Source organism: Streptomyces sp. NPDC026659 (assembly GCF_040638245.1).
Classification (GTDB): domain Bacteria; phylum Actinomycetota; class Actinomycetes; order Streptomycetales; family Streptomycetaceae; genus Streptomyces.
Genome location: NZ_JBEZXY010000007.1, coordinates 169,834 through 283,521 on the forward strand (window position 1 = coordinate 169,834; position 113,688 = coordinate 283,521).

Annotated in this window: 101 protein-coding genes and 1 pseudogene (2 of these 102 cut by a window edge); 63 read left to right on the forward strand and 39 right to left on the reverse strand. The window is 71.2% G+C overall.

Annotation, left to right across the window (positions count from 1 at the left end):
* Both AB0E91_RS19195 and AB0E91_RS19200 read right to left on the reverse strand, forming a co-directional pair.
* Window positions 1–633 carry the 5' portion of a c-type cytochrome gene (locus tag AB0E91_RS19195; protein WP_361782863.1) on the reverse strand. Its footprint begins 180 nt before the window's first position, so only the first 633 of its 813 coding nucleotides appear in the window; it begins with the start codon at window positions 631–633; the stop codon falls past the left edge of the window.
* 62 nt (window positions 634–695) lie between these two features.
* Window positions 696–1,316 carry a heme-copper oxidase subunit III gene (locus AB0E91_RS19200; protein WP_161179955.1) on the reverse strand — a complete coding sequence of 207 codons (621 nt, stop codon included), beginning with the start codon at window positions 1,314–1,316 and terminating at the stop codon, window positions 696–698.
* A gap of 145 nt (window positions 1,317–1,461) precedes the next feature.
* Here AB0E91_RS19200 and AB0E91_RS19205 point away from each other — a divergent pair, with 145 nt between their 5' ends.
* On the forward strand, window positions 1,462–1,863 hold the full coding sequence (locus AB0E91_RS19205) for a hypothetical protein (RefSeq protein WP_361782867.1): 402 nt from the start codon (window positions 1,462–1,464) through the stop codon (window positions 1,861–1,863).
* Between the two features lie 76 nt (window positions 1,864–1,939).
* On the opposite strand, the gene AB0E91_RS19210 is transcribed toward AB0E91_RS19205, so the two are convergent.
* From AB0E91_RS19210 to coxB, 4 genes are all read right to left on the reverse strand, one after another.
* Window positions 1,940–3,205 carry an Ig-like domain-containing protein gene (locus tag AB0E91_RS19210; RefSeq protein ID WP_361782870.1) on the reverse strand — a complete coding sequence of 422 codons (1,266 nt, stop codon included), beginning with the start codon at window positions 3,203–3,205 and terminating at the stop codon, window positions 1,940–1,942.
* A gap of 145 nt (window positions 3,206–3,350) precedes the next feature.
* Window positions 3,351–3,749, reverse strand: a complete 399-nt coding sequence (locus tag AB0E91_RS19215) for a cytochrome c oxidase subunit 4 (RefSeq protein WP_161179958.1) — start codon at window positions 3,747–3,749, stop codon at window positions 3,351–3,353.
* A complete protein-coding gene (gene ctaD / locus AB0E91_RS19220; protein WP_361782873.1) occupies window positions 3,746–5,476 on the reverse strand; it encodes a cytochrome c oxidase subunit I in 1,731 nt (576 codons plus the stop codon). Before ctaD ends, AB0E91_RS19215 begins: the two co-directional genes overlap by 4 nt.
* Window positions 5,473–6,393 carry a cytochrome c oxidase subunit II gene (gene coxB / locus AB0E91_RS19225; protein WP_202486445.1) on the reverse strand — a complete coding sequence of 307 codons (921 nt, stop codon included), beginning with the start codon at window positions 6,391–6,393 and terminating at the stop codon, window positions 5,473–5,475. The genes ctaD and coxB overlap by 4 nt, the downstream gene beginning before the upstream one ends.
* Before the next feature lie 413 nt (window positions 6,394–6,806).
* On the opposite strand from coxB, the gene AB0E91_RS19230 reads away from it, so the two are divergent.
* Window positions 6,807–8,183 (forward strand): aminotransferase class V-fold PLP-dependent enzyme, encoded by a 1,377-nt coding sequence (locus tag AB0E91_RS19230; protein ID WP_361782876.1) that lies wholly within the window; start codon window positions 6,807–6,809, stop codon window positions 8,181–8,183.
* Window positions 8,184–8,252: 69 nt separating this feature from the next.
* Here AB0E91_RS19230 and AB0E91_RS19235 read toward each other — a convergent pair whose 3' ends face one another.
* Window positions 8,253–9,227 carry a carbohydrate kinase family protein gene (locus AB0E91_RS19235; protein WP_361782879.1) on the reverse strand — a complete coding sequence of 325 codons (975 nt, stop codon included), beginning with the start codon at window positions 9,225–9,227 and terminating at the stop codon, window positions 8,253–8,255.
* A 130-nt stretch (window positions 9,228–9,357) separates the two neighbouring features.
* Between AB0E91_RS19235 and AB0E91_RS19240 the strand changes: the two genes are divergently transcribed.
* Both AB0E91_RS19240 and AB0E91_RS19245 read left to right on the forward strand, forming a co-directional pair.
* Window positions 9,358–9,567, forward strand: coding sequence for a hypothetical protein (locus AB0E91_RS19240; protein ID WP_361782881.1), 210 nt, complete (start codon window positions 9,358–9,360; stop codon window positions 9,565–9,567).
* Between the two features lie 93 nt (window positions 9,568–9,660).
* Entirely contained in the window at window positions 9,661–11,931 is a 2,271-nt protein-coding gene (locus AB0E91_RS19245) for a hypothetical protein (protein ID WP_361782884.1), read from the forward strand.
* A 133-nt stretch (window positions 11,932–12,064) separates the two neighbouring features.
* Here AB0E91_RS19245 and erpA read toward each other — a convergent pair whose 3' ends face one another.
* Window positions 12,065–12,421, reverse strand: coding sequence for an iron-sulfur cluster insertion protein ErpA (gene erpA, locus AB0E91_RS19250; RefSeq protein WP_161180710.1), 357 nt, complete (start codon window positions 12,419–12,421; stop codon window positions 12,065–12,067).
* A gap of 313 nt (window positions 12,422–12,734) precedes the next feature.
* On the opposite strand from erpA, the gene nadA reads away from it, so the two are divergent.
* Entirely contained in the window at window positions 12,735–13,919 is a 1,185-nt protein-coding gene (gene nadA / locus AB0E91_RS19255; RefSeq protein ID WP_361782888.1) for a quinolinate synthase NadA, read from the forward strand.
* Window positions 13,920–13,988: 69 nt separating this feature from the next.
* Here the strand turns inward: nadA and AB0E91_RS19260 are convergent, their stop codons facing one another.
* From AB0E91_RS19260 to AB0E91_RS19275, 4 genes are all read right to left on the reverse strand, one after another.
* The gene (locus AB0E91_RS19260) at window positions 13,989–14,351 is read right to left on the reverse strand and encodes a hypothetical protein (RefSeq protein WP_361782891.1); all 363 of its coding nucleotides are present in this window, start codon (window positions 14,349–14,351) and stop codon (window positions 13,989–13,991) included.
* Between the two features lie 127 nt (window positions 14,352–14,478).
* Window positions 14,479–17,595 (reverse strand): efflux RND transporter permease subunit, encoded by a 3,117-nt coding sequence (locus AB0E91_RS19265; RefSeq protein ID WP_361782894.1) that lies wholly within the window; start codon window positions 17,593–17,595, stop codon window positions 14,479–14,481.
* Window positions 17,596–17,773: 178 nt separating this feature from the next.
* Window positions 17,774–18,451 (reverse strand): response regulator transcription factor, encoded by a 678-nt coding sequence (locus AB0E91_RS19270; protein ID WP_361782897.1) that lies wholly within the window; start codon window positions 18,449–18,451, stop codon window positions 17,774–17,776.
* Entirely contained in the window at window positions 18,448–19,668 is a 1,221-nt protein-coding gene (locus AB0E91_RS19275) for a histidine kinase (protein ID WP_361782900.1), read from the reverse strand. Before AB0E91_RS19275 ends, AB0E91_RS19270 begins: the two co-directional genes overlap by 4 nt.
* 274 nt (window positions 19,669–19,942) lie before the next feature.
* Here AB0E91_RS19275 and AB0E91_RS19280 point away from each other — a divergent pair, with 274 nt between their 5' ends.
* A complete protein-coding gene (locus AB0E91_RS19280) occupies window positions 19,943–21,361 on the forward strand; it encodes a hypothetical protein (RefSeq protein ID WP_361782903.1) in 1,419 nt (472 codons plus the stop codon).
* 22 nt (window positions 21,362–21,383) lie between these two features.
* On the opposite strand, the gene AB0E91_RS19285 is transcribed toward AB0E91_RS19280, so the two are convergent.
* The 3 genes from AB0E91_RS19285 to AB0E91_RS19295 form a co-directional block, all read right to left on the reverse strand.
* Window positions 21,384–21,662 carry a hypothetical protein gene (locus AB0E91_RS19285; protein ID WP_161180703.1) on the reverse strand — a complete coding sequence of 93 codons (279 nt, stop codon included), beginning with the start codon at window positions 21,660–21,662 and terminating at the stop codon, window positions 21,384–21,386.
* 32 nt (window positions 21,663–21,694) lie between these two features.
* A complete protein-coding gene (locus AB0E91_RS19290) occupies window positions 21,695–22,456 on the reverse strand; it encodes a PspA/IM30 family protein (protein WP_237525521.1) in 762 nt (253 codons plus the stop codon).
* Between the two features lie 61 nt (window positions 22,457–22,517).
* Window positions 22,518–23,021, reverse strand: coding sequence for a transposase (locus AB0E91_RS19295; RefSeq protein ID WP_361782907.1), 504 nt, complete (start codon window positions 23,019–23,021; stop codon window positions 22,518–22,520).
* A 35-nt stretch (window positions 23,022–23,056) separates the two neighbouring features.
* On the opposite strand from AB0E91_RS19295, the gene AB0E91_RS19300 reads away from it, so the two are divergent.
* From AB0E91_RS19300 to AB0E91_RS19315, 4 genes are all read left to right on the forward strand, one after another.
* Complete coding sequence (locus AB0E91_RS19300; RefSeq protein WP_361782910.1) at window positions 23,057–24,265, forward strand: RNA-guided endonuclease TnpB family protein; 1,209 nt, start codon at window positions 23,057–23,059, stop codon at window positions 24,263–24,265.
* Window positions 24,266–24,376: 111 nt separating this feature from the next.
* A complete protein-coding gene (locus AB0E91_RS19305) occupies window positions 24,377–24,973 on the forward strand; it encodes a DUF3043 domain-containing protein (RefSeq protein ID WP_361782913.1) in 597 nt (198 codons plus the stop codon).
* A gap of 83 nt (window positions 24,974–25,056) precedes the next feature.
* Window positions 25,057–25,833 carry a methyltransferase domain-containing protein gene (locus AB0E91_RS19310; RefSeq protein ID WP_361782916.1) on the forward strand — a complete coding sequence of 259 codons (777 nt, stop codon included), beginning with the start codon at window positions 25,057–25,059 and terminating at the stop codon, window positions 25,831–25,833.
* An 86-nt stretch (window positions 25,834–25,919) separates the two neighbouring features.
* A complete protein-coding gene (locus tag AB0E91_RS19315; RefSeq protein ID WP_361782919.1) occupies window positions 25,920–26,987 on the forward strand; it encodes a trypsin-like peptidase domain-containing protein in 1,068 nt (355 codons plus the stop codon).
* A 95-nt stretch (window positions 26,988–27,082) separates the two neighbouring features.
* Here the strand turns inward: AB0E91_RS19315 and AB0E91_RS19320 are convergent, their stop codons facing one another.
* From AB0E91_RS19320 to AB0E91_RS19330, 3 genes are all read right to left on the reverse strand, one after another.
* Window positions 27,083–27,988 (reverse strand): DJ-1/PfpI family protein, encoded by a 906-nt coding sequence (locus AB0E91_RS19320; RefSeq protein WP_361782922.1) that lies wholly within the window; start codon window positions 27,986–27,988, stop codon window positions 27,083–27,085.
* Window positions 27,985–28,524, reverse strand: coding sequence for an isochorismatase family protein (locus tag AB0E91_RS19325; protein ID WP_361782925.1), 540 nt, complete (start codon window positions 28,522–28,524; stop codon window positions 27,985–27,987). Before AB0E91_RS19325 ends, AB0E91_RS19320 begins: the two co-directional genes overlap by 4 nt.
* A gap of 126 nt (window positions 28,525–28,650) precedes the next feature.
* Window positions 28,651–28,866 (reverse strand): hypothetical protein, encoded by a 216-nt coding sequence (locus tag AB0E91_RS19330; protein ID WP_161180578.1) that lies wholly within the window; start codon window positions 28,864–28,866, stop codon window positions 28,651–28,653.
* A 190-nt stretch (window positions 28,867–29,056) separates the two neighbouring features.
* Between AB0E91_RS19330 and AB0E91_RS19335 the strand changes: the two genes are divergently transcribed.
* A complete protein-coding gene (locus tag AB0E91_RS19335) occupies window positions 29,057–30,256 on the forward strand; it encodes a bifunctional adenosylcobinamide kinase/adenosylcobinamide-phosphate guanylyltransferase (RefSeq protein ID WP_361782929.1) in 1,200 nt (399 codons plus the stop codon).
* 20 nt (window positions 30,257–30,276) lie between these two features.
* On the opposite strand, the gene AB0E91_RS19340 is transcribed toward AB0E91_RS19335, so the two are convergent.
* Window positions 30,277–31,257: a class I SAM-dependent methyltransferase gene (locus AB0E91_RS19340; protein ID WP_361782932.1), complete on the reverse strand. Its 981-nt coding sequence runs from the start codon at window positions 31,255–31,257 to the stop codon at window positions 30,277–30,279.
* A 133-nt stretch (window positions 31,258–31,390) separates the two neighbouring features.
* Here AB0E91_RS19340 and cobT point away from each other — a divergent pair, with 133 nt between their 5' ends.
* The 3 genes from cobT (at window position 31,391) to AB0E91_RS19355 (ending at window position 35,126) form a co-directional block, all read left to right on the forward strand.
* On the forward strand, window positions 31,391–32,503 hold the full coding sequence (gene cobT, locus AB0E91_RS19345) for a nicotinate-nucleotide--dimethylbenzimidazole phosphoribosyltransferase (RefSeq protein WP_361782935.1): 1,113 nt from the start codon (window positions 31,391–31,393) through the stop codon (window positions 32,501–32,503).
* A 75-nt stretch (window positions 32,504–32,578) separates the two neighbouring features.
* Entirely contained in the window at window positions 32,579–34,357 is a 1,779-nt protein-coding gene (locus AB0E91_RS19350; RefSeq protein WP_361782938.1) for a phosphatidylglycerol lysyltransferase domain-containing protein, read from the forward strand.
* A gap of 10 nt (window positions 34,358–34,367) precedes the next feature.
* Entirely contained in the window at window positions 34,368–35,126 is a 759-nt protein-coding gene (locus AB0E91_RS19355) for a hypothetical protein (protein ID WP_361782941.1), read from the forward strand.
* On the opposite strand, the gene AB0E91_RS19360 is transcribed toward AB0E91_RS19355, so the two are convergent.
* Window positions 35,024–35,788 carry a hypothetical protein gene (locus AB0E91_RS19360; protein ID WP_361782944.1) on the reverse strand — a complete coding sequence of 255 codons (765 nt, stop codon included), beginning with the start codon at window positions 35,786–35,788 and terminating at the stop codon, window positions 35,024–35,026. The two genes, AB0E91_RS19355 and AB0E91_RS19360, sit on opposite strands and share 103 nt — an antisense overlap.
* Window positions 35,789–35,877: 89 nt before the next feature.
* On the opposite strand from AB0E91_RS19360, the gene AB0E91_RS19365 reads away from it, so the two are divergent.
* The 7 genes from AB0E91_RS19365 to AB0E91_RS19395 all read left to right on the forward strand — a co-directional run bounded on the left by AB0E91_RS19365 (window position 35,878) and on the right by AB0E91_RS19395 (window position 46,617).
* Window positions 35,878–36,696, forward strand: coding sequence for an adenosylcobinamide-GDP ribazoletransferase (locus tag AB0E91_RS19365; protein ID WP_361782947.1), 819 nt, complete (start codon window positions 35,878–35,880; stop codon window positions 36,694–36,696).
* Between the two features lie 277 nt (window positions 36,697–36,973).
* Window positions 36,974–38,488, forward strand: a complete 1,515-nt coding sequence (locus AB0E91_RS19370) for a leucyl aminopeptidase (protein WP_361782950.1) — start codon at window positions 36,974–36,976, stop codon at window positions 38,486–38,488.
* Between the two features lie 352 nt (window positions 38,489–38,840).
* The gene (gene lpdA, locus AB0E91_RS19375) at window positions 38,841–40,229 is read left to right on the forward strand and encodes a dihydrolipoyl dehydrogenase (RefSeq protein WP_361782953.1); all 1,389 of its coding nucleotides are present in this window, start codon (window positions 38,841–38,843) and stop codon (window positions 40,227–40,229) included.
* 62 nt (window positions 40,230–40,291) lie between these two features.
* Window positions 40,292–42,109, forward strand: a complete 1,818-nt coding sequence (gene sucB / locus AB0E91_RS19380) for a 2-oxoglutarate dehydrogenase, E2 component, dihydrolipoamide succinyltransferase (RefSeq protein ID WP_361782956.1) — start codon at window positions 40,292–40,294, stop codon at window positions 42,107–42,109.
* A 291-nt stretch (window positions 42,110–42,400) separates the two neighbouring features.
* Window positions 42,401–43,024: a GntR family transcriptional regulator gene (locus AB0E91_RS19385; protein ID WP_361782959.1), complete on the forward strand. Its 624-nt coding sequence runs from the start codon at window positions 42,401–42,403 to the stop codon at window positions 43,022–43,024.
* A gap of 241 nt (window positions 43,025–43,265) precedes the next feature.
* On the forward strand, window positions 43,266–45,968 hold the full coding sequence (gene aceE / locus AB0E91_RS19390; RefSeq protein ID WP_361782962.1) for a pyruvate dehydrogenase (acetyl-transferring), homodimeric type: 2,703 nt from the start codon (window positions 43,266–43,268) through the stop codon (window positions 45,966–45,968).
* 130 nt (window positions 45,969–46,098) lie between these two features.
* Complete coding sequence (locus AB0E91_RS19395; protein WP_161181752.1) at window positions 46,099–46,617, forward strand: DUF4240 domain-containing protein; 519 nt, start codon at window positions 46,099–46,101, stop codon at window positions 46,615–46,617.
* A 30-nt stretch (window positions 46,618–46,647) separates the two neighbouring features.
* Here the strand turns inward: AB0E91_RS19395 and AB0E91_RS19400 are convergent, their stop codons facing one another.
* Window positions 46,648–47,454 (reverse strand): peptidoglycan recognition protein, encoded by an 807-nt coding sequence (locus AB0E91_RS19400; RefSeq protein ID WP_361782965.1) that lies wholly within the window; start codon window positions 47,452–47,454, stop codon window positions 46,648–46,650.
* A 192-nt stretch (window positions 47,455–47,646) separates the two neighbouring features.
* Between AB0E91_RS19400 and AB0E91_RS19405 the strand changes: the two genes are divergently transcribed.
* Window positions 47,647–48,840: a MarP family serine protease gene (locus tag AB0E91_RS19405; RefSeq protein WP_361782968.1), complete on the forward strand. Its 1,194-nt coding sequence runs from the start codon at window positions 47,647–47,649 to the stop codon at window positions 48,838–48,840.
* Between the two features lie 15 nt (window positions 48,841–48,855).
* On the opposite strand, the gene AB0E91_RS19410 is transcribed toward AB0E91_RS19405, so the two are convergent.
* Window positions 48,856–49,344 (reverse strand): GNAT family N-acetyltransferase, encoded by a 489-nt coding sequence (locus AB0E91_RS19410; RefSeq protein WP_361782971.1) that lies wholly within the window; start codon window positions 49,342–49,344, stop codon window positions 48,856–48,858.
* An 82-nt stretch (window positions 49,345–49,426) separates the two neighbouring features.
* On the opposite strand from AB0E91_RS19410, the gene AB0E91_RS19415 reads away from it, so the two are divergent.
* Window positions 49,427–50,323 carry a TIGR01777 family oxidoreductase gene (locus AB0E91_RS19415; RefSeq protein ID WP_361782974.1) on the forward strand — a complete coding sequence of 299 codons (897 nt, stop codon included), beginning with the start codon at window positions 49,427–49,429 and terminating at the stop codon, window positions 50,321–50,323.
* Window positions 50,324–50,472: 149 nt separating this feature from the next.
* Window positions 50,473–51,849 carry an NAD(P)/FAD-dependent oxidoreductase gene (locus AB0E91_RS19420; RefSeq protein ID WP_361782977.1) on the forward strand — a complete coding sequence of 459 codons (1,377 nt, stop codon included), beginning with the start codon at window positions 50,473–50,475 and terminating at the stop codon, window positions 51,847–51,849.
* Window positions 51,850–51,882: 33 nt separating this feature from the next.
* On the opposite strand, the gene AB0E91_RS19425 is transcribed toward AB0E91_RS19420, so the two are convergent.
* Window positions 51,883–53,349 (reverse strand): regulator, encoded by a 1,467-nt coding sequence (locus tag AB0E91_RS19425; protein WP_361782980.1) that lies wholly within the window; start codon window positions 53,347–53,349, stop codon window positions 51,883–51,885.
* Window positions 53,350–53,613: 264 nt separating this feature from the next.
* Between AB0E91_RS19425 and lipB the strand changes: the two genes are divergently transcribed.
* The 4 genes from lipB (at window position 53,614) to AB0E91_RS19445 (ending at window position 56,766) form a co-directional block, all read left to right on the forward strand.
* Window positions 53,614–54,414, forward strand: a complete 801-nt coding sequence (lipB, locus tag AB0E91_RS19430) for a lipoyl(octanoyl) transferase LipB (protein WP_361782983.1) — start codon at window positions 53,614–53,616, stop codon at window positions 54,412–54,414.
* Window positions 54,415–54,565: 151 nt separating this feature from the next.
* On the forward strand, window positions 54,566–55,531 hold the full coding sequence (gene lipA, locus AB0E91_RS19435) for a lipoyl synthase (protein WP_361782986.1): 966 nt from the start codon (window positions 54,566–54,568) through the stop codon (window positions 55,529–55,531).
* A 258-nt stretch (window positions 55,532–55,789) separates the two neighbouring features.
* Window positions 55,790–55,987, forward strand: a complete 198-nt coding sequence (locus tag AB0E91_RS19440) for a hypothetical protein (protein WP_361782989.1) — start codon at window positions 55,790–55,792, stop codon at window positions 55,985–55,987.
* Between the two features lie 74 nt (window positions 55,988–56,061).
* Entirely contained in the window at window positions 56,062–56,766 is a 705-nt protein-coding gene (locus tag AB0E91_RS19445; protein ID WP_361782992.1) for a DUF4191 domain-containing protein, read from the forward strand.
* A 123-nt stretch (window positions 56,767–56,889) separates the two neighbouring features.
* Here the strand turns inward: AB0E91_RS19445 and AB0E91_RS19450 are convergent, their stop codons facing one another.
* The gene (locus AB0E91_RS19450) at window positions 56,890–57,357 is read right to left on the reverse strand and encodes an RDD family protein (protein ID WP_361782995.1); all 468 of its coding nucleotides are present in this window, start codon (window positions 57,355–57,357) and stop codon (window positions 56,890–56,892) included.
* Window positions 57,358–57,567: 210 nt separating this feature from the next.
* Here AB0E91_RS19450 and glnA point away from each other — a divergent pair, with 210 nt between their 5' ends.
* A complete protein-coding gene (glnA, locus tag AB0E91_RS19455) occupies window positions 57,568–58,977 on the forward strand; it encodes a type I glutamate--ammonia ligase (protein ID WP_361782998.1) in 1,410 nt (469 codons plus the stop codon).
* 302 nt (window positions 58,978–59,279) lie between these two features.
* Here the strand turns inward: glnA and AB0E91_RS19460 are convergent, their stop codons facing one another.
* The gene (locus AB0E91_RS19460) at window positions 59,280–60,194 is read right to left on the reverse strand and encodes an EamA family transporter (protein ID WP_361783001.1); all 915 of its coding nucleotides are present in this window, start codon (window positions 60,192–60,194) and stop codon (window positions 59,280–59,282) included.
* A gap of 101 nt (window positions 60,195–60,295) precedes the next feature.
* Between AB0E91_RS19460 and AB0E91_RS19465 the strand changes: the two genes are divergently transcribed.
* The 9 genes from AB0E91_RS19465 (at window position 60,296) to AB0E91_RS19505 (ending at window position 68,542) form a co-directional block, all read left to right on the forward strand.
* A complete protein-coding gene (locus AB0E91_RS19465) occupies window positions 60,296–61,183 on the forward strand; it encodes a LysR family transcriptional regulator (RefSeq protein ID WP_361783004.1) in 888 nt (295 codons plus the stop codon).
* Window positions 61,184–61,541: 358 nt separating this feature from the next.
* Complete coding sequence (locus AB0E91_RS19470; protein WP_361783007.1) at window positions 61,542–63,056, forward strand: PqqD family protein; 1,515 nt, start codon at window positions 61,542–61,544, stop codon at window positions 63,054–63,056.
* 116 nt (window positions 63,057–63,172) lie between these two features.
* Window positions 63,173–64,345 (forward strand): ATP-grasp domain-containing protein, encoded by a 1,173-nt coding sequence (locus AB0E91_RS19475; RefSeq protein WP_361783010.1) that lies wholly within the window; start codon window positions 63,173–63,175, stop codon window positions 64,343–64,345.
* Between the two features lie 5 nt (window positions 64,346–64,350).
* Window positions 64,351–65,085 (forward strand): hypothetical protein, encoded by a 735-nt coding sequence (locus AB0E91_RS19480; RefSeq protein WP_361783013.1) that lies wholly within the window; start codon window positions 64,351–64,353, stop codon window positions 65,083–65,085.
* 11 nt (window positions 65,086–65,096) lie between these two features.
* A complete protein-coding gene (locus tag AB0E91_RS19485; protein WP_361783016.1) occupies window positions 65,097–65,906 on the forward strand; it encodes a hypothetical protein in 810 nt (269 codons plus the stop codon).
* Window positions 65,903–66,436 (forward strand): YbaK/EbsC family protein, encoded by a 534-nt coding sequence (locus tag AB0E91_RS19490; protein WP_361783019.1) that lies wholly within the window; start codon window positions 65,903–65,905, stop codon window positions 66,434–66,436. Before AB0E91_RS19485 ends, AB0E91_RS19490 begins: the two co-directional genes overlap by 4 nt.
* A gap of 169 nt (window positions 66,437–66,605) precedes the next feature.
* Window positions 66,606–67,480, forward strand: a protein-coding gene (locus tag AB0E91_RS19495; RefSeq protein ID WP_361783022.1) for an IS5 family transposase whose coding sequence is annotated in 2 segments (ribosomal slippage) — window positions 66,606–66,999 and window positions 66,999–67,480 — 876 coding nt in all. Because the reading frame shifts where the segments join, the coding sequence is not laid out codon by codon here.
* Between the two features lie 48 nt (window positions 67,481–67,528).
* Window positions 67,529–67,708 carry a hypothetical protein gene (locus tag AB0E91_RS19500; RefSeq protein WP_361783025.1) on the forward strand — a complete coding sequence of 60 codons (180 nt, stop codon included), beginning with the start codon at window positions 67,529–67,531 and terminating at the stop codon, window positions 67,706–67,708.
* A gap of 15 nt (window positions 67,709–67,723) precedes the next feature.
* Window positions 67,724–68,542: a class I SAM-dependent methyltransferase gene (locus AB0E91_RS19505; RefSeq protein ID WP_361783028.1), complete on the forward strand. Its 819-nt coding sequence runs from the start codon at window positions 67,724–67,726 to the stop codon at window positions 68,540–68,542.
* An 83-nt stretch (window positions 68,543–68,625) separates the two neighbouring features.
* Here the strand turns inward: AB0E91_RS19505 and AB0E91_RS19510 are convergent, their stop codons facing one another.
* Entirely contained in the window at window positions 68,626–69,219 is a 594-nt protein-coding gene (locus AB0E91_RS19510) for a hypothetical protein (protein WP_361783031.1), read from the reverse strand.
* 230 nt (window positions 69,220–69,449) lie between these two features.
* On the opposite strand from AB0E91_RS19510, the gene AB0E91_RS19515 reads away from it, so the two are divergent.
* The 3 genes from AB0E91_RS19515 (at window position 69,450) to AB0E91_RS19525 (ending at window position 72,582) form a co-directional block, all read left to right on the forward strand.
* Entirely contained in the window at window positions 69,450–70,955 is a 1,506-nt protein-coding gene (locus AB0E91_RS19515) for a hypothetical protein (RefSeq protein ID WP_361783034.1), read from the forward strand.
* A 96-nt stretch (window positions 70,956–71,051) separates the two neighbouring features.
* The gene (gene htpX, locus AB0E91_RS19520; protein WP_361783037.1) at window positions 71,052–71,972 is read left to right on the forward strand and encodes a zinc metalloprotease HtpX; all 921 of its coding nucleotides are present in this window, start codon (window positions 71,052–71,054) and stop codon (window positions 71,970–71,972) included.
* 13 nt (window positions 71,973–71,985) lie between these two features.
* Window positions 71,986–72,582: a hypothetical protein gene (locus tag AB0E91_RS19525; RefSeq protein WP_361783040.1), complete on the forward strand. Its 597-nt coding sequence runs from the start codon at window positions 71,986–71,988 to the stop codon at window positions 72,580–72,582.
* A gap of 72 nt (window positions 72,583–72,654) precedes the next feature.
* Here AB0E91_RS19525 and AB0E91_RS19530 read toward each other — a convergent pair whose 3' ends face one another.
* A complete protein-coding gene (locus tag AB0E91_RS19530) occupies window positions 72,655–73,536 on the reverse strand; it encodes an alpha/beta hydrolase (RefSeq protein ID WP_361783043.1) in 882 nt (293 codons plus the stop codon).
* An 84-nt stretch (window positions 73,537–73,620) separates the two neighbouring features.
* Here AB0E91_RS19530 and AB0E91_RS19535 point away from each other — a divergent pair.
* The 3 genes and pseudogenes from AB0E91_RS19535 to AB0E91_RS19545 all read left to right on the forward strand — a co-directional run.
* Window positions 73,621–73,962: pseudogene (locus AB0E91_RS19535) on the forward strand (alpha/beta fold hydrolase); the annotation flags it as partial.
* Between the two features lie 65 nt (window positions 73,963–74,027).
* Window positions 74,028–75,257, forward strand: a complete 1,230-nt coding sequence (locus AB0E91_RS19540) for an aminoglycoside phosphotransferase family protein (protein WP_361783046.1) — start codon at window positions 74,028–74,030, stop codon at window positions 75,255–75,257.
* A 35-nt stretch (window positions 75,258–75,292) separates the two neighbouring features.
* On the forward strand, window positions 75,293–75,892 hold the full coding sequence (locus AB0E91_RS19545; RefSeq protein ID WP_361783049.1) for an SMI1/KNR4 family protein: 600 nt from the start codon (window positions 75,293–75,295) through the stop codon (window positions 75,890–75,892).
* A gap of 49 nt (window positions 75,893–75,941) precedes the next feature.
* On the opposite strand, the gene AB0E91_RS19550 is transcribed toward AB0E91_RS19545, so the two are convergent.
* Window positions 75,942–76,256 carry a hypothetical protein gene (locus AB0E91_RS19550; protein ID WP_361783052.1) on the reverse strand — a complete coding sequence of 105 codons (315 nt, stop codon included), beginning with the start codon at window positions 76,254–76,256 and terminating at the stop codon, window positions 75,942–75,944.
* A 235-nt stretch (window positions 76,257–76,491) separates the two neighbouring features.
* On the opposite strand from AB0E91_RS19550, the gene AB0E91_RS19555 reads away from it, so the two are divergent.
* From AB0E91_RS19555 to AB0E91_RS19580, 6 genes are all read left to right on the forward strand, one after another.
* A complete protein-coding gene (locus AB0E91_RS19555; protein WP_361783055.1) occupies window positions 76,492–76,860 on the forward strand; it encodes an ArsC/Spx/MgsR family protein in 369 nt (122 codons plus the stop codon).
* Between the two features lie 130 nt (window positions 76,861–76,990).
* Entirely contained in the window at window positions 76,991–77,713 is a 723-nt protein-coding gene (locus AB0E91_RS19560) for a hypothetical protein (protein ID WP_361783058.1), read from the forward strand.
* Between the two features lie 247 nt (window positions 77,714–77,960).
* The gene (gene glnII, locus AB0E91_RS19565; protein ID WP_361783061.1) at window positions 77,961–78,992 is read left to right on the forward strand and encodes a glutamine synthetase; all 1,032 of its coding nucleotides are present in this window, start codon (window positions 77,961–77,963) and stop codon (window positions 78,990–78,992) included.
* Between the two features lie 272 nt (window positions 78,993–79,264).
* A complete protein-coding gene (locus AB0E91_RS19570; protein ID WP_272919052.1) occupies window positions 79,265–79,387 on the forward strand; it encodes a hypothetical protein in 123 nt (40 codons plus the stop codon).
* A gap of 121 nt (window positions 79,388–79,508) precedes the next feature.
* On the forward strand, window positions 79,509–80,195 hold the full coding sequence (locus tag AB0E91_RS19575; protein ID WP_361783064.1) for a winged helix-turn-helix domain-containing protein: 687 nt from the start codon (window positions 79,509–79,511) through the stop codon (window positions 80,193–80,195).
* Window positions 80,196–80,385: 190 nt separating this feature from the next.
* A complete protein-coding gene (locus tag AB0E91_RS19580) occupies window positions 80,386–81,957 on the forward strand; it encodes a DUF1996 domain-containing protein (protein WP_361783067.1) in 1,572 nt (523 codons plus the stop codon).
* A gap of 110 nt (window positions 81,958–82,067) precedes the next feature.
* On the opposite strand, the gene AB0E91_RS19585 is transcribed toward AB0E91_RS19580, so the two are convergent.
* Entirely contained in the window at window positions 82,068–82,472 is a 405-nt protein-coding gene (locus AB0E91_RS19585) for a hypothetical protein (RefSeq protein WP_361783070.1), read from the reverse strand.
* Window positions 82,473–82,612: 140 nt separating this feature from the next.
* Between AB0E91_RS19585 and AB0E91_RS19590 the strand changes: the two genes are divergently transcribed.
* The 5 genes from AB0E91_RS19590 (at window position 82,613) to AB0E91_RS19610 (ending at window position 87,893) form a co-directional block, all read left to right on the forward strand.
* Window positions 82,613–83,131: a tetratricopeptide repeat protein gene (locus AB0E91_RS19590; protein ID WP_361783073.1), complete on the forward strand. Its 519-nt coding sequence runs from the start codon at window positions 82,613–82,615 to the stop codon at window positions 83,129–83,131.
* 30 nt (window positions 83,132–83,161) lie between these two features.
* Window positions 83,162–85,081, forward strand: a complete 1,920-nt coding sequence (locus AB0E91_RS19595) for a hypothetical protein (protein ID WP_361783076.1) — start codon at window positions 83,162–83,164, stop codon at window positions 85,079–85,081.
* Window positions 85,082–85,166: 85 nt separating this feature from the next.
* Complete coding sequence (locus tag AB0E91_RS19600; protein ID WP_361783079.1) at window positions 85,167–86,072, forward strand: metal-dependent hydrolase; 906 nt, start codon at window positions 85,167–85,169, stop codon at window positions 86,070–86,072.
* Window positions 86,069–87,127, forward strand: coding sequence for a PDR/VanB family oxidoreductase (locus AB0E91_RS19605; RefSeq protein WP_361783082.1), 1,059 nt, complete (start codon window positions 86,069–86,071; stop codon window positions 87,125–87,127). Before AB0E91_RS19600 ends, AB0E91_RS19605 begins: the two co-directional genes overlap by 4 nt.
* 67 nt (window positions 87,128–87,194) lie before the next feature.
* Entirely contained in the window at window positions 87,195–87,893 is a 699-nt protein-coding gene (locus AB0E91_RS19610; protein WP_361783085.1) for a TetR/AcrR family transcriptional regulator, read from the forward strand.
* Window positions 87,894–87,905: 12 nt separating this feature from the next.
* Here AB0E91_RS19610 and pulA read toward each other — a convergent pair whose 3' ends face one another.
* The 6 genes from pulA to AB0E91_RS19640 all read right to left on the reverse strand — a co-directional run bounded on the left by pulA (window position 87,906) and on the right by AB0E91_RS19640 (window position 100,135).
* Entirely contained in the window at window positions 87,906–93,302 is a 5,397-nt protein-coding gene (gene pulA / locus AB0E91_RS19615; protein ID WP_361783088.1) for a pullulanase-type alpha-1,6-glucosidase, read from the reverse strand.
* A gap of 218 nt (window positions 93,303–93,520) precedes the next feature.
* Window positions 93,521–94,852, reverse strand: coding sequence for an alpha-amylase family protein (locus tag AB0E91_RS19620; protein ID WP_361783554.1), 1,332 nt, complete (start codon window positions 94,850–94,852; stop codon window positions 93,521–93,523).
* Window positions 94,853–95,056: 204 nt separating this feature from the next.
* A complete protein-coding gene (locus AB0E91_RS19625) occupies window positions 95,057–96,766 on the reverse strand; it encodes a glycoside hydrolase family 13 protein (protein WP_361783090.1) in 1,710 nt (569 codons plus the stop codon).
* A 49-nt stretch (window positions 96,767–96,815) separates the two neighbouring features.
* Window positions 96,816–97,724: an ABC transporter permease subunit gene (locus AB0E91_RS19630; RefSeq protein ID WP_361783093.1), complete on the reverse strand. Its 909-nt coding sequence runs from the start codon at window positions 97,722–97,724 to the stop codon at window positions 96,816–96,818.
* Window positions 97,725–97,743: 19 nt separating this feature from the next.
* Window positions 97,744–98,748 carry a sugar ABC transporter permease gene (locus tag AB0E91_RS19635; RefSeq protein WP_361783096.1) on the reverse strand — a complete coding sequence of 335 codons (1,005 nt, stop codon included), beginning with the start codon at window positions 98,746–98,748 and terminating at the stop codon, window positions 97,744–97,746.
* 115 nt (window positions 98,749–98,863) lie between these two features.
* The gene (locus AB0E91_RS19640) at window positions 98,864–100,135 is read right to left on the reverse strand and encodes an extracellular solute-binding protein (protein ID WP_361783099.1); all 1,272 of its coding nucleotides are present in this window, start codon (window positions 100,133–100,135) and stop codon (window positions 98,864–98,866) included.
* A 456-nt stretch (window positions 100,136–100,591) separates the two neighbouring features.
* On the opposite strand from AB0E91_RS19640, the gene AB0E91_RS19645 reads away from it, so the two are divergent.
* Entirely contained in the window at window positions 100,592–101,635 is a 1,044-nt protein-coding gene (locus AB0E91_RS19645; protein WP_361783102.1) for a LacI family DNA-binding transcriptional regulator, read from the forward strand.
* Between the two features lie 89 nt (window positions 101,636–101,724).
* A complete protein-coding gene (locus AB0E91_RS19650; RefSeq protein WP_361783105.1) occupies window positions 101,725–102,645 on the forward strand; it encodes a phosphatase PAP2 family protein in 921 nt (306 codons plus the stop codon).
* 1 nt (window position 102,646) lies between these two features.
* Here AB0E91_RS19650 and AB0E91_RS19655 read toward each other — a convergent pair whose 3' ends face one another.
* Entirely contained in the window at window positions 102,647–105,646 is a 3,000-nt protein-coding gene (locus tag AB0E91_RS19655; protein WP_361783107.1) for a bifunctional [glutamine synthetase] adenylyltransferase/[glutamine synthetase]-adenylyl-L-tyrosine phosphorylase, read from the reverse strand.
* Window positions 105,647–105,983: 337 nt separating this feature from the next.
* On the opposite strand from AB0E91_RS19655, the gene AB0E91_RS19660 reads away from it, so the two are divergent.
* From AB0E91_RS19660 to AB0E91_RS19680, 5 genes are all read left to right on the forward strand, one after another.
* Window positions 105,984–106,490, forward strand: coding sequence for a pyridoxamine 5'-phosphate oxidase family protein (locus tag AB0E91_RS19660; protein ID WP_361783110.1), 507 nt, complete (start codon window positions 105,984–105,986; stop codon window positions 106,488–106,490).
* Window positions 106,487–106,897 (forward strand): VOC family protein, encoded by a 411-nt coding sequence (locus tag AB0E91_RS19665; protein WP_361783113.1) that lies wholly within the window; start codon window positions 106,487–106,489, stop codon window positions 106,895–106,897. The genes AB0E91_RS19660 and AB0E91_RS19665 overlap by 4 nt, the downstream gene beginning before the upstream one ends.
* 601 nt (window positions 106,898–107,498) lie before the next feature.
* Window positions 107,499–108,758, forward strand: coding sequence for a nucleotide sugar dehydrogenase (locus tag AB0E91_RS19670; protein ID WP_361783116.1), 1,260 nt, complete (start codon window positions 107,499–107,501; stop codon window positions 108,756–108,758).
* A 26-nt stretch (window positions 108,759–108,784) separates the two neighbouring features.
* On the forward strand, window positions 108,785–108,943 hold the full coding sequence (locus AB0E91_RS19675) for a hypothetical protein (protein ID WP_361783119.1): 159 nt from the start codon (window positions 108,785–108,787) through the stop codon (window positions 108,941–108,943).
* On the forward strand, window positions 108,933–110,207 hold the full coding sequence (locus tag AB0E91_RS19680) for a glycosyltransferase family 2 protein (protein WP_361783122.1): 1,275 nt from the start codon (window positions 108,933–108,935) through the stop codon (window positions 110,205–110,207). Before AB0E91_RS19675 ends, AB0E91_RS19680 begins: the two co-directional genes overlap by 11 nt.
* A 38-nt stretch (window positions 110,208–110,245) precedes the next feature.
* On the opposite strand, the gene AB0E91_RS19685 is transcribed toward AB0E91_RS19680, so the two are convergent.
* The 3 genes from AB0E91_RS19685 to AB0E91_RS19695 are packed head-to-tail and all read right to left on the reverse strand — an operon-like array spanning window position 110,246 to window position 112,350.
* The gene (locus AB0E91_RS19685; RefSeq protein WP_361783125.1) at window positions 110,246–110,683 is read right to left on the reverse strand and encodes a PIN domain-containing protein; all 438 of its coding nucleotides are present in this window, start codon (window positions 110,681–110,683) and stop codon (window positions 110,246–110,248) included.
* A complete protein-coding gene (locus AB0E91_RS19690) occupies window positions 110,680–110,949 on the reverse strand; it encodes a CopG family transcriptional regulator (RefSeq protein ID WP_361783128.1) in 270 nt (89 codons plus the stop codon). Before AB0E91_RS19690 ends, AB0E91_RS19685 begins: the two co-directional genes overlap by 4 nt.
* A gap of 39 nt (window positions 110,950–110,988) precedes the next feature.
* Window positions 110,989–112,350 carry a glutamine synthetase family protein gene (locus AB0E91_RS19695; RefSeq protein WP_018545441.1) on the reverse strand — a complete coding sequence of 454 codons (1,362 nt, stop codon included), beginning with the start codon at window positions 112,348–112,350 and terminating at the stop codon, window positions 110,989–110,991.
* Between the two features lie 410 nt (window positions 112,351–112,760).
* Here AB0E91_RS19695 and AB0E91_RS19700 point away from each other — a divergent pair, with 410 nt between their 5' ends.
* Window positions 112,761–113,688, forward strand: the 5' portion of a protein-coding gene (locus tag AB0E91_RS19700) for a globin domain-containing protein (protein ID WP_361783131.1). The gene runs 257 nt beyond the window's last position; 928 of the gene's 1,185 nt are visible here — the first part of the coding sequence; its start codon is at window positions 112,761–112,763; its stop codon lies off the right edge, out of view.

Consider the following 113,688-nt stretch of genomic DNA (forward strand, 5'->3'; position numbering starts at 1 on the left):
CTTCTTGTTCTTCTCCGTCATCGTGGTGTCGGGGAAGGACGGCATGTTCTGCGGGCCGGTCTGCATGGCCTCGTAGATGTGCTTGGGGTCGACGCCCTCGAGGCTCGGGGCGTACTTGCCCGCGGTGAGGGCACCACCCTTGCCGGTGAAGTTGTGGCACTGCGCGCAGTTGGTGCGGAACAGCTCGCCGCCCATGGCGATGTCCGCGCCTTCCGGGCCGTACTGGTCCTTCGTGGGCACGCTCGGGCCGGCGCCCAGCGACGCGACGTACGCGGCGAGCTGGTCGATCTGCGCCTGGGTGTAGATGGTCTTCTTGCGCGGGAGCTGAGCCATCTGGGAGGTCGAGGCCGGCATACGGCCGGTGCCGACCTGGAAGTCGACCGCGGCGGCGCCGACGCCGACCAGGCTCGGCCCGTCGGAGGAGCCCTGGCCACCGGTGCCGTGGCAGCTGGCGCAGCCGACCTCGTAGAGCTTCTTGCCCTCCTTGATGGTCAGGGACTGGGAGGTTTCATCGGCCTGGGCCTTGCTCGCGGGTGCGAACGCGGCGTACAGCCCCCCAGTTGCCGCCAGCGCGAGGAGTAGGACGACGACCGCCGCCAGCGGATGGCGTCGTCGTGCGGAGAGCTTTTTCACGGATTACCCCGGTGTCAGGATCTTCTGCGTCGGTGCTTCTGGATGTGCGGGAACGGTCCCCGCTACTTGATCAAGTAGATCGTGGCGAAGAGGCCGATCCAGACCACGTCGACGAAGTGCCAGTAGTAGGACACGACGATGGCGGCGGTCGCCTGCTCGTGGGTGAACCGCTTCGCCGCGTAGGTACGGCCCAGTACCAGCAGGAAGGCGATGAGACCGCCCGTCACATGCAGGCCGTGGAAGCCGGTGGTCAGGTAGAACACGGAGCCGTAGACGTCGGAGGACAGCGAGATGCCGTCCTTCTTCACCAGTTCCGTGTACTCGAAGATCTGTCCGCCGATGAAGATCGCACCCATGATGAAGGTGAGGATGAACCATGCGCGGAGCTTCTTCACGTCCCCGCGTTCGGCGGCGAACACTCCGAGCTGGCAGGTCAGGGAGGAGAGCACCAGGATCGTGGTGTTCGTCGCGGAGAAGGGCACGTTGAGCGCGTGCGCCATCTCCTTCCAGTGATCCAGTCCGGTCACCGATCGAGCGGTGAAGTACATCGCGAAGAGGGCCGCGAAGAACATCAGCTCGGAACTCAGCCAGATGATGGTTCCGACGCTGGTGAGGTTCGGTCGATTGACCGACGGGTGCGCGTGCCCGGTTTCTACTGTCGTTGCTGTCGCCACGACCGACATTATGTCGGTCGCTTATCTCGCCCTCACTCCGGGGGTGCCGTTCGGAGTGTCCGTGCTTGTCGTACCGGTGTTGACGTGGTGTTCGGCGGAGTAACATCCGCCCCGGAAAGGCCCGTCCGTATGACGCCGACGTCTCGGAGGAACCATGCAGCCGACCGCCACTGTGCTGGTGTACAGCGACGACTCCACCACCCGGGAACAGGTGCGGCTGGCCGCCGGCCGCCGGCCGGCTCCGGACGTGCCCCGGATCGAGTTCGTGGAGTGCGCGACGCCCGAGGCCGCGGTGCGCGCGGTGGACGCGGGTGGCATCGACGTCTGCGTGCTGGACGGCGAGGCGGCGCCGCTGGGCGGCATGGGGCTGTGCCGCCAGCTCAAGGACGAGGTCTTCGACTGCCCGCCCGTGCTGCTGCTGATGGGCCGCCCCCAGGACGCCTGGCTGGCCACCTGGAGCCGGGCCGACGCGGCGGTGACGCTGCCGGTCGACCCGATGGAGTTCGCCGAGGCCCTGGCCTCCCTGCTGCGCGGACGGCGCCTGCAGAGCGTCTGAGACGCCGCCTGGGCCCGAGGCGCCGTGCGGGCGCGGGAGCCGCCCGGGACGGGTCGTACGGCTCCCGCGTCGCCGCTCAGGCCGCCGCGGGGCGCAGCCGCACCGAGTCCTGGGGGTTGGCCGGGGCACTCGCGCCGCCGGTCAGGGCGCTGCCCGCGCTCCACTTCTTCCAGTCCAGGTTCCAGTCGCCGAAGCCGTTGCCGAAGTCCTCCATGCCGTGGCCGCCCGAGTTGACGACCTTGACGACGTCGCCGGGGCGTACGTGGTCGAAGAACCACTCGGCGTTCGAGGTGCTCATGCCGACGCAGCCGTGGCTGACGTTGGCGTATCCCTGGGAGCCCACGGACCAGGGCGCGGCGTGCACGTACTCGCCGGACCAGGTCACCCGGGTGGCGTAATAGACCGGCAGGTCGTAGGAGTCGGAGGTGCCCTCGGCGATGCCGACCGTGGTGCCGCGCATCCGTACGAAGTACTGCTTCTCCAGCACCACCTTGACGCCGTTGCGGGTCTCGAAGCCGGGCTTTCCGGTGGTGACCGGGATCCGGTTGAGCTCCTGGCCGTTCTTGTAGAACGTCAGCTGGTGCGTGGCGGCGTCGGTGATGGCCTCGACGCGGTCGCCGATGGTGATCTTCAGGTCCTTGCTCTTGCCGCCGGAGACCTTGTCACTGATCTTGATGCCGTCCAGGTCGCTGTACGCCCGGACGGTGGCGTGCGCGGGCCAGTACTCCTTGGGCCGGTAGTGGAGTTCCTTGTCGCCGACCCAGTACCAGGACCCCTGCACGGCCGGCACCGACTCGACCCTGAGGCCCCGCTCCACGACGGCCCGCTGCGCCTTGTCCTTGACCTCCTGGTCCAGCAGGACGGTGATGGGCTGCCCGACGCCGTACTCGCCCGCCTCGGGCCCGAAGGTGACGCCCAGGGTCTTCTTGGCCGCGGTCTTCGTGGTGTCGAAGGTGAGGACCTTGCGGCCGGGGGCGCCGTCGTCGTCCTCGGTGCTGACCTGGACCGTGTAATGGGCGTTCGCGGCCAGCGGGGAGGTACTGTGCCAGCGGCCGCCGTCGGCGGCGAGTTCGCCCGTCACATAGCGCCCCGTGGCGTCCCGGGCGGACACGTCCGTGATCCGGCCCTCACCGCTCTTCAGGGTGACTTCCAGGGGCTTGTCCGGGTCGACCCGCTTGCCCGCCTCGGTGGGGCCGGTGAAGGAGATCTGGTCCGCCGCGTCGTACGGCTTGGTCGCCAGGGCGGCGTTGCCGTCCGAGCCGCAGCCGGTGACGCCCGCGCCGAGGGCGGTCACCAGCAGGGCGCAGCTGACGACGGTGCGGGTCCGCGCAGTGTGATTCATATGATCACGTTATGAGACGAAAAGTCCGGGAGCGCGGCGCGTACCTCGGACGAGGGACGGACACTGCGGCAAACGGAGGAGCCCGGACCCTCCTGACGGAGTGTCCGGGCTCCCGGTGCGCTCTGCGCTGTGTTACGGGGCGGTCCTACTGGGTGCGGTTCTCACCGCGGTAGTACTCGAAGACCCAGCCGAACAGACCGATCAGGATGATCGGCGCCGCGAAGTAGACCAGCCACCAGCCGACCGCGATACCGAGGAAGGCCAGGGCGCCGCCGACCGCCAGGGAGAGCGGCTGCCAGCTGTGCGGGCTGAAGAAGCCCAGCTCGCCCGCGCCGTCCGAGACGTCGGCCTCCTTGTCGTCCTGCGCGCCCGCGTCGACCCGCCGGGCGGTGAAGCCCAGGTAGAAGCCGATCATGATGCACAGGCCGAAGGCCAGGAAGAGCGCCGTGGTGCCGGCCGGCTCCTTCGACCACACGCCGTACACGACGGCCATGATCAGGACGAAGAAGCTCAGCCAGATGAACATCCGGCCCTGGATCTTCACTTGCCGGCCTCCTTGCTGCCCGCGATGGCGGCGCCGTGACCGGCGTGCTCAAGCTGCTCCAGCGCGGCGATCTCGGGGTGGTGCAGGTCGAAGGCCGGGGATTCGCTGCGAATCCGCGGCAGGGTGAGGAAGTTGTGCCGCGGCGGCGGGCAGGAGGTCGCCCACTCCAGCGAACGGCCGTAGCCCCACGGGTCGTCCACGCCGACCGGCTTGCCGTACTTGGCCGTCTTCCACACGTTGTAGAGGAACGGCAGGATCGACAGGCCCAGCAGGAACGAGGCGATGGTCGAGACGGTGTTCAGGGCGGTGAAGCCGTCGGCCGCCAGGTAGTCGGCGTACCGGCGCGGCATGCCCTCGGCGCCCAGCCAGTGCTGGACCAGGAAGGTGCCGTGGAAGCCGATGAACAGCGTCCAGAAGGTGATCTTGCCCAGGCGCTCGTCCAGCATCTTGCCGGTGAACTTCGGCCACCAGAAGTGGAAGCCGGCGAACATCGCGAAGACGACCGTACCGAAGACCACGTAGTGGAAGTGGGCCACCACGAAGTACGAGTCGGAGACGTGGAAGTCCATCGGGGGCGAGGCCAGGATGACACCGGTCAGACCACCGAACACGAAGGTGATCAGGAAGCCGGTGGTCCAGAGCATCGGCGTCTCGAAGGACAGTGAGCCCTTCCACATGGTGCCGATCCAGTTGAAGAACTTCACACCGGTCGGGACCGCGATGAGGAACGTCATGAAGGAGAAGAACGGCAGCAGCACACCGCCGGTGACGTACATGTGGTGCGCCCACACGGTCACGGACAGACCGGCGATGCCGATCGTGGCGGCGATGAGGCCCATGTAGCCGAACATCGGCTTGCGCGAGAACACCGGGATGATCTCGGAAATGATGCCGAAGAACGGTAGGGCGATGATGTACACCTCTGGATGGCCGAAGAACCAGAAGAGGTGTTGCCACAGCAATGCCCCGCCGTTGGCGGCGTCGAAGACATGGGCGCCGAACTTGCGGTCCGCCTCCAGGGCGAACAGCGCGGCCGCGAGGACCGGGAAGGCGAGCAGGACCAGCACACCGGTCAGCAGCACGTTCCACACGAAGATCGGCATGCGGAACATCGTCATGCCCGGAGCGCGCATGCAGATGATCGTGGTGATGAAGTTGACCGAGCCGAGGATCGTGCCGAAGCCGGAGAAGGCCAGACCCATGATCCACATGTCGGCGCCGATGCCCGGCGAGCGGACCGCGTCCGACAGCGGGGAGTAGGCGAACCAGCCGAAGTCGGCCGCACCCTGCGGGGTGAGGAAGCCGCCGACGGCGATCATGGAGCCGAACAGGTAGAGCCAGTAGGCGAACATGTTCAGCCGCGGGAACGCCACGTCGGGCGCGCCGATCTGCAGCGGCATGATCCAGTTCGCGAAACCGGCGAACAGCGGCGTCGCGAACATCAGCAGCATCACGGTGCCGTGCATCGTGAACGCCTGGTTGAACTGCTCATTGGAGACGATCTGCAGACCCGGACGGGCCAGCTCGGCGCGCATGATGAGCGCCAGCACACCACCGATGAGGAAGAACGCGAACGACGTCGCGAGGTAGAGCGTGCCGATCGTCTTGTGGTCGGTGGTCGTCAGCCACTTCACCACGACATTGCCGGGCTCCTTGCGCCTGACCAGCAGCTCGCTGTCGGACGCGTCGGCTGCGGCGGCACCCTGGGGTTCGTTGAGGATGCTCACAGGTTGTTCGTCTCCCGGTTCTTCTCGTGGCTCGTCTGCGCGATGCCGGCGGGAATGTAACCGGTCTGCCCCTTCTTGGCGAGGTCCTTGAGGTGCTGCTCGTACCGCTCGGGGGAGACGACCTTCACGTTGAACAGCATCCGGGAGTGGTCGACGCCGCACAGCTCGGCGCACTTGCCGAGGAAGGTGCCCTCATGGTTGGGAGTCACCTGGAAGGCGTTGGTGTGACCCGGGATGACGTCCTGCTTCATCAGGAACGGCACCACCCAGAAGGAGTGGATGACGTCACGCGAGGTGAGGATGAAGCGGACCGTCTTGCCCTTGGGCAGCCAGAGCGTCGGACCGGGGTTGTTGGTCTGCGGGTTCCGCGTACCCGGAGTGCCGACGTCGTAGACACCGCCGGCGTCCGCCGGGAATGCCTTCGTGAACCGGTCCGGAATGGCGGCCAGGTTCGGGTCGGTCTTGGCGTTCCCGGTGGAGCCCGGGACGTTCTCGATGTAGTTGAAGCCCCAGCTCCACTGGAAGCCGACCACGTTGACCGTGACGTCGGGCTTCTTCTCCAGGCTGAGGAGCTTCGACTCGTCGCGTGCCGTGAAGTAGAACAGCACGGAGACGATGATGATCGGAACCACCGTGTACAGCGCCTCGATGGGCATGTTGTACCGCGTCTGCGGCGGAACCTCGACCTTGGTGCGGCTGCGCCGGTGGAACATGACGCTCCACAGGATCAGGCCCCACACCAGCACGCCGGTAGCGAGCGCGGCGGCCCAGGAACCCTGCCACAGGGAGAGGATGCGGGGAGCCTCTTCCGTGGTCGGGGTGGGCATACCAAGGCGGGGGAAGTCCTTGTATGTGCAACCGGTGGCGGTCGCCAGGACCAGGCCCGCGGTCAGTGCCTGCAGCAGCTTCCGCCGCATCGCGCGCCGCGGCTTGGGGGTACCGCCCACGCCTTTCGGGCGAAGGGGGAGGTCGGAGCCGTTGGGACTCACGTAGCGCCTTCCCGAGAGTCTCGCCCGCGCGGTCGGCTGCGGCCTTCTCGCTGGTCGGTCGCCGCCCTGCGTCGGGCAGGGGTTTGGATGTTTATGCGGACCAAACCCTAGCCGACGGCCTCCGGCGGTTCGCGGGGAGGGGGGGATACGCGTCGTCGGGTCGTTTCGGGGGGTGTTCGGGGGCGCCTAATCGCCGTGGGTTGTTGCGATTTGGGGGCGTGTGCGGGTATGTGGCGGGCCGGTCGCGCCCACGCGGTGGAGCCGCACATCGATACAGCCCCGCGCCCCTTCAGGTCGGCCGCCCCCCGGTTGGCTGCTCAGAGAGGTTCTAACGTGGGCGTGTGGGTTACTTCGACGCTGCTTCCGTTGCTCCTCTTCATCCCGTTGCCCGGCAGGCGCTGGTGGCCTCTTTGGAGGAGGGGTGGGCCGATCCTGGGCGTGTCTACCGGGAGGGGCGCAGGGCTCGGGTGCTGGTGGACGCGGCTCGGGAGGCGGCGGCGGAGGCGGTGGGGTGCCGGGCCGACGAGGTGGTGTTCACCGCCTCGGGGACCGATGCCGTCTACCGGGGGATCGCGGGGGCGCTGGCGGGTCGGCGGCGGACGGGGCGTCACCTCATCGTGTCAGGGGTCGAACATTCTTCTGTACTCCATTCGGCGGAGGCGTGGGAGGCGGACGGGGGGTCGGTGAGCCGGGTCTCCGTCGATCGTGGGGGTGCCGTCTCGGTGGGTGGGTACGGGGACGCGCTGCGGGCGGACACCGCGCTGGCGTGTCTGCAGTCCGCCAATCACGAGGTGGGGACCGTGCAGCCGGTGGCCGAGGTGGCCGAGGTGTGCCGGGCGGCGGGGGTGCCGTTGCTGGTGGACGCCGCTCAGTCGCTGGGGTGGGGGCCGGTCGGGGGCGGCTGGTCGCTGCTGACGGCCAGTGCGCGCAAGTGGGGCGGGCCCGCCGGGGTGGGGCTGCTCGTGGTGCGCAAGGGGGTGCGGTTCCAGCCCCAAGGGCCGCGCGAGGAGGGGCGGTCGGGGCGCTCCGCCGACTTCGGGAACATCCCGGCGATCGTCGCGGCGGTGGCCGCGCTGCGTGCCGTACAGGCCGAGGCGGACGCGGAGGCGGTACGGCTGCGGGAGCTGACGGAGCGGGTGCGGGCGCGGGTACCGGGGCTGGTGCCGGACGTGGAGGTGGTGGGCGATCCGGTGCGGCGGCTGCCGGGGATCGTCACCTTCTCCTGTCTCTACGTGGACGGCGAGGCGCTGCTGCACGAGCTGGACCGGGAGGGCTTCGCCGTCTCCTCGGGGTCCTCGTGCACGAGCGGCACGCTGGAGCCGAGCCATGTGCTCAGGGCGATGGGGGTGCTGAGCGAGGGGAACGTCCGGGTGTCGCTGCCGCCGGGTGTGGCGGAGGCGGACGTGGAGCGGTTCCTCGACGTGCTGCCCGGCGCGGTGGCCCGGGTCCGGGAGAAGCTGGGGGCGCCCGCTCCCGCGACGTCGGTGCGCGCGGCGGAGCTGGTGGTGGACTCGCTGGGCAAGCGGTGCCCGATCCCGGTCATCGAACTGGCCAAGGTCATCGGGGACGTGCCGGTGGGCGGCACCGTACGGGTGCTCTCGGACGACGAGGCGGCCCGGCTCGACATCCCGGCGTGGTGCGAGATGCGGGGGCAGGAGTATCTGGGCGAGGAGGCTGCCGCGGCGGGTACGGCGTATCTGGTGCGGCGCGTTTCCTGACGGACGGTCGCCACCTCGCACACGGATGCCCCGCGCCCTTCCCGGGTACGGGGCATCCGTGGCGGCGCGTCAGGCCAGGTGGGCCTGGACCTCGGCGGCGGCGTCCTCGCCGTAGGCCTTGGTGAAGCGGTCCATGAAGTGAGCACGGCGGAGCTGGTACTCCTGCGTGCCCACGGTCTCGATGACCAGGGTCGCCAGCATGCAGCCGACCTGGGCGGCGCGCTCCAGGGAGACGCCCCAGGCGAGGCCGGAGAGGAAGCCGGCGCGGAAGGCGTCGCCCACGCCGGTCGGGTCGGCCTTGCGCTCCTCGTCGGGGCAGCCGACCTCGATCGGGTCCTCGCCGACGCGCTCGATGCGTACGCCGCGCGAGCCGAGGGTGGTGACGCGGTGGCCGACCTTGGCGAGGATCTGCTCGTCGGTCCAGCCGGTCTTGGCCTCGATCAGGCCCTTCTCGTACTCGTTGGAGAACAGGTACGTGGCGCCGTCCAGCAGTATCCGGATCTCCTCGCCCTCCATACGGGCGATCTGCTGGGAGAAGTCGGCGGCGAAGGGGATGGCGCGGGTGCGGCACTCCTCGGTGTGGCGGAGCATCGCCTCCGGGTCGTCGGCGCCGATGAGGACCAGGTCCAGGCCGCCGACGCGGTCCCCGACCGTCTTCAGCTCGATCAGGCGGGCCTCGCTCATGGCGCCGGTGTAGAAGGAGCCGATCTGGTTGTGGTCGGCGTCCGTGGTGCACACGAAGCGGGCGGTGTGCAGGGTCTCGGAGATGCGGACGGACTCGGTGTCCACGCCGTGGCGCTCCAGCCAGGCGCGGTACTCGTCGAAGTCGAAGCCCGCGGCGCCGGCCAGGATCGGGCGGGTGCCGAGCTGGCCCATGCCGAAGGCGATGTTCGCGCCGACGCCGCCCCGGCGTACGTCCAGGTTGTCGACCAGGAAGGAGAGCGAGACCGTGTGCAGCTGGTCCGCGACGAACTGGTCGGCGAAGCGGCCGGGGAAGGTCATGAGGTGGTCGGTGGCGATGGAGCCGGTGACTGCGATGCGCACGACGGGCGTTCTCCTGGCGGAAGGGGCGGTGACAGTTCACGCTACCCGTTTCCGGGCAGCCGCTGAAGCAGCGAAAACTACCCGATAGTAGATCTTTCTTCCCTGCCGCCCGCGTGCCTACGGTGCGGGCATGACGAACCTCAGGGGCAACTCCCCCACCTCGGCCGACCTCGACGGCGGCCTCGCCGCGCTGCGGGGCGACTGCGCCCGGATGGTCCCGCACTGGCCGACGTCGGCGGACCCCTCGGCCCGTCCGGTCCCGCCGTCACTGATCCACGGGGTACGCGTCCCGGCCCGCTCGGCCCGGCTCGTGGACGCCATGCCGGACTACGGCGACTGAGCCGGGGGCGCACGAAAGGGAACCGCGCGCCCCCCGCACGCGTCCCACCGCCGTCCCCGCGAGACGGGACACGGACCGGCGAGGAGCGATGCGGTGAACCCCGAGCGACCCCAGAACCCCGACACCCCCGAGGACGTCCCCGTCCCGGAGCCCGAGCAGACCGAAACGGGGCGGCCTGCGACAGCGGAGGTGCGCGGGGGCGCGGCCCCTGGATCGGGGGCGACGGACGCGGGTGCGCACACCGGCGCGGCGGCGGAGCCGGGCTCGGCGGACGCGGACGCGGAGTCGGGGGCAGCGGACGCGGGCGCGCCGGCAGACGTGAAGCCGGAGGCTGCGGGCACGGACGTGGCTGCGGAGCCCGAGACGGCCGCGAAGCAGGAGGCGGCAAGCGCGGACGCGGGCGCGGGGTCGGAGTCGGGCTCGGCGGACGCGGAGACGGTGGCGGACGCGGCGGCGGACGCAAAGCCGGAGGCGGCGGCCACGGGCGTGACGGCAGCGGGCACCGACGCGGTGGCGGAATCGGGATCGGCGGACGCGGGATCGGCCGACTCGGACGGAGAGCCGAAGTCGGAGGCTGCGGGCACAGGCGTGGCTGCGGAGCCGGAGGGCCTGGGGACGGGCGCGGAGCCGGAGGCAGCGCACCGGGCGGACGCTCGGGCCACCGAGACGCCGGCCCGGGAATCCGACCGTGTCACCCAGACGGCGGAGCCGGAATCGCCTCGCGCAGCAGAAGCGCCGACGCCGGAGGAGACCAGCCGGGCCGGGGCGTCAGGCCCCGAAGGCAGCGCACCGGACGCCGAGGCTCCGAGCACCGAGCAGCTCGCCCCGGCCACCACGACCCCGAGCCCCGAGGAACCCGCCCCGGGCGCCACGGCCCCGCGCCCCACGCCCACCCCCGACGCCCCCACCCCCACCAAATCCACCCACCCAGCCGCGCCCCACTCGGATGAACCCGCTCCCCCGCCCCGCCCCCGTACCGCCCTGGTCGTCGCCTCCGTGGCCGCCGCTGTGCTCGCGCTCGGGGGTGGCGGGGCCTGGCTCGCTTCCGGGATCGGGGTGGACAGTGGGCCCGGGTCGGCCGGTCCCGGGGACACTCCGCCGCCGCTCGCGCTGGACGGGTGGAGTCCGGCGGGCGCGTCGAGTGCGGCCGGGATCGCGCCGGGGGAGCCGAATCCGTACGGCGTGCGGTACGTGGCCGCGGGGAAGCTGCCCGACGGGCCGGGGTCGGCGTCGGTGCAGGCCCCGGAGGGCGCCGTCGGGAAGGACGCGGTGGCCCGGCTGGCGCGGGTGCTGGGGGTCGGCGGGGCGCCGGTGACGGACGGGGACGGCTGGCGGGTCGGCGGGCGCGCGGGTGAGCCGGTGTTGCGGGTGGCGGGGGGTGCGGCGGGCGGCTGGTCGTTCAGCCGGTACACGCCCGGCACCGACAACTGCCCCAAGGCGGACGTGTGCGCGCAGGACCCGGTCGCCCCGGCCGCCGACGCGGTGAGCGTGGCGAAGGCGCGGCAGGTGGTCGCGCCGGTGCTGAAGGCGCTCGGGCAGGACGACGCGAAGACCGACGCGAGCCAGGTCATGGGCGCCCGGCGGGTGGTGAACGCCGATCCGGTGGTGGGCGGGCTGCCCACCTACGGCTGGACGACCGGGCTGACCGTGGACGAGCGGGGCGAGATCGTCGGCGGGCACGGGATGCTGGCCGTACCCGAGAAGGGTGCGGAATACCCCGTACTCGGCGCGGCGAAGACGCTGGAACTGCTCAACTCGGCGCAGCCGGGCGGGCATCGGATGGGCATCGGGGGCTGTGCGACGCCGGAGCCGCTGAAGGACCGGCTGGAGCAGCCGTGCGGCTCGGACGTGTCCCCGGGGGCGCCGGAGGGTGACCGGCTGACCGTGGAGAAGGCGGTGTTCGGGCTGGCCGTGCACCCGGTGGGCGGCCGGGAGACGCTGGTGCCGTCGTGGCTGTACGAGGTGCGGGGCGCGGCGGCGCGCGGCACGTTCACGGTGACGTATCCGGCGGTGGACCCGAAGTATCTGGCCGCGCCCTCACCGCTGCCGTCCCTGTCCGCCTCGTCCTCGGTGTCGGGCACGCGATCGGTGAAGGTCGGGGCCTACAGCGCCGACGGCCGTGAGCTGACCGTCCGTTTCCTGGGCGGCGTCTGCGCCGACCACCGCGCGGCCGCGAGGGAGAGCGCCGGGCGGGTGACGGTGTCGGTGACCGAGCACCCCCGGCCGGGCAAGGTGTGCGTGCTGATGGCGAAGGAGTTCGCGGAGACCGTGCGACTGGACGCCCCGCTCGGCGGGCGGACGGTCGTCGCGGAGGACGGCGGGCGCGTGCCGGAGGCGGATTCACTGGCCCGCCCCGCGAAGTAGTCGTCCGCTCCGCGAGGTAGCCGTACGCCTTACGAAGTAGTCGTCCACCCCGCGAAGTCGAGAACGCACGAGGCGGCGGACCCCCGGTCGGGGGCCGCCGCCTCGTGCGTCGGGCCGATCGGGCCGGGCCCGGTCAGCTGAAGGAGTCGCCGCAGGCGCAGGAGCCGGTCGCGTTCGGGTTGTCGATCGTGAAGCCCTGCTTCTCGATCGTGTCCACGAAGTCGATGGTGGCGCCGCCAAGGTAGGGGGCGCTCATGCGGTCGGTGACGACCTTGACGCCGTCGAAGTCCTTCACGACGTCGCCGTCGAGGGCGCGCTCGTCGAAGAAGAGCTGGTAGCGCAGGCCGGAGCAGCCGCCGGGCTGGACGGCGACGCGCAGCGCGAGGTCGTCACGGCCTTCCTGGTCGAGCAGCGCCTTGACCTTCGACGCGGCGGCGTCGGTCACGATGATGCCGTCGGTGACGGTGCTGGTCTCGTCCGATACGGACATCTACATCTCTCCCAAGTCGTACGGAGACTGCTTTTCGAGGAGTGCAACCGGCGCGTCGGCCGATTCATTCCGGGCCGGGCGGGCGCGTTGCCGCGTTCTGCTTCTCTCTTCAATGCTCGCACACGGCCGGAGGGTGGGACAGCGACCGGGCTCCGGGGGGGGGCGGCCCGGGCTCCGGGGGGGGGCGGGCCGGGCCGAGATTCACGTCGCGCCGGGATTCATGTCACATGGACGCTATGGCCATCGTCAAAGTGACGTGAAGCGGTTATGATAGATAGCGTCAGTTAGACGAAAACCAGAAAGGGTAGGTGTCGTGACCACCGCCCAGACCCCGCAGCTCGACGTCCAGCCGTCTCCGCTCGCCCTGCTGCTGCTCGGCCGCGGCGCCGACCCGAAGAGCGAGCGGGGCGTCGAATGCCCCGGCGATCTGCCCGCGCCCTCCGACCCGGACCTCGTCGAGCGCGCCCGCGCCGCGAAGGCGAAGCTCGGGGACAAGGTCTTCGTCCTCGGCCACCACTACCAGCGTGACGAGGTCATCCAGTTCGCGGACGTCACGGGCGACTCCTTCAAGCTCGCCCGGGACGCCGCCGCGCGTCCGGAGGCCGAGTACATCGTCTTCTGCGGTGTGCACTTCATGGCCGAGTCGGCCGACATCCTCACCTCCGACGACCAGAAGGTCGTCCTGCCCGACCTCGCCGCCGGCTGCTCCATGGCCGACATGGCGACGGCCGAGCAGGTCGCCGAGTGCTGGGACGTGCTGACCGAGGCGGGCGTGGCCGAGCAGGTCGTGCCGGTGTCGTACATGAACTCCTCGGCCGACATCAAGGCGTTCACCGGCAAGCACGGCGGCACGATCTGCACGTCGTCCAACGCCAAGCGGGCCCTGGACTGGGCCTTCGAGCAGGGTGAGAAGGTGCTGTTCCTGCCCGACCAGCACCTCGGGCGCAACACCGCCGTGCGCGAGATGGGCATGTCCCTGGAGGACTGCGTCCTCTACAACCCGCACAAGCCGAACGGCGGGCTGACCGCCCAGCAGCTGCGCGACGCCAAGATGATCCTCTGGCGCGGCCACTGCTCCGTGCACGGCCGCTTCTCCCTGGAGTCGGTCGAGGACGTCCGCGCGCGCGTGCCCGGCATCAACGTGCTGGTCCACCCCGAGTGCCGGTACGAGGTCGTCGCCGCGGCCGATCACGTCGGCTCGACGGAGCACATCATCAAGACCCTGGAGGCGGCCCCGGCCGGTTCCAAGTGGGCCATCGGCACCGAGCTGAACCTCGTCCGCCGCCTGGCGAATCGTTTCGCGGCCGAGGACAAGGAGATCGTCTTCCTCGACCGCACGGTCTGCTTCTGCTCCACCATGAACCGCATCGACCTCCCCCACCTGGTCTGGACCCTGGAGTCCCTCGCCGAGGGCACCCTGGTCAACCGCATCGAGGTGGACCGCGAGACGGAGGCGTTCGCGAAGCTGGCGCTGGAGCGGATGCTGGCGCTGCCGTAGCCCGCGACAGCGGACGAGGAGGGCCCGGAAGACACATCCCGTGTCTTCCGGGCCCTCCTCGTCCGCTTCTCAGTCAGGGTCCAGCGCCCGCCACTTGTCCAGGTGCAGCACGGGCGTGACCACGACGGCCCGGAAGCGGGCCGGCGGATCGAAGGTCACCACCAGCTCCCCCGGCGCCGCGCCCTCCTGCACACACCCGATCCGCGACCTCGGGACGAACCAGCCCCCGGCCCCAAAGGCTGGTTCCGCGTCCGCCCTGAAGTGGAAGTGCTCGTCGCAGCACTGCGCGACGCCCGGGATCGTAGTGGGCTCCCCCTCCCTGCCGTAGGCGATGGCGTCCGCCAGCAGCGTGTCCCCCGTGCCGACCACGTCGGCGATCCGGTCGATCGCCGCGTTCGCCCGGCGTCGCCGCCGCCAGTCGAGTACTCCCATGTGGGCTCCCCCCTCGGCTCATGACCCCTCCCCGGGGTCCGCCGCACCATTGTGACCTGAGAAAAGGGCAGGGGCCCGGAGTGCACGGGTGTGCGCTTCGGGCCCCTGGCCGCCGAGAACCGGCCGGTTACACCTTCACCGGCTCCGGCTCGTCCGCCGTAGCCTCCGGCTCCGCCGGGCCCGCCTTCTTGGCCGCCTTCTTCGCCGCGCGGCGCTCCTTGCGGAGTTCCAGCATGGCGTAGAGCGTCGGGACGAGGAGGAGGGTGAGAAGGGTGGAGGTGATCAGGCCGCCGATGACGACGACGGCGAGGGGCTGGGCGATGAAGCCGCCCTGGCCGGTGACGCCGAGGGCCATGGGGAGCAGGGCGAAGATCGTCGCCAGGGCCGTCATGAGGATGGGGCGGAGGCGGTGGCGACCGCCTTCCACGACCGCCTCGACGACGCCGTAGCCCTGGGACCGGTACTGGTTGATCAGGTCGATCAGCACGATCGCGTTGGTGACCACGATGCCGATGAGCATCAGCATGCCGATCATCGCCGGGACGCCCATGGGGGTGCCGGTGACGATGAGGAGGCCGAGCGCGCCGGTCGCCGCGAACGGGATGGAGACCAGCAGGATCAGCGGCTGGGCCAGCGAGCGGAACGTCGCCACCAGCAGCATGAACACGATCGCGATGGCCGCCAGCATGGCCAGGCCCAGGTTCTTGAACGCGTCGTCCTGGTCGGAGGAGACACCGCCGATCTCGGCCGTGGCGCCCGCCGGGAGCTTCAGCGTCTTGAGCTTGGCCTGCAGCTGGGTGCTGACCGCGCCGGTGTTGTCCCCGGTCGGCCGGCCCTTGATCGTCGCGGCGCGCTGGCCGTCGATACGGGTCATGGAGACCGGGCCGTCGACCAGCTGGACCGTCGCGATGTCACCGAGCTTGACCCGGCCCAGGTTCAGGTTCTTCAGCTGGGCCAGCGTGGTCGCGGGCTTGGCCGAGCGCACCACGATGTCGCGCTCGGTGTCGTCCAGGATCGCCTTGCCCGCGGGGAGGCCGCGTATGGCCTGCGCGACGGCGCCGCCCAGCTTCTGCTGGTCGAACCCGGCGGCGGCCGCCTTGCCGTTGGCCTTGACCGAGATGCGCGGCACGCTCTGCGAGAGGTTGCTGGTCACGTCGGTGACGTCGTCCAGGCCCGCCACGGTGGAGCGGACCTTCTCGGCGGCGGTCTTCAGGGTGGCCGGGTCGGCCGCCTTGACCACGACGCTGAGGTCCTGGTTGCCGAAGCTGTCGCCGCCGGACACGGTGGTCGTGCCGATGCCGTCGAGCCCCGCGAGCCCGTCCGTCAGGTGCTTCTGCACGGCGTCGAAGGACGCGCCGTCCTCCAGCATGACCTGGTACGACGCCTGGTTGGTGTCGGTGCCACCGCCGAAGGCGGCCATGAAGCCGGAGGAGCCGATGGTGACCTGGTAGTCCTTGACGCCCTTGATCGAGCCGAGCAGCTTCTCCACCCGCTTGGCCTGCGCGTCCGTGGCCTGAAGGCTGGTGCCGGGCTTCAGCGTCTGCTTGACGGTGAGGACCTGCTGCTCGCCCTGGTCGAAGAAGTTCGTCTTCAGCAGCCCGGACATCCCGAAGGTGCCGAGCAGCACGACCACCGCGATCAGCACACTGGTGAGACGGCGCCGGGTGGCGAACCGCAGGACCGGGACGTAGAGGCGCTGGAGACGGCTGTCCGCCTCCTTCTCCTCGGCCCGGCGGCGCGCCTCCTCGGCGTCCTCGGGGGTGCCCTTCGGGGCGCGCAGGAACCAGTACGACAGCACCGGAACGACCGTCAGGGACACGAGCAGCGAGGCCAGCAGGGCCGCCGTCACGGTGATGCTGAAGGAGCCGAACAGGGCGCCCACCATGCCGCCGACCAGGCCGATCGGCAGGAAGACGGCGACCGTGGTGAGGGTCGAGGACGTGACCGCTCCGGCCACCTCGCGCACCGCGCCGATGATGGCCTGGCCGCGCTCCTCGCCGTAGCCGAGGTGACGCTTGATGTTCTCCAGGACCACGATCGAGTCGTCCACGACCCGGCCGATGGCGATGGTCAGCGCGCCCAGGGTGAGCATGTTCAGGGACAGGCCGCGCGTCCACAGCACGATCAGCGCGAGGACCACGGAGAGCGGGATGGAGACCGCCGTGACCAGCGTGGAGCGGACCGAGGCCAGGAAGACCAGGATGATCAGGACCGCGAAGAGCAGACCGAGGGCGCCCTCGGTGGTCAGGCCGTCGATGGCCTTGGAGACCGCCGGGCCCTGGTCGCTGACGACGGTCAGCTTCGCGTCCGCGCCGAGGTCGGTGCGCAGCTTCGGCAGCTTGTCCTTGACGGCCTGGGAGATGGCGACGGCGCTGCCGTCGTGGTCCATGGTGACGTTGACGGCGAGGCTCGGCCGGCCGTCGGTGCGGGTGAGGGAGTCCGAGGGCGCCGGGCGCTCCTCGACCTTCGCCACGTCACCGAGGCGCACGGGCTTGGCGCCGGGGGCGCCGGTGACCATCAGGTCCTGGATCTGTGCGAGCGAGGTGTAGCCGCCGCCGACCTGGACGGTGCGGTTGGCGCCGTCCTCGTCGAAGGAACCGGCCGGGACGGTCGCGCCGCCCGCCTGCAGCGCGGGGACCAGCGCGGCGGGGGCCAGACCGGCCTTGGCGAGCTTGGCGTCGTCCGGCGTGACGGTCACCTGGACGTCACGGACGCCGGTGACCTGGACGCGGCCGACGCCGTCGATGTCCTTCAGCGCGGGGACGACCGTACGGTCCAGCTTGTCGGCGAGCGCCTGCTGGTCCTGGCCGGAGGACGCGGCGAGGACGACGGTGGGCATGTCGTCGGTGGAGCCGGAGATGACCTGCGGGTCGACGGAGTCCGGGAGCTGGCCCCGGGCCCGGTTCACGGCCTGCTGCACGTCGGTGACGAGCCGCTTGGTGTCGTTGCCGTAGTCGAAGGACGCCATGATCACGGCGTTGCCCTCGCTGGCGGTGGAGGTGACACCGGTGATGCCGTCGACGCCCTGGAGGTTGTTCTCGATGGGCTCGACGACCTGCTTCTCGACCACGTCGGGCGAGGCGCCCTGGTACGGCGCGATCACCGACACCATGGGCAGGTCGATGGTGGGCAGGAGCTGCTGTTTGATCTGGGGTATCGCGATGGCTCCGAAGAGCAGCGCGACGAGGGACACCAGGCCGACGAGGGCCCGTTGTTTCAGGCTGAACCGGGACAGCCAGGACATGGGACAGGGTCTCTCTTCTGTGAGCGGCAGAAGCTGCTGGGACGGGCGGAGCAGCTTGGGCGGGCACGGAAAAGGCGCCCACCCCATACCCTGACCCATGGCCGGACCCCGCTCCGTAGGCCCCAGGTCCCGTCTCTTATCCGCCTCCTACTCCACGCGCAGTACACGCGGGTGGAGGTCACTCCGTCCGGGGACGTACCAGCCCGGACTCGTAGGCGATGACCACGAGCTGGGCCCGGTCGCGGGCGCCGAGCTTGGCCATGGCCCGGTTGACGTGCGTCTTCACGGTCAGCGGACTGACCTCCAGGCGCTCGGCGATCTCGTCGTTGCTGAGCCCCCCGGCCACCTGGACCAGCACCTCGCGCTCACGCCCGGTGAGCGCGTCGAGACGGGCGAGGCGGACCGGGTCGGGGGCGACGGTGCCGGCCTGGGCGAGGAAGCGGGCGATCAGGCCCTTGGTGGCGGCCGGGGAGAGCAGCGACTCGCCCTCGGCGGCGAGCCGGATCGCGGCGAGCAGTTCCTCGGGCTCGCTGCCCTTGCCGAGGAATCCCGAGGCGCCCGCGCGCAGCGCCTCCACCACGTAGTCGTCCACCTCGAAGGTGGTCAGGATGACCACGCGGACCTGCGCCAGGTCCGGGTCGGCGTCGATCATCCGCGTGGCGGCGAGCCCGTCGGTGCCGGGCATCCGGATGTCCATGAGGACCACGTCGGCGGCGCGCTCCTTGGCCAGCCGCACCGCCTCGGCCCCGTCGGACGCCTCCCCCACGACGGCCATGCCGGGCTCGGACTCCACCAGCACCCGGAACGCGCTGCGCAGCAGGGCCTGGTCGTCGGCCAGCAGGACGCGGATCGTCACGCGGGCTCCTCCCGGTCGGTCGTACGGGTCTTGACCGGCAGGATGGCATGGACGCGGAAGCCGCCGCCGAAGCGGGGTCCGGTGGTCAGGGTGCCGCCGAGCGCGGTGACCCGCTCGCGCATCCCGAGCAGCCCGTGCCCGCCGCCCGCGCCGGGTGCGCTGGTGACGCCCGGCCCGTTGTCCAGCACGCTGACCTCGATGTTCGGTCCCACCCGTACGACGCTGACCTCGGCCTTGGCGCCGGTCCCGGCGTGTTTCTGGGCGTTGGTCAGGGCCTCCTGGACGATCCGGTAGGCGGCCAGGTCGACGGCGGCGGGCAGTTCGGTGTCCTGGTCGGCGCGGGCGACCTCCACCGGGAGCCCGGCGCTGCGGAAGGTGTCCGCCAGCTCGTCGAGGCGGTTGAGGCCGGGGGCGGGTTCGGTGGGGGCGGCCGGGTCGCCGGACTGGCGCAGCAGGCCGACGGTGGTGCGCAGCTCGCCGAGCGCGGAGCGGCTGGCCGAGCGGACGTGCGCGAGGGCCTCCTTGGCCTGGTCGGGGCGCCGGTCCATGACATGGGCGGCGACCCCGGCCTGCACGTTGACCAGGGCGATGTGGTGGGCGACCACGTCGTGCAGCTCGCGGGCGATACGCAGCCGTTCCTCGGCGACCCGGCGGCGGGCCTCCTCCTCGCGGGTGCGTTCGGCGCGTTCGGCGCGCTCCCGTATGGCCTGCACGAAGGCGCGGTGGCTGCGCACGGCGTCGCCCGCGGTGGCGCCGATGCCGGTCCAGGCGATGATCGCGAGGTTCTCCTGCGCGTACCAGGGCAGCGGCCCGGCGAGCATCGCGGCGGCGGTGAGCACGGCCATGACGAGCAGCGCGACGCGCCAGGTGGTGGCCCGGCCGGTGGTGGAGGCCACGGTGTAGAGGGCGACGACGGCGCACATCACGACGGGGGCGCGCGGGTCGCCGGTGACGCACTCGACGAGCGAGCACGTGCCGGTGACGGCGAGGACGGCCATGGGCGCGCGACGGCGCAGCACCAGCGCGAGAGCGCCGACGACCATCAGGGCCACGCTGAGCGGGTCCGGGGCGCGTTCGCCCCAGGTGACCCCGTGCTCGCCGTGCGGCGAGGCGAAGGAGCTGCCGATCATGCACAGCAGCACCAGACCGCCGAGGACGGCGTCCAGCGCGAGGGGGTGGGCCTGCGCTCCGTACCGGGCGCGTTGGAGAGTGCTCACCGGTGAACAGTACGGGCGCCGGGCGGCGTACGGGAATCGGTCCCCAGGGCTGCCACGGCCTGCCACGGCCAGCCACGGCCTGCCACGGGGCGCCCACGGCCGGCCGCCGCCCGCCAGAAGACGCCGGGGGGCCGCCGCGGGCCGTCAGGTGTCGGCCGGTGTTCGCCCCGGGTATCCATGACGGACGCCCGGTGTTGGCCGTACCGGCCCAGCCTTCTGCTCGGCGTCCGCGCCCAGGCGGCCGGACGCGTCCAGTCGACGAAAGGCGGCCTCCGTGCGCCCTCACCCCTCGTCCCTCCGCACCGCCCGGGCCGCCGCCGCGCTCGCGCTGGTGTCGGCGGTGGCCCCGCTGCTGCCGGCCGTCCCGGCGGCGGCCGCGAGCTACGGGACGCCGACGATCAACGCGAGCTACGGGACGCCGACGATCAAGCTGTCGGCCGGATATCTGTCGGGCGCGGTCGGCGCGAGCGGCGACCCGGTCGTCACGGCGACGGTCGCGCAGAGCGGCGCGGACGCCTCCGACCTGACGGTGGCCGCGAGCAAGACGAGCAAGTCGTCGGTGGCGGGCACGGGGGACGTGCGGGTCACGGGCGCGGGCGGGACCCGTACGGTCGCCGTGACCGCCCACGCGCAGGGCTACACCGACCTCACCCTGAAGGTGACCGGGCTCGGCGGCAAGACGGCCACCGCGACCCTGCACTACGCGGCCTCCCCTGCCGTCCAGCACTCGGCCGACGCCCGCTATCTCACCGGCGCGTCGGACGCCTCGGCCGCCGTGGACGCCGGGAACGGCCACCTCCTGGTCGCCAATGACGAGGACAACACCCTGCGCCTGTACGACGGTTCGGCCTCCGGGGCGCCCGTGAAGAGCTGGGACCTGGGCGACGCGCTCGGCGCCGACAAGGAGGTGGACATCGAGGGCGGCACCCGGGTCGGCAACACCGTCTACTGGACCGGCTCGCTCGGCAACAACAAGGACGGCGAGTACAAGCCCGACCGCAACACCGTCTTCACCACCACGCTCTCCGGCTCCGGCGCGGCGACCTCGGTGACCTTCGGGACGGCGGGACACCGGCTGCGCGACGACCTGGTGGCCTGGGACCGGGCGAACGGCGACCGGTACGGCTTCGCCGCCGCGACCGCCGACGGGCAGACCCCGAAGCAGGTGGACGGTCTCAACGTGGAGGGCCTGGAGTTCGCGCCCGGCTCCACCACCACCGCCTACCTGGGCTTCCGCGCCCCGCTGGTCCCGCCGCAGGAGGGCGGCAGGGCGCTGCTGGTGCCGGTGACCAACCTGGACCAGGTGGCACGCGGCACGAAGGCGGCCTTCGGCGCGCCGGTCGAGCTGGACCTCGGCGGTCTGTCGGTGCGGGATCTGCGCCGCGACGACCAGGGGCGGTATCTGATCCTGGCCGGGTCCTGGGCGGCGGAGGACAACAGCGCGCCCTACGCCCTCTACACGTGGGACGGCGTGCCCGGACACCAGCCGGTGAAGGCGCTGGACCTGCCGACGGCGGACGCGGGTGGCTGGGAGTCGATCGTGTCCGTGCCCGATCTGTCGGTGCCCGGCGGCCGGGTGCAGCTGATCACCGACGACGGCAGCGCCGACCTCTACGGCGACGGCACCGCGGCGAAGGACCTCTCCCACCCGGAGTGGCAGAAGTCCCGCACCACGTGGTTCACGCTGAACTGAGACACGCGAGGTCCCGGTCAGGTCAGCCCGGGATCAGTCCGTCGTCCCCGAGGAGTTCCCGGACCTCCTCCAGGGTGGCGTCCGGGGTGGGCAGGATCAGCTCGGAGGGCTCCAGGGAATCGTCCGGCAGCGGGGTCCCGAAGCCCCGGACGGCGTCGAGGAGGGCGGTGAGGGTGCGGCGGAAGCCCGCCTCGTCACCGCTCTCCATCTCGGCGAGCAGCTCGTCGTCCAGCTTGTTGAGCTCGGTGAAGTGCGCGTCGTCGACCCGCACCTGGCCCTCTCCCATGATCCGTACGATCACGACGGCCTCCTCGGCTCGGTCCCGGCGGCGGGCTACTGCTTGTCGAAGCGCGGGGTGTCCTGCGACTGCCGGTCCTGTCCCTGACCGGTGCCGCCCTCGATGGCCTGCTGCGGGGAGCCCCCGGCCAGCTCGGCCTTCATCCGCTGGAGCTCCAGCTCGACGTCCGAGCCGCCGGAGAGGCGGTCCAGCTCGGCCTGGATGTCGTCCTTGGCCATGCCGGACTGGTCGTCCAGGACGCCGGAGGCGAGCAGCTCGTCGATGGCACCGGCGCGGGCCTGGAGCTGGGCGGTCTTGTCCTCGGCGCGCTGGATCGCGAGGCCGACGTCGCCCATCTCCTCGGAGATGCCGGAGAACGCCTCGCCGATGCGGGTCTGCGCCTGGGCGGCGGTGTAGGTGGCCTTGATGGTCTCCTTCTTGGTACGGAAGGCGTCCACCTTGGCCTGGAGGCGCTGGGCGGCCAGCGTCAGCTTCTCCTCCTCGCCCTGGAGCGTCGCGTGCTGCGTCTCCAGGTCGGTGACCTGCTGCTGGAGGGCGGCGCGCCGGGAGAGCGCCTCGCGGGCCAGGTCCTCGCGGCCGAGCGCGAGCGCCTTGCGACCCTGGTCCTCCAGCTTCCCGGACTGCTGCTGCAACTGGTTGAGCTGGAGCTCCAGGCGCTTGCGGGAGGTCGCCACGTCGGCCACGCCCCGGCGCACCTTCTGGAGCAGCTCCAGCTGCTTCTGGTACGAGTAGTCGAGGGTCTCGCGCGGGTCCTCGGCCCGGTCAAGGGCCTTGTTCGCCTTCGCGCGGAAGATCATCCCCATACGCTTCATGACACCGCTCATGGGCTTCGCGCGCCCCCTTCTGACGGACTCCAGCTCACCGATCCTGCGACAGAACCCACAGTACGGGCCCTGCCTCCATTACCGCACCGTTCGGGAGCTCATGCTCTCCTCCCCAGGGACGAGGGCGAACGCCCCCGCTCCGGCGTGAGGAGTAGGTGATCCCCGGGTGGCGTCCCGTTCGTCCCCACATGTCCACCCGTTTCGTCCCCCGTGTCCCCCCGACGCGGCCCCTGCTACCGAGTCTGTTCGTAGTGCACCAGGCTTCAGTCCGGTGGTGAAGCGCATCCGAGTCCTGCTCTGGCCCGGTGCTGAGCGGCGCACCGCCGAGGGATCCGGCGCAGTACGAGCCGGGCCACAGGCGCTGTGCCCGCCGGTAGTGGCGGACGAGATCGGGGAACTCCTGGCGAAGACGGCGGGAGGACATGCCCTTGAGCGCGTCAGGTGCCGGTCGGCGAAGACGGCGTGCCGGTACTTCGTCACGAAAGCCAGACGGACACGCGTACGGAACAACGGTGATGGATCGCATGAATGTTCTCATCGATACCTGTCATCCCGGTGCGTACGGTGATCGGTGTGCAGCTTCGGTACAGCTTCCGCCTGTACCCGGGCGCCGGTCAGCGCGCGGCGTTGGCGAGGGCGTTCGGGTGCGCGCGGGTGGTCTACAACGACGCGCTCCGCGCTCGGGAGACCGCCCGCGAGCGGGGTCTGCCGTTCCCGAAGACCGGGGACCTGTCCAAGACGCTGATCACCGAGGCGAAGAACACCCCCGAGCGGGCCTGGCTCGGCGAGGTGTCGGCGGTCGTCCTGCAGCAGTCCCTGCGGGATCTGGACACCGCGTACCGGAACTTCTTCGACGGCCTGAAGGGCAAGCGTCCCCGCATGGGCGCGCCTCGGTACAAGTCCCGCAAGGACACCCGGCAGACGGTCCGGTTCACTGCGAACGCCCGCTGGTCGATCACGCCGGGACAGAAGCTGCGCCTGCCGAAGATTGGCGACCTCAAGGTGAAGTGGTCCCGCTCCCTGCCGTCGACGCCGTCCACGGTGACCGTGGTGAAGGACAGCGCGGGCCGGTACTTCGCGTCCTTCGTGGTGGAGACCGGCCCGGAAGAGGTGCTGCCCGAGGCGACGTCCGAGCTGGGCATCGACCTCGGGCTCGGGCACTTCGCTGTCCTCTCCGACGGGACCAAGGTCGACAGCCCGTGCTTCCTGCGCCGGGCCGAGAAGCGGCTGAAAAAGGCGCAGCGGGAGTTGTCCCGCAAGGTCAAGGGTTCGAAGAACAGGGACAAGGCCAGGGCCAAGGTCGCCCGTGCTCACGCGCGGGTGGCCGACTCGCGCCGTGAGTTCCACCACCAGCTCTCCACGAAGTTGATCCGCGAGAACCAAGCGATCGCGGTGGAAGACCTGGCGGTGAAAGGACTCGCCCGCACGCGCCTGGCCAAGTCAGTGCACGACGCCGGATGGTCGGCATTCGTGAACATGCTGGCCTACAAGGCCGCCCGGTACGGGCGCACCTTCATCCGGATCGGCCGCTTCGAGCCCACCTCCCAGGTGTGCTCGCAGTGCGGCATCCAGGACGGCCCCAAGCCCCTGCACGTCCGTGTGTGGACATGCAGGGCGTGTGGGGCGGTCCTCGACCGGGACGTGAACGCGGCGGTCAACGTCGCCAAGGCGGCCGGACTGGCCGTGACAGCCTGTCGAGCGCAGGTAAGACGGGCACCCGTGCCCGCACCGCGCAACGAAGCAGGAACCCACCCGACACCGCAGCCTTCAACGGCGCGGTAGGCGGGAACCGCCGTCCTTCAGGGCGGCGAGGATGTCAAAGACGCCGGGTGTTGCCGGATCGTTCCCCAGAGGGCTGGGGTCCATGCCGGGAAGCCCGTACCCTTGGGTTTTGTGTTCCGTAGCCGTGCCAAGGAAGAGAAGGCCCCCGCCGACAAGGCGCAGGTGACCGACTCCAAGCAGACCCGTGACCCGCAGGCCCCGAAGGGCAGGCCCACTCCCAAGCGGAGTGAGGCCCAGTCCCAGCGGCGCAGCGTGGCCAGTACGCCGACGAACCGCAAGGACGCGGCCAAGCGCCAGCGCGAGGAGCGCCGGAGCGCTCTGGAGCGCCAGCGCAAGGCCCTGGCCGGCGGCGACGAGCGGTACCTGCCCGCCCGTGACAAGGGGCCGATCCGGAAGTTCGCCCGTGACTGGGTGGACTCGCGGATCAACGTCGCGGAGTTCTTCCTGCCCGCGGCCATCGTGATCCTGGTGCTCAGCATCGTGCGGGTGCCCGCGCTGCAGAACATCGCCCTGCTCCTGTGGCTGATCGTGATCGTGCTCATCGTGCTCGACTCGATCTGGAGCGGCGTGCGGCTGCGCAAGGCGCTGGCCGAGCGCTTCCCGGGCGACAACCGCAGGGGCGCGGTGGCCTACGGCCTGATGCGCTCGCTCCAGATGCGCCGGCTCCGGCTGCCCAAGCCGCAGGTCAAGCGCGGAGAGCGGCCCTGAGCGCAGACGCAGCTCCCCGGGCCGCCGCCGGGCTCCGGCCGGACGGACCCGGTGTTCCGCGTGACCTTCTGCGCCATGAACTGGTGACCCGGCAGCTCGACGAGCAGCTCCGGGCGCGCTATTCCCTGGGGCGGCGGCTGCGGGTGCTCGACGTGGGCACCGGCCGGGGCGCGGGAGCGCTCAGGCTGGCCCGGCTCGGCCATCACGTCACCGGGGTCGAGAACGACCCGGTGGTGGTCGCGGCCGCGCGCGCCAACCTGGCCGCCGAGCCGGAGGGCGTGCGCGAGCGGGTCCGGCTGGTGCACGGCGACGGGCGGGACACCGGTGTGCACTTCCTGCCGGGCAGCTTCGACGTGGTGCTCTGCCACGGGCTGCTGATGCGGGTCGAGGAGCCCGATCCGCTGGTGGCGGGTCTGGCCAGGATGCTCGCGCCCGGCGGTCTGCTCTCGCTGCTGGTGCGCAACGGCGACGCGCTCGCGATGCGGCCGGGACTGGCCGGTGACTGGGCGGGCGCCCTGGCCGCGCTCGACGCCACCGCCCTGCTGCCGCGCTCGCGGTCCGAGGCGGACGGGGAGGGCCCGGCCGAGCCCGGTCCCCGGTGCCGCGCCGACCGCCTCGCGGTGCTGACCGCGACCCTCGACGGCATCGCCGCCCCGCTGCACGCCTGGTACGGCGTGGGCGTCTTCACCGACTTCGCCGACGCGGACGACCCCGCGTCCGGTGCCGCCCCGCCGTCCCCGCCGTCTTCGTATCCGGCCGCCGACGTGCCCGGACTGCTCGACGTGGAGGAGCGGGCCGGACGTACGGACCCCTACCGCGGGGTCGCGGCGCTGCTGCACCTGTGCGGGGTGCGGGGCTGAGCCCGTCTCCTGTGCGGGGGCGGGGCTGAGCCCGTTCGGGCGTATCCGGCGGGCTGGTGCGGGCCCCGCGCGCTCAGACTCGGGGCATGGACGCTTCCCGTACCCGCGCCCTCGGCCGGGTGGCCCCGGCCGCCGCCGTGCTGGTGTGTGCCGCCGTCCTCGGCTCCGGCTGTTCGGCGCCGGCCACCAGCCCGGCGGAGCCGTCGGCCGCGCGGGCCGCGGTGCCCGAGGTGTCGAACCAGCTCCAGGACCAGTACCAGCGGGTGATCAAGGAAGCCCTGCCGTCGGTCGTCCAGATCCAGGCGAGCCGGGATCTCGGCTCGGGGGTCGTCTTCGACACCCAGGGGCACATCGTCACCAACGCGCACGTGGTCGGCGCGGAGAAGACCTTCAAGGTGACGACGGCCAGCAGTGAGGAACAGCTGGCCGCGAGCCTCGTCTACTCCTACCCCGACCAGGACCTCGCGGTGATCAAGCTGGACCGGGTGCCGGCCGGGCTGAAGCCCGCGGTGTTCGCGGACTCGGCCAAGGTGCAGGTGGGCCAGATCGTGCTGGCCATGGGCTCGCCGTTCGGGCTGTCCTCCAGCGTGACGCAGGGCATCGTCTCCGCGACCGGGCGGACGGTCAGCGAGGGCGACGAGGGCGGCGGCACGGGCGCGACCATCGCCGACATGGTGCAGACCTCGGCCGCGATCAACCCGGGCAACAGCGGGGGCGCGCTGGTGAACCTGGACGGCCAGGTGATCGGCATCCCGACGCTCGGCGCCGCCGACCCCGGGATGGGCGGCGCGGCGCCCGGCATCGGCTTCGCCATCCCGTCCTCCATGGTGCGTACGATCGCCGGTCAGATCGTCGAGCACGGCAAGGTCACGGACTCCGGCCGCGCCGCGCTCGGCATCAGCGCCCGCACGGTCGTGGACGACAGCTACCGCCCCGTCGGCGCGGCCGTCGTCACCGTCACCCCCGCCGGCCCCGCGGCCCGCGCGGGCCTCCACGCCGGCGACGTCATCACCCGCCTGGACGACACCACGATCACCTCGGTCACGGCCCTGGCGGAAGCCCTGGCAGCGGACAAGCCGGGCCAGCGGGTGAAAGTGACGTACCAGCGAAACGGCCAGGAGAGAACAGCGGAAGTGACACTGGGCGAACAGTGAGCGGCGGCGCGAAGCGCTCGCCGAGGGGCGCGGGGAACTGCGCGACCAGCCACGACGGCGAGGCAGCCGCGAGACGACAGCACCACGAACGGCGATCACGCGCCCCTCCGAAGCCTGCGCAGCATCCTCGCATCGTCGAAACCCACTTCCCGCGCCGCCGACTCCACAGTCGCCCCGTGCCCGATGAGATGCTCGGCCCGCTCGACCCGCAACGCCTGCTGATACCGCAGCGGGGTGAACCCGGTGGCCCGGGTGAAAACGCGGGTCAAAGTACGCGGGCTGACGCCGACCTGCGCGGCCAGCCGGTCCAGCGGCAACCGCTCGGCGTACCTCGCGTCGATCAGGTCCTGCACCCGATGCGCCGTGTCGTCCAGATGCCCCCGGTGCCGCAGCATCGCGCTGGCCTGCGGCTCGTCGCCATTGCGCCGGGCGTAGATGACCATCTCCCGCGCGACCCGCGCGGCAAGAGCGGGCCCGTGTCCCACCGCCAGCAGATGCAGCGCGAGGTCGATCCCGCTGGCGATGCCCGCCGAGGTGACCACGCGGTCGTCGGTGGTGAAGAGCACGTCCCGGACGACGGTGGCCCGGGGGTGGCGGGCGGCGAGTTCGTCCTGGAGCGCGTGGTGGGTCGTACAGCGGCGCCCGTCGAGCAGTCCCGCGTGGCCGAGCGCCTCCGCCCCGGCGCAGACGCTGGCGAGGGTGCCGCCCGCCGCGTGGTGCGCGCGCAACCGCCCGACCAGGGCGGCGCCGGGCTCGGGGCCGCCGCGCAGGGCCGGGGCGCGCCAGCCGGGTACGACGACCAGGTCCTCGGGTTTCAGCGGCGGCCATTCCGTCCGCGCCGTGAGCGGGAGTCCCTGCGCGCTGGTGACCTGCGGGGACTCGGCGACGTAGTCGAGGACGTACGGCTGCCCGAGGTCCGCCGCCGTGGAGAAGACCTGGGCCGGTCCGGCCAGGTCGAGGAGGTGGACGCCGGGCAGCAGGACGAAGACGACGCGGGTCATACGGGCGATGCTGCCAGCTCCGCGACGGTGGCGATGCGGGCGAAGCGGTCGCGCAGGACGGCCTGGGTGCGCTCCATGATCGCGTCCACGCCCAGGTCCCCGATGGGGTTGGTGGTGGTCGCGTCGGCCACGAAGACGATCTCGTAGCCGAGGTCGCTGCCGAGCCGGGCGGTGGTCTCGACGCACTGCTCGGCACGGATGCCGCACACCCACAGCTCGCCCACGCCCGCCTCGGTCAGCAGCTGCTGGAGGTTGGTGGTGGTGAACGCGTTGTGCGCGGTCTTGCGCAGTACCGGCTCCCCGGGCAGTGGCGGCTCCAGCTCGTCCAGGAGCCGTACGTGTCCGAGGTCCGGGTCGAAGACGTCGCCGCTGCCGGGCTCGGTGTGCAGCACCCAGACGACGAGGTCGCCGTGGTCGCGGGCGAGCCGGACGAGCCGGTTGACGGGTTCGGCGATCTCGGGGTTGCCGATCTCCTTCCACAGCGGACGGGCGCGGAAGGATTCCTGGACATCGATGACGACGAGTGCTCGCTTCATGTCATCCAGTCTGGCCTGGGGATACATGGCTGCGGCAGACACGATCGGGGCCGGGTGCGGAACGATCCGGTCACTCGCGGGGCGAGGTCAGGTCCCGGACGCGCCGGGACCTGACGGACGGCCGGGTTACGCGGTCTGCTCCGCGTTCAGGCTCATCGGGCCGTAGATCTCGGTGCTCTCCTCGAACAGCCGCACCTGCTCCGCGCCGCCCTCCAGGAGTTCCTTCCAGTGCTCGCCGATCCAGGACTCGGCGTCCCCCTGGGTGGTGAACTCCTCCGGCTCGACCGCGGGCGGGACCTCCGTCCCGTCGGCCTTCTCGAACCGCCACGTCCATGCCGTCATGCGGGCCTCCTTCGATCCGACGCTGCGGGCAGCGTATGCGCTCGGCGGCGCCGGTCACAGGAGATCGTGGATCATCACCCGCCCAGGGCACCGGCCCAGGACCCCGGCCACGGGGGCGACACGCCCCGCGCCGCCGCGCCTTCGGGGGTACCGGGGCGCGGGAGCCGCGGGGCCGGGTGAAAATCGGTCCGTGGACGTCACTCTGCTCGGTACCGGTGCCCCGCCGGGGCTGCCCCGGCCCGACTGCCCCTGTGCCGTGTGCGCGACCGCCCTCGGGCCGGACGCGCGGGCGGCAACCGCGCTGCTCGTGGACGACGCGCTGCTGCTCGACCTCACCCCTGGCGCGGCCTTCGCGGCGGCGCGGGCAGGGCACTCGCTGGGCGGGGTGCGCCAGGTGCTGCTCTCCCATCCGCACGACGGACCCGCCGTGGAGGTGCCCGCCGGACTGCCGCAGCCGGTGCGGGTGCCGGACGGCCGCGAGCTGACCCTGCTGACCGGGCACCGGGTGCGGGCCCTCGCGATGGACGCGGGCGGCACCGGGTACGCGGTGACCGGGCCGGACGGACAGCGGCTGCTGTATCTGCCGCCGGGCGGCTTCCCGGCGGGGCTCGAAGCCCCGACCTGGGCGTACCACCTGGTCCTTGCCGACGTGGTGGGCCGCCCGGACGCGCTGGCCCGGCTGCGCGCGGCCGGTGCGGTCGGCCCGACGACGGACGTGGTCGCCGTCCACCTCGACCACGACGTGCCGCAGGGCGCCGAGGTCGCGCGACGGCTCGCGGCGGCCGGGGCGCGCGCGGTGCCGGACGGTACGACGCTGATCGTGGGGGCGTACGAGGAGGTGCCGGACGTGCCACGCCGGACGCTGGTCCTCGGCGGCGCCCGCTCGGGCAAGTCGGTGGAGGCGGAACGCCGCCTGGAGGCGTTCCCCGACGTGCTGTACGTCGCCACCGGCGGCACGCGCGGCGGCGACTCCGAGTGGGCGGAGCGGGTCGCGGCGCACCGCGAGCGGCGGCCGGGGTCGTGGCGTACGACGGAGACGACGGACCTGGTGCCGGTGCTGGCCGAGGAGGGGCCGCCGGTGCTCATCGACTGCCTGTCGCTGTGGCTCACGGACACGATGGACGCGGTCGGGGCGTGGGACGACGCGGAGTGGGCGGACGGCGGCGAGAAGGCGCTGCGCGAGCGGGTGCGGGAGCTGGTGGCGGCGGTGCGCGGGGCGCGCCGCACGGTGGTGGCGGTGTCGAACGAGGTGGGCTCGGGCATCGTCCCGGCCACCGCCTCCGGGCGCCGCTACCGCGACGAACTCGGCCGTCTGAACGCCGCGTTCGCGGCCGAGTGCGAGCAGGTGCTGCTTGTGGTGGCGGGGCAGGCGCTGGTGCTGCGGGGGTAGCCCCCGCGTGTCGCCAGGGGTCAGCCGGAGGTGTCCTCCTTGCGGGCCACCACCCGGCAGGCGTTGGCGAAACGCGTGCGCCGGGTCAGCGGGGAGAGCAGCAGCTCCGCCCCGGCTGCGGCGGTCAGCGCCGGGGCGGTGGCCCTGCGCAGGGGCGGCGGGACGTGGGTCAGCGCCATCGAGAGCGCGGCCGTGAGGTCGTACGGCAGATGGGCGGCGGCGCGGTCGGTGCTGACGATCGCGCAGCCCCGTTCGGCCAGTTCGGCGCGGAGGTTGGCGAGCGGGGGCAGATGGAGGTGGCGCGGCTGGCCGTGCGGGAGCCACCACTTGCCGAGGAGCGCGGCGAACGCGCTCGCCGGGTCCGGGACTTCGAGGACGAGATGGCCGCCGGGGCGCAACACCGTGAGGGCGGCGCGGAGTTCGGCGCGCGGGTCGGGGACGTGCTCCAGGTGGTGGAACATGCTGACCACGTCGTAGCGGGCGCGCAGCCGTTCCGTGACGCCCGGGGTGGTGAGGAAGCCCCGGTGGGCCTCCTCGATCCGCCCGGCGGCGCGGGCCTTCTCGACGCGGGCGGTGGGGTCGAGGCCGTCGAAGCTGGTGTAGGGGAAGAACTCCTGGGCGGCCTCGGGGAAGCGGCCGTCTCCGGTGCCCACGTCGAGCCAGCTCTCGGGGTCGCCGAGGCCGGTCAGGGCGCGGGCGGTGGCGCGGTGGCGGCGGTGGACCGCACGCGGGGACAGCACACGGGCGGCGATCCGGTCCAGATGTCTCTCGCAGGCGTCCTTCTCGTACGCGGCGAGGTCGTCGGCGGCGAGCCGGGGGTTCTGGAAGGTGTGGGCGCAGTCGGCGCACTCGTCGAGCCCGAAGATCCCGGGGCGCTCCCGCAGCGGGTCGGGGGCGCGCAGCCGGGTGCGCAGCCTCGGCGAGCCGCACCAGGGGCAGTCCGCGCGGAGCGGTCCGGAGAATCCGTCGGTGGACTGCGGGGCGGGTGACGAGGGCTGCATGGGCGGCTCCCTGTACGGCATTTCGCGGTAAAGCGGAACGTATGGGATACCGATCTTGGGTGCAACGACGTGCCGGTGATGGGCTCCCGGTGTGGCGCGGAGGCGGCGGGGCGCTGACGGTACTGTTCCGCGAATGAGCAGGATTGATCTGGACGAGTTCTCCGATCTGATCGAGCGCCCGGACGGCGCCGTGCGCCGCGAGGCCGAGGCCCGGCGGGAACGTCTGGCCGTGCGGCCCGGTTCGCTCGGGCGCCTGGACGAGCTGGGCGAGTGGCTGGCGGCCGCGCGGGGCACCGTGCCGGTGCGCCAGATCGAGCGGCCGCGCGTGGTGCTCTTCGCCGGTGACCACGGCGTCGCCCGGCTCGACGTCTCGGGCCGCCCCGCGGGCACCGCCCGGGAGCTGGTGCGGGGCGTGCTGGAGGGCGCGAGCCCGGTGGCGGTGCTGGCCCGCCGTCTCGACGTACCGGTACGGGTCGTGGATCTCTCCGTGGACTGCGAACCGGACGCCTTCCCGGCGGAGGTCGTACGGCACCGGGTGCGGCGCGGCAGCGGCCGGATCGACGTCGAGGACGCGCTGACCCCGGACGAGGCCGAGGCGGCCTTCCGGGCGGGCGTGGCCGTCGCCGACGAGGAGGCGGACTCGGGCACGGACCTGGTGGTGCTCGGGGATCTGAGCGTGGGCGGTACGACGGCGGCGGCGACGCTGATCGCCGCGCTGTGCGGCACCGACGCCTCGGTGGTGACCGGGCGCGGCGGCCTCGCGATCGACGACCTGGCGTGGATGCGCAAGTGCGCGGCGATCCGCGACGCGCTGCGCCGGGCCCGCCCGGTACTCGGCGACCAGCTCCAGCTGCTCGCGACGGTGGGCGGCGCGGACCTGGCCGCGATGACCGGGTTCCTGCTCCAGTGCGCGGTGCGCAAGCTGCCGGTGATCCTGGACGGGGTGGTGTCCGCCGCGTGCGCGCTGGTCGCCCAGCGCGTTGCCTTCCGGGCGCCGGACTGGTGGCTCGCGGGCCATGTCAGCGGCGAGCCGGGCCAGGCCAAGGCGCTGGACCGGATGGCCCTGGAGCCGCTGCTCGACCAGGGCGTGCGGGTCGGCGAGGGCGTGGGCGCGCTGCTTGCGCTGCCGCTGGTACGGGCCGCCGCCGCGCTCGCGGCGGAGCTGCCGGAGGTGAAGGCGGAGGAGACCGGGGCGGAAGCGGCTGAGGAGACCGGGGCCGGGGAGGTCGCGCGGCCCGAGGAGTGAACCCCTCGGGCCATCCGCGGAGCCCCCCGCCGATGAGCGCGTTTCGCGGCTTTGGCGCCCATATGATCACCCGTCATGGGAGACGCCCGAATCGCCGTGGACCCGCAGGCCGAGCCCGGGCGGCGGTCCGGCGGCCGGTCCCGCCGGGCCGCCGCGTGCGCGGTCTGGTACCTGCGGGCCGTCGCCTTCGTCAACTTCCTCAGCGCGGTGTGGGTGTCGCTGGGCCAGGACGTGCGCCGCCACAACCAGGAGAACCTGTTCACGCCGTACCTGCTGACGGCGGGCTTCGCCTCCGGGGTGTTCACGGCGTTCCTCGCGATCACCATGCGGCGGCGCAAGCGGGCGGCCTGGATTCTCAACCTGGTGCTCAGCGGGGTGTTCCTCGCGCTGTTCGCCTTCGCCATGGTGTTCCCGGAGATCCACCGCTCGGCGCAGAACTGGGTCTCGCTGGTCCTCACGGCCGCCTTCGTCGCCGCGCTGCTCACCGGCCGCCGCGCGTTCTACGCCAAGGGCGACCGGGCCAACCCCCGGCTCGCCGCGACCGTCGCCGGCGGGGGCGGACTCGCCGCCTCGCTGCTTGCCGGGCTCCTGGTGACGGTCACCAACCAGGCGCCGGATGCGGCCCGTTCGACCTTCCTGGAGCGCTGGCAGTACGGCACCCTGCGGCTGATCTCGGTCGCCGCCGAGGAGTCCAGCTTCCCCGGCATCGACCCGCCCAACTGGGCGAACGTCAGCGTCAACGTGCTCAGCACCGCCCTGCTGCTCGCCGTCCTCTACGCCGCGTTCCGCTCCAGGCGCGCGGTCGACCCGCTCACCGAGGACGACGAGAAGCGGCTGCGCGAACTGCTGGACCGGCACGGCGAGCGCGACTCGCTCGGCTACTTCGCGCTGCGCCGGGAGAAGAGCGTGGTGTGGTCCCCGACCGGCAAGGCGGCCGTCGCCTACCGCGTGGTGGGCGGGGTCAGCCTCGCCTCGGGCGATCCGCTGGGCGACCCGGAGGCGTGGCCCGGCGCCATCGCGCCCTGGCTGGCCGAGGCGCGGGCGCACGGCTGGATCCCGGCGGTGATGGGCGCGAGCGAGGAGGCCGGGACCGTGTACGCCCGGCACGGCCTGGACGCGCTGGAACTCGGCGACGAGGCGATCGTGGAGGTCGCCGACTTCACCCTGGAGGGCCGCGCGATGCGCACGGTCCGCCAGGCGTACAACCGGGTGCGGCGGGCCGGGTACCGGGTGCGGGTACGGCGCCACGAGGACATCCCGGCCGCCGAGATGGCGTACCTCGTGCAGCGGGCCGACGACTGGCGCGACGGCGCCACCGAGCGCGGCTTCAGCATGGCGCTGGGGCGCCTCGCCGACCCCGGGGACGGCCGGTGCGTGATGCTGGAGTGCGTGGACGCCGAGGGGCGGCTGCGGGCGCTGCTGTCCTTCGTGCCGTGGGGCCCTGGCGGTCTCTCGCTGGACCTGATGCGCCGTGACCGGGACTCCGACAACGGTCTGATGGAGTTCATGGTCATCGACCTGCTGCGCGGGGCGCGGGAGTTCGGGGTGAGCCAGGTTTCGTTGAACTTCGCCGTATTCCGCTCGGTGTTCGAGCGGGGCTCGCGGCTCGGGGCGGGGCCGGTGCTGCGGCTGTGGCGGTCGCTGCTGAGCTTCTTCTCGCGCTGGTGGCAGATCGAGTCGCTGTACCGGGCCAACGCCAAGTACCGCCCGATCTGGGAGCCCCGCTTCCTGCTCTTCGAGAAGAGCGCGGACCTGCCCCGTATCGCGCTGGCCTCGGCCCGCGCCGAGGGCTTCCTGGAGGCGCCGGGGCTGCCGAAGTGGCTGCACCGCCGACACCTGGAGACCCACCGGTGAGGGCCCGCCGGTGAGCCGGGCGGTCCGGTGGGCCCGCGCCGAGTGGGGGCCGCTGTACGGCGCCCTGCGCGCGCGGGGCGGCCTGCCCGCGATCCCGATGACGCTCGCGGCGGTGTCCCTGACCGCGCTGCTCCAGTACGTCCAGAACCAGCCCTGGGGCTTCCGCGCGGTGGCGGCGGCCGGTGCCGTACGGGCCCAGGACCCGCTGTGGCAGGCCCTGCTGCGCACCCCGCTCTCGCTGTTCGTGCCCGCACTCGACCTGCCGGTGTGGGGCGCGCTGGCGCAGATCCTGTGCGTGTTCGGGATCGCGGAGATCTGCCTCGGCCGTCTGCGGACCCTCACCGTCGCCTACACCGCCACCCTCGCCGGAACGCTCTACGCCCGCCTCGGCATCGCCCTCGGCCCGCACTCCCCCCTCGGCCTGCCCGCCTCCGACGCCCTGGTGGTGGACACCGGCCCGTCGGCGGCCGTGGTCGGCCTCGCGGTGTTCGTGGCGGCCCGCTACGGCGCCCGTACGACGGCGGTCCTGGTGCCGGTGGCGATGGTCGTGGAGGTGCTGGCGAAGGACAACCTGGCGGGCAAGGAGCATCTGGCGGCACTGCTGGCGACGGGCGCGCTGTGCGCGGGCTCGGCGGTGCGACGCCGGTACAGGACCCGGACGCCGGGTCAGCCGCCGCGCGGGAGCCGCGCCGGGCTCGGGTCGGGCTTGCCGCCGATCCAGTCCTGGACGGCCCGTCGGGGGCCGGCCCAGCGGCGGTCGTGGCGGTAGGCGCGCAGGAGGGCACGGGCGCGGGCGCGGGGGCGGTGGACGTAGAACCGGCGGGCCCAGGGGGAGGTGGGGCGGGCCAGGCGGATCGCGCCCGCGAGGGCGAGCAGGGGCACGATGGCGCCGAAGATCGCGACACGGGCCTTGCCCTTGCTGAGCGCGACCAGTGAGAAGAAGAAGTTCACGGCGATGGTGGCGATGGCCCCGCCCCGGTCCTGGAGTTCGTCGGCGGAGAGGTCGTTGACGCCGAACGGGGAGAACCCGGCGAGGAGTAGTCCGACCAGGGCGGCGGTGAGCACGACGACCTCGACGCTCTTGCGGCCCTCGGCCGTCCAGTAGACGTCGTCCAGGTGCAGGATCAGCGCGAACTCGTCGAGCACCAGCCCCGCGCCGATCCCGAAGACGACGGCCGCGAGCCCGGCCCCGAAGCCGTGCCGGTCACTGGCGACGGCACCGAACCCGCCGACGAGGGTGAGGACGACCCCGGGCACCACGTGATGGATGTGCAGCCCGCCCGCGCTGACGTTGCCGAACGGCCCCTTCCCGGCGCGGATCAGGCGGGTGACGATCCGGGTGACGAGGAAGGTGAGCACGAACGCGGCGAGGGCCAGCAGCAGCGGAAGCTTGCCCGGCTCCAGGATGTTCCGCTCCCACCACTGCCCCATGTGCGCACTTTATCCCCGTTGCCCCGGAGCGGCGGCCCATGTCCGGCGCCCGGAGCAGCGCTTCCGCGCCCGCCCGGTAGCCTGCGCCGATGCCCGAGACCCCCGCCGACGCCCCGGCCCCCGCCCCTTCCCCGCTCGACGGCCTCCGCTTCGCCTTCGGCACCCTCACCGTGCTCCCCGTGCGGGTCCGCCGCTGGGACCGCGAGGCGGCGCGCGCGGGCATGCTGTGCGCCCCCGTGGCCGGACTTGCCGTCGGCGTCGGCGCGGCCGCCCTCGGCCTGCTCCTCCTGCTGCTCGGCGCCGGTCCGCTGCTCGCCGCCGTCGCCTCGGTGGCCGTACCGGCGGTGCTGACGCGGGGTCTGCACCTGGACGGGCTCGCCGACACGGCCGACGGGCTCGGCAGCGGAAAGCCCGCCGAGGACGCGCTGCGGATCATGAAGCGGTCGGACATCGGGCCGTTCGGCGTGATCACCCTGCTCCTGGTGCTGCTGGCCCAGGTGGCCGTCCTCGCCCAGCTCTACGGCACCTCCTGGACCCGGGGCGCGGTGGCCGCGCTCGTCTCGGCACTGGCGGCCCGCCTCGCGCTCACCCTGGCCGCGCGCGCCGGAGTGCCGGCCGCCCGTCCGGAGGGGCTGGGGGCGGCGGTCGCCGGGGTGGTCCCGGTGCCGGGCGCGACGGTGGCCGTGGCGGGGTGCGCGGCGCTCGCGGCGGCCTGCGGCGCGGCCTTCGGCGCGGGGGGCGCCGTCCACGCGGCGGTGGCCGTCCTGTTCGCCCTCGGCGCCGCCGAACTCCTGCTGCGCCACTGTGTCCGGCGCTTCGGCGGAGTCACCGGGGACGTGTTCGGCGCCCTCGCGGAGACGGCGGCGACGACGGCCCTGATCGTGCTCGCGCTGGGCGGCGCGGGGTAACCACCCTGTACGCGCGCGGAGTTGCCCGCAGGCGAAGGGACGGCCACGTTCGAGTGGCCACCCGGAGGAATGAGCGAGCGGGCGCACGCGCGTAGTCTCGTGGCGGGTGCTCGCCGACGGGGTGGAGACCCCGGTTGCCGAAGTGGTCCAACGCTGGGCCTAGGGTCGGCTCTCGGGCCCGGTCGACCCACCCCCCTTGCGTGAGGCCGCCCCACCGGGCGGCCGAGGAACGCAATCGGCCACTGCAACTTCACATCGGAAGCGAGATTTCACCACCGTGACTGCTCTGACTCTCAGCACCGCCGCGGCGCCCGGCCTGAGCGCCGACGCGATCGTGATCGGTGTCGCCAAGGCCGGCGCGGGCCCCGTCGTGGCGCCCGGCGCCGAGTCCGTCGTCGAGGCGTACGACGGCGCGCTGCCCGGCGTCCTGGAGACCCTCGGTGCCTCGGGTGCCGAGGGCGAGCTGACGAAGCTGCCCGCCCCGGCCGGCTTCGCGGCCCCGCTCCTGGTGGCGGTGGGCCTGGGCGCCGAGCCCGAGGCGGAGGACGGGTACGACGCCGAGACGCTGCGCCGCGCCGCCGGTGTGGCCGCGCGCGGCCTCGCCGGGACCGGCAAGGCCGCGTTCGCGCTGCCCGTGGACGGCCCCGGTGCCGTCGCCGCGATCGCCGAGGGCGCGCTGCTCGGCGCCTACGCCTTCGACGCCTACAAGGAGAAGACCGAGGACGGCGAGGCGAAGAACGCCCCGCTGGCCGAGGCCGTCGTCCTCACCGCCGAAGGCGACGACAACGACGCGGCCCTCGCCCGCGCCGTCGCGGTCAGCGAGGAGCTCAACCGCGCCCGCGACCTGGTCAACACCCCGCCGAACGACCTCGACCCGGAGGCGTTCGCGGCCATCGCGCGCGCCGCCGCCGACGAGCACGGCCTGCAGATCGAGGTGCTCGACGACGCGGCCCTGGTCGAGGGCGGCTACGGCGGCATCATGGGCGTCGGCGGGGGCTCCGCCGCCACCCCGCGCCTGGTCAAGCTGGCCTACACGCACCCCGAGGCCGAGAAGCACCTGGCCTTCGTGGGCAAGGGCATCACCTACGACTCGGGCGGCATCTCGCTCAAGCCCGCCGGGCACAACGAGACGATGAAGTGCGACATGGCCGGTGCCGCCGCCGTGTTCGCCGCGGTCGTCTCCGCCGCCCGCCTCGGCCTGAAGGTCAACGTGACCGGCTGGCTGGCGCTCGCCGAGAACATGCCGTCGGGCTCCGCCGTCCGCCCGGGCGACGTGCTGCGCATGTACAGCGGCAAGACCGTCGAGGTGCTCAACACCGACGCCGAGGGCCGCCTCGTCCTCGCGGACGCGCTGTGGGCCGCCTCGGCCGAGGAGCCGGACGCGATCGTGGACGTGGCCACGCTCACCGGCGCCATGGTGCTGGCGCTCGGCAACCGCACCTTCGGCATCATGGCGAACGACGAGGCCTTCCGCGCCTCGCTGCACGACGTGGCCGAGGAGGTCGGCGAGCCGGCCTGGCAGATGCCGCTCCCCGAGCACCTGCGCAAGGGCATGGACTCCCCCGTCGCGGACATCGCGAACATGGGCGAGCGGATGGGCGGCGGCCTGGTCGCCGGTCTGTTCCTGCAGGAGTTCGTCGGCGAGGGCATCACCTGGGCGCACCTGGACATCGCGGGCCCGGCCTTCAACGAGGGCGGCCCCTTCGGCTACACCCCGAAGGGCGGCACCGGTTCCGCGGTCCGCACGCTGGTTCGGCTCGCCGAGCTGACCGCCGACGGCGACCTGGGCTGAACCGCCCGTCGTAGCAGGGGGCGCGGGCCCGTTCCGCGCCCCTCGGGGAGGCACCCCCGAGTACCACCCCTGACACGACTCCGCCCCAGGTGAGGGCGGGGCCGGTCGGTCCGAGGGGCGCGCGGCCGCGCATCGACGCGGCCGCGCGCCCCTTTTTCGATGCCGTGCCCCCGGAGCGGACGTGGGGCGTCTCACACCCCGGCCCGGCGTATGGACCACCCCGGACAAGTGCAAAGATGGAGCCCGGCAGGACAGGGCCCCACCCGAGGGCCGAAGCATCAAGCGGCCGGACACCAGCCGCCTGCCGGTCACCGACGACCGGCGTACGGCGCACATGCATGGAGGACGTGACGTGGCGAACGACGCCAGCACCGTTTTCGACCTAGTGATCCTCGGCGGTGGCAGCGGTGGTTACGCCGCGGCCCTGCGCGGAGCGCAGCTGGGCCTGGACGTCGCCCTGATCGAGAAGGACAAGGTCGGCGGCACCTGCCTGCACCGGGGCTGCATCCCCACCAAGGCCCTGCTGCACGCGGGCGAGATCGCCGACCAGGCCCGCGAGAGCGAGCAGTTCGGTGTGAAGGCCACCTTCGAGGGCATCGACGTCCCGGCCGTCCACAAGTACAAGGACGACGTGATCTCGGGCCTCTACAAGGGCCTCCAGGGTCTGATCGCCTCGCGCAAGGTGACGTACATCGAGGGCGAGGGCCGGCTGTCCTCCCCCACCTCCGTGGACGTCAACGGCCAGCGCGTCCAGGGCCGTCACGTCCTGCTCGCGACCGGCTCCGTGCCGAAGTCGCTGCCGGGCCTGGAGATCGACGGCGACCGGATCATCTCCTCCGACCACGCCCTCGTCCTGGACCGCGTGCCCAAGTCCGCGATCATCCTCGGCGGCGGTGTCATCGGCGTCGAATTCGCCTCGGCCTGGAAGTCCTTCGGCGCCGACGTGACCGTCATCGAGGGCCTCAAGCACCTGGTGCCGGTCGAGGACGAGAACTCCTCCAAGCTCCTTGAGCGTGCCTTCCGCAAGCGCGGCATCAAGTTCAACCTCGGCACCTTCTTCGAGAAGGCCGAGTACACCCAGGACGGCGTCAAGGTCACCCTCGCCGACGGCAAGGAGTTCGAGGCCGAGGTCCTGCTCGTCGCCGTCGGCCGCGGCCCGGTGTCGCAGGGTCTGGGCTACGAGGAGCAGGGCGTCGCGATGGACCGCGGCTACGTCCTGGTCGACGAGTACATGCGCACCAACGTGCCGACCATCTCGGCCGTCGGTGACCTCGTCCCGACCCTCCAGCTCGCGCACGTCGGCTTCGCCGAGGGCATCCTGGTGGCGGAGCGCCTGGCCGGTCTGAAGACCGTCCCGATCGACTACGACGGTGTCCCCCGCGTGACGTACTGCCACCCGGAGGTCGCCTCCGTGGGCATCACCGAGGCCAAGGCCAAGGAGATCTACGGCGCGGACAAGGTCGTCGCCCTGAAGTACAGCCTGGCGGGCAACGGCAAGAGCAAGATCCTGAAGACCGCGGGCGAGATCAAGCTCGTCCAGGTCAAGGACGGTGCCGTGGTCGGCGTCCACATGGTCGGCGACCGCATGGGCGAGCAGGTCGGCGAGGCCCAGCTGATCTACAACTGGGAGGCGCTGCCGGCCGAGGTCGCCCAGCTCATCCACGCCCACCCGACGCAGAACGAGGCGCTCGGCGAGGCGCACCTGGCGCTGGCCGGCAAGCCGCTGCACGCCCACGACTGAGCCATCGGCCCCCGGGCGCGACGACACAGACTTCCGCAATTCCTTAAGGAGCAACCGAAACCATGGCGGTTTCCGTAACCCTTCCGGCGCTCGGTGAGAGCGTCACCGAGGGCACTGTCACCCGCTGGCTGAAGGCCGAGGGCGAGCGCGTCGAGGCCGACGAGCCGCTGCTCGAGGTGTCGACCGACAAGGTCGACACCGAGATCCCCTCGCCCGTCTCCGGCGTGCTGGCGTCCATCAAGGTCGCCGAGGACGAGACCGTCGAGGTCGGTGCCGAGCTGGCCCTGATCGACGACGGCTCCGGCGCCCCCGCCGCGGCCCCGGCCGCCGCCGAGGCCCCCGCCGCTGCCCCGGCCCCGGCCGCCGAGCCCGCCCCGGCGCCCGTCGCCGAGGCCCCGGCCGCCCCCGCCGCTCCGGCCGCCGAGGCGCCCGCCGCTCCGGCCGGTGCCGCCCAGGGCACCGACGTGGTGCTGCCCGCGCTCGGCGAGTCCGTCACCGAGGGCACCGTCACCCGCTGGCTGAAGTCGGTCGGCGACTCGGTCGAGGCCGACGAGCCGCTGCTCGAGGTCTCCACCGACAAGGTCGACACCGAGATCCCGGCGCCCGTCTCGGGCACGCTGCTGGAGATCGTGGTCGGCGAGGACGAGACCGCCGAGGTCGGCGCCAAGCTCGCCGTCATCGGCGTCGCCGGTGCCGCCCCCGCGGCCGCCCCGGCCCCCGCCGCCGCTGCCCCGGCCGCGCCCGCCGCCGCTGCCCCGGCCGCCCCTGCGGCTCCGGCCGCTCCGGCTCCCGCTGCCCCCGCCGCTCCGGCCGCGCCCGCCGCTGCCGCCCCGGCTCCGGTGGCCCCGGCCGCTCCGGTGGCCCCGGCCACCCCGGCTCCGGCTCCGGCTCCGGTCGCCCCGGCCACCGCGCCCACCTCCCCGACCGCCACCCAGGCGACCGACGAGGGCGCCTACGTGACCCCGCTGGTGCGCAAGCTCGCCGCCGAGAACGGCGTCGACCTGGCCGGCGTCAAGGGCACCGGTGTCGGCGGCCGTATCCGCAAGCAGGACGTCCTCGCCGCCGCCGAGGCCGCGAAGGCCGCCGCCCCGGCTCCGGCTCCGGCCGCCGCCGCCGCTCCGGCCGCCGCGAAGAAGGCCCCGGCGCTCGAGGTCTCCCCGCTGCGCGGCCAGACCGTCAAGATGACCCGCATCCGCAAGGTCATCGGCGACAACATGGTCAAGGCGCTCCAGGAGCAGGCCCAGCTGTCGTCGGTCGTCGAGGTCGACGTCACCCGTCTGATGAAGCTGCGCGGCAAGGCGAAGGACTCCTTCGCCGCCCGTGAGGGCGTCAAGCTCTCCCCGATGCCGTTCTTCGTCAAGGCCGCCGCGCAGGCGCTGAAGGCCCACCCGGTCATCAACGCCAAGATCAACGAGGCCGACGGCACGATCACCTACTTCGACACCGAGAACGTCGGTATCGCGGTGGACTCGGAGAAGGGCCTGATGACCCCGGTCATCAAGCACGCCGGTGACCTCAACATCGCGGGCATCGCCAAGGCGACGGCCGAGCTGGCGGGCAAGGTCCGCGCCAACAAGATCACCCCGGACGAGCTGTCCGGCGCGACCTTCACCATCTCCAACACCGGTTCGCGCGGTGCCCTGTTCGACACGATCATCGTGCCGCCGGGCCAGGTCGCGATCCTCGGCATCGGCGCCACGGTCAAGCGCCCGGCCGTCCTGGAGACGGAGGAGGGCACGGTCATCGCCGTCCGCGACATGACCTACCTGACCCTCTCCTACGACCACCGCCTGGTCGACGGCGCCGACGCGGCCCGTTACCTGACGACGGTCAAGCAGATCCTGGAAGCGGGCGAGTTCGAGGTAGAGCTCGGCCTGTAACTCCCTGGCCTGTGAAGAAGCCCCCCTGTCGAAGGACAGGGGGGCTTCGCCGTTCCTGGGGAAGCCTGAGCTTGTCAGCGCCGGGCAACGACCACTCCCTGAAGGGGCGCGGGGAACTGCGCGACCAGCCACGACGAACCCGCACACACCCCAAACCCGCACCCCTACGGCGAGATGCCTCGAAAACACCCTGTGCCCCTCGTCTCACCTGGGCAAAAGCACCCCTATGCGCCGCACGGCATCCGCACGGCACCCTTATCGTCGTAGAGCCACCTCGCGAAGGAGCCCAGAATGACCGCGCCCGTCGTCCACTCGCTGCGCGAACAGATCCGCGAGCACATCGTGGAGGGCATCGTCAGCGGCCGCTGGCAGCCGGGCGAGCGCATCGTGGAGCGCCGTATCGCCACGGAACTGGAGGTCAGCCAGACCCCGGTCCGCGAGGCGCTCCGCGAGCTGGAGACCCTCCGCCTGATCGAGTCGGCCCCCAACAAGGGCGTCCGCGTACGCAACCTGACCGCGGCCGACCTGGAGGAGAGCTACCCCGTACGAGCGGGCCTGGAGGCCATAGCGGCGGAGCTGGCGGCCGACACCCTCGCGGAGGACTGCTCGGCCCTGGAGCCCCACGTAACCGCCCTTTACGAGGCCGACCAGGCCGCCGACGGCACCGGCCAGGTCCGCCACACCGTCGGCTTCCACCGCGAACTGGTGCGCGCCGCGGGCAACTCCGTGCTGCTGCACACCTGGGAGGGCCTCGGCATCGAGGTCTTCACCGCCCTGTCGATCCGCTGGCTGGGCACCGTCCAGCAGTCGTACGCGGAGGAGCACCAGGAGCTGGTGGAGGCGTTCAAGCGCCGTGACCCCCGGATCGCGGAGCTGGTGAAGGCGCACGTTCTGGGCTGCGCGCCCCGCGCCTGAGCCGTACCCCGCTCACCTGCGAAAACGGGGACGAAAACCGCCAAAAACACGGCACCCCGTGCCTGTCCAAAAGACACCGGGTGCCTACTTTCGCGCAAAGACGGGGTTTTCACCCCCAAACCTTTGATCGATCATCGATCAGGGAGTTACAGTCCTCGACGGCCCTGTCCTGCCAAAGACCAAGGGCACCCCCAAGCTCTCAACCATGAGAGCACCCCCTTCGACTGAGGAAGGCGGCGACATGACCGACCCCAACGCCATCCAGCAGAGCGCGCTCGACCAGCTCCCGGACCGCGACGCCGAGGAGACCGCCGAGTGGCGTGCCTCCCTGGACGCCGTCGCCAGGGAGGCGGGCCCGCATCGCGCCGCGTACCTGATGCGGCGGACGCTGGAGCGTGCCGAGGCGGACGGCATCGGCCTGCCGAAGCTCGTCGAGACGGACTACCTCAACACCATCCCCACCGCCGCCGAGCCGGGCATCCCCGGTGACGCCGCGCTGGAGGCCCGGATCACCGCCTGGAACCGCTGGAACGCGGCCGCGATGGTCACCCGGGGCAGCAAGTACGGCGTCGGCGGCCACATCGCCACCTTCGCCTCCGCCGCGTGGCTGTACGAGACCGGCTTCAACCACTTCTTCAAGGGCAAGGAGGGCGACGGCTCGGGCGACCAGCTCTACATCCAGGGCCACGCCTCCCCGGGCATCTACGCCCGCGCCTTCCTGGACGGGCGGCTGACCGAGACCCAGCTCGACAACTTCCGCCAGGAGGCGGGCGGCAACGGCCTGCCCTCCTACCCGCACCCCCGCCGCCTGCCCTGGCTGTGGGAGTTCCCGACGGTGTCGATGGGCCTCGGCCCGCTCTCCGCGATCTACCAGGCGCGGTTCAACCGCTACCTGACCAACCGCGCCATCAAGGACGTCTCCGCCTCGCACGTGTGGGCGTTCCTCGGCGACGGCGAGATGGACGAGCCGGAGTCGACGGCGGCCCTCGCGCTCGCCGCCCGTGAGGAGCTGGACAACCTCACCTTCGTCATCAACTGCAACCTCCAGCGCCTCGACGGCCCGGTCCGCGCGAACTTCAAGATCGTGCAGGAGCTGGAGGCCCAGTTCCGCGGCGCGGGCTGGAACGTCATCAAGACCCTGTGGGGCACCGCCTGGGACGAGCTGTTCCAGCTGGACACCACGGGCGCGCTGGTCCGCCGCCTGCGCCAGGTACCGGACGCCCAGATCCAGACGTACCAGACGCGTGACGCGGCCTACATCCGCCAGGACTTCTTCGGCGCCGACCCGGCGCTGGTGGAGATGGCGAAGCTGCTGAGCGACGACAAGATCCTCGAGTGCTTCCACCTCTCGCGCGGCGGCCACGAGGCCCGCAAGGTCTACGCCGCGTACAAGGCTGCCGTCGAGCACAAGGGCGCGCCGACCGTGATCCTGGCCCAGACGGTCAAGGGCCACACCCTCGGCCCGGGCTTCGCCTCCAAGAACGCCAACCACCAGATGAAGAAGCTCTCGGTGGACGAGTTCAAGGCGATGCGCGACCTCCTTGAGCTGCCGATCCCGGACAGCGCCTTCGCCGACGGCCAGGTGCCCTACGGCCACCCGGGCGCCGACTCCCCCGAGGTCCGCTACCTCCAGGAGCGCCGCGCGGCCCTCGGCGGCCCGGCCCCGGCCCGCCGCACGCAGCCGCTGCCCGCGCTGCCCGCCCCCGCCGACAAGGCGTTCGCCTCCTTCGACAAGGGCTCCGGCTCGCAGAACGTGGCGACCACCATGGCGTTCGTCCGCCTGGTCAAGGACCTGGTCCGCGACAAGGAGACCGGCAAGCGCTGGGTGCCGATCGTCCCCGACGAGGCGCGCACCTTCGGCATGGAGTCGCTGTTCCCCTCGCTCGGCATCTACTCGCCCAAGGGCCAGACGTACGAGCCGGTCGACCGCGACCAGCTGATGTACTACAAGGAGGCCAAGAACGGCCAGATCCTCAACGAGGGGATCACCGAGGCCGGTTCGATGGCCGACTTCATCGCCGCGTCCAGCGCGTACTCCACGCACGGCGAAGCGATGATCCCGTTCTACATCTTCTACTCGATGTTCGGCTGGCAGCGCACGGCCGACCAGATGTGGCAGCTCGGCGACCAGCTCGGCCGCGGCTTCCTCGTCGGCGCGACGGCCGGCCGTACGACCCTGACGGGCGAGGGCCTCCAGCACGCCGACGGCCACTCCCCGGTCATCGCCGCGACCAACCCGGCCGCGCTGACGTACGACCCGGCGTTCGCCTACGAGGTCGCCGCCATCGTCAAGGAGGGTCTGCGCCGCATGTACGGCGAGGCCGCCGAGGGCGAGGACCAGGACGTCTTCTACTACCTGACGGTCTACAACGAGCCGCTGCCGCAGCCGGCCAAGCCGTCCGCCCCCGGCATCGACGAGGGCATCGTCAAGGGCCTGTACCGCTTCAACACGGCGGAGTCCGCGGGCGTGACCGTCCCGGCCAACGCCCCGCGCATGCAGCTGCTCGGCTCGGGTACGGCGATCCACTGGGCGCTGGACGCGCAGCGGATGCTCGCCGAGGAGTGGGGCGTGGCCGCCGACGTGTGGTCCGCGACCTCCTGGTCCGAGCTGCGCCGCGACGCCATGGACGCCGACGCGGCCCTGCTGCGCGGCGAGGAGCGGGTGCCGTTCGTGCGCCGGGCGCTCCAGGGCGCCGAGGGCCCGGTCCTCGCGGTCTCCGACTACATGCGCCAGGTCCCGGACCAGATCGCGCAGTGGGTCGACCAGGACTGGTCCTCGCTGGGTGCGGACGGCTTCGGCCTCTCCGACACCCGCGCGGCGGCCCGCCGTCACTTCGGTGTCGACGCCGAGTCGATCGTCGTCGCGGCCCTGGCGCAGCTCGCCCGGCGCGGCGAGGTCAAGGCGACGGCCGTGAAGGAAGCCCGCGAGAAGTACGGTCTGTGACCTTCTGAGGTCCGCTGAAGGGGTACGGCACGACGCCGTGCCCCTTCTTCGTTTTCCTCCGCCGTTTCCCGCCGTTCACCGTGCCGTTCCACGTGCGGGGTGCCGTGCGAGGCCCGATGCTGGTGCCGTGATGGACGAGACGGAGTTCTGGGAGCTGATCGACGCCACCCGCGAGGCCGCCGAGGGCGACCCCGAGGAGCAGGCCGACCTGCTGGTGGACCGGCTGCTCCAGCTGGACCCGGACATGGTCCTGGACTTCGCCCGTCACTTCGAGGCCCGCTACAACCGCGCGTACCGCTGGGATCTGTGGGGCGCGGCCTGGATTCTGCTGGGCGGCGCGAGCGACGACGCCTTCGACTACTTCCGGTGCTGGCTGATCGGCCAGGGCCGGGAGGTGTTCGAGGGCGCGCTGCACGATCCGGACGCGCTGGCGGAGCTGGTGGAGGACTTCGACGAGGAGATGGACGGGGACGGCGAGGAGCTGGGGTACGCGGCCGACGAGGCGTACGAGCGGCTGACCGGTGTGGTCGCCCCCGAGCTGGGCATCGCCCCGGCGCCCGCGGAGCCCGCGGGCACGGCCTTCGACTTCGAGAACGACGGCATGCTGGCGGAGCGCTATCCGGTCCTGTGGGAACGCTTCAGGGAGTGAGGCGTGCCCGCTCGCTTTCCGGCACCCCGCTCACCGGCCCTGCAGACGGGCCGCCGCGTTCCTGATCTCGGGGAGGCGGGCGCTCAGGGCGGCGCCGGGGCAGCTGGTCTGGTAGCCGTCGTTGTGGCCCGCGAGGGCCGGGAGGCTGGCGGCCGTGCCCGCCTTGTACCGGCTCAGCCCGTTGCTGGAGACCAGCCGGACGTGGGAGCGCGGGTCGATGCCGGCGAGGCCCAGCTTCCAGGCGGCCACGGCGGCGATCGCGTCGGTCATGGCGCGCGGGACGGGGACGCCCGCGGTGAAGGTGCCGAGCGCGGCGATCCCGGCGGTGCGGTGGTTGAAGCCCTGGGTGTGGGCGCCGGTGACGGGCCGGTCCACTCCCCCGGCGCGGCCCTCGTAGACGGTGCCGCAGCGGTCCACGAGGAAGCTGTAGCCGATGTCGTCCCAGTGCCGGCTGCCGGTCTGGCCCGCGTACAGGGCGCGGATGATGCGCGGGGCGTCGGCGCAGTCGTAGCCGTTGGGCGAGTCGGTGTGGTGGACGAAGACGGCGACCACCTTGTCGTCGTAGCGCGGGGCGGGCTGCTCGTGCCGGGCGGTGGCATCGAGCCAGACGGAGCGGGGCACGATCACCGGGCGGGGCGCGTGGTGGAGCGGGGACGGGACGGGGGCGGTCGTGGCGGGGTGCTCGGAGTGGTGGGCGACGATGCTCCCGCTGCCCCGCGCGAGGACCAGTACCGCGATCAGGGCGGTGATTCCGGGCAGGCAGCCGACGGCCAGCAGCACCGCGCCCGGTACCCGGACGCGCCGCCTCTGTCCGCCCGGTCCTCGCGTGGCACGCATGATCCCATCGTCGGATCGCCCGGCCGGGTCCGCGATGTGTGCTGTGCCACCCGGTGGAACCATCGTCCCCGTCCGGGACGTTTCCGGGGGTACACGCACACGTGTGCCGTTTCCCTCCCGGGGGCGCTCGTGCGCGACTGATCAGCGGGCTCGTCCCGCCCGTACTGGGGGGTCCGAGAGAAAGGCGGCTTCGTGGACCTGCTCGACGTGCTGCTCGTGCTGGTGGTCCTCGTCTACGCGGCGGCCGGTTACCGGCGCGGCCTGGTGGCCGGGTGTCTGTCGCTGGCCGGGTTCGTGGGCGGCGCGGCCGTCGGTGTCTGGGCGCTGCCCTGGGTGACGGGTCTGGTGACGCGCGGGTCGGCGGGGGCGATCGTGCTCGCGGTGCTGACGGTGCTGGTGCCGGGTGTGGTGGGGCACGAGCTGGCGGGGCAGCTGGGGCTGCGGCTGCGCAGCCGTATGGACCGCGCGGGCGGGGGCGCGCTGCGGATCGTGGACGGGATGGGCGGCGCGGCGGCCAACTCGGTGGCGGTGCTGATCGTGGCGTGGGTGGCGGCGAGCGTGCTGGCGGCGACGTCCTCGCAGACCCTGACGACGGCGATCCGGAGCTCGGCGATCCTCGGCGCGGTGCAGGAGACGATGCCGGAGACGACCCCGGGGTGGTTCTCGCGGGCCACCTCGGCGCTGACGGAGGCGGGTTTCCCGCAGGTCTTCAACCCGTTCGAGAACGAGTCCACGGCCCGGGTGGCCAAGCCCACCGGGGACAGCGTGACGGCGGAGGCGACGGAGGCGGCCCGGACGAGCACGGTGAAGATCGAGGGCGCGGTGGGCGCCGAGGGTCGCGAGGGCAGCGGGTTCGTGTACGCGCCCCGGCACGTGATGACGAACGCGCACGTGGTGGCCGGGATCGACGAGCCGTCGGTGCGGGTGGGCGGGGTCGGCCCGTCGTACGCGGCGCGGGTGGTGCTCTTCGACCCGGACCGGGACGTGGCGGTGCTCTACGTGCCCCGGCTGAGCGCCCCGGTGCTGCGCTTCGACGACGGCGCGCGGCGCGGGGACTCGGCGGTGGTCGCGGGCTATCCGGAGGACGGCGGCCTGAACCTTCAGGCGGCGACGGTGGCGAACCGGGTGCGGGCGACCGGCCAGAACATCTACAACGACCGCACGGTCACCCGCGAGGTCTACTCGGTCCGCTCGACGGTCCGCCCGGGCAACTCGGGCGGACCCCTGCTCACCACGTCCGGGCGGGTGTACGGCGTGGTGTTCGCCCGCTCCACCTCGGACTCCGAGACGGGCTACGTGCTCACGGCGGACGAGGTCGCGGGCGACGCGGCGCGGGCGGCGAAGGCGACGAAGCCGGTGGACACCGGGCACCTGATCACGTCGTAGGGCACCCGGGGCACCTCACAGGAAGCGGCCCATGCAGACGTCGTCGACGTACTCCCCGGCGATGAGGAACTCCTCCGGGAAGACGCCCTCGACCTTGAAGCCCTCGGCCTCGTAGAGCCGGCGGGCCGGGGCGTTGTGGCCGAGGACGCGCAGGGTGAGGCGCCGGGCGCCCTGTCGGCGGGCCAGTTCGACGGCGCCCCGGACCAGTGCGCGGCCGACGCCCAGGCCGCGTGCCTCCTCGGCGACGGCGATGCCCTGGATCTGCCGTACGTGCGCGTTCACGGCGAGCGGGGTGGGCGGGCAGATGCGGACGTAGCCGACGAGGCGGCCGTCGATTTCGGCGGCCAGGTGGTTCTCCGGGGGGTGCCGTTCGCCGAAGAAGGCCGGGTACGGCGGGCTCGGCTCGGGCTGCACCGAGTGCAGCGTGGACCAGGTGAGGCGGTCGAGCAGGGCCAGTTCCGCCTCGTCCTCGGGCCGGGCGGCGCGTATGAGGGGCTGTGTCATGGGAGGACTGTACGGCGGCGACTTGCGGCTCCGGTGGGCCGTTCTCCCCGGTTTCCGGGGGCGGGGCGGCCATGCTGGGCTCATGGAGCATTCGCGAATCGCGGTGGCCGGTGCGTCCGGTCTGATCGGCAGCGCCCTGGTGCGGTCCCTGCGGGGCGACGGGCACGAGGTGGTCCGGCTGGTGCGCCACGAGCCCCGGGGCGCGGACGAGGTGCGCTGGGACCCGGCGCGGCAGACCGTGGACGCGGCCGGGCTGAGCGGCTGCGACGTGGTGGTGAACCTGGCCGGGGCCGGGGTCGGGGACAAGCGCTGGACGCCGGAGTACAAGCGGCTGATCCGGGACAGCCGGGTCCTGGGCACGGCGACGCTCGCGGAGGCCGCCGCCGCGCTGCCGGAGCCGCCCCGGGTCTTCGTGAACGGCAGCGCGATCGGCTACTACGGCGACACCGGGGACCGGATCACGGACGAGAGCGCCCCGCCCGGCGACGGTTTCCTGCCCTCGGTGTGCGAGGAGTGGGAGGAGGCGGCGGCGCCGGTGCGGGAGGCGGGCGTGCGGACGGTGTTCGTGCGCACCGGTCTGGTGGTGGCGTCCGGGGGCGGGGCGTGGGGGCGGCTGTTCCCGCTGTTCAAGGCGGGACTCGGGGGGCGGCTCGGGGACGGGCGGCAGTACTGGTCGTACATCGCGCTGCACGACGAGGTGGCGGCGATCCGGCATCTGATCGACCGGGCGGACCTGTCGGGGCCGTTCAATCTGACCGCGCCCGACCCGCTGACCAACCAGCAGATCACCGAGGCGATGGGGCGTGTGCTGCACCGGCCGACGCCGTTCCCGGTCCCGGCGGCGGTGCTGCGCGCGGTGCTCGGCGAGATGGCCGGGGATGTGCTGGGCAGTCAACGGGTGGTGCCCCGGCGGCTGTTGGAGTCGGGGTTCGCTTTCGCGTTCCCCGGGATCGAGGACGCGATCCGCGCGGCGGAGTGACCGTATGCGACCTCCATGCGACCGTGCCCTGTCGATGCGCGACTGTCCCTGACCGTTCGGGGCCCTAACCTCGACCCGAACTCGGGTATCCCCGGGGCCTGTTGGGGGCATCACGTCTCCACCGGCCGCGCAACCACAGGAGGGGCCTCGTGCTTGAGCCCGCGTACCAGGTGGACGTCGTCGTCGTGGGAGCCGGGACCGCCGGACTCGCGGCGGCCTGTCGGCTCGCCAGTGCTGGAGTGACGACCACGGTCCTGGAGGCAGAGCCGTGTGTCGGCGGACGCATGTCGACCGAGAAGGTAGACGGCTTCCGGCTCGACCGCGTCGGACAGCCGCTGTTCACGTCCTGGCCCGAACTTCGCACCACCCCCGGCCTCGAAGCCCTGCCGCTGCGCCGCTTCGCGCCCGGGGTCCTGCTGCACCGCGACGGGCACCGGCACCGGGCGGGCACTCCGGCGGTCACCGGGGGCGCAAGGGGCGCACTTCACATCGCGCGCGCCCTCGCGAGCGCCCCTCGGGGCGCCGGAAGCGCCCGCGAGAGCCGTACCGGCGGGGCGGCCGGGGGCGCCATGGACCGGGCCCGGCTCGGCAGTGCGCTCAACCGGCTCGCCGCCACGCCCGTCGAACGCCTGCTGGCCCGCCCCGAACTGCCCGCCGCCCAGGCCCTCCAGGCGCGCGGCCTGCCGCCCCGCACCGTCGAGGGCTTCCTGCGCCCGCTGCTCGCCGCCCTGCTGTGCGACCCGGAGCTGACCACCTCCAGCCGGGCCGCCGACCTGGCGCTGCACGCCTTCGCGAGCGGACGGCTGTGCGTCCCGGAGGGCGGCGCCCAGGCGCTCCCCGACCGGCTGGCCCGCTCGCTGCCGCCCGGCACGGTGCGCACCGGCGTCCGCGTCACCTCGGTCTCCACCACCTCGGTCACCACCGCCGAGCACGGCGTGATCCGCTGCCGCGCGGTGCTCCTCGCGACCGGCGCGCGCGCCGCCGCCGAGCTGCTGCCCGGCCTGCGCGTGCCGGACTTCCACCCGGTGACCGTGGTCCACCACACCACCGACGACCCGGCCCCCGCGCTGGCCACCGGCTCCGCGCTGCTGCTCGACGCCGACCGCGGCGGCCCGGTCGCGCACACAGCGGTGATCGGCGCCGTGGACCCGGGCCGGGCGCCCGCCGGGCGCGTACTGATCTCCTCGACCGTCCTCGGCACCCCGCCCGGCGCCCCCGGCGAGCTGGACGGCGCCGTCCGCATCCAGCTGGCCCGGCTCTACGGCACCTCGACGCACCGCTGGGAGACCCTGGCCGTGCACCACACCCCCGAGGCCGTCCCCGCACAGCGCCCGCCGTACGACGCGCGCCGCCCGGTGCGCCTCATGGCGGGCCTGTACGTGTGCGGCGACCACCGCGACTCCGGCACCGTCCAGGGCGCCCTGCGCTCCGCCCACCGCGTCGCGGCGGCCCTCCTGGCCGACCTCGGCGCGGCGGGCTCGATGCACCGCGCCGACCCGGCGGCGACGGTGCCGCACGCGGCGTAGGACCGCACCGGAGGGGATGCCGGGGGTGTGACCTCAGCCCAGGGCGGCGGTCCGCTCCCGGTAGCCCCGGGCCGGGGCCGCGTCGCGGTACGGCTCCAGGCGGCGCTCGAAGTCCTTGACGTACTCGACCGCGCGCACCGAGCGCATCTCCGCCGCCTGGGCCGCCGCGTCGGCGGCCAGCGCGCACGCCTGGTCGAGTTCGCCGAGGCCGAGCCGGGCGGTGGCGAGGACCACCCGGCAGAACAGCCGACTGCGGGCGTGCGCCGGTCCGCGCAGCCGCAGCGCGCGCTCCGCGTGCTGCGCGGCCGCGCGGAACTGCTGGAGGTCCCGGTGGCAGTGGCCCAGCTCGTCCGCGAGCTGACCCTCGTCGAAGAAGCGCGCCCAGTGCGGCACCTCGTCGCCGGGCCGGGCGGCCTCCAGGGCGCGTTCGGCGCGCAGCAGCGCGGTGGTGCACGCCCGCGCCTCCCCGAGCATCGCGTGCGCCCGCGCCTCCGCCGCGTGCAGCAGCGCCTGGACGACCGGGGGCGCCGCCGTGCCGACCCCCTGCTGGGCGACCCGGGCGAGTTGCAGGGCCTCCCTGCCGTGCCCGAGGTAGACGGCCTGACGGCTCATGGTGACCAGCACGTAGGAGCCGTAGGACCGGTCCCCGGCGGCCTGCGCGAGCCGCAGCGCCTGGACGAAGTAGCGCTGGGCGAGCCCGTGGGCGGCGATGTCGTACGACGTCCAGCCCGCGAGCCGGGTGAGGTCGGCGGCGGCGCCGAAGAGCCGGCGGCCGGTCTGCTCGGAGTAGACCCCGCGCAGCATCGGCTCGCACTCGTGCTCCAGATAGCGCACCAGGGCCTGGCGGGCGTGGCCGCCGCCGTACTGGTCGTCGAGGGTGCGGAACAGCTCGCCGACCGAGCGCAGCGCGGCGATGTCGCCCGAGGTGACCCGGTGTCCGGAGGAGCGGTCGGGGTGGCCGGGCGGCCGGAGCGCGCCGGGGACCGGCTCGGTCCGCCCGGGCATGCTGCCGTGGCGGCCCTGCGCGGGCACCCGGGGTGCCGGTTCGCGGGCCACCCGGTCGTCGGGCCTGCCGATCAGCCAGTCCCGGCTGGGCACCACGAGCCCGGCCGGGGTGAAGGCGATCCGGCGCAGCTCGGCATGGCTGCCGGAGTCCTTGCGCCACAGCCCGCCGACGATGTCCACGGCCTCCTCCGGCGTGGACGCGAACTCGAGCCCGGCGTACACCGGCGCGCACGCGTCCAGGCCGAGGTCCTGCGCGGTGAGCCGGCGCCCCAGGCGGCGTGTGAAGACCTCGGCGATGAGCGCGGGGGTGGTGCCCCGGGGCTGCTGGCCGCGCAGCCAGCGGGTGACGGAGGTCTTGTCGTATCTGAGGTCCAGCCCGTGCTCCAGGCCGAGCTGGTCGACGCGCCGGGCCAGACCCGCGTTGGAGAAACCCGCCTCTGCGATGAGCGCGGCGAGCTGGCGGTTGGGGGTGCGCTGCGCGGGTCGGTCCGTCATCTGTGGTGCGGTCTCCTGCCTTCCAGCTCCCTCGGGTGCCGGGATCGCCTGTGAGCAGCCCTTTCGGCCGCACGAACGGCGCGAATGTAGCGGAGAGTGAGCAAGTAGTCGCACATTCCGCCGCGCATTCATCCGATCGTGTGAGCATCACCCGTGGGACTGACGTGTCCGGGCCGGACGTACAGTGGCGTGGGCGCCCGACGCGCCTGACAGACCCGACGAGGGGCGGCCTGAACGAGGGGCAGCCTGAGGGAGGCGCTTGCCGTGAGTGAGTTGCGGTTCGTCCACATGGGGTTCGGCGCGGACGCCGTCGAGTACCAGGAGGCGTGGGACGAGCAGCGCCGGGTGCACGCCGCCCGGTTCGCCGACGAGGTCCCCGACACCGTGCTGCTCCTCGAACACCCCCCGGTGTACACGGCGGGCCGCCGCACCGAGGACAGCGAGCGTCCGCTCGACGGCACCCCGGTCGTGGACGTGGACCGGGGCGGCAAGATCACCTGGCACGGCCCCGGCCAGCTGGTGGGCTACCCGATCCAGAAGCTGCCCCGCCCGGTCGACGTGATCGCGCATGTGCGCCGCCTGGAGGAGGCCCTGATCCGCGCCTGCGCGGAGTTCGGCCTCGAGACCAGCCGCGTCGAGGGCCGCAGCGGGGTCTGGGTGCTCGGCGACCCGGTCGAGCAGCGCCCCTCGCTCGGCGGCCTCTCCCTGGACTTCGACCCGCGTCTCCACGACGAGGAGTTCGACCCCCGGATGAACGGCCCGGAGTACGCGCCCTCCAACGCGGGCCAGCGCCGCGAGGACCGCAAGATCGCCGCGATCGGCATCCGCGTCGCCAAGGGCGTCACGATGCACGGCTTCGCCCTCAACGTGAACCCGGACAACCGCTGGTTCGACCGCATCATCCCCTGCGGCATCCGCGACGCCGGAGTGGCCTCGCTCGCGAACGAGCTGGGCCGGGACGTCACGATCGCCGAGGTCGTGCCGGTGGTCGAGCGGCACCTGCGGGCCGTCATGGAGAACGCGGACCTGAGGCCCCGGGTGATCGAGAAGACCGCCGCGGTCTGATCGGTCCGACCGGGAATGGTCCGATCGGTCCGACCGGGAATTCGGCCTGCGTCCGCGAGGTTTTCCTCACCCGTAGGGCCCAATGAACATGGGCGTACTCTGTGTACGCCGAAGAATCGAAGACTACTTCGCAACAAGCAGGGAGCCGGTCGTGTCCGCAGTCGCACCCGACGGACGCAAGATGCTGCGCCTGGAGGTCCGCAACAGCCAGACCCCCATCGAGCGCAAGCCCGAGTGGATCAAGACCCGGGCGAAAATGGGCCCCGAGTACACGAAGATGCAGAACCTCGTGAAGAGCGAGGGCCTGCACACGGTGTGCCAGGAGGCCGGCTGCCCCAACATCTACGAATGCTGGGAGGACCGCGAGGCCACCTTCCTCATCGGCGGCGACCAGTGCACCCGGCGCTGCGATTTCTGCCAGATCGACACCGGCAAGCCCGAGGCCCTGGACCGTGACGAGCCGCGCCGCGTGGGCGAGTCCGTGGTCACCATGGACCTCAACTACGCCACGATCACCGGCGTCGCCCGCGACGACCTGGAGGACGGCGGCGCCTGGCTGTACGCCGAGACCGTGCGCCAGATCCACGCCCAGACCGCGGGCCGTGAGACCGGCCGCACCAAGGTCGAGCTGCTGGCCCCGGACTTCAACGCGGTGCCCGAGCAGCTCGCCGAGGTCTTCGAGTCCCGCCCCGAGGTCTTCGCGCACAACGTCGAGACGGTCCCGCGCATCTTCAAGCGCATCCGCCCCGGCTTCCGCTACGAGCGCTCGCTGAAGGTCATCACCGAGGCCCGCGACTTCGGCCTGGTCACCAAGTCCAACCTGATCCTCGGCATGGGCGAGACCCGCGAGGAGGTCAGCGAGGCGCTGGTCCAGCTGCACGAGGCCGGATGCGAGCTGGTCACCATCACCCAGTACCTGCGCCCCTCGCTGCGGCACCACCCGGTGGAGCGCTGGGTCAAGCCGCAGGAGTTCGTGGAGCTGAAGGAGGAGGCCGAGCAGATCGGCTTCTCCGGTGTGATGTCCGGCCCGCTGGTCCGCTCGTCGTACCGCGCCGGCCGCCTCTACCAGATGGCGATCGAGAAGCGGGGCGCGTTCGTCGCGAGCCAGGCGGTCTGACGTACTGATCGCCGCCCCTACGGCGTGAGCAAGCCGTGTGAATTCACGCACAAGTTCCTACTGGCCAGTAATGGCCGAGTCGACGCGGTCCCGGCCGTCCTCCCTGATGAGGGCACCCGCCGGGGCCGCGCCGTCGTACGCGGGGTGCGCACCGGGGCTTCACTGGCGTTTGACCGGCCGGTCACGCCCTGGTAACACCAATCAGTGACCCTGGAATCACGCCCCGTACTCCACCCGCTCCGAGGGGGGACCTCGATCATGCAGGCCGCACCCGTCCGCGCCAACGCCATCCCGTCCCTCAGCGGCGCCCTGCGCGCCGTCGAGTCCCTGCTGATGAACGGCGGTCAGCGCACCGCCCGCCGCAACGCCTGGACGTCGGTCCTGGAGGACCGCCGCCGGGCCAAGGACCGCGTCGAGGCCCAGCAGGTCCTCGACCGCGCCGCTGCCCGTCCCTGACCCTCCCCCGCCCCGGTGTGACGCTTCCGACACCGCCGTCGAGAGTGCACCGGAGGCCACGTAGACTTCGTGGCATGGCGAGGAAGGAAACCGCGGCGGACGCCGCGAACGCAGGGCGACTGAAGCAGATCGCTCTCACGTACAAGATGACCCAGAAGGCCGACAAGACGATCGGCCTGGTACTGGCTGCCGTCGCACTCGGTATCTTCGGCGTCCTCCTCGTGATCGGCTTCCTGGTCGGGCATCCGTACTACTTCGGCTTCGCGGGCCTGCTGATCGGTCTGCTGTCCGCGGCCGTCGTGTTCGGCCGCCGGGCCGAGCGGGCCGCCTTCGGGCAGATGGAGGGCAGGCCGGGCGCCGCCGCGGCGGTGCTGGACAACATCGGCCGGGGCTGGAGCACCACCCCCGCCGTGGCGATGAACCGCAGCCAGGACGTCGTGCACCGCGCGGTCGGCAAGGCCGGCATCGTGCTCGTCGCGGAGGGCAACCCGAACCGGGTGAAGAGCCTGCTCGCGGCCGAGAAGAAGAAGATGAACCGCATCGTCGCGGACGTGCCCGTGCACGACCTGATCGTGGGCAGCGGCGAGGGTCAGGTCGACCTGAAGAAGCTGCGCACAACGATGCTGAAGTATCCGCGCGTCCTGACCGGCCCGCAGGTGACCGCCACCAACGACCGGCTGCGCGCGCTCGGCGACCTGATGACCAACATGCCGCTCCCGAAGGGGCCCATGCCCAAGGGGATGCGGATGCCGAAGGGCGGCAGCCCGAAGTCGCGCTGAGCGGCTTCCCGTACGTCCCGTACTCGTACGAGAGTGGGGCCCGACTGGAGGAATTCCTCCGGCGGGCCCCACTCTCGTATCTGCGTCTGCCGTATCTGTGTCTGCCGTATCCGCGTCCGCGGGCTAGATACGGACCTCGACGGTCTTGGCGAGCCGGTCGTGCAGGCCGCGGCCGTCGCGGTCCCAGACCAGGGCGGGGACGGCGAGGCAGAGCAGGACGGTACGGAGCAGGGCGCGCAACGGGTTGACGACGCCGGTCTCCAGGGCGACCACACGCAGCCCGAAGAGCCGCTTGCCCGGGGTGAAGCCGAGGGTGCCGACCAGGAGCGCGCTCATCGCGAAGAAGACGAGAAGCGCCCAGTTGCTGGTGGCGGGGCTGTTGCCGTGGGTGATCAGGCCGTATGCGATCAGGACGCACAGCCCCCAGTCCACGGCGAGCGCGCCGAGCCGCCTGCCGGGCCGGGCGACGGAGTTCGGACCGTCCTCGGGAAGCCCGAGCTGCTCGCCCCGGTACCCGAAGTCCGCGCCCGCCTCTTCCATGGCCGCGCGGGGCCCGGAGAGCCACGATCCCATTGCTTGCCTGTTGTCCACCCGTCCACGGTACTGTGCCGGGTTTTGATCACCGCGTGGAGGGGTGTGTCGGGGCTACGGTGGAGGGGCGGCCGGTTAACTTCTGCGAAACAAACGAGTCACGCCCGAGAAACCGCACGTCCCTAGTGTCGGAAAAAGCGTGTGCCACCGCACTGGCCGCACGACCCGATCTACCACCCCGACCGGACGGCCGGGAGTAGGAGGAGCTGGATGTTCCAGAACGCCGACGACGCCAAGAAGTTCATCGCGGACGAGGACGTCAAGTTCGTAGACGTACGTTTCTGCGACCTGCCGGGCGTCATGCAGCACTTCACCGTCCCCGTCGAGGCGTTCGACCCGGACGAGGAGCTGGCCTTCGACGGCTCGTCGATCCGCGGCTTCCAGGCCATCCACGAGTCCGACATGGCGCTGCGCGCCGACCTGTCGACGGCCCGCATGGACCCGTTCCGCCGCGACAAGACGCTGAACATCAACTTCTTCATCCACGACCCGATCACGGGCGAGCAGTACTCCCGCGACCCGCGCAACGTGGCCAAGAAGGCCGAGGCGTACCTCGCCTCCACGGGCATCGCGGACACCGCGTTCTTCGGCCCCGAGGCGGAGTTCTACGTCTTCGACTCGGTCCGCTTCGCCACCAGCGCGAACGAGGCGTTCTACCACATCGACTCCGAGGCCGGCGCCTGGAACACCGGTGCGGTCGAGAACAACCGCGGCTACAAGGTCCGCTACAAGGGCGGCTACTTCCCGGTGGCCCCGGTGGACCACTTCGCCGACCTGCGCGCGGAGATCTCCCTGGAGCTGGACAAGGCGGGCCTCAAGGTCGAGCGCCAGCACCACGAGGTGGGCACGGCCGGCCAGGCGGAGATCAACTACAAGTTCAACACGCTGCTCGCCGCGGCCGACGACCTGATGCTCTTCAAGTACATCGTGAAGAACGTCGCCTGGCGCAACGGCAAGACCGCGACCTTCATGCCGAAGCCGATCTTCGGCGACAACGGCTCGGGCATGCACGTCCACCAGTCCCTGTGGTCCGGTGGCGCCCCGCTCTTCTACGACGAGGCCGGTTACGCGGGCCTGTCGGACATGGCCCGCTACTACATCGGCGGCATCCTCAAGCACGCCCCGTCGCTGCTGGCCTTCACCAACCCGACGGTGAACTCGTACCACCGCCTGGTGCCGGGCTTCGAGGCGCCGATCAACCTGGTGTACTCGCAGCGCAACCGCTCCGCGGCGATGCGTATCCCGATCACGGGCTCCAACCCGAAGGCCAAGCGCGTCGAGTTCCGCGCGCCCGACTCCTCCGGCAACCCGTACCTCGCCTTCTCCGCCCTGCTCCTCGCGGGCCTGGACGGCATCAAGAACAAGATCGAGCCCGCCGAGCCGATCGACAAGGACCTCTACGAGCTGGCTCCCGAGGAGCACGCGAGCGTGGCCCAGGTCCCCACCTCCCTCGGCGCCGTCCTCGACCGCCTCGAGTCCGACCACGACTTCCTCCTCCAGGGCGACGTCTTCACCCCGGACCTCATCGAGACGTGGATCGACTACAAGCGCACGAACGAGATCGCTCCGCTGGCGCTGCGTCCGCACCCGCACGAGTTCGAGCTGTACTACGACGTGTAAACACTGCTTGACCTGCGGAAACGCAATCGGCATCCGCCTCGTCGGTGCAGCTCAGGAGAGACCTGACCTGCACCGACGAGGCGTTTCGAGGCTCGGTGGTGTCCTTCTGGGGCATCTCCGTGACGTCACGGCCGCCCACGGCGCCCTGCTGCACGGCTGCTCGGTCGGCGTCGGATCCGTTGTCGGGGTCGGGGCGATCCTGCTGAACGGGGTCGCGGTTGGGGCGAGCTGCCGGGTCTCCGCCGGGACGATGCTGGAGCCCAACTACTTCTGTGACCGGGGCCTTTGCCGGAGCGTGGCGGTCACGTGCGGTTCTGCGAGAGCGGGGGCACGGGTACGGCCGCCTCGACGGCGGGACGCTTGCGGCCCGGCCGGAGCATGCCCGTCAGGATGCCCACGACCACCAGGGCGGAGGCGAACACCGTGGTGAGCGTAACCCTCTCGCCCTGGTAGACCCAGGCCGTCAGGATGCCGAAGACCGGCACGAACAGTGAGAAGGGGGCGACCGTAGGGGCGTCGTACGTGCGCAGTAGGTAGCCCCAGGCCGCATAGCCGAACAGGGTCGCGATCCAGGCGACGTACACGGCCGCGGCGATCCCGGACAGGCCCAGGTGCCGCAGCGCGTCCAGATCCCGTCGTGCGCCCTCCAGCGGAAGAGAGAGAAGGGTCAGTGGAATGGGTGGAACCACACTGACCCACACCATGAACCGGAACATGTCCGGCGGACTCGCCTTGCGCATCGCGATGTTGGAAAGACCCCAGCAGGCAGCCGCCCCGACAATGAGCAGAAAACCCTTGACCGGCCAGCCGTGACCGGATTCCAGGGCAACCAGCATCATTCCTGCGGCCGCGACAAGCATTCCCATTACCTGCATTCCACGGGGGCGTTCCCTGAGCAGGACGACCGCGAAAAGCATCGTGAACACGGCCTGTCCCTGCAGCACGAGCGAGGCAAGACCGGCAGGCATTCCGATGTGCATACCGACGAACAGCAGGCTGAACTTCATGATGCCCAAAGCGACACCAACGGCTATTACCCAGCGCCATTGAACCTGCGGCCGGCCTACGAAGAACACGGCTGGTACCGCGGCGAGAAGGAAACGCAGGGCGGAGAACAACAGCGGCGGGAACTCCTGCAGACCGATGTCGATGACGACGAAGTTCGCCCCCCAGACTGCCGCTACCAGCAAGGCCAAAGCGGCGTGGGCACGCTTCACCGGTTCTCCCGTGTCCGTGTGGTGTAAGAGAAGCCATCACAGCAGGAGCCGTGATGTTTGCCCAGCGCGAGTTGCTAAAGGGGGACCATTAGCATCGCTTCATGCTTGATCTTGGTCGCCTCCGGGCTCTGAACGCCGTAGCCACCCACGGCTCCATCGCCAGGGCCGCGGTGGCTCTCGGGTACACCGCCTCGGCGGTGTCGCAGCAGATCGCCAAATTGGAGCGGGAGACGCGCACCGACCTGCTGGACCGACAGGCGGGCAGGGTGGCCCTGACCCCGGCCGGCCATGTGCTGGCCCAGGCGGCCGCCGAGGTCATCACCGTCCTGGAGCGGGCCGAGGCGGAGCTGGAAGAGCAGCGGGGGATGCCGCGCGGCGAGCTGGTTCTGGCGGCGTTCCCCACCGCTTGCCGGGGCTTCGTCGCGGCGGCCATCGCGGAACTCGCGGGGAGGTACGAGGGCCTGGAGTGCCGGCTCGTCGAGATCGACCCCAACCGTGCGCTCACTCTGGTGGTGCAGGGGGAGGCGGACCTCGCCGTGGTCCACGACTGGCACAACGCCCCGCTGGAGATGCCTTCTTCGCTGATCGGGGCCACCATCGGCGAGGATCTCGCGGACATCGCGCTTCCGGGCGGCCACGGCCTGGCGGACCGGGAGGCATTGACTCCCGCGGACCTGCTCGGCGAGCGGTGGATCAGCCAGGGGCCGGGAGCGATGTGCCACCGATGGCTTCTGGAGGCCTTCGCCGCCCGGGCCACCATCGCCTATCAGGTCGAGGAGTACGAGTCTCAGCTCGCCCTGCTGGCGGCCGGTGTGGGGGTGGCGCTGCTGCCCCGGCTCGGCCGGGCCGCACTGCCCCCGGGCGTGCGTGCCGTGCCACTGAGGCCCGCCCCCTCACGGCAGGTCTCGGCGGTGTGGCGGCGCAGATCGGGTCAGCGCCCGTCGATCCAGGCCGCGCTCAAAATACTGCGCGACCACTGGCCCCGGTAATTCCGGGCTGCTCCATCCCCGAGTGTTCACATTCTGAGACGGGTTGTTGACACTTCCCCGAGGCATACCCAAGGGTGATGAGCGATCTTGAATCCGTAATCGGACGGGTCGGACGGGGGAATTTCGTGCGCTACAGAGGGCTGCACACCAGACCAGAAACCGAGTGAACGCTGTGTCCACTCACGCCATTTCGCGTCTGCCGTAGGTGCGGCTTCAGGCTGACCATTTGCACGCTGAACGGGCGCCACTCCGACACTTTTTCTGCGTGCTCCGGAACGCCAAGTCCTGTTTCCACGCCCATTCACCACTTGATTCCCAACCGGTGCAATAGGGCCCTTCCGAGAGGAATGCGTTGACGATGGCATTAGGTGTGCTCGAACATCCGCTGACGAGGTTCGAAGGGCAGCGGGCGCAGGCCTTCAGGGATCTGCGGGAGGTGATGTCCGCAGAGAACTACGAGGGCGCTGTGCGCTGTGCGGTCCGTCTGCACGCTGAACTGCCGGACAAGACCCGGCTGGAGCGCAACGTCGTCCTCGTCGCCTACGGCGGCGGCAAGGACAGCTCCTACACCCTGGCGTTCGTCAGGGCGATGCAGCTCATCCTCTTCCAGATCCATGGATCGACTTTCCGCATGCGGGTCGCCACCAACCGTCATGCCGGAATGCCGCGTGCGGTGATGGAGAACATCGACCGCGCCTACCGGGCGCTGAACCTCTTCGACGACCCGGAGTGTGAGCTTCTGCTCATCGACGGGCAGCAGGTCAAGGCCTTCGACGTCGACCTGCCGCAAGCGGCCGACGTCGTGGAGCGCAACCGGCTCGACATCCTGATGACCGGTCACCGTACCGCCGGTGACGCCCGCCCGACCTTCTGCAATGCATGCAACCTGTCCATGGTGAACTCCTTCGGCCTCGCCGCCGGGCACGACGGCGGCGTCGACCTGATCATCACGGGGGACTCCAAGCAGGAGCAGCGCGACTACTACCTGTGGGTCTCCCGGCTCGCCCGCCGGTTCGGACTCCAGCCGAAGCCCGAGGATCGACGGGGCTTCAAGGGGTTCCTGACCGCACTGAACAACATCTCCCAGGCCTACTTCGCCGACATCCACGGCGACGCGGCGGTCGACCTCATCGCGGAGCACGCGATCTCCACCGACGTCCGCACGGGCCTGCAGTTCTTCTCCATCTACGACGACACTGCCTATGCCTCGGGCGATCACTGGGGCCTGCTCACCGAGTTCCTCGGGTTCACCTTCGACGACATCGCCTTCAGCTTCACCGAGTCCGATTGCGGCAACCCCGCCCTGATGGCGCACCTGCGGGCCCTGAAGGCCGAGCGCTGCCACGGCCGTACGTACGCCCAGGGCCTTGAGGAGTACGTCGACTTCGCGGTGTCGCTCATGCACAAGAAGGAGTTCCCGGCCCAGCTCGTCGCGCTGGTCCGCGAGCGGTACGACGGAGAGGGTGCCGCCGGGCGGATGCGCGCGGCGATGGACGCCTACGCCAGGGAGGCGTACGGCCTGACTGAGGAACACCTCGCCACCATGGTGCACGCCCCCTTCACCGAGAAGGGCACCCGCCTGGCGGAGTTCCTGCGCGCGGAGCACTCCGATCTCGCGGCCGACGACGTGCATGCCCTGCTCGGCGGCTCGCTGCAGGACGCCGGCCTGGCCGCACGCCTGGAACGCATCAGCGGACTGACGGTGAGCCAGCTCCAGGTGCTCTACGGCAGCTCGCTGCGGCTGCCCACGCTCGCCCCGAACAGTGGTGAACTCATCGACTCCATCCTCGACGGGGACCCGCACAAGCAGGTCATCAGGACCCAGCACACGGCGGACGGTCCGGTCGTCTCCGAGCTGATCTCCGGGCGGTGACCGTGGCGAACGATGCCCGGCCGCCGCGCGCGACAGGTGACTTCGTACAGCTGGGTGCCACGCGCGACGGCCTGGATCCGTATCTGGACTGTGCCCGCGGCCGCGGCATGCGGGCGGTGTTGGTAGAGACCGCGGCGTATCTGCGCTGGCGCCGGCTGCTGGGCCGTCGGCCGTTCGACCTGGAACTCGCGGTGGAGCGACCGCAGGAACCCGAACAGGTACGGGTGGCCCTCGACACCGCGGGCGTACGGCCCGCTCTGCTCCTCGCTGGTTTCGAACGGTACGTCTACGCGGCCTTCGAGGCGGCGAACACCCTGCGGGTAACGCCCTGGCCCCATGTCGGTGAAACGTTTCTCCCTCCGAACAAGGCGGAGCAGCGTGCCATGCTGGCGCGCTCCGCGCCCTCGGTGCTGCAACCCCGCTTCCGCAAGCTCGGGCCTCAGGAGGCGGACACGGCGGACGACCTCGGCTACCCCCAGGTCGTCAAGCCGGTCGACGGCGGTGGGGGGCTGGGCGTGATGCTGGTGGACAACACGGCGGAGCTGCGCCGGGCCCTGGCGGACATCCACGCCCGGCGCAACTACGGCGGCGGCGCGTTCGGCGCCGTCATGGCGGAGGAGTTCGTCAAGGGCCCCGAGGTCTCGCTGCAGGGCGTCGCGATCGGCGGCCGGGCTCTTCTGTTGAGCATCTGCGAGAAGATCACCACGCTGGAGGACGTGCCGGACGCACCCACGCTCACCGGCTTCCGCGAGGTGGGCCATATCGCGGTGCACGGCGCCGGCGCGGACGACGAGCTGCACGAGATGGTCGACCGGTGCCTGAGTGCGGTCGGCTACGCCGAAGGCCCCTTCCACATCGACATCCTGCAGGGCCAGGGTGGTCCCGTCTTCGTGGAGATGGGGTTCCGTCTCTCCGGCGGTGGACTGGTGGCGCTCGTAGAACGGGCGACCGGAATGCGCTGGGCCGAACAGGTCTTCCAGGTCCACCTGGACCGGCAGGTCCCCTTGCTGCCCGGCCCATCCAGCCGTACGGCCGGTCAAGTCACCATCGTGTCGGAGGAGGAACTGCGGGCCGCACGGGCACTGGCCGCCTCGGCCGCCGACATCGAACTTCACACCGCGCCACCTCCTCCCTCTTCTGATGAACTCACCGCAGAAGAAGGGGAGTTACTCAACTCCGACCTGGCGCGGCACGTCGGCGCGAAGGCCCGGGTCATCGCCCTCGGCCACAGCCCGGAGCAGGTCCGCTCTCTCCTGCAACCGCTCGTCGCCCCACGATTGCGAGGCTGATCCCCTTGTGCCGTCTTATTCTCGCCCAGGGCCGATTCCCAACCCGGGCCGTCCTCGACGCGGCCGTCGCCATGAGCTGTGGCCGTACCGCCGACCATGACGGGCCCACGGACGTCCATCCCAACGGCTGGGGCGCGGTGTGGCGTGAGGACGGGGCCGTGCACGGGCTCGGCGTCCACCGAGACGTACGCCCCCTCGCAGAGAGCTGGCAGGAGTCGCCGGTCCCAGGCCTGACCACCGACTTCCTCGCGATCCACGCGCGGCACGCGACCCTGCCGAAGAACCACGGAATCCAGTTCACCCACCCGCTCCACCGGGACGGCGAACTCCCCTGGTACTTCATGCACAACGGGTTCCTGCCCACGGTGCACCGCCTGCTCGGCATGAAGTCCTCGGCCTTCGACTCTCGTGAGTACTTCGACTACGCGATCCCCGCCGGTACGGACGCCGTCGACGCACAGCGCACGCTGCGGCTGCTGGACGCGATCCCGCCCGGCGGCAGCTCGGGCAACGCCATCGCCGTGAACCCGCGTGCGGCCTATGTCATCCACTGGACGTCTCCGCAGACCACGTCGCCGCGCTACTTCGGCATGCAACGGCTGCGTACTCCCGACATGACGGTGCTCTCGTCCGAGGTGGTTCCCGACCTCGCGCCGGCCGACCAGTGGGAACCGCTGGAGCCGCGCACCGTCCACGCCTTCCACATCGCCCCCACCGAGACAGAACTCTCGTATTCGTAAAGGAGATCGCCATGACACGCACCGAATCTTGGTCGAGGGTCGTCGTCGACACGAGCACCGGCCGTCCGGACGCCGGGTTGCTGCGCAGGCTCGCCGACGGCGAGGTCGCCGTCGTCGTCCTGCGCAACCTGCTGCCCGCCGAGGTGTTCAAGGACAATCTCGACCGGGTCGGCAAGCTCTTCGCCAACGCGTCCACCACGGAGTACGCGAACGGCAGCCTGACCACCATCGGCCCCTACCTCGCCAAGTACCTCGCCGAGCCCGCGGCGTACTTCAGCGAGGCCGAGAAGGCCCAGGGGATGCTCGACAAGGCCGGGTTCGACCTCAACGAGCGGGTCCGCTCGGCACTGCGCGACGCCTTCGGGCTCCGCTCCATGGAGTCGGCCCAGGAGCCTGATGGCAGGCAGTACGCGGCCTCGGTCGTCCGCATCCATGCCGACGGTGTGCGCAACCCGTTGCACAACGACAACATCATGCGGGACGCGCGAGGCACCGGCCTGGTGCTCGCCGGCCTGGCCTACCAGCTCAGCTGCGTGGTGTGCATCCAGGAGTGCGACGAAGGCGGCGAGTTGCGGACGTACCAGAGGGCCTGGGAGTCGGCCGACGAGCAGTACAAAATCGCTGGTGGGCTCGGCTATGACGAGGCCGTGGTGGACGGCCACCCCTGCCACGAGTTCAAGCCGCAGGCCGGCGACATCTACCTGATCAATCCCACCCGCTACCACTCCATCGAGAGGGTCGGCGGAGCGGATCGGCTGACCATGGGCTTCTTCTTCGGGTTCGCCGACGACGAGCTGGATTCCGCGGTGGTCTGGGGATGACCGACGCATTGCTCGCGGCGGGCGCAGACGGCCATACCGCCCGCGCCCGTCTCCTCGATCTGTTCGCCCGCCACAATGCCCGGTTCCGGCTCATCGAACATCCGCCTGAGGGGCGGACCGATGTGGTGAGCGAGATGCGGGGGCATCCCACGGAGCAGGCGGCAAAGTGCATCGTCGTACGGGTGAAAATGACGAAGAAGAGCTCCCGCTACGTCCTCGCCGTCGTGCCCGGTGACCGGCGGGTCGATCTGGGCCGGATCCAGGAGCTTTGGGAGGCGCGGAACGTGTCCTTCGCCGACCGCGCCACCGCCGAGCGGCTGTCCGGCTGCGTCAGCGGCTCCATCGTGCCCTTCGCCTTCGACCCGGCTCTGGAACTGGTCGTCGACCCGGCTCTGCTGGATCACGAGGAGATGTTCTTCAACGCGGGCGACCTGGCCCTGTCCGTGGCCTTGGACGTGTGTGACTACGTACGGATCGCAGAGCCCCGGACTGAGTCGATCGGGGAGGAGGCCGACGTCGTCACGACCTGATCGGAAAGATGGACACCTGGATGATCCAGCGGAACGAACACGCCCGCCCGTTCCGCTGGACCTACGAAGGACTCCCACTCAAAGACGCAGCCTGACCCCTCCACGGACTTCCGCGGAGCCTCTAGGGTCTGTTGCGAAAGTAGATCTTGTTCGGTGATGATCGCCTGTCGTGGGACGTGGGGATCTGACGAACGGCCAGTGGGCCCGGCTTGAGCCGTTGCTGCCTTCAGGCATCAAGCCGGGCCGCCCGCCGGTGTGGACGCGGCGGCAGTTGATAAACGGCATACGGTGGCGGACGCGGACTGGTGCCCCGTGGCGGGACGTGCCGGGACGCTACGGGCCGTGGGACTGGTCCTATGACCTGTTCCAGCGCTGGCAGAGGAGCGGTACCTGGGCCCGGATCGTCACCCAGCTCCAGGCCGAGGGGGAAGCGAAGGGTCTGGTCACCTGGGACGTGAACGTCGACCCCACGGCCTGCCGGGCCCACCAGCACGCCGCCGAGGCGGCGAAAAGGGGGATCTCCAGAAGGAGCCGCCCGGCGGACTCTTCGACGAACCGGCCGACCACGGACTCGGACGGTCCCGCGGCGGGCTGACCAGCAAGATCCACCTGGCGATCGAGCAGGGGCAGAAGCCGCTGTCGGTGGTGATCACGGCCGGTCAGCGAGGTGATTCCCCGCAGTTCGAGCCGGTCCTGGAAGCGATCAGAGTGCCGCGGCTGGTCATCGGGCGGCCGCGCAAGCGACCGGACCGAGTGCGGGCCGACAAGGCATACGACTCCCGCAAGAACCGCGCCTACCTGCGTAGACGCGGTATCAAAGCGACGATCCCGGTCCCTGCGGACCGAGTCCGCAACCGGCAGAAGCTCGGCTCCCGAGGCGGCCGACCGCCGAAGTTCGACAAGACCGACTACAAACAGCGGCACGCGATCGAGTGCGGCATCAATCGACTCAAGCGCCATCGCGCGGTCGCCACGAGATACGACAAACTCGCCGTCCGCTACGAGACGACTGTGCTGATCGCAGTCCTCAACAAGTGGCTGTGACCAGCACTTTCACAACACGCCCTAGATGACCTGGAGGGCACGGAAGTGATGCTGGAGTACGTTCTCGGCTCCGCCCCCGAGCGCATGTCGGCCAGCATCGTGCGCCGGATCACCGACCTGGGCCGCGACCTCAAGGGCCCGCAGTACGTTGGGACGGCGCAGGCCGCCCACTTGCGCGAACGACTCCAGCACACGGCCGTCCTCGCGGCCTCGACCACCGCCCCATGACCGGGAGCCGCCGCCGTGACCGACCAGTCCGCCGCACACGCCGCCGCCGTCACCGACCGGGACCGTCTCGCCCGGAGCGCCTACAGCAGTGACCGGGATCTCGCGGCCCGCCAGTCTCTCTACCGGTGGCAGACGCCTCGCTACGACTTGCCCGGCATCGTGGCCGAGAAGCTGCGCGGCATGCGCGGCCGGGTGGTCGATGTCGGTTGCGGCAACGGGAAGTTCATCCGGCGGCTCCGTGCGGAAAGGCCGGACCTGACACTGCTGGGCCTCGACATCGCGCCCGGCATCGTCTCCGGCGTACCCGGCCCGGTCGCCGTGGCGGATGCGACCACGTTGCCCCTCGCCACGAACAGCACCGATGCCGCTCTGGCGATGCACATGCTGTACCACGTCGCCGACATCGCGCAGGCGGTGCGGGAGCTGTCCCGTGTCGTCGTCGACGACGGGCTGGTCATCGCTTCGACCAACAGCGACCGGGACAAGTCCGAGCTGGACGACCTCTGGCAGCGGGCCGCCGCCGAGGTCCTCGGAACGAAACGCGATCCGGCGCGCATCTCCCTGAGCGCCCGTTTCTCCCTGGAGAGGGCACCTGTCTTCCTTGGGCAAGCGTTCGGCCGCATCGAGACGATCGAGCTGCCCGGCACCATCACCGTTCACGACCCCGAGCCCGTCATCGCGCACATGGCCTCTTACCGGGCTTGGGCCGACCAGCACGACGTCCCTTTCCAGGACACCATCGACAGGGCCCGCGCCATCCTCGTCGACCACCTGGCGCGGCACGGCGCCTTCCGGATCACCTGCCTGGGCGGCGTACTCGTGTGCCGCTTGTGACCTCCTCCGTCACACCAGAACGGGTGTGCCCCCGTCTCCGAGTCCGGAGCCGGGGGCACACCCATGTCCGCCGCTGGTCCTTCTCAGACCTCGTACCGGCCGACTTCGAGGAAGTGGCGCAGGGCCTCCGGGGTGCCGTCGTTCAGGGCCGCGTTCGCGGCGGCGCGCAGGGCGGGGCTGGTGCCGGGGGCGGCGAGGATCGTGGTGATGGCGACGCGGTCGTCCTCGGCCTGGGCGAGCCGGTAGCCGGTCTCCAGCCAGGCGCGGATCTCGGTCGGGTTTCTGCGGTCCAGGAGCCCGTTGACCTCACGCTTCACCCGTCGGCCGCTGTCGGGGTCGGCAAGCAGGCTGACGATGGCCACCCGGTCGTCCTCGGCCTGGGCCAGCGCGTACCCCGTCTCCAGCCAGGCGCGGATCTCGGCCGGGTTTCTGCGGTCCAGGAGCCCGTTGATCTCCTGCTTCACCCGCTGACCGCTGGCAGGGTTGGCAAGCAGGCTGACGATGGCGACGCGGTCGTCCTCGGCCTGGGCCAGCGGGTATCCCGTCTCCAGCCAGGCCCGCATCTCCGCCGGATCGTCGCGGTCCAGCAGCGCGTTGATCTCCTGCTTCACTCGCTGACCACTGTCGGGGTCGGCGAGCAGGCTGACGATCGCAACGCGCAGATCGTCGTCGTCCATGTCGTCGTACGGTGAGCCCACTTGGGCCGTCACGACGACGGCCCCCGCCGACGAAGCACCGGCGGCAAAGGAGGGCGTCGCTAACAGCAACGCCGGAGCCAGCGCCCCGGCAGCCACAGCAAGCGTCACACGGCTCAGTCTCACGAGATCAACCACCTTGAGTCGTAGTCGCGATCTGACACAGCGGGGTGATGATCCCAGGGCCAGCGGCGACGATCATTGCCCGAACCATGCAGTCTTCGGGGGGCGGCGTTGCCGTCGTCGGCCGGGAAGAGGGAGAGCGGCGGATGCGGGTGGGGACCGGTGAGGCGGAGCGGCTGTTCGGGAGTGGCGGGCCGGAGGACTGGGTGGAGTGGGATCGTCGGGTCCGGGGCGAGGAGGAGTGGTACCGGCCGGATGACTACGGGGTCGCGTGGGAACACGGTGCCGCGTCGCGGGTGTTGGCCGCGCTGGACTCGGGTGGGCCGCTGAGTGACGCCGGTCTCGCGCTGGTGCTCTGCCGTCAGGACGGGCGGATACGGCAGCGGGCGTTGGAGCGGGCCGGGGGGCGGCCCGCGTTGCTTCCGCTGGTGGTGGTGCGGTGTGCCGACTGGGCCGGGCCCGTGCGGGAGCGGGCGCGGGAGCTGCTCGTCGAGGCGCTGGACGCGGAGGCCGCCGTACGGCTCGCGCCATTGGTGCTGCGGCTGGCCGACCGGCAGCGGGGGGACTTCGCCCTCGGGCTGCTCGAACAGGTGCTGCGCCGGGAGGGGCCGGGGGCTCTGCTGGCGTCCGGTGATCGTACGGCGCGCCGGTTCGCGTACCGGCTGGGCGTGGAGGAGGGCCGCCTCTCCGCTGTCGAGCTGGCCCGGGCCGCGGCGCGGGACGACGACGCGGTCGTACAGGGGCTGTGTGCGGATGCGGCGCTCGCCGCCGTGGCGGACGCGGACGTGGTGGACGTCCTGCTCGGCGCCCGCGCTCCCCGTGTCCGGGGCGCCGGGGTCACCGGGCTGCGGCGGCTGGGACGGCTGGAGCGGGCCGAGGAGTTCCTCGCGGACCGCTCCGCGCTGGTGCGGGCCTGTGCGCGGTATGTCGTACGGCAGCTCGGGGGCGACCCGCTGCCCTGGTACCGGGCGCGCTGTGCCGACCCCGCGCCCCCGGTCGGCGCCCCCATCGGCCTCGCGGAGTGCGGGCAGCGCGCGGACGCCGGGTTGCTGTGGCCGCTGCTGGACCACCCGGAGGCGGGGGTGCGGGCGCGGGCCGTGGCGGGGTTGCGGGTGCTGGACGTGACGGACGTGCAGCGGATGCGGCGACTGCTGGACGATCCCGCGCCCGGCGTCGTCCGCGAGGCCACCCTCGCGCTGCTGCCGTCCACCGAGGCGCTGCCCGAGGAGTGGCTGCTGCGGCGGCTGGACGCGGACCGGCCCCGGCGTGAGCGGGTGTCGGCGTGGCGGCTGCTGGACGCGCGGGGCGAGCCGGCCCGGCTGCGGGCGGCGGTGGCGCTGCTCGAATGCGGGGACGGGGACGTACGGCTGCGGGCGCGGGCCGAGTCGGTCGTACGGCGGGTGCTGCGCTGGGGGGCACGCGACCGGTCGGCGCCGGAGGTCGCCGGGCTGCTGGAGCGGGCCCGGCTGCTCCTGGACGCGCCCGCCCGCGGACTGAACGTGCCTGCCTTCGGGCTGGAATCGCCCGTTCTCAGGCTGGACGCGCCCGTTCTCGGGCTGGACGCGCCCACTTCACGACGGGAAGCGACCGCTTGACGGTTTTGCCGGTTCCGGGTCGTATCGCGGCTCCCCCATGGCCCACCCCGGGTGCACACTGGACAGCACAGGGCGCTGAGTGCGGGGTGATGCGAGATGCGGAGCCGCTTCCGGAGCGACCGGCGGCTGACCGTGCGGATGACGGTCACGCTGTTTCTGCTCGGCCTGCTGTACGTGGGGTTCGTGGCCGCGCTGATCGTGCTGCTGAAGTCGTGGCTGCTGGTCGTGGTGCTGGTGGGTGCGCTGTTCGTGGCGCAGTTCTGGTTCTCCGACAAGATCGCGATGTTCGCGATGCACGGGCGGGTCGTGGAGCCGGAGGAGTATCCCGAGCTGCACGCGGTGGTGGACCGGCTGTGCGCGATGGCCGACATGCCGAAGCCCGTGGTGGCCGTGTCGTCCATGGACATGCCGAACGCGTTCGCGACCGGGCGGAACCCGGATCACGCCGTGGTCTGTGTGACCACGGGACTCCTACGGCGCCTTGAGCCCGCCGAACTGGAGGGCGTACTCGCGCACGAGCTGTCGCACGTGGCGCACAAGGACGTCGCCGTGATCACGGTCGCGTCGTTCCTCGGGGTGCTCGCGGGTCTGATCGTCCGGTTCGCCTTCTACTCGTCGCTGTTCGGCGCGGGCCGCCGGGACCAGAACACGGCTGCCGTGTTCGCCGCGGTGATCAGCGTCTCGGTCGCGGTGTACGCGATCAGCTTCCTGCTGATCCGCGCACTCTCCCGCTACCGCGAGCTGGCCGCCGACCGCGCGGCCGCGCAGCTGACCGGCCGTCCCTCGGCACTGGCGTCGGCGCTCACCAAGGTCTCCGGGGACATCGCCCGTATCCCGACGAAGGACCTGCGGACGGCGCAGGCGTTCAACGCGTTCTACTTCACCCCGGCGACCGGCAAGGAGCCCGGCATCGAGCGGTTCTTCTCCACCCACCCGACGCTGGAACAGCGGCTGGAGCAGCTGGGCCGGATCTCGGCGGAGCTGGGCGAGGCGGCGACCCCCGAGTCGGCGGCCTGAGGACGGCCAGGGCATGGGGCTGCTGGACATTCTGCTGGGGCGTACGAAGCCGGTGCCGCCGGATCTGGACCGGCTGTTCGGGCTGCCGTCGGCGGCGGTGACGCTGCAGGTGGTGTCGGGGTTCACTCCGACCGGCACCGGCGCGGTGTGCTTCGCGACGGTCGAGGGCGCGGCCTTCCAGCAGACCCACCGCGAGGTGCGGGCACTCCTCGACGCGGACACCGACCGCACCGGGCCCCGGGTGGAGCTGGTCCAGGACGCGTACGGCTACTCCTGGCTCGTCTCCCGCCGCGCCCCCGACCAGCTCCCCGAACTGGTCAACGACCTGCACGCGGTCAACAGCTCCATGGAGGCCAACGGCTTCGGCCCCCAGCTCCTGTGCTCCCTGGTCACCTTCACCCGCGACAACCCCACCGACGACCGCTCCCTCGCCCTCGTCTACCTCTACAAACGCGGCAGCTTCTACCCCCTGTGCACCCACGCCGGGCGCCAGTCGCGCGACAACGCGATGGAACTGCAACTGGCGTCGGCGCTGGAGAACGACCTGCGCATGGAGCCGGACAAGTCGCGGTGGTTCCCGTTGTGGGACGCGCCGGGGATGGGGGGCTGAGGGGCGCCGGGTGCCTTCGCATCAGCCGAGTGCCCTCGCACCAGCCGAGTGCCTTCGCGGCAGCAGCCCCGTTCAGCCGGTGTGCTCCACGAGGGCGTCGATGATCTCGGGCCACAGCTCGCGTGGGCGGTCGTGTCCCATGTCGGGGACGAGGAGGAGCCTCGCGCCGGGCACCAGCTCCGCGGTGCGCCGCCCACCGCTGACGTCGATCAGCGTGTCGTCGAGACCGTGCATCACCAGGGTCGGCACGCGGAGCTCGCGGAGGGCGTCCGCGCGTGAGCCGCTGAGGATCATCGCTCCGAGCTGCCGCCCGGCTCCGGCGGGGTAGTGGGCGCGGTCGTAACTCCGGGCCGCCAGCTCCCGGAGGGCGGCGGGGTCGCCGTAGCGCCTGGACGCCCAGACCAGTTCCCGCTCCGCCGCCGCGATGTACTCCTCGCGGCCCTGCGGCTTCGGGCCGAACAGCACCGCCTGGGCCTCGGGGCTGGGACGGCCGTACTCGCTCTCGCCGGTCGAGGACATCATCGACGTCAGCGTCAGCACCCGTTCCGGCCGGGTGAGGGCCATCGTCTGGGCGATCATCCCGCCCATCGACGCCCCGACCACGTGGGCGCGTTCGATGCCGAGCGCGGCGAGCAGGCCGAGGCCGTCGTCCGCCATGTCCTGCAACCGGTAGGGGATCATCGCGAGGGCGGCGGGGATGTCTCCCGAGCTGACGGCGGCGACGAACTCGCCGACGTCCACGGGGTGTTCGTCGAACGTGGTCGACAGTCCGCTGTCTCGGTTGTCGTACCGGATCACATAGCGGCCGCGCTCCGCCAGCGCGCGGCAGAAGTCCTCGTGCCAGGCGATCATCTGGGCGCCGAAGCCCGTCACCAGCAGGACAGGAGGGTCACCGGGGTCGCCGAAGCTGTCGTAGGCGAGGGACACTTCGGGCGACACGGCGGCAATCGGCATACGGGGATCTTGCCAGTCCCGGCCGGGAGGACGCACCGGGATTCCCGGCGCGCGGCGATGCCGAGGTGTGCGTGAATGGCCCGCATGCGCGAACTCTCCCTGGACGACCATGAATTCACCTGCGACGGCGAACGGCTCGGTGTCGTGTGCGCCGGGACGACGCCGGGCCGAGCGACCGCCGTCCTGCTGCACGGCGCGGGCACCGGGAGCAAGGCCCGGCTCCTGCCACTGGCCGCGGAGTTCGCCGCACGGGGCTGCCACACCCTGGCCTTCGACTTCTCCGGCCACGGCGACAGCACGGGCGCCCTCGCGGAGTTGAGCCTGCGCCGCCGGTACGAGCAGGCGATCGCGGTGATCGACGCCCACGCCCCGGCGGACTCCCCGCTGATCCTCGTCGGCTTCAGCATGAGCGGCCAGACGGTGGCGGACCTTGTACGGCACTACGGCACTACGGCCCCCGGGTCACCGCCCTCGGCCTGGGCGCGCCCGCGGTGTACGCCCCCGACGCCTGGGACGTGCCCTTCGGCGCGGGTGACGGCCGCTTCACCGAGATCCTCCGCACCCCGGACAGCTGGCGCGCCTCCCCCGCCCTCGATGTGTTGCGGTCGTACGAGGGGCGGGCGGTGCTGGTGGTGCCGGGGACGGACGCGGTGATCCCGGGGGCCGTGACGGAGGCGGTACAGGACGCGCTGGCGACGCGGGCGCAATACACGCGCTTCGAACTGCCGGATGCCGAGCACCGGTTGGGGCTGTGGTTCCGAGATCATCCGGAGGACTGCGGGGAGTTGGCGGGACTCCTGTTGGAGGGGCTGGAGGAAGGGGGCTGGTCGGCGACCCGGGCATGGACGGGCGAACGGCTTCCGGAGGGGCGGAAGGTCGTGGACTCCCGTCCGCTGCGGGGTGGTTGGTCGTCCCGGATGCGCGCGCTCGGCCTGGACGACGGGACGGAACTTGTCCTGCGGTCCTTCGTGAAGCCCTTCTACCGGCGGCACGCACCCGCGTTGCTGTCGCGGGAGGCGGCCGTACTGGAGTTGCTGGCGGACGAGGCCGGTATCCCGGCGCCGGGCCTGATCGCCGTCGACGCCTCCGGTCAACACTGCGACCACCCTTCCCTGTTGATGACCAAGCTGCCCGGGAGGCTTCGCGTGGAGGCGCCGGACCCCGCCGTACTGGACCTGCTCGCCGCGCAGTTGGTCCGTATCCACGCGGTCGTACCGGAACGACGACCGCGCACCTACGAGGCGTGGACCTCGCCGGAGCGCGTACGGGCCGCGGTGTCCGGTGGGGTGTGGGAACGGGCGGTGAAGGTGATCGAGCGCGAACCTCCGTCACACCAGGGCCGTTTCCTGCATCGGGACTACCACCCCGGGAACGTGCTGTTCACCGGCGAGGACGCGGAGCCGCGCATCAGCGGGGTCGTGGACTGGGTGGAGACCTCCTGGGGCCCCGCCGACCTGGACGTGGCCCACTGCTCGACGGCCCTGGCACTGCTGCACGGCCCGGAGCACGGCCTGGCCTTCCGGGCGCGGTACGAACGCCAGGGCGGCCACGGCCTCGCGGACGGCCCGGATCACCTGTACTGGCGCCTGCTCGACGCGCTCGCGTACGTCCCCGACGCGGCGAAAATGGCCGATCCGTGGCGCGAGTTGGGGCGGACGGACCTGACGCCCGAGGTGCTGAGCGGGCGACTGGAGGCGTACGTGGGCGCGCTGCTGAGCTGAGGGGGCGGGGGTCGGCATGGGGCAAGGTGGGCAGCATGTCCCACACTCACAGCGCCCAGCCCCTGCGCCACATCGCCCCGCTCACGGACCTCTGCCCTCCCCCGCCCGGCGGCGGCCGGAACGTGGAATGGCCCGCCGTGGAGCAGACGTTGGGCGTCCCCCTCCCCGCCGACTACAAGCAGCTCGTACAAACCTACGGCGGTGGCCTCTTCGGCGACCTCATATGGCTCCTGCAACCCGGCTGCCCCGAGGCGATGTACGACCTGGTCGCCCAGACCACGGACCGTGAAGAGATCCTCACGGAGCTGTGGGCGGCGGGCGAGAGGCGTCCGCCGGAGCTGGACGAGGACAGTGCCCGGCTGGTGCCGTGGGGATACGCGGAGGGCGCGGGCCACTTCCTCTACTGGCTGATCCGCCCCGGCACCGACCCGGACGACTGGACCGTCGTCCTCAACGAGGGCCGCGGACCCCTGTGGGAATTCCACCCGGTGTCGTGCAGCGAGTTCCTGCTGGAGGTGCTTGCCGGTACGACCCCGTCGCCCTACTTCACCGACGTCGACGACATCGTCGCCCCCGAGGACAGGACGCGCTTCATCCCCAACGCGGAGATCCTGAACCGGTGGCAGAAAGGGTGACAGAAGGGGTGGCGCCGCAACCCCCAAGGCACCGGCGCCCCCCACTCACCTATCGCATCAGCGCCCGCACCATCCGGCACGTCGTCGCGGACGGCGGGTGGACGCCGAGCTTCTCGGCCGTGCGGCGGATGGTGGCGTCGCGGGCCTGGGTCGGGCGGTAGACGCCGGAGTCGAGCAGGGCTATGGCCAGGCGCATGGCCTTCAGGCGCCGGTTGTGCGTGACGTACCACTCGCGCGGCTGCCCGGCCGGCAGCGGGCTCTTCGCCACCGGTGCGTACGGCGAGTCGAGCGGCACGGCGCGCCTGGCGGTGGACTGGGTGGGTGACGGCTTGTTCTTCAGAGCGGCGGCAGCGGGCACGGGCATCCTCCTGTCGCGATCAGAGCGCCTACCGGAGACCCCGGCACGCACTCTCGAACACTGCTCCAATTCTACTGCCGGGCACTGACATTCAGGAGTCCGCAGAGCAGCCGAAATTGCCGGATGAGCTGGGGATTTGCCACCCGTCACGCCGATGTCGCACGTCACTCGCGGCGACGCGAGAGAATCGAACAACTTCAACACGGGAAGCTGCTTGCCCGCCCCGCGTACCGTGACCCCCATGGAGATCTGGATCAACCCGAGCTGTTCCAAGTGCCGCAGCGCTCTCGACGTGCTGGATGCCGAGAAGACCGGGTACACCGTGCGGCGGTATCTGGAGGACGCGCCCGGTGAGGGGGAGATTCGGGAGGTGTTGGAGCGGCTGGGGCTGGAGCCGTGGGACATCACGCGGACTCAGGAGGCGGAGGCGAAGGAGTTGGGGGTCGGGGAGTGGGCGCGGGACGCGGGGGCGAGGGAGCGGTGGGTGGCCGCGCTCGCGGCGCATCCTCGGCTGATTCAGCGGCCGATCATCACCGCCGACGACGGAACCGCGCTGGTGGGGCGGACGGAGGAGGCCGTACGGGAGGCCGTGCGGCGGAGCCGGGGGTGACGCCCATAACAGGCGTAACTCAACTCCCGTGTGACGTACGTTACTTGGGATGCTTCGGTAACCGCTGAGTAACGGCGTCCGGGCGCCCGTACATAGCGGCGTACGCTCCCCTACCTCGCAGGAGGCGCGGATGTCGCGCAGGAGACTCGACACCAAGAAGAAGATCGCGCTGCTCGTCAGTGCGGCGGCGGTGGCGGGTGGTGGTGCCTTCGCGCTGGCCACCACCTCCAACGCCGCGCAGACCCCGAAGGACGCCAAGACGCTGTCGTCGGCGGCGGACTCGACCGTCTGCCAGGGCTTCGCCACGGCACTCGGCAACAACCAGAAGTTCATCGCCGACCAGAAGGCGAACCCGGACGCGCAGTCCAACGCCCGGATCGCCAACCGTGAGGCGGTCATCGCGCAGATCAAGGTCCAGCAGAAGGCTGCCGGATGCGCCGTTGGGGAGTCGGCTCAGGGCTCCCAGGCGGCGCAGGGCAACCAGCAGGGCCAGCAGAACCAGCAGGGCAACGCTCAGCAGGGCAACCAGCAGGCCGGTGGAGCTCAGCAGAGCACCCCGCCCGCGCAGGCCGGCGGCAACAACGCCGGCGGCGCCGCGGCCTCCGGTCAGCAGGTCTGCAACGGCTCCACCGTCACGCTCTCGGGTGAGGGCGGCGCCCCGGCCGCGTCCAGCAACCAGTTCCCGGCGGGTACGACCCTCAAGGTCACCAACCTGGACAACAACAAGTCGACCACCGTCAAGGTCACGTCGGTGTCCGGCAGTTGCGTCCTGCTCAACAACGAGGCGTTCGAGCAGGTGCGGGAGCCGGGCAAGTTCCTCATCCGCCGCGCCGTGATCGAGAAGGTGGGATAAGGGGACACCCGACCGACGAGAACCAGGTCCCGCTGTTCGCGGCCACGAACAGCGGGACCGGCTTGTCCGGGGACCGACTCGTCCCGGGACCGCGGGAGCGACCCGGCATCCCACCCGAACACCCCACAAGGTGAGCCACACCACAAAAAGCCTCAGGTAACACGGGGTTCACACAAGGGCAACGGACGGGAAATCGCCCGTTGGCAGTCTGCCCGCAGACCGACCCACCCCCGGAGGAAGTGGCCCCGTGACCTTCAAGGCTGAGTACATCTGGATCGACGGCACCGAGCCGACGGCCAAGCTGCGTTCCAAGACGAAGATCATCGCGGGTGCTCCGGCCGGTCTCGATGCGCTGCCGATCTGGGGCTTCGACGGCTCCTCCACCAACCAGGCCGAGGGCCACGCCTCGGACCGCGTGCTCAAGCCGGTCTTCACCTGCCCGGACCCGATCCGCGGCGGCGACGACATCCTCGTGCTGTGCGAGGTCCTCGACATCGACATGACGCCGCACGCGTCCAACACCCGTGCCGCGCTGGCCGAGGTCGCCGAGCGGTTCGCCGCGCAGGAGTCGATCTTCGGCATCGAGCAGGAGTACACCTTCTTCGACGGCACCCGCCCGCTCGGCTTCCCGGAGAACGGCTTCCCGGCCCCCCAGGGCGGCTACTACTGCGGTGTCGGCGCCGACGAGATCTTCGGCCGCGACATCGTCGAGGCCCACCTGGACAACTGCCTGAAGGCCGGTCTCGGCATCTCCGGCATCAACGCCGAGGTCATGCCCGGCCAGTGGGAGTTCCAGGTCGGCCCGCTCGCCCCGCTGGAGGTCTCCGACCAGCTGTGGGTCGCCCGCTGGCTGCTCTACCGCACCGCCGAGGACTTCGGCATCACCGCGACCCTCGACCCCAAGCCGGTCAAGGGCGACTGGAACGGCGCGGGCGCGCACACCAACTTCTCCACCAAGGCCATGCGCGAGGGCTACGACGCGATCATCACCGCGTGCGAGTCGCTCGGCGAGGGCTCCAAGCCGATGGACCACGTCAAGAATTACGGCGCGGGCATCGACGACCGCCTCACCGGTCTGCACGAGACCGCCCCGTGGAACGAGTACAGCTACGGCATCTCGGACCGCGGCGCCTCGGTCCGCATCCCGTGGCAGGTCGAGAAGGACGGCAAGGGCTACATCGAGGACCGCCGTCCCAACGCCAACGTCGACCCGTACGTGGTGACCCGCCTGATGGTGGACACCTGCTGCTCCGCCCTGGAGAAGGCCGGCCAGGTCTGATCCGACCGCATCACCGTCCCGGACGGGCGCCCGCCGACACGGCGGGCGCCCGTCCGCGCGTTACGGGGTCCACCGAGCCCCGCCCCACCATGCGCCGCCTCCCCGTCCACGGACTGAGACGTGCTCCGGGGTACGCCCGTACGCCCCACCCCGCGCACCACCACCCCGCCCCAGGTGAACGGTGGCCGAATCCGGCCAACAACCCGCCGGCAAGCCGTCCGACCAGTGAGAGACGCCTCCTGCCCGGCGCCCGATTCTGCTTCAATGGGCACATGGCCAGCTTCCAGCAGAACACCGCGACGGGTCGCCATGACCTGGAGCCCTTCTGGCCTTCCCGTCAGCACGACGACTTCGACCGGGTGTGTTGCCGCGCGAGCACCGCGCGGGCCTTCTGAAGCCGTAACCCCGGCCTCCAGGCACCCGCGCGACACGACGAACGTCCCGAGGCGCGCCCAACCACGAATCGCGGCCGTCGCCCTGTCCGACGCATTCCTCGCGCGAAAGAGCTGACCTCTCATGGCGACCCACCGTCCTCAGTCCACCGCCACTCCCCTCGCCACTCCCCTCTCCGGTCCTCTGGCCTCCGCCCCGACGACGCCCCGTTCCGCCCCGCTCCCCGCGAACGGCGCCCGGCACCGGCTGCGGGCCGTCGACCGGGACGAGGCGTGGGCCCCGGCCCACCCGGCCGGCGCCGAGCACCCCGGGACCACCGTCGCGGACCTGCTGCCGCCGGGGGCGACCTGGCTGCCCGCGCCGCCGCACACCGTGCCCGACCTCCCCGGGCGCCCGCCGATGATCGGCTATCTGGTCCTCGTACCGGCCGACCAGCGCCCGCCGTTCGCCCCGGTCACGGTCCCCGACCGGACCGTCCTCGACCAGGCCGTCCCCGACCGGCCCGCCCCCGCCGAGGGCGCCCCGCTGGTGCGGATCGACCCCACGCGCCGTACCGCCTCCGTGGAGGGCCGCGAACTCGACCTCACCTACCTGGAGTTCGAGCTGCTGGCCCACCTGGTGGCGCACCCGCACCGGGTGCACACCCGCGACCAGCTGGTCACCACCGTGTGGGGGTACGGCCATGTCGGCGACGGCCGCACCGTCGACGTGCACATCGCCCGAGTGCGCCGCAAGCTGGGCATTCACCGGCACACCATCCAGACGGTGCGCCGCGTCGGCTACAAGTACATTCCGCCGACCGGGAGCTGAGCGGGAACCGAGCGGGAGAAAAAATCAACTCCCGCTGCTCAGGGGGTATTTGATGCCCCCAGTCGGGGTAGTTCTCTGAATTATTTGTGAGAAGGCTGAACACCTCTGAGGCGGCGTCCGTATGGATGGACGCCGCTTCACTCCTGTCGGGCGCCTCGATGCTGCCCCGCAAGGAAGTCAGAGGAGTTCCATGGGACGCAACACACGTAAACGCCGTACGCCGCTGGCCGTTAAGGTCACCGCCGCATCGGCGGCCCTAGCGCTCGGTGGGGGCGGGCTTATCTGGGCGAACTTCTACGCCTCCGCACACGAGAGCAACGGTGGCAAGTGGGGAGGCAACTCGACCAAGGCCGCCGCCGCCCAGGTCGCGACCATCTCCTGCCCCGACGTCGGCCAGAAGCTCACCAACGTGCCGAACCAGGCCCGCAAGGACGTGGACGGCGAACTGGCCAACCTGGACCGCCAGATCACCGAGGCCTACCAGCGCCTGGCGACCACCCGCGACGCCCAGACCCGCGACGCGAGCTTCGTCCAGAACACGATCCTCCAGCCGCTCAAGGAGCGCCGCCAGAACATCCTGGACCGGATCAAGCTGGAGATCACCCGCGTGGGCGGTACCGCCCCCGGCGATCTGGACACCCTGGCCAACTGCACCGGCACGCCCGCCGACCAGACCACCCCCGGTGGCCAGAACGGCGGCCAGCAGCAGGGCGGCCAGAACGGTGGCCAGCAGAACAACGGCGGCCAGAACCAGAACGGCCAGAACGGCCAGCAGGGCGGCGGTCAGAACAACGGCGGCCAGGCCGGCAACGGTGGTCAGCAGGGCGGCATCGGCGGCCAGGCCGGCAACGGCCCCGTCGCGGCCGACTTCGTGGACATCACCAAGGTCCAGCCGAACGTGAAGGCCAAGCCGCGCAACAGCGGCAACGCCTCGCGGGGCACCTTCACCACGCGCTGCGGTGTGAACGCCAACAAGAACCACAACACCGACAACGTCATCGTGGCGCCCGGCGTGAAGAACGGCGCGCACCACCTGCACGACTACGTCGGCAACCAGAAGATCGACGCCTTCGCCAGCAACGACACGTTCCTCCAGGGCGGCAGCAGCTGCCAGAACAAGAGCGACCTGTCGTCGTACTACTGGCCGGTCGTCCGGGTCCAGGACGGTTCCCAGGACTTCGACCAGAACAACGACGGCGGCGGCAAGGAGGGCAACGTCGGCAAGATCCTGACGCCCGTCCAGGCGCAGATCAAGTACGTCGGCAGCCCCACCGGCAAGGTCGTCGCGATGCCGCAGTTCCTGCGGATCATCACCGGTGACGCCAAGACCACCACCAACGGTCTGGCCAACGCCAACGCCCACTGGAGCTGCACCGGGTTCGAGAACAAGGTCCAGCTGACGGAGCAGTACCCGATCTGCCCGCAGGGCAGCAAGGTCGTGCGCACGTTCGCCTTCCAGAGCTGCTGGGACGGCCAGAACACCGACAGCGCCAACCACCGCACCCACGTGGCCTTCGCCGACGCCAACGGCAACTGCCAGAACGGCTTCAAGGCGATCCCGCAGCTGACGATGCGTCTCGTCTACAACATCACGCCGCCCACCCTGGCCAACGGCCAGGTGAAGAACGCGTACGCCGTGGACGGTTTCCCGGAGCAGCTGCACAAGGCTTCGACGGACCACGACGACTTCATCAGCATCACCCAGGGCAATCTCGCCAACAAGATCGCCAACTGCGTCAACCGCGGTCAGAACTGCTCGTGATCCCCTGATCCCCCCACCCGGGGAACACGAGTAAAGGCCGGTGACGGGCCCCACCCCGTCACCGGCCTTCGCCGTTGTCCGCCCTTCCGGCTTCCCGCGTATCCGCTGTCTCAGCCGGTGTGCGCGTGGTGGTCGGTGCCCACCTCGAGGTCCCCGCCGAGCGTCCCGCGCAGCGCCTTGACCGTGCCGTCCTCGCCGACGGCCACCCACTTGCGGCCGACGAGGTAGAAACCGCCGTAGTCCTTCGCGTCGTTGATCCACTCGCGCTGGCCGCGGTCGGTGGCGAAGGTGGCCAGGACGAACTTGCCGTCCTTGTTCTTGCACAGCGCCTGCCGGATCTCGTCGGCGTCGGTCTGCATGTCCGGGGTGCACTTGACCTCGGCGGCCAGGCTCTCCAGGCTGCCGGTCGCCGTCACCGGCACCTTCTTCTCCTGCGGTCCGGACCCACAGCCCGCAAGCGCCAGTAGGGCCACCGCGGCACCCGACGCGGCGAGCGCCGCCCTCGTCACCTTCATCTGCACTGCTCCTCCGGTCCTGGTACGCCACATGCCGCACGGGGCCCCCGGCGAGGGGGCCCGTACCGACGGATACGGCTGCGGGCGCCGCACCGCTCAAATCCGGTGCGAAAGCGGATCACTTGTGCGAGGGTGACGCGGTGAACAAGGACTGGGAAGAGCGCGTGGACACCCTCTGGGCCGGTTTCGCGGACCGTCCCGAGGAGGAGGCACCCGCTTTCCGCGCCGAAATCGCCGCGCTGACCGCCGAGTTGCCGGACGGCAGCCCGCTCGCCCCCTTCGAGGAGGCGTGCGCCTGGGACTCCACCGGCCACTCCGACAAGGCGGTGCCGCTGTACCGGGAGGCGCTGGAGCGGGGGTTGCGCGAGGTGAGCCCGTACCGGGCCCGCCGGACCGCGATCCAGCTCGCCAGTTCCCTGCGCAACACCGGTCAGGCGGAGGAGGGCGTACGACTCCTCACGCCTGAACTCAACGCACAGTCGGACGAGTTGGACGACGCCGTACGGGCCTGCCTCGCGCTGTGCCTGTCCAGTGTGGGCCGGGACCGCGAGGGGCTCTCGCTCGTGCTCGGCGCGCTCGCCCCGCATCTGCCGCGCTACCAGCGCTCGATGGCGAACTACGCGCGGGCTCTGGTGCCCACGTCACCCGCCCGGCGGTAACCCGCGGGCGTTTCGCTCGTTCTCCCCGATGTGCAGTCACAGGATGTAGCCCAGCGTCACGCGCCCGCCCACGGGGGCCGGGGTCCCGCCGCCGATGTCGAGCAGGCCGAGGCCGCGCTCGTCGAGCACTACCCGCGGCTGGTCCGGCTCGCCTATCTGGTGCTGCCGCCCGAACTGGGGCGCGGGCGCCGGGTGCTGACCGCTCACGCGCTGGCCCAGCGGGCGCTGCCGACGGGGCGCAAGCAGCGTTCCCTGATCCCGGCGCAGGCGTCGGGGCGGGACGGCGACCCGGCGTACGGCTTCGTCCGGGAGCGGGTGCTGCGCTCCGCCCTGGAGGCGTGCCGGCCGCGCAAGGGGCTGCCGAAGCGCTCGCAGTTGCCCGCTCTGCTGCCCCGGGCGTGGGGCCTCAGGCTCTTCCCCCGCTCCGGCGGCGCCCATGAACTCGCCCTGGAACAGCGGCTGTCGGCCCTGTCTGCCCCGGCCCGCGCCGCCTACGTGCTGCGCGGCCTGGAGGGGCTCGCGGACGACGACGTGCGCAGGGTCCTCAAGTCCGCCGGGGTGACCCGCGTGGAGTCGGCGCTGTCCGAGGCGAGCGGCGTCCCCGCGCAGTACGCGCTGCTGTCCTCACCGGAGTTCGACGCCTGCTCGCTCCAGGCGCGCCCCACCGATCTGATGCGGCGCCGCCAGCACACCAAGGCGGCGCTCGCGGCGGGCGCCGCGCTCCTGGTGGCCTGCGCGCTGGTGGCGATGCCCGGTGGCGGCTGGGGCCCCGAGGGTGCCGCCGCGCCGTCGTACGCGGCCAACCCGGCCGCCGAGGCCGCCCTGGACCCGGCCAGGCTCACCCGGGTGACCCCGGCGGCCTGGAGGACCTCGGCGCGCACCGACTTCTCGGTGTGGCCCGCGCGCGGCCCGCTCACCGGCGACAAGGACCTGCTGCGCCGCGCGCTGGCGGTCTGGGCCCGCCCCGGCGCCACCGTGCGCGTCTCGGCGACCCCCGGCACTCAGACCGGCGGCCCCGCCGGACCGCCCCAACTGCTGTACGCGGGGCAGGTGGACGCGGCCCGGGTGGTGATCCTCTACGACGGTCTGCGGATCGCCCGCTACGCCGAGCCGGTGGACGGCACCGAGGGTGCCGCCCTCGACTTCGCCCGGGTGGACGGCGCGGACCGCGCCGAGTCGAGCGCGCTGGTGCTCGGCCGCGCCGACGGCAACGTCCGCTATCTGACGGCTCCTTGGGTGAAGAAGGCTTCCGAACGCGACCTGACCAAGCCGGAGTCGGCGCCCCACGCGCTCACCGTCACCGACGGCGTGACCTCCCCGCTGGCCAGTCCCGTGCTGCGCACCGGGAGTTGCACCTCGTGGAGCGTGCTCCAGCTGACCGACCGCACCGGCACCCGGCTCGCCACCGACCTCGGTGAGCTGGTCCCCGCGCACCTGACCGCCGGGCGGCCGGGCGCGTCCGAGGAGGCGTCCGGCGCGGAGGGGCTACGGGACTGGGCGCCGTTCGCCTGCTCGCTGGGCGCCGAGCGCTCGGCCGGCATCCGCGAGGTGAACGCGTGGGCGTACGCCGAGCAGGCGCTGCCGGACGCGGGCGGGAACGGCACCTGGGTCTGCACCCGGGCGGAGACCTGGCGCGGTGACGGCACGGCGGCTCTCGCCCAGTTCCGTACGCCGGGCGGGGCGGCCGGGGCGGTCGTGGCCAAGGCGACGGACACCACGGCGTGCGGTCCGCGTGAACCTCGGGTGCTGGCCGGGGTGCTGTGGAAGTCCGGTACGGGCGCCTGGTATCTGCTCGCGGCGGGCAGCGAGGACGTCGGCTCGGTCCGCGCGACCGGCGGGGTCAAGGCCGAGGGAACGGGGCGGCTGCTGGCGGCGCCCGCCGAGCGCGGCGCGCAGGCCGACCTCAAGGGGACGCTGACGAGCGGGCGGGAGATCAACGGGCTCGGGTGAGCGGCCCGCACGCTTGCTGACGGAGTGGTCAACAAGCTCCGTCCCAGGGGTTCTCAGGCGGCCCGCGCCTCAGTACATTGACGCCATGTCTAACAAGCAGGCCGGGCCGGTGGAGTCCGAGCGCATCGCGCTCAAGGCCCGCAACGTGTCCTTCTCCTGGGCGGACACCCCCTTGCACTGGGTGCCCGGCGACCCGTTCACCACGCACACCATCAATGTGCTGCATCTGCTGCTGCCCGCCGGCGAGCGCTGGTTCGTGCACGTCTACAAGCAGGCGCTGCCGCTGATCCGGGACGAGCGACTGCGTGCGGACGTCATCGGGTTCATCGGGCAGGAGGCGATGCACTCCCAGGCCCATGACGAGGTGCTGCCGCATCTGCGCGCGCAGGGGCTCGACCCGACGCCGTACACCGCGCAGGTCGACTGGTTCTTCGAGAAGCTGCTCGGGGACCGCACCCTGCCGCCCGGCCGGGCCCGGCGCTGGTGGCTCCTTGAGCGGATCGCGCTGATCGCGGCCATCGAGCACTACACCGCGTTCCTCGGCGACTGGGTACTGAACGCCGCCGAGCTGGACCGCCGGGGCGCCGACCCGACCATGCTGGACCTGCTGCGCTGGCACGGAGCGGAGGAGGTCGAGCACCGCTCGGTCGCCTTCGACCTCTTCGTGCACGTGGACGGCGACTACCGGCGCCGGGTGCGGACCTGGGCGCTGGCGTTCGCGGCGCTGATGTTCCTGTGGCAGCGCGGGGCCCGCTTCTTCATGGAGAACGACCCGACCCTGGTGGACGGCAAGGCGTCGTTCGCAGAGTTCTACCGCAGCGGCCGCCGGGGCACGCTGCCCGCGACGGGCGCCCTGCTGAAGTCCATCCCGCGCTATCTCAGCCGCGCCTACCACCCCTCCCAGGAAGCCTCCACCGCACAGGCGGTCGCCTATCTGGCCTCCTCCCCCGCCGCGGTGGCGGCCGAGCAGCACGAGAAGGAGGCGTCGTGACGCCGAGGCCCCGCACGCTCCTGCTGCTGGCGGGCGGTGCCGCCGCCCTGCTGACCCGGCGGGCGCTGCGCCGCCGGGTGCGGGAGTCGCCGCTGTGGCCGCTGCCCGCCCTTGACCCGCCGGTCTCGGGCCGTCCGCGCACGGGCGCGCTGCGGCTGCTGCTGACCGCGCGCGAGGAGGTCGCCGAGGGCGTGGTGCGGCTGCGTCTGGAGGGCGACGGGCTGCCGCCGTGGGAGCCGGGCGCGCATCTGGACCTGGTGCTGCCCTCGGGCCTGGTCCGGCAGTACTCGCTGTGCGGCGACCCGGCGGACCGCGGCTCGTACACGGTGGCCACGCGGCTGGTCGCGGACGGGCGGGGCGGCTCGCGCGAGGTGCACGAGCGGCTCACGGAGGGGACGGAGCTTCAGGTGCGCGGGCCGCGCAACCGCTTCCCGCTGGTGGAGGCGCCCGCGTACGTCTTCGTCGCGGGCGGGATCGGCATCACGCCCGTCCTGCCGATGCTGCGGGCGCTCCCCGAGGACGCCGAGTGGCGGTTGCTGTACTGCGGGCGGTCGCGGGAGTCGATGCCGTTCCTGGCCGAGGTGGAGAAGCTGGCGGGCGACCGGCTGACCCTGGTCGCGGAGGACGAGGACGGCCGCCCCGATCTGGCCGCGCTGTTCGCGGACACGGCGCCCGGTACGGCGGTCTACTGCTGCGGCCCCGAGGGGCTGATGGACGCGGTGGCGGAGCGGCTGCCCGCGGGCGCCACATTGCACCTGGAGCGGTTCGCGCCGCGTACGACGACCGGTGGCGACAGCGCGTTCGAGGTCGAACTGCGGCGCACCGGAACGACGTTGACCGTCCCGGCCGGTTCCAGCGTGCTGGCGGCGGTACGGCGTGAGCTGCCGGACACCGTGTTCTCCTGCGAGCAGGGTTTCTGCGGGACCTGCCAACAGCGGGTGCTGGAGGGAGAGGTGGACCACCGGGACGAGCTGCTCACGGACGCGGAGCGCGCGGACTCCATGCTGATCTGTGTGTCCCGGTCCAGAGGTGAACGTCTGGTGCTCGACATGTGACGGAAGTGCGCGTCCCGATGCGGAACCGGATCATCCAACTGTCGGTTCCGATCGGTAAGGTGGGTGCATGAGCACCGGGGTTCGCCGCAGGATGGGCGTCGAGGAGCGACGGCAGCAGCTGATCAGGGTCGCACTCGATCTGTTCAGCCGCCGCTCGCCCGACGAGGTCTCCATCGACGAGATAGCGTCGGCGGCGGGCATCTCCCGCCCGCTGGTCTACCACTACTTCCCCGGCAAACTCAGCCTGTACGAGGCCGCGTTGAAGCGTGCCTCGGAGGATCTGGCGGGCCGCTTCGTGGAGCCCCTCGAAGGCCCGCTGGGGCTGCGGCTGCTGCGGGTCATGCGCCGCTTCTTCGACTTCGTGGACGAACACGGCCCCGGCTTCTCCGCGTTGATGCGCGGTGGCCCGGCGGTCGGCTCCTCGGCGACCAACGCCCTGATCGACTCGGTGCGGCAGGCCGCCTACGAGCAGATCCTCACGCACCTCGGCATCGAGGACGTCGCGGCGGCTCCCCCGCGTCTGGAGCTGGTGGTGCGCTCGTGGATCTCGCTGGCCGAGTCCACCGCGCTGATCTGGCTGGACGGCAGGCGGGTGCCGCGCGCCGAGCTGGAGGTCCAGCTCGTGGACGACTTCGGCGCGCTGGCCGCCGTGAGCGCGTCGCGGGACGCGGAGATGGCCGAGCTGGTGCGCTCCATGGTCAAGGACGAGCCGGCCGACGGTCCCTTCGCGGAACTCGCCGGCCGGCTCATCGCCCTGGCGTCCTGAACGCCCGCCCGGTTACCGGGTGAAGACGGCCACCGTCCGCGCCGGGACACTGAACGTGCCCGAACCGGCCTGGTAGCTTGCCGACTTGACCACCTGGTCCGCGCCGGACGCCTGCACCGGGTGCAGCCGGTAGCGCGTCCCCGCGAGGGCGGTCACCTTCTGCTCCTGGCGCTCGGGCGTGGCGTTGAACACCACGACCAGATCACCGAGTCGCATGGTGATCACGCCGGGGGTCTCGTCCTTGCCGGACAGCGGGAAGGCGAGCGCGTGCTGCACCTGGTCCGCCGTCGCGAGCGAGAACGCGGGCTCGGTGGTGCGGATGCGCAGCAGGTCGCGGTAGGCGGCCGAGGTGCCTGTGATCTGCGGGCAGCCGACCTTCACCTGGGCCAACAGCGGTGTGGCGTACGGCCACTTGGACTTGTTGTCGGCCGCCGGGGGCAGCCCGCGCCCGAAGCCGTTGCCGTCGGCGCAGTTCCAGTGGATGGCGTTGAACCAGTCGCCGCTGTCGAAGGAGTTGCGGTCGAGCGACTTCGAGCGCAGCAGGTCGGTACCCGCCTGCGAGAGCGCCGGGCCCTGGGAGAGGGCGGCGGTGGCCAGCGCGAGGACCTGCATCCTGGCCCGGTCGGACGCACCGGTCCCGGCGGGCAGCTTGTAGGTGAGGGCGTCGAACAGCGACTCGTTGTCGTGCGCGTCCGCGTAGGCGAGGGCGTCGCCGGGTGCGTCCGCGTAGCCGGCGGGAGCGCCGTTGTGGTCGACCTCGGCGCCGGTGACCGCCTTGCCGTCGGTGTCGGTGAAGCGGTACTTGGCGAGGTTGCCGCTCAGGCCCACCTTGATCAGGTCCTGGTAGTGCAGCAGCCGGGCCTTCTGCTCGGCCGGAGTGCCGTTCGCCGTCGAGGAGTTGGGGTCGGTGTAGAGGCCGGAGGCGAAGCCCTGGACGCCGGGGTCGTCGTCGAAGGGGCCGCCGCCGCGCACGGCGTCACGGGCGCGGTCGGAGAAGGTGGCGATGCCGGTGCCCGCCATGTTCTTCTGCGTGGCCTGCACGAAGCGCGCGTCGTCCGCGACCTCCCCGAAGTTCCAGCCCTCTCCGTAGAGGATGATCTTCTTGCCGTCGACCCCGTCCTTGGCGAGGGTCAGCCCGTCCAGCGCCTTGCGGACGGCGAGGATGTTGGCCTTCGGGTGGTGGCCCATGAGGTCGAAGCGGAAGCCGTCGACCTTGTACTCCTTGGCCCAGGTGACGATCGAGTCCACGACGAGCTTGCCCATCATGGCGTTCTCGGTCGCGGTGTTGGCGCAGCAGGTGGAGTTGGCCACGCTGCCGTCGGCGAGGAGCCGCTGGTAGTAGCCGGGCACGACCTTGTCGAGCACCGAGGTGTCGGCCTGGCCGCTGGCGGCGGTGTGGTTGTAGACGACGTCCATGACGACGCGCAGGCCGTCCTGGTTGAGCCCCTGCACCATCTTCCGGAACTGCACGGTGCGCCCGGTGCCGTCGGGGTCGGTGGCGTACGAGCCCTCGGGGACCGTGTAGTGGTACGGGTCGTAGCCCCAGTTGTAGGCGTCCTTGGCGGCCGTCTTCGCCACGCACTCCTGCTGCTTGTCGGAGTCGGCCGGGTAGGAGGCCAGGTCGCAGTCCGGCGTGGCCTGGTCGGCCTTCTTCTCGGGGATGGTCGCGATGTCGAACGCGGGCAGCAGGTGCACGTAGGACGTGCCCGCCTCGGCCAGCGCGCGCAGGTGCTTGGAGCCGTCGCTGTTCTTGTCGGTGAAGGCCAGGTAGGTGCCCCGGTCCCCGGCCGGGACGGTCGGGTCGGCCACCGAGAAGTCCCGGATGTGCAGCTCCTGGATCTGCGCGTCCCGCAGCGGTACGGCCTTGGGCTTCTTCAGGTCGGTCCAGCCCTTGGGGGCGAGCGAGCGGTCGGCCAGGTCGACGACGAGGCTGCGCTCGGAGTTCGCGGTCAGGGCGACCGAGTAGGGGTCGGTGACCTGGTTCGTCACGATCTTCCGGACGCTGGGCGCCCACACCGTGACCGCGTACCGGTAGGGCTTGCCCTTCCAGGAAGCGGGGCCGGTGACGGACCAGACGCCGGTGGCGTCGTCGCGGTGCATGGCCTTGAGCGAGCCGTCCAGCTCCAGCGAGACGTTCTGCGCGGTCGGCGCCCACACGGAGAGGGTGGGCTTTCCGTCGTGGAAGACCGGCCCGAGGTTCGCCTTCGTGGCACCCGGATACAGGTCGTCCAGCGCCCCGGCGATCTGCACGCCGGTCGCGGCGAGCACGGCACCGTTGGCGGCGCGCTGGGAGGCCACGAGCTGGCCGGTCAGCGCCTCGCGCACCCGCTCGCGGTCGCGCGGGTCGACGGACCAGGCGGTGTAGTCCTTGAGGTGCGGGAACTTCGCCTTCTGGGCGTCGGTGAGGGTGGTCTTGTCCAGCCGCAGCCAGCGCTCGTCGTCGCTCGTCAGGGCGCCGTCCTTGACGGCGATGGAGCCGTCGTGGGAGGCGAGCAGCTGGGTGGAGGCGGCGCCGTCCACGCCGTTCCAGGCGACGGTGTCCCGGTCGATCCAGACCGCCTTGGCGGTGGTCAGGTCGAGCGCGGCCGCGCTGCCCTTGGGCTGCGGGAGCAGATAGGTCTCCTGGCCGTTCAACAGCCACACCTCGTGGCCGCTCGCGGTGAGGTCCAGGGACTGGTCGGTGGGCAGATCCTTGTCGTCGCCCTTGTGGATGATGTAGCTGAGGCTGGTGGCACCCTCGGTGAGCGGCACCTCGTAGACCGCGCCATAGGCGTCAGTCTTCACCGGCTGAAGGGGCTTCGACCAGTCGGTGGGGTTCGCGGCACCCGTCCAGACGTGCAGGCCCCAGCCGTCGTAGTTCCCGTCGGCGCGGTGGTAGTGGATGACGGCCTTGGTCTTGTCCTGGGCCGGGTCGTCGGGGTTCTCGGTGAGCACCTCGGGCTTGCCCTGCTCCAGCCAGACCTCACCCGTCCTGGTGACGTCGATGGACCGGTCGGCGGAGACGTCCTTGTTGCCGTCCTTGTCGACGACCAGGAAGCCCACGTTCGAGGCGCCCGGCTTCAGCTTGACCCAGGCGAAGGCGCCGTAGGCGTCCCGGCCCGTGAAGGCGTGGCCCGCGGGCCAGGGGGTGGACTCGCCGTCGGCGATGTCGCCCCAGGCGTACAGGCCCCAGTCGGCGTAGTCGCCGTCGGCACGCTTGTAGTGGACGACCGCGTAGTCCCGCGAGGAGGCCGAGGGCGTCTCCGGCGCGGCCGGGGTACCGGTGGCCGAGGCGGCCTGGGCGCTCGCGGTGCGGCCCGCGGAGTCGACGACGACGGCCTTGTAGCGCAGGGCGGTACCGGCGGGCACGTCCTTGCCGATGGCCTGGGTGACCTTGTACGGCGCGTGGTCGGCAGAACCCAGCGTCTTCCAGGGGCCGTTGCCGACCTGGGCGGCGAAGACGACGCGGTTGAGCCCGCCCCCGTCCACATCCGCGCCGATCTCCACGGTGCCGGTGGCTCCGGCGGCCGGGGCGGTCAGGGTGAGCGCGGGCTTGACCACAGCCTTGTCGAGCCGGCCCGTGGCCTTGTAGACCACGGCGGACTCGGCCGGGACGGTCACCGTGAGCGTGCGGTCGGCGTCCGTCCTCACCGTGCCGTGGGCGCCGTAGAGGCCCTGGTACGTCATGCGGGCGGAGCCGGTCGCGAAGGTGGCGGACTTCGCCTCACCGGCGTTGTTGACGGCGACGACGTACTCGGCGCCGGTGCGCGCGTCCGTACGGGTGAAGGCGTAGATTCCGGCGCCGTCGGCCGCGTAGCGCTCGGTCTGCACGCCGTCGGTGAGGGCCGAGTTGGCCTTGCGGAGCCTGGCCAGGGCCGCGATGTCCTGGTAGAGCGGCGCCTTGGTGTCGTAGGCGTCGCTCGCGTGGGTGCGGCTGGTGCCGATCTCGTCGTCGTCCAGGTAGTCGGCGACCTTGGAGGCGAACATGGTCTGGCGGGCGTCCTTGTCGCCGCCGGAACCGGTGAAGCCCTGCTCGTCGCCGTAGTAGACGACCGGGTTGCCCCGGCTGAGGAACATCAGCTCGTTGGCGAGCTTGTCCTTGCGCAGGATCTCGGCGTCGGTGGCCTTGGGGTTGTCCTGCTTCAGGAAGTACCCGATGCGGCCCATGTCGTGGTTGCCGAGGAAGGTGACCTGCTCGTAGGCGTTGGCCTTGTCGGTCGTGTACTTGTAGTCGTCCCCGAAGACGGCCGACAGCTTCTTCGCGCCTGCGCCCTGGGAGGCGTACTGGCGGGCCGCGTCCTGGAAGGGGAAGTCGAGGGTGGCGTCCAGGCGGCCCTGGGTGACGTACGGGGAGGTCACCGAGGTGTCGGCGGAGTAGACCTCGCCGAACATGAAGAAGTTCTTCCGGCCGTGCGCGGCGGCGTACTTGTCGAGCGCGGTGGCCCACTGGGTCCAGAACGGCATGTCGACGTGCTTGACGGTGTCGATGCGGAAGCCGTCGACCGCGAAGTCCTTCACCCAGCGCTGGTAGATCTTCTCCATGCCGGTGACGACCTCGGGACGCTCGGTCCACAGGTCGTCCAGGCCGCCGAAGTCGCCGTACTCGGCGGACTCGCCCGCGAAGGTGGAGTCGCCCCGGTTGTGGTACATCGTCGGGTCGTTGAGCCAGGCCGGGACCTTGCTGTCACTCGTGACGACGGGGGTGCGCGGGAAGGACGAGGTGTCCACGGCCGGGAACTTCTTCTTCCCGTCCGCGTAGTCGGAGTCGTCGAAGAGGCGGCCGTCCTTCGTCAGGTACGGGAAGGCGCCCTTGGAGAGGTAGTCGTGGGACCCCTCCTTGTAGTCCACGACGTCGGCGGTGTGGTTGGTGATGACGTCGAAGAAGACCTTCATGCCCTTGCCGTGGGCCTGGGATATGAGGCTCTTCAGGTCGGCGTTGGTGCCGAAGTGCGGGTCGACCTGGGTGAAGTCGGTGATCCAGTAGCCGTGGTAGCCCGCCGAGGCGTCGGCGCCGGTGCCCTGCACGGGGCGGTTCTTGAAGATGGGGGCGAGCCAGATGGCGGTCGTGCCGAGGCCCTTGATGTAGTCGAGGCGGTGGGTGAGGCCCTTGAGGTCGCCGCCCTGGTAGAAGCCCTTGTCCGTGGGGTCGTAGCCGGTGCTCGTGCGCGAACCGGTCAGGCCGCCGCGGTCGTTGCCCTTGTCACCATTGGCGAAACGATCCGGCATGACGAAGTAGAACTGCTCGCGGGTGTCGTCGTGCCGGGCCGGCTGGGCGGCCAGGGCCGCGTCCGACGGGGGCGCGGGCGGGGCGTCCGCGTGCGCCGCCAGCGGCGGTACGAGGGCGGCGGCGAGGGCCACGGCGACGACGGCCGCCGCTCTCCTCCGGACGGGGGTGCGGCGCGACCGGCGCGCCTGCCAACTCGGTCTCACGGGCACAGACTCCTTGCGCTCACGGCTCGTTCGGGTCCGGCCCCTGGACACGGCTTCGTTGCCGGACGCCGCGCGACCGTACCGCCGTCGCAAGCCTTGCTGCAAGACTCTTGAAACCCGAAGAAAGAAATTTCATCCCTGAACGACGGACGAACCGCCCGTATACGACGGGCGGTTCACCGGTGAAGCGTTCAACGGGCCTGGGGAGTGGCCCGCGTTCAGCAGCTGGACTTGCCCGCGTAGAGCGCGAGCGCGGTGTTGGCCCCGAGCGTGGCTGTGAACTGGCCGCTGGAGTTGACCGTCACGCTCGTGTTGTTCTGCACGTTGCAGTACGTGCCCGCCGCGAGCGAGGTCTGGTAGGTGCGGGTCAGCGACGAGGTCTCGTGGTTGATAGCCACATAGCCCTTGCTGCCCCGCCCGAAGGCGATGGCGTCGTTGCCGTTGTCCCACCAGTTGGAGACCGCCTGGCCGCGCGTGGCGTTGCGGAAGGCGATCATGGACTTGATCTCCGGCCAGGCGTGCTGGCACTTCCAGCCGTCCTGCCAACAGGCGTTGACCTTGCCCCCGTTGGGCGGACCCGCGTCCACGTCCGACCATTCGTAGGCGGAGTTGATGTCCGGGGCGCCGTAGGGGTAGGCCAGCATGAAGACGTTGGCCAGCGTGTAGTTGGCGCCGTCCTTGTAGTTGAGGGTGCTGCCGTTGCGCTCGGTGTCGTGATTGTCGACGAAGACACCGGCGACCGAGCTGCTCATGTAGCCCCAGCCCTCGCCGTAGTTCTTCAGATAGGCGAGGTTCTCGTTGTTGAAGACCCGCTTGAGGTCGTAGGCGTAGCGGAACTCCTGGACGTCGCCGTTGCCCGTGTACTCGGTGGGCTGGACGGCCTCGCCCGCACCGTAGATGACCTCCTGCTTCCAGTAGACGGAGGGGTTGGTCAGCCGGGACTTGATGTTGGCCAGGTCGGCCGCGTCGATGTGCTTGGCCGCGTCGACACGGAAGCCGTCCACGCCGAGGGAGAGCAGGTCGTTCATGTACCCGGCGATGGCCTTGCGGACGTACTCCTCGCCGGTGTCCAGGTCGGCCAGGCCGACGAGTTCGCAGTGCTGGACGTTCCAGCGGTCCTGGTAGTTGGTGACCTGGGAGGTGCAGTCGTCGAAGTCCGGCGACGAGTACAGGCCGGGGTAGTTGTACTTCGTGTACGACGAGCCGCCGGTGCCGGTGCCGCTGCCCGCCGACATGTGGTTGATCACGGTGTCGGTGACGACCTTGAGGCCGGCCGAGTGACACGTGTCGACCATGTTCTTGAAGGCGGTGCGGTCGCCGAGACGGCCCGCGATCTTGTAGGAGACGGGCTGGTAGGAGGTCCACCACTGCGAGCCCTGTATGTGCTCGGCGGGCGGGGAGACCTGGACGTAGCCGTACCCGGCGGGGCCAAGAGTGGTGGTGCACTCACGGGCGACGGAGGCGTAGTTCCACTCGAAGAGGACGGCGGTGACGTCCTTGGTGCCGGGCGGAGATGCCTCTGCGATGGTCGGGTTCATGCCAAACGACATGCCGAGTGAGACCGCTGCCGCGAGGGCGAGCGCCGTGGGGAGGGTTCTGCGTCGTGCCATGTGGGGGTTTCCTTCGTCGTTGAAGGCTTGAAGACGCTTGCTGAAACATTTCAGCAAACTTGCGGTGACGCAGATGTTAAAGGCCCGCTGCCTGAAAAGGCAGCGGGCCGAGGGAAGTTGATGCAGGAACTTTTCGTAAAGGCGTCAGCCGGTGGTCCACCACACGGTGGTGTCGGCCGGGAGCGTGGCCTCGGCGCCGTCCACGGCGACCTCACCGCTGGCGAGCAGCACCCGGCCGTGGGACGGCACGGTCACCGGGGCGGCCGTGGTGTTGGCGACGCACACGAACTCCCCGCGCCGGAAGGCCAGGACGCCCTCCGGAGCGGTCAGCCAGTCCACCGACTCGCCCGCGCCGAGCGAGGGCTGCTCGCGACGCGCGGCGAGCGCGGCCCGGTACAGCTCCAGCGTCGAGTCCGGGTCGCCGGTCTGGGCCTCCACGCTCAGCTCACCCCAGCTCCCAGGCTGCGGCAACCAGCTGCCGCCCGCCCCGAAGCCGTACGACGAGCCCTCGCGGGTCCACGGGATCGGCACCCGGCAGCCGTCGCGGAAGCCGTCCTGGCCCGCGCCGCGGAAGTAGGCAGGGTCCTGGCGCACCTCGTCGGGCAGGTCCACCACGTCGGGCAGGCCCAGCTCCTCGCCCTGGTAGAGGTAGGCCGAGCCGGGCAGCGCCAGCATCAGCAGCGTGGCGGCGCGGGCGCGGCGCAGGCCCAGCCCGCGGTCGCCCTCGGTGCGGATCTGGGTGCCGAGCCCGGGCGGGTTGGCGAAGCGGGTGGCGTGCCGGGTCACGTCGTGGTTGGAGAGCACCCAGGTGGGCGGGGCGCCGACCGGGCGCATCGCGTCCAGGGTGCGGTCGATGACCACACGCAGCTCGTCGGCGTCCCAGTCGGTGCTCAGGTACTGGAAGTTGAACGCCTGGTGCAGCTCGTCGGGGCGGACGTAGCGGGCGGTGCGCTCGACGGTCGGGGTCCACGCCTCCGCGACGAAGATCCTCTCTGGGGGCGCCCCCTGCTCGAAGAGCTTGGGGGAGTACTCGTCCAGGACCGTGCGCCACTGGCGGTAGACCTCGTGCACGCCGTCCTGGTCGAAGAACGGCATCACGTCGTTGCCGAGCAGCTTGAGCTGGTCGTGGTCGCCGAGGTCCGGCAGACCCTCGGCCTTCACCAGGCCGTGGGCCACGTCGATGCGGAAGCCGTCCACGCCCATGTCCAGCCAGAAGCGCAGGATGGAGCGGAACTCGTCGCCGACCGCCGGGTGTTCCCAGTTGAAGTCGGGCTGCTCAGGCGCGAAGAGGTGCAGGTACCACTCGCCGGGCGTGCCGTCGGGCTCGGTGACGCGGGTCCAGGCGGGCCCGCCGAAGATGGACTCCCAGTCGTTGGGCGGGAGTTCGCCCTTCTTCCCCTTGCCGGGGCGGAAGTGGTAGCGCTCGCGCAGCGGCGAGCCGGGGCCCTCCGCGAGCGCCCGCTTGAACCACTCGTGCTGGTCGGAGGAGTGGTTGGGCACGAGGTCCACGATGATGCGCAGGCCCAGCCCGTGCGCGTCGCGGATCAGCGCGTCGGCGTCGAGCAGGTTGCCGAACATCGGGTCGACGGCGCGGTAGTCGGCCACGTCGTAGCCGGCGTCGGCCTGCGGGGAGGCGTAGAACGGGCTGAGCCAGACGGCGTCCACGCCGAGGTCGCGCAAGTACGGAAGTCGGGCGCGCACGCCCTCCAGGTCGCCCATGCCGTCGCCGTTGCTGTCGGCGAAGCTGCGCGGATAGACCTGGTAGATCACCGCGCCGCGCCACCAGTCGCGGTGCTGGGCGACGGTGGCGACGGCGGTTTCGTCGGCCGGGGCTGCGAGATGCTGCTGGCTCATGGCGTCCTTGGTGCGTGACGAGGTTGGTTCGAGAGCATGGGGGCGGGCGTCAGCCCTTGGTGCCGCCCGCGGTGAGGCCGGTGACCAGGTTCTTCTGCACGAGGTAGAAGAACACCGACACGGGTATCGCGATCAGCACGGCGGTGGCGGCCATGTAGTTCCACTGCGCGTCGTGCTCGCTGACGAAGGTCTGCAGGCCCACGGCGAAGGTGTACTTGGAGTCGTCCAGCATGAAGGTCGTCGCGAAGGCGACCTCGCTGACCGCCGTGATGAAGTTGTAGAAGGCGGCGACGGCGAGCCCGGGGCGGGCCAGCGGCAGGATCAGCCGGAAGAAGGTGCCGAACGGGCTGAGCCCGTCCACCCGGCCCGCCTCGTCGATCTCGAAGGGGATGGTGTCGAAGTACCCCTTGAGCAGCCAGGCGCTGTACGGCACGGCGGTGGTGCAGTTGATGAGGATCAGCGCCCAGTAGGTGTCGATGAGGCCCAGCTCGCCGAAGATGTCGTACATCGGCACGATCAGGATGGCGATCGGGAACGCCTGGGTGAGCAGCAGGACCCACATCAGCTGCTTGTAGCCGGGGAAGCGCATCCGCGAGACGGCGTAGCCGGTGGTGGCGGCGACGAAGACGCCGATGACGGTGGTGCCGAGCGCCACGATGAGCGTCGACCGGAACCAGTCGAAGAAGCCGGTGTGCTGGAGCACGTAGGCGTAGTTGGAGAAGTCCGCGGTGTCCAGGATCTTGCGGGGGTGGAGATAGGCGTCCTTGTCCGGGCCGAGGGACAGGAAGAACAGCCAGGCCACCGGGGCGAGCGCGATCAGGCTCGCGAGGATCAGGCCGCCGTGCAGCAGGGCGCTGCCGAGGGGGCCGCGCTCGCCGCGCCGGCGGACCGCGCGGACGGCCGGTGCGGCGGCGGGCGTGCTGTTCCCGGACTTCTCGACAAGGGTCGTGGTGCTCATGGCGGCGGCTCCTGCGGCGTCAGACGGCGAGCTGGTCATTGCGCTTCAGCCAGCGGAAGTAGAAGGAGGTGAAGATGGTGAGGATCGACAGCAGCAGCACGCCGTAGGCGGCGGACTGGGCGAAGTCGCGCGGCTGCTGTCCGAAGCCGAGCTTGTAGGCCCAGGTCACGAGGATCTGCGCGTCCGGGGCGGAGGTCGTGCCGAACAGCAGGAAGATGATCACGAACTGGTTGAAGGTCCAGATCACGCCGAGCAGGATCACGGTGGAGCTGACCGCGCGCAGTCCGGGCAGGGTGACGTGCCGGAAGCGCTGCCAGGCGCTCGCGCCGTCCATCTCGGCGGCCTCGTAGAGCGTGGTGTCGATGGACTGGAGCCCACCGAGGAGCGAGATCATCATGAACGGCACACCGCACCAGGTGTTGACCATGATGGCGGCGAACCGCTGCCAGAAGGGGTCCTCCAGCCACTCGGGCCGGGGCAGGTGGAGCGAGCCGAGGACCTGGTTGACCACACCGCCGTCGGCGAGCATGATCCGCCAGGAGAAGACGGTGACGAAGGTCGGCACGGCCCAGGGCAGCACCAGGAGCACCCGGTAGAAGGTGCGGCCGCGCAGCTTCTGGTCGAGCATCATGGCGAGGCCGAGCCCGATCAGGTAGTGCAGGGTCACACAGGCGACGGTCCAGAAGACGGTCCACAGGAAGTGCGACCAGAACCTGTCGTAGGCGGTCGGCCCGAACAGGATGTCCTGGTAGTTGTCGAGCCCGATGAACTTGTAGGTGGCGTCGATGTGGTTGACACCGATGGTGCGCGCCGAGTTGAGGCTGTTGGCGTCGGTGAGGGTGAGGTAGAAGCCCCGCACCAGCGGATAGCCCACCAGGACACCGAGGACGACGACCACCGGGGCGATCATCGCGTACGCGTACCAGTACCGCTGGTAGCCGTTCTTCAGGCGCTGCGCCAGCCCGGGACGGGGCGCGCGCTCACCTCGGCGTTCGCCGGTCGCGCGGTCGATGGCGACTGTCATGGTTCGACACCTTCTGGAAAGTTCGGGTACGGGCCGGGACGCGCGGGGCGCCGTCCGGTGACCGCCGGACCCTCCCCATCCCCCACGGCGAGGAGGGTCCGGCGGTCACGCGGGCTCACTTGCCGAAGCCGGGCACCAGCTTGGCGATGGCGACTTCGGCGTTGCCGAGGCCCTTGTCCAGCGGCTCGCCGCCGCTGGCGATCTTGGGCAGCTCGGTGTCCAGCGGGCCCCACAGGGAGCTGTACTCGGGCAGCGCCGGGCGCGGCTGGGCGACGGACAGGACGCCCTGGTAGCCGGCGATGCCGGGGTCGGCCTTGACCTGGTCGGTGTAGGCGTCGCTCCGCGTCGGCAGGGTGGAGTTCTTGAGCGCGATGGTCTCCTGGGACTTGGCCGAGGTCATGAAGTTCACGAACTTCAGGGCCGCCGTCTGGTGGGCCTTGTCGGAACCGGCGTAGACCGAGAGGTTGTGGCCGCCGGTCGGGGCGCCCGCCTTGCCGGTGGAGCCGGCCGGGACGGGGGCGATGCCGAGGTTGGCCTTGTCCGAGAAGGCCGAGCCCTTGTAGAAGTTGGTGATCTCCCAGGGGCCCTGGACGATCGCGGCGACCTTGCCGTTGACGAACGCGTCCTGGATGTGGGCGTAGGCGTCGGCGGTGGCGTCGGCCTTGTGCAGGCCCTTGCCGTTGAAGAGGCCGAGCCAGGTGCCGTAGCCCTTCTTGGCCGCGGGGGAGTCCACGGTGACCTTCTTGGCGGCGACGTCGACGGTGTCGGTGCCCTCGCCGTAGAGGAAGGTCTGCGCGTAGTAGGCCTGGGTGGAGCCCCAGTAGCCGTCCACACCCGTCTTGGCCTTGATCGTGGCGGCGTCCTTCTTCAGGTCGTCCCAGGTCTTGGGCGCCTCGGTGATGCCGGCCTTCTTGAACAGGGCCTTGTTGTAGACGAACGCGAGGGTGTCGGTGACCAGCGGCACGCCGTAGGTCTTGCCCTCGTACTGGGCCTGCTTGATCAGGTTCGGCTCGAACTTGGCCTGGTCGGCCAGGGCCTCGGTGCCGTCCAGGGGCAGCAGGTAGCTCTTCTTGGCGAACGCGGGGGTCCAGCCGACCTCCGAGCGCAGGATGTCCGGGGCGCCCTTGGAACCGGCCGCGGTGTCGAACTTGTTCTGCGCCTGGTCGAAGGGCACGTTGACGTACTTGACCTTGATGCCCTTGTTGGCGGCCTCGAACTGGCCGATGAGGTCCTTGTAGACCGGCGCCTCGTTCGTGGCGTTGGAGGTGTCCCACCAGGTGAGGGTCACCGGGCCGCTCGACTTGCTGTCGCTGTCGCTCCCGCCGCACGCCGTCGCCGTGAGGGCGAGGGACGCCACGAGCGCGGAGGCCGCTATGCCACGCCGCATGAGTTCTCCTTGAGGGTGAAAGCCCGAGTTTGCAGGAGCGGCCCCGTCTGCCGCCGCCTGCGACTTGCCGACTGCGCCATTGCCGCGGCCGGGCGACTGGGAACGTAACAGCGATGCAATCCTGGCGAAAGACCTTGCAGAAAAAAAGTGCAAGAACGCCGTGGGGTTACCGTGTCGTGACCTGCCCCAGACCTTGTCGAAATACAGGCCTTACGCCGGTAGGAGGGTTGACGGACACTTGTGCAAGACTCTGCAAGCTCTTGCCGCAGGGTGTCGCCGCCGGGATCATCCCCTTGCGGCCGTGCGCCGGGGAGACCCTCCGGCGGGCGAAGCCATGAGATTCCTAGAGGGACGAGGAGCGCGATGACGCGGCAATCCACGGCGGGCCGTTCGGCGAGCCGTGCACGGCGTCCCGCCGGTGCGCAGGGCAGGCCACGGCCGGTACAGTCCGGTGGCGTGACCACACGGCTTGCCGACATCGCAGCGCAGGCGGGGGTGAGCGAGGCGACCGTCAGCCGTGTCCTCAACGGCAAGCCGGGCGTCGCGTCCGCCACCCGCCAGTCCGTGCTCGCCGCGCTGGACGTGCTCGGCTACGAGCGCCCGGTACGGCTGCGGCGGCGCAGCGAGGGCCTGGTGGGCCTGATCATCCCCGAGCTGGAGAACCCGATCTTCCCGGCGCTGGCCCAGGTCATCGGCCAGGCGCTGACCGGTCAGGGCTACACCCCGGTGCTGGCCACCCAGACCCCCGGGGGCTCCACCGAGGACGAGCTGACCGAGATGCTGGTGGACCGGGGGGTGGCCGGGATCATCTACGTCTCCGGGCTGCACGCCGACACCACCGCCGACATGCAGCGCTACGAGCGGCTGCGCGCGCAGGGCGTGCCCTTCGTCCTCGTGGACGGCTTCTCGCCCAAGGTGCAGGCGCCGTTCATCTCCCCCGACGACCGGGCCGCGACGACGCTCGCGGTGACCCACCTCGCCTCGCTGGGCCACACCCGGATCGGGCTCGCGCTCGGGCCGAAGCGGTTCGTGCCGGTGCAGCGCAAGATCGAGGGCTTCGTGCGGGCGATGCAGGAGCAGTTGGGGCTCGACGCCACGACGGTGACGACCGAGCTGGTGCAGCACTCGCTGTACACCCTGGAGGGCGGCCAGGCGGCGGCGACCGCGCTGATCGGGCGTGACTGCACGGCGATCGTCTGCGCGAGCGACATGATGGCGCTCGGCGCGATACGCGCGGCCCGGCAGCTGGGCCTTGAGGTCCCGCGCGACGTGTCCGTGGTGGGCTTCGACGACTCTCCGCTGATTGCGTTCACCGACCCGCCGCTGACCACCGTCCGCAAGCCGGTCCCGGCGATGGGGCAGGCCGCGGTGCGCACGCTCCTGGAGGAGATCGGCGGGACGCCCGCGCCGCACAGCGAGTTCGTGTTCATGCCGGAGCTGGTGGTGCGCGGCTCGACCGCGTCGGCGCCGGGGCGTGGCGGTGCGGAGCGCGGGCACTAGCACAGGGGGGCTCCGGACGCAGAACATGCGTGCTGGAACCCGCCTTGGGATGATCAGTCAGGCAACTTTGTCTGGCAGACTCGGTGGCTATGAGTGACTCGACCGTGACAGACCCGGAAGGTCGCGAGAAGGTGACCGTTCCGCGGACCGTCACGGGCGAGCGCACGGGAAGCGTGCGGGAGCGGCTGCGCCGTCGTCCCGGACGTCCCCGGCTGTGGTTCGAGATCCTGCTGACCGGGGTGAGTTACTGGGTCTACTCCCTGATCCGCAACGCGGTCCCGGAGCAGAAGGCCGAGGCGCTGCGCAACGCCGACGGGATCTGGCGCCTGGAGCACCATCTCGGCATCGCTGTGGAGGCGTCGGTCAACCACGCCGCCGACGCGGTCACTTGGCTGATCATCGCCATGAACTACTACTACGCCACCCTGCACTTCGTCATCACGATCGCCGTGCTGGTGTGGCTCTACCGCTGGCATCCCGGGCGCTACGGCGCCGCCAGACTCGTACTCTTCGCGACCACCGGCGTGGCCCTGCTCGGCTACTACCTGTTCCCGCTCGCCCCGCCCCGGCTGATGCGCGGCGGCCACTTCGTCGACACGGTCATGGTCCACCAGACCTGGGGCTCGATGGCCTCCGGCGACCTCAAGCACATGTCCAACCAGTACGCCGCGATGCCGTCGATGCACATCGGCTGGTCCCTGTGGTGCGGGCTGACGGTCTTCGCACTGGCCTCGGTGCCGTGGGTCCGCGTCCTGGCCCTCCTCTACCCGGCGGCGACCCTGGTGGTCATCGTCGCCACCGCCAACCACTTCTGGCTGGACGCGGTGGGCGGGGCGGCGTGCCTGACCTTCGGGTTCGGGGTGGCGTGGCTCTGGTACGGGCGGCTGCCGGGGGCGCTGCCCAGGGGGGTGGACGGCGGGGTGGACTCCCGGGCAGACAGGGTGGACGGCGGGGTGGAACCGGTGCCGGACGCGGAGACGAAGTCCAAGTCCAGAGCCGGTTCCCGGTGACTCAGTCCGCGTAGAACCGTTCGTCCACCACCGCGCGGGCCCGGCGGGCGGTGCGGCGGTAGGCGTCGAGCATGGTGCCCGCCTGCCCGGCGCCGTAGCCGAGGTAGCGGCCGACGGCGGCCAGTTCGCGGGGCTCGGTGGGGAAGGTGTCCCCGGCCCGGCCCCGGACCAGCATGACCGCGTTGCGCACCCGGCTCGCAAGGACCCACGCCTCGTCCAGGACGGCCGCGTCCTCCTCGCTCAGCAGCCCCGCCTCGCGCGCGGCGGCCAGCGCCTCCCGGGTACGGGTCGTGCGCAGGCCCGGCACCTCCCAGGCGTGCCGCAGCTGGAGCAGCTGCACGGTCCACTCCACATCCGAGAGCCCGCCGGGGCCCAGCTTGGTGTGCAGCTTGGGGTCGGCGCCGCGCGGCAGCCGCTCGGACTCCATCCGGGCCTTCAGACGCCGGATCTCGCGTACGGCCTCGTCGTCCAGGCCGTTTCTCGGGTAGCGCAGCGGGTCGACCAGCTCGATGAACCGGCGCCCGAGGTCCTCGTCCCCCGCCACCGGCTCGGCCCGCAGCAGCGCCTGCGACTCCCACACCAGCGACCAGCGGCGGTAGTACGCCTCGTACGACTTCAGGGTGCGCACCAGCGGTCCCGACTTGCCCTCCGGACGCAGGTCCGCGTCGATCAGCAGCGGCGGGTCGGCGCTCGGGATCTGCAGCAGGCGGCGCATTTCGGCCACCACCTTGTTCGCGGCGCGGGCGGCCTCCTGGTCGTCCACGCCCTCCCGCGGCTCGTACACGAACAGCACGTCGGCGTCGGAGCCGTAGCCCAGCTCGTGCCCGCCGAAGCGGCCCATGCCGATGACCGCGAACCGGACCGGCAGGGTGTCGCCCCAGTGCTCGCGCACCACCGCGCGCAGGGTGCCCGCCAGGGTCGCGGCGGTGAGGTCGGAGACCGCCGCGCCGGTACGGTCCAGAAGGGCGCCCTCGTCGGCCTCGGCGGGGGTGGTCTCGGTGCCGTAGGAGCCGACGATGTCCGTCGCGGCCGTACGGAACAGTTCGCGGCGGCGCACCCCGCGGGCGGCGGTCACCGCCTGCTCGGCGTTCTCCGCGCGGCCCACCGCCGCCAGGATCTCCTGCTCCAGCTGGGCCCGGCCGCGCGGCTCCAGACCGCCGCTCCCGCCGTCGCCGTCGCCGAGCAGGGCGACCGCCTCCGGGGCGCGCATCAGCAGGTCGGGGGCGAGACGGCCCGCCGAAAGGACGCGCGCCAGGTTCTCCGCCGCCGCGCCCTCGTCGCGCAGCAGCCGCAGGTACCAGGGGGTCTTGCCGAGCGCGTCGGAGACCTTGCGGAAGTTGAGCAGCCCGGCGTCCGGGTCGGCCGAGTCCGCGAACCAGCCGAGCAGCACGGGCAGCAGCGTGCGCTGGATCGCCGCCTTGCGGGTCACGCCGGAGGCCAGCGCCTCCAGGTGCCTCAGGGCGGCCGCCGGATCGGCGTACCCGAGCGCGACCAGGCGTTCGCGGGCCGCCTCCGGGCTGAGCCGGGCCTCGCCGGGGGCGAGCTGGGCCACCGCGTCGAGCAGTGGGCGGTAGAACAGCTTCTCGTGCAGCCGTCGTACGACACCGGTGTGCCGCTTCCACTCGCGGCCCAGCCGGGTCACCGGGTCGGTGCGCAGGCCGAGCGAGCGGCCGAGCCTCCGCAGGTCCTCCTCCGCCTCCGGGACCAGGTGGGTGCGGCGCAGGCGGTAGAGCTGGATGCGGTGCTCCATCGACCGCAGGAAGCGGTACGCCTCGTCCAGGCGGGCGGCGTCCTCGCGGCCGACGTAGCCGCCCGCCGCCAGTGCCTGGAGCGCGTCCAGGGTCGTACGGCTGCGCAGGGTCGGGTCCGTGCGGCCGTGCACGAGCTGGAGCAGCTGGACCGCGAACTCCACGTCCCTCAGGCCGCCGGGGCCCAGCTTCAGCTCGCGGTCGATCTCGGAGGCGGGGATGTTCTCCACCACCCGGCGGCGCATCTTCTGCACGTCCGTGACGAAGTTCTCCCGCTCCGCCGCCTGCCACACCATCGGCGCCAGCGCCTCGATGTACGCCTCCCCCAGCTCCGCGTCCCCGGCCACCGGGCGGGCCTTCAGCAGCGCCTGGAACTCCCAGGTCTTCGCCCAGCGCTGGTAGTACGCGATGTGGCTGCTCAGCGTGCGGACGAGGGGGCCGTTGCGGCCCTCCGGGCGGAGGTTCGCGTCCACCGGCCAGATCGAGCCCTCGATCGTGGTCTCCGAGCAGATGCGCATCATGTGCGAGGCGAGTTTCGTCGCCGATCTGAGGGCCTTGGCTTCGTCGGTTCCCTCCATCGCCTCCGCCACGAAGATCACGTCCACGTCCGAGACGTAGTTCAGCTCGTGGCCGCCGCACTTGCCCATCGCGATGACCGCGAGTCTGCAGGCGGCTGCGTCCTCGGGGGCGGCGGACCTTGCCATCGCGAGGGCGGCGCGGAGGGTGGCGGTGGCGAGGTCGGCCAGTTCTGCGGCTGTCTGGGCCAGGTCCGTGGTGCCGCAGACGTCCCTCGCGGCGATGGAGAGGAGGCAGCGGCGGTAGGCGACTCTCAGGGTCACGGGGTCTGTCGCTTCCGCGAGCCCGCGTTCGAACTCCGCGACTCCTGGGTGCAGGTCTCCGGGTTCGTACGTGACCAGGGTCTGCCAGTCGTGGGGGTGGCGGGCCAGGTGGTCCGCGAGAGCCTCCGAGGCGCCGAGGATGCCGAGGAGGCGGTCCCTCAGGGGCTTGGCCGCGATGAGGGTGTCCAGGAGTTCCCTTCTGTCCGTGGGGGCCGGCTGGGACTCCAGGAGTCTGACCAGGCCGTGCAGGGCGAGGTCGGGGTCGGCGGTTGCGCCGAGGGCTTCCAGGAGGACGGGGTCGTCGCGTACTTCTGCGAGTTCCGGGGTGTCGAGGCTGCGTTCCGCGGCGGAGGGGTCGGTGAAGCCGTGCCTGAGCAGTCGGGTGAAGGTGCTGCTTCTGCGGCCCGGCGTCATCTTCTTGGGCTCCCCATCTTTTTCGGGACGGTCCTGGCCAGAGCGTAACGCCCGCGGCGCTCTGGGGCTGGGGCGGTGACCTGCGGGTGCGGGTACGTGGTGGTCGCCCTCCGTTGCGGCGGGGTCGGGGCCGCGGCGGGGGGTATCCGTCCTCGGTCCGGCGCGCTGTTGGCTGAATAGGCGCCGTGTGCTTTCGCCGGCCGCTGCGGGCGGACACCCCCCGCCACGTCCCCTTCTCGCCGTACGCGGGTGCGGGGCCATCCCCTTCCGCCGGTTGCGATGAGTTCGGGGGGCGGGCAGGGTCCGAATTGGGGGAAACGTGCGCTGGAGGTGTCGTATGGCTGGGCCTGTCGGTGAGCTGGACGTTCGGTACAGCAGTCTGGGGACTGTTGCCCATCCCTGGGACGAAGTGGTGGGGGTGCTGGAGGAGGCGCAGTTGTTCTGGGTGTCCACCGTGCGGCCGGACGGGCGGCCGCATGTCACTCCGACGCTGGCCGTGTGGAACGACGGGACGTTGTACTTCGGGACCGGGTCCGGGGAGCGCAAGGCGCGGAACCTCGCCGAGAATCCGCATGTCGTGCTGACGACCGGGATCAACGAGTGGACCGTCGGGTTCGACGTGGTGGTGGAGGGGGACGCGGTTCGCGTCACCGACGAGGGGCGGCTGCGGGAGCTGGCGGCCGCCTGGGAGGCCAAGTACGGGGAGTTCTGGCGCTACGAGGTGCGGAACGGGTGTTTCCAGCACGGTCCCGGTCCCGCTTACGTCTTCGCTGTCGCGCCGGTGACCGTTTTCGGCTTCGGCAAGGGGGAGCCGTTCAGCCAGACCCGGTGGAGGTTCTCGTGAGTGGGCTGGCGCGGGGCACTGTGGCGACTCGGTTGCCCGCTCAGGATCTGTCGCGGGCCCGGCGGTTCTACGCGGAGAAGCTGGGGCTTGAGCCTGTGGATGAGCGGCCCGGGGGTCTGTTGTACCGGTGCGGCGGCACCGACTTCGTGGTCTTCCAGTCCACCGGCGCCTCCCCCGGCACCTTCACCCAGATGGGCTTCCAGGTCGACGACCTCGACGCCGTGGTGGCCGAGCTGCGCGCCAAGGGCGTCGTCTTCGAGGACGTCGACGCCCCCGGCTTCCGGACGCGTGACGGAATCGCCGAGATCGAGGGGAACTATCCGAGCAAGGGGGCTCGGGGCGAGCGGGGGGCCTGGTTCCGGGACAGTGAGGGGAATTTGCTGGGGGTGGGGGAACTGGTGCGGTGAGGGACCTCGGCCGCCCGACTGTTGCGAAATGCAACCGGTCTTGTGGCGCGTGAGGCGGGAGCAACCCCTCTGACAACCGGAGATCACCGAGGTCGTTGCACTCCTCGTGAATTGTGAAGATTTATTGATCATCGCCGGCTTTTCAGGGCCCCTCGGATCACGCTCACGCCGTACACCGTAGGGGTCACTTGACGTGCACATATAACTTGCGAGCTGATCCAAATACGCCTCAACACTGGGGATTTGACGCCTCTTCCGCGTCGGCTTCCACGAGTGACCCCCAGGTCTCGAATCGGTAAAGCGGGCTTTCCATCTCGCATGGGCTGTTGAACTCTTAAGGTCCACGAATGAGGGGGGTTCGTGAAGATCGCCGCACGCCTCTGGCGTGTCCGGGCAGGGGGCCCGGGCCGTGGTCGAGTCGACGGTGAGCCGTCGTGAACGGCTGCTGCAATCCGAGGGGGTTTGCAGCAAAGGATCCACAGCGCAATGTGCAGTGCCCGACGCCGCGCTCGTCTGCCTCAGGAACAGACGGGTGCATTTCAGGGGCGCCGTTTTCCGGCCCACCAGGTCTGTGGGCCGGCTCAAGGGTGAGGAAATCGCCATGGACATATGTGTGCTGGGGCAGGGCTACGTCGGTCTGCCTCTGGCCCTGCGGGCCGCGGAGGCCGGTCACAGCGTCACCGGTTATGAGCCCGACCGGCGCCGCTGCGCTCAGCTCGCCGCCGGGTCGTCCTACATCGAGGACATCGACTCCGGAAGACTCGGGCGCCTGTTGCGCTCCGGCGCCTACAAGCCCACCAGCGACCCGACGGACCTCAAGGGCTTCGACGTCGCGGTGATCACCGTTCCGACTCCGCTGACCGACCGCACCCCGGACCTGAGCTGTGTCCGCGACGCCGCCCGGGAGCTCGCGCGGCACCTCGAGGCGGGCGGGACCGTGGTGCTGGAGTCCACCACGCACCCGGGCACCACCCGCAACGTGCTGATTCCGCTGCTGGAAGAGGGGTCCGGCCTGACCGCCGGGAAGGACTTCCACGTCGGCTTCAGCCCCGAGCGGATCGATCCGGGCAACGCGGTGTGGCGCCTGGAGAACACCCCGAAGATCGTCGCCGGGCTCACCGAGGCGTGCCTGGAGCGTGTGAAGGCGTTCTACGACGCGGTCACCGAGGTGACCGTACCGGCGTCCGGCCTGGAGGAGGCGGAGCTGGCGAAGGTGTTCGAGAACACCTACCGTCACGTCAACATCGCCCTGGTCAACGAGCTGTCCCGGATCGCCCACACCCTCGGCGTGGACGTGTGGCACACGCTCGAACTCGCGGCGTCGAAGCCGTTCGGGTTCACGAAGTTCCAGCCCGGGCCGGGTGTCGGCGGCCACTGCCTGCCCATCGACCCGGTCTATCTGAGCCACCACGTGAAGACGCAGCACGGAGAATCGTTTCGTCTCATCGAGCTGGCCCAGGACATCAACGACAGCCAGCCCGAGTACGTGGTGCGCCGCCTCCAGGACGCGCTCGGCCGGCGCTTCTCCCGCAGCGTCCACGGAGCCCGGATCCTCGCCCTCGGCGTCGCGTACAAACCCGGCACCGCCGACTCCCGCCAGTCCCCGGCGGTCGATGTGGTCGACCGGCTGCGGTCCATGGGCGCGCAGGTCACCGTCATCGATCCCTACCTGCCCGCCGACAGCGACCGGGACATCCCCTTCGCCGCCGCGCGGGCCGGTACGAGCGTCGCCGACTTCGACGCCGTCGTACTGCTGACGCCGCACGACGAGTTCGACCTGTCGCGGGTCGCCGACGAGGCGGCCTACGTCCTGGACACCCGTGGCGTCATGGCCAGCGCACCGCACATCGAACGCCTGTAGGACACGAGAGAGAACAGGGCATCCACATGTATGACAAGGGCACCCTTGCCAGAACGGGCAGCGCCGTGGCGCTGTTCGGCGGAACAGCCGCCTTCCAGTGGACCATCGCCACGATCATCGGCCTGGTCGTCCTCGGCGCGGTGCTGTACCGCGTCGCCAACAGAGGGAACCGGTATGAGGCGTAGCAGGCTCGTCGCCTGCGTCCTGGGCGCGGTGGGGGTGGCCGTCTGGGCAGCCACCTACCACCTCGCCCTGGGCGAGAGCGACCGCAAGTTCCTGACGGCCTTGTACCTCTTCGACGCCGCGCTCATCGTCTTCTACATCTCCTCGCTGGAGGTGAACACGCAGTGGCGCAACCGGCGTCCGGCCACGGGCCGCATCGTCGCTCTGGTGCCGGCTTATGAGGAGGAGCCCCAACTGCTGCGCGCCGCGCTGGAGTCACTGCTGCGCCAGACCTGCCCCATCGACGAGATCCACGTCATGGACGACGGCTCCTCGCAGCATCCGGTCGAACCCTTCGACCACCCCAAAATCCACTGGCACCGCCAGGCCAATGGTGGGAAACGCTATGCACAGGCCGGCATTCTTCGCCAACTCGGCTCTGAGGAATGGGACTTCGTCCTGACCGTCGACTCCGACTCGGTTCCGGCCGACGACGCGGTCGAAAACCTGATGCGGGCCATGAGCAAGCCCAAGGTCATGGCCGCCACCGGGCTGATCCTCACGCGGAACTTCCGGGACAACTGGCTGACTCGGATCTCCGACGTCAACATCGGCACCAGCTGCCTGATGATCCGCTCCTCCCGGTCCGTCCTCGGCGCCGTGGAGACGACGTCCGGGGCGCTCGCTCTGTACCGCGCTCCCGTGGTCTTCGACAACCTGGCCGACTACGTGAAGTCGGGCACCAACGGCGACGACCGCCGTCTGACCATGTACGCCCTGCTGCGTGGGGACGTGGTGGTCGTCAACGACGCGCTCGTGCACTCCGCGATGCCCGACACCGTGCGGGGCCTGTTCAAGCAGCGCCTGCGCTGGGGCAAGTCCTCCTGGCAGGCACTCCCCTTCGCCGTGATCAACCTGGAGTGGCGGAAGCTGCTCTTCCCGCTGCTCGCCGTCACCCAGTGGATCATGCTTCCGGTCCTGCTGGTCATGACCCTGAGCGGCGTCTTCTTCCGCGCCCAAGGGCCCTACATCTGGCTCGCCTTCGGCTCCTACCTCGCCATCCGTTACGCCGAGACGGCCCAGTACCTCATCCGCCGCCCCCACATGAGCCGCACCACCAAGCTGATCACCTGGCTGTGGGCCACGCCGGTGGAACTCCTCGTCAAGGTCCTCGTGATCTACCCGGCGAAGTACTGGTCCGTCTTCAAGCTCCGCGAACGCGGCTGGCACACCCGGGGCAACGCCCACGCGACCACCCCGGCCGCACCGGTCGCCTCCAGGGCCTGACCGGCGAGGGCCGACGGTCACGAACAGACCGTCGGCTCTCAGAGGTCGTCCGGCAGCACCCGGAAGTGGGTGTGTCTGCCGTCCAGGGGGCGTACGGTCCGGAAGTCGCGCAGGTCTCGGGTGAGGACGGCGTCCGTGGCGTACTCGGCGGCCAGTGCGACGTTCACCGCGTCCACAAGGTCTAGGTCGAGCGCGGTGTAGCGGGCTCTCACCGTCAGGGCGGCGTCCAGGATCTCCGGGGTCGGGGGCGCGAGGACCAGGCGCATGTCCCGGACCCGTTCGGTGAGGCTGCGCAGAATCGCGTCCGCCGCGCGGCGTCCGGCCCTCCTGGTGGCCACCTGGTGCACCTCGGTCAGGGCCAGAGGCGTGGCCACCAGGAAGCCGCACTGGTCGGCCGCTTTTCTGGCCGCCTGGTGTGCCGGGTCGGATCGGTTGTACAGGGCGAGGAGGCCCGAGGTGTCGGCGATGGCGATCACGCAGCGTGGCCCCGGTTTCGCCGCTCGCGTGCCTCATGGCCCTCGGTGACGGCCCTGCGGATCTCGTCCGCCCCCACGGGGCCGCCCAGGTCAAAGGTCTCCTCGTCCGAGACGAACGGCTCGTCCCAGACCCGGTGGGCCAACGCGATGCGGTGAATGCCCTCGCGGATTATCTCCGCCTCCGAAAGGCCGAGGCGGGCCGCGGCCTCCTTGATCAGCGCCAGGTCGCTGTCGTCGGCGTAGACGTTGGTGCGCTTCAGAGCCATGAGGCAACGGTACAGGTTATGTACCTTCCATGAAGGCTCTTACAGAACCGGCAGATTCTTCCGCAGCTCAAACGCCGTGACCTCCGACCGGTACTCCTCCCACTCCTGCCGCTTGTTCCGCAGGAAGAAGTCGAAGACATGCTCGCCGAGCGTCTCGGCGACCAGGTCGCTGCGCTCCATGAGGGTCAGCGCCTCGCCCAGGTTCTGGGGCAGCGGCTCGATGCCCATCGCGCGGCGTTCCGCGTCGGAGAGGGCCCAGACGTCGTCCTCGGCGCCCGGGGGGAGTTCGTAGCCCTCCTCGATGCCCTTCAACCCCGCCGCCAGGAGGACCGCGTAGGCCAGGTACGGGTTCGCGCCGGAGTCCAGGGAGCGGACCTCCACGCGCGCCGAACCCGTCTTGCCGGGCTTGTACATGGGGACGCGGACCAGGGCGGAGCGGTTGTTGTGGCCCCAGCAGATGTACGAAGGGGCTTCGCCGCCTGCGCCTGCCGTGCGTTCCGAGCCGCCCCAGATGCGCTTGTAGGAGTTGACCCACTGGTTGGTGACTGCGGAGATCTCGGCGGCGTGGCGCAGGAGGCCCGCGATGAAGGAGCGGCCGACCTTGGAGAGCTGGTACTCGGAGCCGGACTCGTAGAACGCGTTCCGGTCGCCCTCGAAGAGGGAGAGGTGGGTGTGCATGCCCGAGCCGGGGTGCTCGGAGAACGGCTTCGGCATGAAGGTCGCCTGGACGCCCTGTTCGAGGGCGACCTGCTTCATGACCAGGCGGAACGTCATGATGTTGTCGGCCGTGGAGAGCGCGTCGGCGTACCGCAGGTCGATCTCCTGCTGGCCGGGGCCGCCCTCGTGGTGGGAGAACTCCACCGAGATGCCCATCGACTCCAGCATGGTGATCGCCTGGCGCCGGAAGTCCAGGCCGATGCTGGTCGGCGTGTGGTCGAAGTAGCCCGAGTTGTCGGCCGGGATCGGGCGCGAGCCGTCCAGCGGGCGGTCCTTGAGCAGGAAGAACTCGATCTCGGGGTGGGTGTAGAAGGTGAACCCGAGGTCGGAGGTGCGGGCGAGCGCGCGCTTGAGGACGTAGCGCGGGTCGGCGAAGGACGGGGAGCCGTCCGGCATGAGGATGTCGCAGAACATGCGGGCCGTGCCGGGGCTCTCCGCACGCCAGGGCAGCATCTGGAACGTCGACGGGTCCGGCTTGGCGATCATGTCGGACTCGTAGACCCGGGCGAAGCCCTCGATGGCCGAGCCGTCGAAGCCGATGCCCTCGTCGAAGGCCTGCTCCAGCTCGGCGGGGGCCACGGCCACGGACTTCAGGAAGCCCAGCACGTCCGTGAACCACAGGCGTACGAACCGGATGTCCCGCTCCTCCAAGGTCCGGAGCACGAACTCCTGCTGCTTGTCCATCTTCCGCTTCCCCATCCTTGCTGGTCAGGCCGCCTTCCCCCGGTACCGCGGGACGCGGTCGGGCACCTGAGCATCCCACCACAACAGCGTTTCGCGCGCGTTGCGGACCTCGGTCGCCCGGGCCACCTCGGCCTGAACGGCTCCGGTACGGGTCCGACACGGGTCCGGTACGGCTCCGGCACGGCGGGTGTACTGCCCTGCCGCCCATCTTGCCTGCTCGGACCCGTATCCGTAATGGCCGACGGCCCCCGCCCGATGGCCGGAACCCGTCGGATCACACCCCCACGTGAGCGAGGACACGCCGTTTTAATTTGCATCTCAGATGCAAGTTTTCATAGCGTCGAAGGGAAGACAGGTAGAGCCTGCCGACCGTCCAGACCCTGCCGACCGTCCCGTCGTGAGGAGCCCCGATGCTGTCCCCGCAGTCCGCAGCCACCGTCCGCGCCACCCTGCCCGCCGTCGGCGCGGCGATCGGTGAGATCACCGAGCGGTTCTACGCCCGTCTCTTCGACGCCCACCCCGAGCTGCTGCGGAACCTGTTCAACCGGGGCAACCAGGCCTCCGGCGCCCAGAAGCAGGCCCTCGCCGGTTCCATCGCCGGCTTCGCCGTGCATCTGCTGGACCACCCCGACCAGCGCCCCGACGCCATGCTGGACCGCATCGCCCACAAGCACGCCTCGCTCGGCATCGCCCCCGAGCAGTACGACGTCGTCCACGAGCACCTCTTCGCCGCGATCGTGGAGGTGCTCGGCGACGCCGTCACCCCCGAGGTCGCCGCCGCCTGGGACGAGGTCTACTGGCTGATGGCCAACGCCCTCATCGCCATCGAGAAGCGGCTCTACGAGCGGAGCGGCGGCCGCGGCACGCGGGAGTGGGAGGTCGTGGAGCGGGTCACCGAGACCCCCGACGTCGTCACCCTGCGGCTGCGCCCCGTAGACGGCGGCCCGGTCTCGCCGTTCCGCGCGGGACAGTACGTCTCCGTCGGCGTCGATCTGCCCGACGGCGCCCACCAGATCCGGCAGTACAGCCTCTCCGGCGCCCCCGGCGAGGGCGTGCGCCAGATCAGCGTCAAGCGGGTGCACGGCGGTGCGGGTCCCGACGGCGAGGTCTCCGACTTCCTGCACACGCGCGTCGCCGTCGGCGACCGGGTCGGTCTGTCCGAGCCGTACGGCGACCTCGTGCTCGACGGCGACGACGAGCACCCGCTGCTGCTCGCCTCGGCGGGCATCGGCGTGACCCCGATGGTGGCGATGCTCGCCGCGCTCGCGGACGCGGGCCACCGCGCCCCCGTCACCGTGATCCACGGCGACCGCTCCCCCGCCGACCACGCGCTGCGCG

Excerpts from the sequence above, each read along its gene's own strand:
- AB0E91_RS19555 (WP_361783055.1), top strand. The coding sequence starts at position 76,492 with ATGGAGATCTGGATCAACCCGAGCTGTTCCAAGTGCCGCAGCGCTCTC.
- AB0E91_RS19515 (WP_361783034.1), top strand. The coding sequence starts at position 69,450 with ATGCAGTCTTCGGGGGGCGGCGTTGCCGTCGTCGGCCGGGAAGAGGGA.
- AB0E91_RS19690 (WP_361783128.1), bottom strand. The coding sequence starts at position 110,949 with ATGGCTCTGAAGCGCACCAACGTCTACGCCGACGACAGCGACCTGGCG.
- AB0E91_RS19340 (WP_361782932.1), bottom strand. The coding sequence starts at position 31,257 with ATGCAGCCCTCGTCACCCGCCCCGCAGTCCACCGACGGATTCTCCGGA.
- AB0E91_RS19490 (WP_361783019.1), top strand. The coding sequence starts at position 65,903 with ATGACCGACGCATTGCTCGCGGCGGGCGCAGACGGCCATACCGCCCGC.
- AB0E91_RS19550 (WP_361783052.1), bottom strand. The coding sequence starts at position 76,256 with ATGCCCGTGCCCGCTGCCGCCGCTCTGAAGAACAAGCCGTCACCCACC.
- sucB (WP_361782956.1), top strand. The coding sequence starts at position 40,292 with ATGGCGGTTTCCGTAACCCTTCCGGCGCTCGGTGAGAGCGTCACCGAG.
- AB0E91_RS19410 (WP_361782971.1), bottom strand. The coding sequence starts at position 49,344 with ATGACACAGCCCCTCATACGCGCCGCCCGGCCCGAGGACGAGGCGGAA.
- AB0E91_RS19655 (WP_361783107.1), bottom strand. The coding sequence starts at position 105,646 with ATGACGCCGGGCCGCAGAAGCAGCACCTTCACCCGACTGCTCAGGCAC.
- AB0E91_RS19260 (WP_361782891.1), bottom strand. The coding sequence starts at position 14,351 with ATGGGAGTACTCGACTGGCGGCGGCGACGCCGGGCGAACGCGGCGATC.
- AB0E91_RS19465 (WP_361783004.1), top strand. The coding sequence starts at position 60,296 with ATGCTTGATCTTGGTCGCCTCCGGGCTCTGAACGCCGTAGCCACCCAC.
- AB0E91_RS19290 (WP_237525521.1), bottom strand. The coding sequence starts at position 22,456 with ATGATCTTCCGCGCGAAGGCGAACAAGGCCCTTGACCGGGCCGAGGAC.
- AB0E91_RS19210 (WP_361782870.1), bottom strand. The coding sequence starts at position 3,205 with ATGAATCACACTGCGCGGACCCGCACCGTCGTCAGCTGCGCCCTGCTG.
- AB0E91_RS19600 (WP_361783079.1), top strand. The coding sequence starts at position 85,167 with ATGTCTAACAAGCAGGCCGGGCCGGTGGAGTCCGAGCGCATCGCGCTC.
- AB0E91_RS19640 (WP_361783099.1), bottom strand. The coding sequence starts at position 100,135 with ATGCGGCGTGGCATAGCGGCCTCCGCGCTCGTGGCGTCCCTCGCCCTC.
- AB0E91_RS19205 (WP_361782867.1), top strand. The coding sequence starts at position 1,462 with ATGCAGCCGACCGCCACTGTGCTGGTGTACAGCGACGACTCCACCACC.
- AB0E91_RS19395 (WP_161181752.1), top strand. The coding sequence starts at position 46,099 with ATGGACGAGACGGAGTTCTGGGAGCTGATCGACGCCACCCGCGAGGCC.
- AB0E91_RS19485 (WP_361783016.1), top strand. The coding sequence starts at position 65,097 with ATGACACGCACCGAATCTTGGTCGAGGGTCGTCGTCGACACGAGCACC.
- cobT (WP_361782935.1), top strand. The coding sequence starts at position 31,391 with ATGAGCAGGATTGATCTGGACGAGTTCTCCGATCTGATCGAGCGCCCG.
- AB0E91_RS19445 (WP_361782992.1), top strand. The coding sequence starts at position 56,062 with ATGGCGAGGAAGGAAACCGCGGCGGACGCCGCGAACGCAGGGCGACTG.
- AB0E91_RS19385 (WP_361782959.1), top strand. The coding sequence starts at position 42,401 with ATGACCGCGCCCGTCGTCCACTCGCTGCGCGAACAGATCCGCGAGCAC.
- AB0E91_RS19635 (WP_361783096.1), bottom strand. The coding sequence starts at position 98,748 with ATGACAGTCGCCATCGACCGCGCGACCGGCGAACGCCGAGGTGAGCGC.
- AB0E91_RS19575 (WP_361783064.1), top strand. The coding sequence starts at position 79,509 with ATGGCGACCCACCGTCCTCAGTCCACCGCCACTCCCCTCGCCACTCCC.
- AB0E91_RS19415 (WP_361782974.1), top strand. The coding sequence starts at position 49,427 with ATGGAGCATTCGCGAATCGCGGTGGCCGGTGCGTCCGGTCTGATCGGC.
- AB0E91_RS19545 (WP_361783049.1), top strand. The coding sequence starts at position 75,293 with ATGTCCCACACTCACAGCGCCCAGCCCCTGCGCCACATCGCCCCGCTC.
- AB0E91_RS19530 (WP_361783043.1), bottom strand. The coding sequence starts at position 73,536 with ATGCCGATTGCCGCCGTGTCGCCCGAAGTGTCCCTCGCCTACGACAGC.
- AB0E91_RS19295 (WP_361782907.1), bottom strand. The coding sequence starts at position 23,021 with ATGAGAACATTCATGCGATCCATCACCGTTGTTCCGTACGCGTGTCCG.
- AB0E91_RS19400 (WP_361782965.1), bottom strand. The coding sequence starts at position 47,454 with ATGCGTGCCACGCGAGGACCGGGCGGACAGAGGCGGCGCGTCCGGGTA.
- AB0E91_RS19570 (WP_272919052.1), top strand. The coding sequence starts at position 79,265 with ATGGCCAGCTTCCAGCAGAACACCGCGACGGGTCGCCATGACCTGGAG.
- erpA (WP_161180710.1), bottom strand. The coding sequence starts at position 12,421 with ATGTCCGTATCGGACGAGACCAGCACCGTCACCGACGGCATCATCGTG.
- AB0E91_RS19350 (WP_361782938.1), top strand. The coding sequence starts at position 32,579 with ATGGGAGACGCCCGAATCGCCGTGGACCCGCAGGCCGAGCCCGGGCGG.
- AB0E91_RS19365 (WP_361782947.1), top strand. The coding sequence starts at position 35,878 with ATGCCCGAGACCCCCGCCGACGCCCCGGCCCCCGCCCCTTCCCCGCTC.
- AB0E91_RS19580 (WP_361783067.1), top strand. The coding sequence starts at position 80,386 with ATGGGACGCAACACACGTAAACGCCGTACGCCGCTGGCCGTTAAGGTC.
- AB0E91_RS19325 (WP_361782925.1), bottom strand. The coding sequence starts at position 28,524 with ATGAAGCGAGCACTCGTCGTCATCGATGTCCAGGAATCCTTCCGCGCC.
- AB0E91_RS19200 (WP_161179955.1), bottom strand. The coding sequence starts at position 1,316 with ATGTCGGTCGTGGCGACAGCAACGACAGTAGAAACCGGGCACGCGCAC.
- AB0E91_RS19470 (WP_361783007.1), top strand. The coding sequence starts at position 61,542 with ATGGCATTAGGTGTGCTCGAACATCCGCTGACGAGGTTCGAAGGGCAG.
- AB0E91_RS19500 (WP_361783025.1), top strand. The coding sequence starts at position 67,529 with ATGCTGGAGTACGTTCTCGGCTCCGCCCCCGAGCGCATGTCGGCCAGC.
- AB0E91_RS19660 (WP_361783110.1), top strand. The coding sequence starts at position 105,984 with ATGGCTGGGCCTGTCGGTGAGCTGGACGTTCGGTACAGCAGTCTGGGG.
- glnA (WP_361782998.1), top strand. The coding sequence starts at position 57,568 with ATGTTCCAGAACGCCGACGACGCCAAGAAGTTCATCGCGGACGAGGAC.
- AB0E91_RS19510 (WP_361783031.1), bottom strand. The coding sequence starts at position 69,219 with ATGGACGACGACGATCTGCGCGTTGCGATCGTCAGCCTGCTCGCCGAC.
- AB0E91_RS19620 (WP_361783554.1), bottom strand. The coding sequence starts at position 94,852 with ATGTCGTTTGGCATGAACCCGACCATCGCAGAGGCATCTCCGCCCGGC.
- AB0E91_RS19315 (WP_361782919.1), top strand. The coding sequence starts at position 25,920 with ATGGACGCTTCCCGTACCCGCGCCCTCGGCCGGGTGGCCCCGGCCGCC.
- AB0E91_RS19330 (WP_161180578.1), bottom strand. The coding sequence starts at position 28,866 with ATGACGGCATGGACGTGGCGGTTCGAGAAGGCCGACGGGACGGAGGTC.
- AB0E91_RS19670 (WP_361783116.1), top strand. The coding sequence starts at position 107,499 with ATGGACATATGTGTGCTGGGGCAGGGCTACGTCGGTCTGCCTCTGGCC.
- AB0E91_RS19240 (WP_361782881.1), top strand. The coding sequence starts at position 9,358 with ATGACGAACCTCAGGGGCAACTCCCCCACCTCGGCCGACCTCGACGGC.
- AB0E91_RS19360 (WP_361782944.1), bottom strand. The coding sequence starts at position 35,788 with ATGGGGCAGTGGTGGGAGCGGAACATCCTGGAGCCGGGCAAGCTTCCG.
- AB0E91_RS19650 (WP_361783105.1), top strand. The coding sequence starts at position 101,725 with ATGAGTGACTCGACCGTGACAGACCCGGAAGGTCGCGAGAAGGTGACC.
- htpX (WP_361783037.1), top strand. The coding sequence starts at position 71,052 with ATGCGGAGCCGCTTCCGGAGCGACCGGCGGCTGACCGTGCGGATGACG.
- AB0E91_RS19675 (WP_361783119.1), top strand. The coding sequence starts at position 108,785 with ATGTATGACAAGGGCACCCTTGCCAGAACGGGCAGCGCCGTGGCGCTG.
- AB0E91_RS19630 (WP_361783093.1), bottom strand. The coding sequence starts at position 97,724 with ATGAGCACCACGACCCTTGTCGAGAAGTCCGGGAACAGCACGCCCGCC.
- coxB (WP_202486445.1), bottom strand. The coding sequence starts at position 6,393 with ATGCGGCGGAAGCTGCTGCAGGCACTGACCGCGGGCCTGGTCCTGGCG.
- AB0E91_RS19560 (WP_361783058.1), top strand. The coding sequence starts at position 76,991 with ATGTCGCGCAGGAGACTCGACACCAAGAAGAAGATCGCGCTGCTCGTC.
- AB0E91_RS19680 (WP_361783122.1), top strand. The coding sequence starts at position 108,933 with ATGAGGCGTAGCAGGCTCGTCGCCTGCGTCCTGGGCGCGGTGGGGGTG.
- AB0E91_RS19610 (WP_361783085.1), top strand. The coding sequence starts at position 87,195 with ATGAGCACCGGGGTTCGCCGCAGGATGGGCGTCGAGGAGCGACGGCAG.
- AB0E91_RS19585 (WP_361783070.1), bottom strand. The coding sequence starts at position 82,472 with ATGAAGGTGACGAGGGCGGCGCTCGCCGCGTCGGGTGCCGCGGTGGCC.
- AB0E91_RS19265 (WP_361782894.1), bottom strand. The coding sequence starts at position 17,595 with ATGTCCTGGCTGTCCCGGTTCAGCCTGAAACAACGGGCCCTCGTCGGC.
- AB0E91_RS19440 (WP_361782989.1), top strand. The coding sequence starts at position 55,790 with ATGCAGGCCGCACCCGTCCGCGCCAACGCCATCCCGTCCCTCAGCGGC.
- AB0E91_RS19625 (WP_361783090.1), bottom strand. The coding sequence starts at position 96,766 with ATGAGCCAGCAGCATCTCGCAGCCCCGGCCGACGAAACCGCCGTCGCC.
- AB0E91_RS19695 (WP_018545441.1), bottom strand. The coding sequence starts at position 112,350 with ATGGACAAGCAGCAGGAGTTCGTGCTCCGGACCTTGGAGGAGCGGGAC.
- aceE (WP_361782962.1), top strand. The coding sequence starts at position 43,266 with ATGACCGACCCCAACGCCATCCAGCAGAGCGCGCTCGACCAGCTCCCG.
- AB0E91_RS19525 (WP_361783040.1), top strand. The coding sequence starts at position 71,986 with ATGGGGCTGCTGGACATTCTGCTGGGGCGTACGAAGCCGGTGCCGCCG.
- AB0E91_RS19425 (WP_361782980.1), bottom strand. The coding sequence starts at position 53,349 with ATGACGGACCGACCCGCGCAGCGCACCCCCAACCGCCAGCTCGCCGCG.
- AB0E91_RS19320 (WP_361782922.1), bottom strand. The coding sequence starts at position 27,988 with ATGACCCGCGTCGTCTTCGTCCTGCTGCCCGGCGTCCACCTCCTCGAC.